Genomic DNA, 110857 nt, shown 5'->3' on the forward strand with positions numbered 1-110857 from the left:
ACGCCGCGGCCCGGACCCGATCTGCTGGCGCGGATCGAGGCCAGCGGCCATCCGGTCCGCCGGATCCAGCCGCATGAGCGCGATCTGCTCGAGCAGGCGGGCTGGAGCGAGACGCTCGAAGAGGCGCTGGATGGCGAAATCCCGTTTCCGGGCGGTGCGTTGCGCCTGTCGGTGACCCCCGCCATGACGGTGTTCGATGTGGATGGCAGCCTGCCGCTGGAGCCCCTCGCGGTCAACGCCGCGACCGCCGTGGGCGCGGCAATCCATCGCCTCGGCATCGCCGGCTCGATCGGCGTGGATTTTCCCACGCTCGCCGGCAAGGCGGCGCGCAAGGCGGTGGCGGATGCGCTCGACGCCGCATTGCCACAGCCGTTCGAGCGCACCGCGATGAACGGCTTCGGCTTCATGCAGATCATCCGCCGGCGCATCCGGCCCTCGCTGCCCGATATCCTTCTCCACGATCCCGCCGCCGCGCAGCTACGCGCGCACTTGCGCCGGATCGAACGCGATCCGCCGCCCCACGGGCAGCCGGTATTGCTCCGGCCCGCTGCACTTGCGCTGATTCGCGCCACGCCGCATTGGCAGGAAGAGATCAACCGCCGCACGGGCCGGACCATCCTGTTCGCGCGTCATGAAGCGGCGTCCCACCCACAGGAAGGCGATCATGGCCAGGAACGGTAAATGCCCCGTCTGCGGCAAGCCCGAAGCCCCGGATTTCAAACCCTTCTGCAGTCGCGGCTGCAAGGATCGCGATCTGCTGCAATGGCTGGGCGACGGCTATCGCATCCCCGGCCCGCCCGCGGACCCCGATCTGCTGCCCGAAGGCGGAAATGGGCTGGACAGCGATGCCTAGCCCCCTCTATAGGCGCTCATTCCCGCGGTAACGCTGGAATGCCTAGGTAGCTCAGTTGGTAGAGCATGCGACTGAAAATCGCAGTGTCGGCGGTTCGAATCCGTCCCTGGGCACCATCACCTCATCCACCAATGTCCAAAAAGCGCGATTTCTGGCGTTTTGAAGGTATCGGGTCAGATCGGGAGAGCGGAGAAGATCCCGTTATTCTCACAAATGCTGCAAGACCGCCGCTCAGACTCGATCCAAGCTGTGCCGCATTGGCGCGTCGAGCTATGGCTCAGCGTTTCTCTGCTCAAAGTAATGGTGCCGCTTAGGTGACTCGAACACCTGACCCCCGCATTACGAATGCGATGCTCTACCAACTGAGCTAAAGCGGCGCATGGCCGGGTTTCCGGCGCATGAGCGGTTCGCGCTTAACAGCGGTCGCGGGATTGCACAAGCGTCCTTCGCGCGTGCCGGGTTTGATGGCATGTTTAAGCGTTCGTCAACCATATGTGTGCACAGTTGCCCTGACAGGATGTGCCTGTGGGGGCTTTCGATGGATACGATGCGTGGTTTCGGGGATCAGGATGCAGGCGGGCTGGGTGACGCACCCGGGCAGGCCGATGGCGTCGAATCCCCCGTTTCCATCGGCACGGACGAGCGCCGTATGCACGTGCGCGCCTATAATCACTGGGCGTCCCTGCTGAACGGCGGCGCTTATCCCTCGATCGAGGATCTCGAACCCGAATCGCTCGATGATTTCGGGCCGCACAGCGTCCTGCTGGATTTCACCGGCGGGCAGGACAATCCGTCCATCGCCTGGCTTGGCGCGGATCTGCGCGCGGAATGCGGGCTCGAAGCCGGCATCGAGGCCATTTCACAAGTGCCCAGCCGTTCTCTTCTGTCGCGGCTGACCGATCATTATCTGCAGATCATCGCCAATCGCGCACCGATCGGATTCGAGGCCGAATTCGTCAGCCAGCGCGGGCTCAACACGCTGTATCGCGGCATATTGATGCCCTTCTCGTCGGACGGGGACACCATCGATTTCATCTATGGCGTGATCAACTGGAAAGAGCTTGCCGATGTGGATCTGGCGGCCGAACTGATCCTGGAAATCGATCAGGCGATCCGCGATGCCCCTGAAAAGGCGCTCACCACCCCGATCTGGGCGGATGGCCCGAATGGTGCCCTCATCGCGGCGCGGCCTGTCGTCGCCGAAGCGCCGGCGGAGGCACCGATGCCGGGTTTCAGTCTGATCGACGACGATGACTATGAGGATGATGGCGAGGCGCTGGTCGATGCGTCAGCGCTGCCCGATGCGCCCGAACTGGGCGACTGGCTCCATGCCGCGCGGCAGGGGGCCGAAATCGTCAAATCCGCCGATGGCCGCACGCGCGTGGCGCTCTATCGCGCGCTCGGCCTGGCCTATGGCTTCTCCCGCGTGGCCGAGATCCGGCCAGCGGAATATGCCGAGTTGCTGGAGGATTCGGGGATCAGGGCGCAGGACCGCGCACCGATGACCGCTATCGTGAAACTGGTATTCGGCACGGATTATGAAAAGGCTCGGCTGACCGAATTCGCCGCGGCACTTAGCCATGGCGCGCGGCTGGGGCTGGGCGCGACCGAGCTTGAGAATTTTCTCGTCGCTTATCCCGGCGGACTGAAGGGCGTGGTGAAGGCCGAACGCGGCGAGCGCGCCCCCGCGCCGCGCTCCAATCTGACCGACGCCGCGATGGCGAAATTGCGTCGGATGCAGCCGCAGGCGATCATCGAAATGCCATCGGGCGAAGACGAGTTCGTGCTGCTCGTGGCGCGTCGGGTGAGCACCAATGGGCTGGCAGTGCTGACACCGGTGACAGACCGTGGGCTGATCGAACGGGCGCTGCGTCAGGCCGCAAAGGCTGCACCCACCGGCTAAGAATTTGCCGTTCACGCCTTGAGATCGTCACGCCACGGGCGCATAGCGTTCAGCAATAATATTACGCGGACCGAACAAGGCCCGCGGTGACATGCAGGCGGAGATATATGGCGGCAGCGACCGACACGCGATCGGATGAGCGCGCAAAACCTTTCCAGGCGACCGTAGCGGTGGCGCTGGTCCAGGGTGCGCTTCCGGGAGAAATCCAGAATTTCGACAAGAAGGCGTGCGAGGACGCGGCGGCCTTCGTCACGCGCACCGCGCTGGCGCGGCGGCCCGAAGTGCCCGCGATCAGCCTTGAATCGATCGGGGCGGAAGAAGAAGGCGGTCTGCGCCGGATGCGGCTGGCTGTGATCAACCGCGACAAGCCGTTTCTGGTCGATTCCATCGCGGGCACCATCGCATCCTATGGGCTGGCGATCGGCCGGCTGCTGCATCCGGTGATCCCCGTCTTGCGGGACAAGGATGGCGTGATCACCGCGATCGGCAAGAAGGCGGGGGCGGACGCCGTTGCGGAATCGATGATCTATGTCGAGATCGAACGGGCCGACGCCAAAGACCGCCGTGCGCTGGTGTCCGATCTGCGCGGAACGCTCGCCGATGTGCGGGTTGCGGTGCGCGATTGGCCCAAGATGCAGGCAGCGCTGCGCGCGGACGCCGATGCGTTGGGCGATACCGAGGGTGCCACGCTGTTGCGCTGGTTTCTCGATCGCAATTTCACGCAGCTTGGCCATGAAATCCGCGGGCGAGATGGCGCGCTCGAATCCGGGCTTGGAATCTCGTCCATCGAAGGACCGCCACTGCTGGGCGATACCTCGCGCGTCTGGGCGTTCGAATGGTTTGATGCCAAGGGCAATGAAGCGCCGCTGGTGCTGAAATCCAATCGCATCGCGAGCGTCCATCGCCGCGTGCCGCTGGATCTGCTGGTGACGCCCGTGCTGCGGAACGGCAAGGTCGCTGCGCTCTCCATTCATAGCGGCCTCTGGACCAGCGCCGCGCTGGCGGCAGCGCCGGGCAAGGTGCCCGTATTGCGCGCGGGCCTGGCGCATGTGCAGGAGAAATACGGCTTTGCGCCCGGCGGCCATGCCGGCAAGGCGCTGGCGCACGCGCTGTCCGAATTGCCGCACGATCTGTTGATCGGGCTGACGGCGCAGCAGCTTGAAGAGACCGCGCTGACCGCCATGTCTCTGGCGGACCGGCCGCGCCCCGCGCTGCTGTTGCACGAAAGCCCGCTGGGGCGGCATTTGTTCGCCTTCGTCTGGTTGCCACGCGATGATGTGTCGACGGGCAGCCGCAGCGCGATCGGCGCGATGCTGGAACAGGCGTCGGACGCGACCATCCTCAATTGGTCGCTTGAGATGGAAGATGGCGCGGTGGCCTTGCTGCGCTTCACGCTGGATTTGCGCGAACGATCCCGTATGCCCGATGTGGCCGCGCTCAATCGCCAGTTCGTCCGCATGGTGCGGGGCTGGACGCCGGCCGTTGAAACGGCCTTGAGCGAAATGGGGGAAGGCCAGCGCGCCGCGCGCCTCGCCATTCGCTATGCCAACGGATTTCCGCAGGACTATCGCACCGCCCATGGCCCGGAAGAGGCTGCGCGCGATATTGTGAGGCTGCGCGATCTGGCGGGCGAAAGCGCCCGTGGCACGCGCCTGTTCGTGCGCGAATCCGATGGCCCAGGCCGTCTGCGCCTGAAAATCTATCATAGCGGCGGATCGATCCCGCTGTCCGATGCGGTGCCCGCACTGGAGCATTTCGGCTTCCGTGTGATGGAGGAATTGCCGATCCCGCTCGACAAGGGCGCGCTGGGCCATATCCATGATTTTCTGCTCGAATGTTCCGAAGGCGTATCGCCCGATGCGATCATCGCGCGCGCGTCCACGATCGAGGGGGCCATTGGCGCGGTGCTCGAAAGCCGGGCGGAAAATGATGCGTTCAATCAGTTGATCGTGGCGGCGGGGCTGGAGCCGTCGTCCGTGGTCCTTCTTCGAGCCTGGTTCCGCTATCTGCGTCAGACGGGCCTGTCTTACGGTCTGGATACGGTGGCGGCGGCGCTGCGCAAGGCACCCGTGGTGGCGCAGAAGATCATCGACCTGTTTCGCGCGCGGCATCATCCGTCGGAAGCGAGCGACAAGGCATCCGATGCGGCCGATGCCGCGATCGATGCCGCGCTCGCCAAGGTGGCGGCGATCGATGATGACCGCATTTTGCGCCGCATCCGCGCCGTGGTGCAGGCCACGCTGCGCACCAATGCGTTCGCGCCCGCGGGGCAGGAGGCGCTGGCGTTCAAGCTGGAAAGCAAGCTGGTCCCCGGTTTACCGCTGCCGCTGCCGTGGCGCGAAATCTGGGTCTATAGTCCCCGCGTGGAGGGCATCCATCTGCGCGGTGGGCCGATCGCCCGCGGCGGTCTGCGTTGGTCCGATCGGCGCGATGATTTCCGCACCGAAATTCTCGGGTTGATGAAGGCGCAGGTGGTGAAGAACGCCGTGATCGTGCCAACCGGCGCCAAGGGCGGTTTCTATCCCAAGCAGCTTCCCTCGGCCGCGGTCAATCGCGATGCCTGGTTGGCGGAGGGCACTGAAAGCTATCGCATCTTCATCCGCAGCCTATTGTCCGTCACGGACAATATCATCGAGGATAAGGTGGTCCATCCGCAGGGTGTGGCCATCCGCGACGGGGATGATCCCTATTTCGTGGTCGCCGCGGACAAGGGCACGGCGACCTTTTCCGATGTGGCCAATGCGATCGCGCTGGAGCGCAATTTCTGGCTGGGCGATGCCTTCGCCTCGGGCGGATCGGTCGGCTATGATCACAAGGCGATGGGCATTACGGCGAAGGGTGCCTGGGTCTCGGTCCAGCGGCATTTCCGCGAGCTTGGCGTCGATGTGCAAAAGGATGTGATCCGCGTCGCGGGTTGCGGCGACATGTCGGGCGATGTGTTCGGCAATGGCATGTTGCTGTCGAAGACATTGAAGCTCGTCGCCGCCTTCGATCACCGGCATATCTTCTTCGATCCCGATCCCGATCCGGCGAAAAGCTGGAAGGAACGCGCGCGCATGTTCAAACTGCCGCGATCCTCCTGGGCGGATTATGACGAGAAGCTGATATCCAAGGGCGGCGGCGTTTTCCCGCGCAGCCTGAAGGAAATTTCGCTGTCGAAGGAAGTGCAGACGATCCTGGGCGTGAGCGCGAAGAAGCTCGACCCTTCCGCGATCATCGCCGCCATCCTGACCGCGCAGGTCGATCTGATGTGGTTCGGCGGCATCGGCACTTATATCAAGGGCGCTGAGGAGAATAATGCCGAAGTGGGCGATCCCGCCAATGATGCGCACCGCGTGAATGGCGAAGACGTGCGCGCGCGCGCCATCGGCGAGGGGGCCAATCTGGGCGTTACCCAGGCGGGCCGCATCGCCTTTGCCGAACGCGGCGGACGGATCAATACCGACTTCATCGACAATTCGGCGGGCGTCGATTGTTCGGACAATGAAGTGAACATCAAGATTCCGCTCAACCGCGAAATGCGGGAGGGGCGTCTGAAGTTTGAGGGTCGCAATGCCTTCCTCGCCAGCATGACCGATGATGTCGCCGCGCTCGTGCTGGAGGATAACCGCTTCCAGACGTTGGCGCTGTCGCTCGCCGAACGCGGCGGCGCGGGCGCGTTGCCGGCGCAGGTGCGGGTAATCGAAATCCTCGAAGCCACCGGGCGGATCGATCGCACGGTGGAAGGCCTGGAAAGTTCGGATGATCTGTTGCGCCGCGCGCAGGATGATCGCGGGCTGACCCGGCCGGAGCTGGCCGGCATTCTCTCCCATGGCAAGCTGGCGCTGCAGGAGGCGATCGAGGGCACCGATCTCGCCGCTGACCCGGCACTCGCCCCGCTGCTGCGGCATTCTTTTCCCCAGGCGATGCAGAAGCGCTTTGGGGCAGCGATCGACGCGCATCGTCTGCGCCCGCAGATCATTGCGACGCGCATGGCCAACCGGGTGGTGAACCGCATGGGCGTGGTGGCACCGTTCGAGCTGGCGGAGGAGGAAGGCGCATCGATCGCCCAGGTCGCCGCCGCCTATTTCGCGGCCGACGCCATCTTCGATCTGGAGGATATGTGGGATCGCATCGAAGCGCAGACCGTGAGCGAGGATGCGCGGCTGGCGCTGTTCGATCTCGGCGCGGCGACGGCGCGGCTCCATCTGGCCGATCTGTTGCGCGCGATGCGCGCGGATGAAAAGCCGGGCGAGGCCGCGGCGCGGCTGAAGCCGGGTGTCACGCGGCTCGAAAAGGCGGCGAAGAAGCTGTTGCGCGAAGAGGCCCGCAGCCAGGCGGTCCGCTTGCGCGCTCATCTGGAGACTCTGGGAGCCGATACCGCGCTGGCGGACCGGATCGTGCGGCTGGACGAGATGGATGGCGCGATCGGCATTGCGGATCTGAGCAAGGCGCACGGGCTGGACGAGATCGACGCGACCGCGGCCTATGTCAGGCTGGGCGAAGTGCTCGGGCTGGATTGGGCCAAGGCGGCTGCGCTGCGCTGCACGGCCGCGGACCAGTGGGAACGGCTGCTGATTGCCGGGCTCAGTCGCGATTTCGAGCAGCTCCGCATGGATTTCCTCGGTCGTCTCGATGGGGAGAAGCCCGATGCTGCGGTGGAACAATGGCTGGAGGCGCAGCGACCACGGGTCACGCAATTCCGTGCCATGATCGATCGCGCACGGACTGCGCCACTGCCTACGGCGGCGATGCTGGCGCAGCTTTCAAGCCAGGCGCGGGTGCTGCTGGTGCGTTGATACATTTTGCGACGATTCATTTGTTGTAATTGCGAATCGTTCGCGTTATTGGCGGCGCTTAACGTGATCTCGAAGGATTCTGCGCGCCCGTGCCCAGTTCGACACCCCCACTGGGCCGGCGCAAGTCTGGCAAGAAAGCCTTTTGGCTAAAGCAATTCCACACCTGGCATTGGGTGAGTTCGGCGATCAGCCTGATCGGGATGGTGTTGTTCACCGTCACCGGGATCACGCTCAATCATGCCGCCGAAATCGAAGGCGCGCCGGTGATTGCCGAGCGCAGCGCCGCTTTGCCCGCCAATCTGCGCGCGCAGGTCGCGCCGGATGATAAGCCTGATGCCAAAAAGCCGCTGCCGCCCGCGATTGCTCAATGGGCGGAGGAAACGCTGGCGCTCAAGGCCGGCGGTGATGCGGATTGGTCCGCCGATGAGGTGTATCTCGCATTGCCGCGTCCCGGCGGCGATGGCTGGATGGCGATCGACCGCATCTCGGGGGCCGTGACGACGGAATCCACCGATCGCGGCTGGATCTCCTATCTCAATGATCTCCACAAGGGGCGCAATGCCGGCACGGCGTGGAAATGGTTCATCGATATCTTCGCCGTCGCCTGCCTCATCTTCGCGCTGACCGGCCTGCTGCTGCTGCAGCTTCATTCCAAGAAGCGGCCCAGCACCTGGCCGATCGTGGGCTTCGGCCTCGTCATTCCGGCGGCCATCGCCATTTTCTTCATTCATTAAGGGGGTCCATATTCAATGCAGCTTTCCCATCGCATGATCCTGACCGGCGCTCCCGCCGTGGCGCTGGCGGCGGGCCTGGCCGGCCCGGCCGCCGCGCAGACCATGGACGTCACGGTTGAAATCCCGCGTCTCGGCGTGGCCGAATATCATCGCCCCTATGTAGCGATCTGGCTTGAAAAGCCGGGCACGCCTGCGGTGCGCAGCCTCTCCGTCTGGTATGATTTCGACAAGAAGAACAATGAAGGCACAAAATGGCTGCGCGATGTGCGTCAATGGTGGCGTGTGTCGGGGCGCACCCTGCAATTCCCGGTGGACGGGGTGACCGGTGCCACCCGCGCGCCTGGTGCCAATAAGGTGAGTTACACCGCCGGCAAGGGCGTGCTCGGTAATCTTTCGGGCGGCGATTACGTGCTCGTGGTTGAAGCCGCGCGCGAAGTGGGTGGCCGCGAACTGGTCCGCCTGCCGTTCTCATGGCCGCCGAAACCGGGCCAGATCGTCCGCGCGGCGGGCAAATCCGAGCTTGGTGCGATCAGCATCGCCTTCCGGAAATAAACCTTAGAAACATGAAGAGGGAGCCTATCACCATGAAGACCCGCATTCTCCGCACCGCCGCCGGCATTGCGCTGGCGGCGGTGCTCGCGCTGCCCGCCGGCGTCCAGGCGCATCGCCAATGGATGTTGCCGTCGGCCACTGTCCTGTCCGGCAATGACGTCTGGGTGTCGGTCGATGCCGCCGTTTCGAACGATCTCTTCTATTTCGAGCACACCGCAGCCAATGTCGATAACGTCAAGGCATGGGCGCCCGATGGCACCGAAGTGAAGATCGAAAATGCATTCAAGTCGCGCTATCGCTCCACTTTCGACGTGCATCTGACGCAAAAGGGCACCTACAGGATCGCCAATGTTTCGGATGGCGTATCGGGCAGCTACACGCTGAACGGCAAGGAAGAGCGGCTGCCGCGCGGCACGACGCCTGAAAATCTCGCCAGCAAGATCCCGGCCGGTGCCACGGATATCCAGACCGCCGAATCCAACAACCGCAACGAGATCTTCGTGACGTCGGGCGAGCCGACGACGACGATCTTCAAGCCGACGGGCAAGGGCATCGAATTGGTGCCGGTCAGCCACCCGAACGATCTGGTATCCGGTGAGGCGGCGACCTTCCAGTTTCTGCTGGATGGCAAGCCCGCCGCCAATCTGGGTGTCACGATCATCCCCGGCGGCATCCGCTATCGCGATCAGCTCAACCAGATCGATGCGAAGACCGATAAGGACGGCAAGATCACCGTCACCTGGCCCGAGCCCGGCATGTATTGGCTGAACGCCTCGATCGGCGGCGGCCGTGAAGGTGGCGGCGCGGGTGGTCCTGGTGGACCCGGCGGACCCGGTGGTGCAGCCGCTGGCACGCCGGGCGCGCCGCCCGCAGCAGCGCCGCGTCCGGCCGGTCCGCCGCAGCGTCGCGCGAGCTACATCACCACGCTCGAGGTTCTCGCTCTCTGAGCGAAGACCTTCGCATCCTGATCCCGCCCGCGCTCTCGTCCGTCGCCTTCGCGCGGCGGGAGGCGGGGGGGCAGGTGTTCGCTTATCATGGCGAAACCATGGGAACGACCTGGTCGGTGCGGATCGCCGCGCCGTCCGGTGGCATTTCGCAGCCCATCGGTGCCGGAATCCAGTCAGCGCTCGATCGCGTCGTCACGCAGATGAGCCACTGGGATCAGGCCTCCGATCTCTGCCGCTTCAATCGGGTGCGCTCGGACGCGTGGCAGTCCTTGCCGATCGAATTTTTCACCGTGCTCGAAGCGGCGCTGGCCGTGGCGCACGAAAGCGAAGGCGCGTTCGATCCGGCGCTTGGTGCTCTGGTCGATCTCTGGGGGTTCGGGCCAGCAGGCACCCGCGCCGCGCCGCCGGCGCCCGATGCGATCGCCCAGGCGCGCGATGGCCTTGGCTGGCGGGCGATCGCGATCGACAGGCGCGGCTTGCGTGCCCGGCATGATGGCAGCGCGACCCTCGATTTTTCCGGTATCGCCAAGGGGTTCGGCGTCGATCAGGTCGCGGATTATCTGATCGGGCAGGGCATTCTCCATTTTCTCGTGGAAGTGGGCGGGGAGTTGCGCGGCTGCGGCTTGAAGCCCGATGGCCAGCCCTGGTGGGTCGATCTGGAAGCGCCGCCGGGCATCACTCTCCCGGTGAACCGCGTGGCCTTGCACCAGCTTTCGGTCGCGACGTCGGGGGATTACCGCCGCCATTTCGAGCATGAAGGCGCGCGTTATGCCCATAGCATTGATCCGCGCACCGGATGGCCGGTGAATGCAGGCATGGCCTCGGTCACCGTGCTGCATCCGTCGTGCATGATGGCCGATGCCTACGCCACGGCGCTCACCGTGCTGGGTCTCGATCAGGGATGCGCCTTGGCGGAGCGGCTGGATATCGCGGCGATCCTGGTGGCACGGGGGGACAAGGGCGCGCGCGAATGGCTATCCCCGGCCGCTATGAGGATGCTGGATTAGCTTTCAAAAGCCGTTTGTCCCGAGCGAAGTCGAGGGACGTTGGCACCTGAGCCCGCGTCCCTCGACTTCGCTCGGGACAAACGGTCATTTCAAAAACGCCTAAACGATCAGGCATCCGCCCAGCGGCGCAGCAGATTGTGATAGACGCCCGTAAGCTGGATGATCGAAGGATCGCCCTGGCCGCGATCCTGCGCGATCGTCTGGATCGCGGTATCCAGTTCGAACAGGCTGCGCCGGGCTTCGCCATCGCGCACCATGGATTGCATCCAGAAAAAACTGGCCACGCGCCGCCCGCGCGTCACCGGGGCCACCCGGTGCAGGCTGGTGGCGGGATAGAGCAGCAGATGGCCAGCAGGCAGCTTCACCGCCTGTGCGCCATATTGATCCTCCACGATCAATTCGCCACCGTCATAATCTTCAGGTTCCTCCAGGAAGAGCGTGGCGGAAAGATCGCTGCGGATACGGAAATCGCTGCCGGGCTGGAGCCGGATCGCATTATCGACATGGACGCCGAAATTCTGCCCACCGGCATAGCTGTTGAACAGTGGCGGATAGACTTTGAGCGGCAATGCGGCGGCGACGAACAGCGGCGTGCGGCCCAGCGCGTCCAGAATGATGCTGCCCGCCTGCTTGGCGGCCTGGCTGCTTTCGGGGAGCTGCAGATTCTGCTTGGCGAGCGCGGATTGATAGCCCGAGGTGACATTGCCATCCACCCATTCAGCCGCATCGATCAGAGACCGCACACGCGCGACGGCGTCCTTGTCCAGCACTTCGGGAATGGCGATCATCATGGCTGAATCGTTCAGCCTTCCAGCACGAAGGGGATTTCCACGACGCCGCGGACCATCACCGCGCTTCCGTTGCGGATGATGGGGGACCAGCGCCAGCGCCTGACCGCGGAAAGCGCTGCCTGATCCAGCCGTTCGAAACCGCTGCTCCGCTGCAGCGCAATCTCGGCCACTTTGCCCTCGGTATCGAGCAGCAATTTCATCACCACGGTGCCCTGTTCCCGCTTACGACGGGATTCGACCGGATAGCGCGGCGGCGTGGCGGCGATCATTTTCGAAGATAGATTGCCGATGCTGACCGGGCCGGACGGCGCAGGCGGCGTTTCGGCGCGCGTCGCCACGGGCGGCTGCGGCGGCGGCGGCGTCTCGGTAACGGCGATGTTCTGGGGAACGGGCGGAGGTGTCACGAGCGGCCTTGGGGCCACGATCATCGGCGTCACCAGTTTGACCGGTGTCGGCTTTTGCTTGGGCGGCGGGGGCGGCGGGGTATCGGGCTGCAGCGCGATATCGAACACGGCCAGCGATTGCGGCGCTTTTTGGGGCAAAACGAAACGGTGCATGATCACCGCGCCCAATAAGATCGCATGAACCGCAAGAATGCCGATCAAAACGGGCCAGTTCGCCCCCGATCGCGCCGCATAACGGCTCGTCGCCCATGAAGCGGACGGATGTGCGGACGGCGGCGAATGCACAACGTCATCCCCCATATCCAGCACCTGGCTATCCTGTTCCAAGAACATCGCTAGCGTTTCCCCGGACCGCGAAGGCGTGGCAGGATTTGCCCCGCTGCGAATCTCTTTGCCTCGCTACATAAATTATTATTGCGAATCAATTGCAGAGATGGGTTGCTGGAATATTTCTGGGTCTGCCCTTTTGCAGATCTTGCGCCGGGTTAAGCCGCCAAATGCGAGATTCAAGGCACAAAGGCATTCATCGGGAACTGCCGATCGCCCTGTCGATATCGCGCTTTGCCAAGACGTAGCGCTATTGAGACACATTCCTACCTGGGCAGGTGAGACGCTTTATTCCAGCGTTTCGGCCATCTCCGCCAGCATCAGCCAGCGCTCCTCCGCGGCATCGCGGTCCGCGCGCGCCTTCTCCACCGCCTTGACGAGCGCGGCGAAGCGCTCCGGACGTTTGGCGTAGAGCGCCGGATCCGCCATTTCGGCTTCATCCCGCGCGATCATCGCCTCTATTTCCTCGATCCGCTGGGGGAGCACTTCCAGATCGCGTTGATCCTTATAGGTCAGCTTATTGCGCTGCTTGGGTGGTGGAGGGGGAGCTGCGGGCGCGGTCTTTGAGGCCGTTCGCAGAGCGGCGAGGCGTTCCTTGCGCTGCCGCTCCCAATCCTCATAGCCGCCCGCGACCACATCGACATGGCCCGAACCGTCCAGCCCCAGTGTCACGGTCACGGTGCGATCGAGAAAATCGCGGTCATGGCTTACGATCAGCACGGTGCCTTCGTAATCGGCAATCACCTCCTGCAGCAGATCGAGCGTCTCCAGATCGAGATCGTTGGTGGGTTCGTCCAGCACCAGCAGGTTCGATCGCCGCGCGAACTCCCGCGCCAGCAGCAGGCGCGATCGTTCACCGCCCGAAAGCGTGCCCACGCGCGCATCCACCAGGCCGGGTTCGAACAGGAATTCCTTCAGATATCCCTGGATATGCTTGCGCACGCCCAGCACATCGATCCAGTCCCCGCCGTCCGCCAGCACGTCGCGCACGCGCTTGTCGGGAGACATCAGGCTGCGCTGCTGATCGATGATCACCCCGTCCAGCGTCTTGGCCAGCTTGATCGTGCCTTCATCGGGCTGCAATTCGCCGGTCAGCAGCTTGAGCAAGGTCGTCTTGCCGGCGCCATTGCTGCCCACCAGACCGATGCGGTCGCCGCGCTGGATGCGGAAGGTGAAATCCTTGATGATCGTGCGCTCGCCGAAGCGCTTGGTCACGTCCACCGCGTCGATCACGGTCTTGGTGCGCACGTCGTCGGTGCCGATGGACAGCGCGGCTGTGCCGGCCGGCCCCATCATCGCGGCGCGCGTGGCCCGCATTTCATAGAGTTTGCTCAGGCGCCCCTGGTTGCGCTTGCGCCGTCCGGTCACGCCGCGCTCCAGCCAATGCTCCTCCAGCTTCAGCTTCGCGTCGAGCCGCTGGGCATTGCGCGCCTCATCCTCATAGACTTTCTCGGTCCAGGCTTCGAACCCGCCAAAGCCGATTTCGGCGCGGCGGATCGATCCGCGGTCCAGCCACAGGGTCTGCTTGGTCAGTCGCGTGAGGAAAGTGCGGTCATGCGAGATCGCGATGAATGCGCCGCGAAAGCGGCTGAGCCAATCCTCCAGCCAGTCGATCGCTGCAATATCGAGATGGTTGGTCGGCTCGTCGAGCAGCAGCACGTCCGGGTCCATCGCCAGTGCGCGCGCAATCGCCGCCCGCCGCCGCTCGCCGCCCGAAGCGGTTTCCGCGGGCCGCTCCATATCGATGCCAAGCTGATCCGCGATCGCCGCCACCTGATACATTTCGGGCGCGCCCTCGCCCGACAGCGCGAAATCCATCAGCGTGGCGTGGCCCGTCATCGCGGGTTCCTGCTCCAAGATCACCACCTTGGTGCCGGGCACGATGGTGCGCCGTCCCTCGTCGCAATCGATCGTGCCGGCAATCAGCTTGAGCAGCGTCGTCTTGCCCGCGCCATTGCGGCCGATCAGCGCCAGCCGGTCGCGCTCCCCCACATAGATGTCCAGCCCGCGAAAGAGCCAGCCGCTCCCCTGGACGAGACCGAGATTTTCATAGGCAAGGACAGGCGCTGACATGGGGACTTTCGGAGATGCAAGTTGACGCGCGCATGAAGCGGCTATTCATGGCCTATTCAACGCTTTCACCCTATGCCACAAGCCCATGCACGCAATGACTCGCATTCTGGCCCCCCTGGCCCTCGGCCTGACGTTTGCCGCCACGCCCGGAACGGCCGACGCCGGGGTGCGCAAAGGCGATCAGGATCGTGCCTATGAGGCCCGGCAGAAAAGCAACCTCATGGCGCTTCACCAGATCGAATCGATGGTGGTGCCGCGGCTGAGGGAAGAAGGGGCAACCTATCTGCGCGGCAGCGCGATGCTCGAGCCTGATCGTCCGGTATATCGGATGCGTTTCCAGCAGCAGACCAAGGTGTTCGTGATCGAGATCGATGCGCGTAATGGTCGGGAAATCGGTCGAACGGGCCGTTGACCGGATAAAGACAATATTTAAGGGGATTTCATGCGCGTTTTGATCGTTGAAGATGAGCCAAGCCTGGGCCAGCAGCTTCGCGCCACGCTGGAGGGTGCCGGCTATGCGGTCGATCTGGCCACCGATGGCGAGGATGGCCATTTCCTGGGTTCGACCGAGAATTACGATGCCGTGATCCTTGATCTGGGCCTGCCCGAAATCGACGGCCTCACCGTGCTCGATCGCTGGCGCAAGGATGACAAGGTGATGCCCGTATTGGTGCTCACCGCGCGCGATAGCTGGTCCGACAAGGTGGCCGGGCTGGATGCGGGTGCCGATGATTATCTCGCCAAGCCGTTTCAGGCGGAAGAACTCATCGCCCGCCTCCGCGCCTTGATCCGCCGCGCTTCGGGCAATGCCTCTTCGGAGCTGACCGCCGGCGACGTCCGGCTGGACACGCGCTCGGGCAAGGTCACGCTCGCGGGCAATCCGGTGAAGCTTACCGCGCAGGAATATAAATTGCTGAGCTATCTGCTCCATCACAAGGGCAAGGTCGTCAGCCGCACCGAATTGATCGAGCATATTTACGATCAGGATTTCGATCGCGATTCCAACACGATCGAGGTGTTCGTCACGCGCATCCGCAAGAAGCTTGGCCCCGATGTGATCACCACGATCCGCGGGCTTGGCTACAGCCTTGAAGATCCGGACGCCTGAGCGCGGCGGGCATGGCCGAGGCTGACGCCACAGCGGAAAAGTCGCTGAAAATCAGGAATACGGGGTCGCTCAGTCGCCGCATGATCGGCGTGGCGGCGCTGTGGATCCTCGTTCTGCTGTTTGGCGGCGGCATGGCGCTGGATCGCGTCCTTTCCGATGCGATCACCCGCAATTTCGATGGCGGGATCGAATATGTCTTGAATTCCATGGTCGCGGCCGGCGAAATCGGGCCGGAGGGCGAGGTGCGCTTCAGCCGCGCTCTGGCGGACCAGCGTTTCCTAGAGCCCAATTCCGGGCTCTATTGGCAGGTGTCGGGCAAGGGGTTCGATGCCTTCCCCTCGCGCTCGCTCTGGGATCGCCGGCTCAAGGTCGCGCCGCATCAGGATGGTGACATCCATGTCTATGACAGCCGCGAATTTCCCGACCAGAAATTGCGCGTGATGGAGCGCGATGTGCAATTGCCCGATTCGCCGGTGATGTGGCGTTTCCAGGTGGCGGCGGACCGCGCCGGGCTGGACGAACAGATTGCCACGCTGCGCCGGACCCTGGTGCGCAGCTTCGCCCTGCTTGGCCTCGGCCTGATCCTGATGGCCGCGCTGCAGACGCTCTATGGCCTCTGGCCGCTGCGGCGTCTGGGCGAGGCGATCGGCGAAATGCGCACGGGCAAGGCCAATCGCGTGGACGAGGCGATGCCCAATGAGGTGCAGCCGATGATCCAGGAATTGAACGCGCTGCTCGCGCACAATGAAAAGCAGGCGGAGGAGGCGCGCGAACATGCGGGCAATCTCGCCCACGCGCTGAAAACCCCGCTCACGGTCATCATGAACGCCGCCACCGCCAATGCCCCCGATCTGGGCGAGACCGTGGTGCGCGAGGCGGCAACGATGCGGCGTCAGGTGGATCATCATCTCGCCCGCGCGCGCGCCGTCGGCCGGCGTGGCACCGCGCACAGTCGCGCCGAAGTCTGGAAAAGCTTGGATTCGGTCGAGCGCGCGGTGGCGCGGCTCTATCCGCATGTCCGCTTCGATCTGGACGGGCCGAAGGATCTCAAGGTGCATGTGGAGCGTCAGGATCTGGACGAGATGCTGGGCAATCTGATCGAAAATGCCGCGAAATACGGCGGCGGCAGCGTGTTCGTCACGGTGCAGCAGGCCGGGCGCTTTGTGGAATTTCTCGTCGAGGATGACGGCATGGGCATTCCCGAGGAGGATCGCCAGCGCATCTTCGATCGCGGTGCGCGGCTGGATACGGGCAAGCCCGGCACCGGCCTCGGCCTCGCCATCGTGCGCGATGTCGCGGAGATTTACGATGGCGCGGTGGGGCTTGAAGAGAGCGAGGATCTGGGCGGACTGCTCGTGCGGCTCAGGCTCCCGCTGGCGGAATAGCCAAGAAGTCCGTTTGTCCCGAGCGCGGTCGAGGGACGTGGTGACAGCTCCAATGTCCCTCGACTTCGCTCGGGACAAACGGGCCTATTTGAATAAGCTTTGAAGCGGTCGCTTACCCCCCCTGCATCCCCTGATGATGGCGGATCACCTCGTCGATGATGAAGCGCAGGAATTTCTCGGTAAAATCCGGGTCCAGATTGGCATCCTGCGCCAGCGCGCGGAGCCGTGTGATCTGGCTTTCTTCCCGCCCTGGATCAGCGGGGGGCAGCCCGGTCGTGGCCTTGTACGCGCCCACCGCCTTGGTCACCTTGAAGCGCTCGGCCAGCATGAAAACCAGCGCGGCATCGATATTGTCGATGCTTTCGCGGTAGCGTTTCAGCGTGTCGTCACTCATGAGGATCTCCTTTGCGCGGCTTTTCGGTGCAGCCGGGCATGAAAGCAAGGCCATATCGCTTGCATAAAGCCGGTTCAGCCGCCAAATCGGCCGCGTCATGTCAGCGACCATCCACCGCATCATCCCCGCAGGCCGGGAACCCTCACTCGAACCGATGATGGCGCTCGTCGCGGGGGACATGAATCAGGTCAACAGCGTGATCCTCACGCGGATGCAGTCCGATATCCCGCTCATCCCCGAACTCGCCGGCCATCTGATCGCGGGCGGCGGGAAACGGATGCGCCCGATGCTCACGCTCGCCTGCGCCCGGCTGCTCGATTATTCGGGCGCGCGGCATCACAAGCTGGCCGCCTGCGTCGAATTCATCCACACCGCCACCTTGCTGCACGATGATGTGGTCGATGGCTCCGATCTGCGCCGCGGCCGCCGCACGGCGAACCTCATCTGGGGCAATCCCGCCAGCGTGCTCGTCGGCGATTTCCTGTTCAGCCGTTCGTTCGAGCTGATGGTGGAGGATGGCAGCCTGAAGGTCTTGAAGATCCTCTCCAATGCCTCCGCCGTGATCGCGGAGGGCGAGGTGAACCAGCTCACGGCGCAGCGTCAGGTGGAGACCAGCGAGGAGCGCTATCTCGATATCATCGGCGCGAAGACCGCCGCGCTGTTCGCCGCCGCCTGCCGCATTGCCGCCGTCGTGGCGGAGCGGCCCGAGCCGGAAGAACTAGCGCTCGATGCCTATGGCCGCAATCTGGGCATCGCCTTCCAATTGGTCGACGATGCGATCGATTATTCCTCGGACGAGGAGACGATGGGCAAGGGCGTGGGGGATGATTTCCGCGATGGCAAGGTCACGCTCCCCGTCATCCTCGCCCATGCGCGCGGCGATGCCGTGCAAAAGCAATTCTGGCGCGATGCGATGCACGGCCATCGGATCACCGACGAAGACCTCGCCCACGCCACGCGCCTGCTCGAGGATACCGGTGCAATCGCCGACACCCTCGCGCGCGCCCGCCACTATGGCCAGCGCGCGATCGATTCGCTGGGTGGCTTCGCCAGCGGCCAGGCGAAAACGGCGCTCACCGAAGCCGTCGAGTTTGCCATCGCACGGGCGTATTGACCGTCAATTCCTCCCCCACCGGGGCAGGGGGACCGCTCGCGGTGGAGGGGCAGTGGCAGGGCGCGGGATCGTCCGGCTAAAACTCCATCTCCCCCAATCCGTCATGCTGAACTTGTTTCAGCATTCAGGTATAAGAACGGCACATCTTCCTCACGGGCTGCCTCAAGCCACTTTCGACCGTGAATACCTTGACGTTCAATTTCCGAAATCGTCAGTCCATTAGACGCCAACGCCGTAACCCGCGCACGCTGATCCGTAAGAAGCTGTCGCAATTCTGTTTCATGGCGCTTGAACGCTTCAGCCCAAGACAAAGAACCTGCTTGCACCGCATCGCTTTCCATTCGCTTTAAAGCTGCGGTGCCAAGGCCGAAATGTCCTGCGAATTTGCTCATGGTTTCCGCTCCTGCAGACGCCACCTCTCTTGCGGCCAACGTCGCGCCGCTTGCCAATCGCGCCGATATTCGTGTGTCTGTAGCCAATGACAATGCTGAAAGCATGGGCTCAGCCACTATTGGGTCTACTTCCCCAGTATCTATAATCGCGATTATCCTGCGCTCGAAAACGGAGCTGAGGTTGTGCGCATCGCGTGCGACATCATTCCATTGGCGGGCTGGATCCGACAAAATCCATGCCTCGTTCATCTGTTCAACGACAGCTCGAAGCCGAGCAAAGTCGTCGACAATCCGATCTTGCTTTAACGCCTCAACGCTCGACAAAATCATATCCAAGGTGCCAGCGATCGATGAAACTTGCCTCTCCACCGCATCAATTTTACGCCAGAGGATCGCAGTGCTCGCGACCGAAACGCCTATGCCGACCGCGCCAAACGCGAGGTTGGTGAGTTGCAACTCCTGAATAGCAGCCACAGCTCGCTTAATCTGTTCATTTTGAATGACGGTAGCAGTTTGACTTGCAAGCCCTAGTCCTTGCAAGGGTAAGCTCATGCCGCCGCGCACAAGATCACCAATTTCGTGAAGTGCAGACGTCTGTTGCAGATGACCAGCAATTCTGCCGGTGGAAATAGATCGGATGATGGAACCGTAAACCTTCAATTCGCCTGTCTTTAGGGCAGCAATTAAATGTTCCGGCACCTTTCGCCAAAAGAAATTGCCAACGATCGTCATAACCGGTGGCGCCTTGCTTCGCGGGCAGTTTCCTGAAGTAACGTTATCACCTGCTGTAAAATAGCTTGCTGTTTGTCATCGCCTTTGATGAGGGTTGCGACAACGTGTTGGTGAACAGATTTGCGCAGACGTTCATGCGCTCGATCCTTCATACCTTTGCCGCGGTAGCTGCCGATCGCAAAAGCGACGGCTGCGAGAGTACTGCCGCCAATTACCACAGGCCAACTGATTGCGGTAACAGTGACAAGACCAAACCATGCCGCACTTGTTGTTACGGCCATTGCGGGCAGAGCTACCGCAGTTGCTGCTCCTGCTGCAAAAGGTGCTGCTGTCATGGCCACATCGCGCAGCCCGTCCACGCTTCCATCCGGCAGTTGAACCAGCAGCGGGCGCTCCTGCCAAACTGCATGGTGGTTTGCGATTTGACGAAGGGCGACGTTTGCTTCGTCCACTATCTTTTCAATCACGGGGATAGTCACCATGCGTAAGTGAGGTTCCACTTTCGTTACAATGAACCCGCGTTGGCGGACCAAAGCATCCGTAAAACCGGAGTTGGAAATATCACCGTCGAATTTCTCTTGAAGAGAAACTGCAAGATCGTTGATGACTAAAGCTGCCGCGCTCGACCAATGGTCTCGCCACTCGTCGATTTCGCTGCGCCCCAGTATATTTAGAAGATGAATCATTCGGCCCCCGAGCACGCATTATTGGGATGTCGGAAAATGGCAATAATTATCAGTGGCAACAGTGTTTGAATTTGGAGGAATCGATCCAACGCCCCTTTCCTACATCCCGCCATTCGTGCAACGACAGCCGCCTCATGCGCTGCCCACTCACCCCCATTTTCCCAAGGTTTTCCGTGCGCAATGCACGGTGTGAACTTCCAACAACATCGGGCGGCATTTCATGACCGCGCTCCCCATCCATGCGGTTCTTCCCGATCTGCTCGCCACCCTGCGCACCAGCCCTAACGCCGTGCTCGTCGCGCCGCCCGGCGCGGGCAAGACCACGGCGATCGCGCCCGCCCTGCTCGCCGAGCCCTGGTGCAATGGCCAGATTCTCCTCCTTTCCCCCCGCCGTCTTGCCGCGCGCGCGGCGGCGGAGCGGATGGCGCAGATGGCGGGGGAGGCGGTGGGCCAGACGATCGGCTATGCCACGCGGATGGACAGCAAACAGTCCGCGCAAACGCGCGTGCTGGTGCTGACCGAAGGGATTTTCGTCAACCGTATCCAGTCCGATCCCGAACTGGCGGGCGTCTCCGCCGTGCTGTTCGATGAAGTGCATGAGCGCAATCTGGATAGCGATTTCGGACTGGCGCTCGCGCTGGATACGCAAGGGGGGCTGCGCGACGATCTGCGGTTGCTCGCCATGTCGGCCACGCTGGATGGCGCGCGCTTCGCCGCCTTGATGGGCGGTTGCCCCGTGATCGAGAGTGAAGGCCGCAGCCATCCGCTCACGCATCTTTATCTCGGCCGCCGCAGCGAGGCGCGGATCGAGGATGAGATGGCCGCCGCGATCCGCCGCGCGCTGGCCGACGAGGCGGGCGGTCTGCTCGCCTTCCTGCCCGGCGTGGCGGAGATCGAGCGCACCGCGGAGCGACTGGTGAACTTGCCCCCCGATGTCGATCTCCACCGCCTGCACGGTACGCTCGAACCCGCCGAGCAGCGCGCCGCCATCGCCGCCGCGCCGCCGGGCCGCCGCAAATTGGTGCTGGCCACCAGCATCGCCGAGACCAGCCTGACGCTGGATGGCGTGCGCGTGGTGGTCGATAGCGGCCTTGCGCGCCGCCCGCGTTATGACCGAGCGGCAGGGATGACGCGGCTGGTGACCGAGCGTGCCAGTCAGGCGGCGGTCACCCAGCGTGCGGGCCGCGCCGCGCGCCAGTCGCCGGGCGTGGCGTATCGGCTGTGGGAGGAAGCCGCGACCGCTGGCCTGCCGCGCTTCGATCCGCCGGAGATTTTGGAGGCCGATCTGTCGCCCTTGTTGCTCAGTTGCGCGCTCTGGGGGCTGAACGATCCGCGTAGCCTGCAGTGGATCGACGCGCCGCCCGAGGCTGCGATTGTCGAGGCGCGGCGGCGGCTTGAAACTCTGGGCGCGCTGGACGGGGCAGGGCGGCCGACGCTGCATGGCGCTGCGATCGCCAAACTGCCGCTGCCGCCTCGCCTGGCGCATATGCTGGTGGAGGCGCAGGCGCGCGGCTGGGGCCGGCTGGCGGCGGATGCGGCGGTGCTGCTGTCCGAACGCGGTCTGGGCGGACAGGATGCCGATCTGGAAACGCGGTTGCGCCGCTGGAAGACCGAGCGCGGGAAGCGGGCGGAGGCCGGGCGGAAACTGGCGGAGCGGTGGTTTCATTTAACACCGCTTGTCCCGAGCGAAGTCGAGGGACCTGGGGGCGTGGAACCACGTCCCTCGACTTCGCTCGGGACAAACGGCGTTTTTAGGAACCCAATCAACACCGGAGATCTCGGCGCCTGCATCGCGCTGGCTTTCTCCGATCGCCTGTCCAAACGCCGGGGTCAGGACGGGGCCGACTGGATCTCGGTCGGCGGGCGCGGCTTCCGGCTCGATCCCACGTCATCGCTCGCCCGCGAGGACTGGCTGGCGGTTGCCGAAATTCAGGGGGCGGCGTCGGGCGCGCGCATCCTCTCCGCCGCGCCGGTCGATTTCGCCACGATCGAGGATCTGTTCGGAGACCGGATCGAATCCGGCACCCATGTCGCGTTCGATCCCGCCACCGGCGGCGTTCGCGCCATGCAGGGGCGGCGGCTGGGCGCGGTCCAGCTCAGCAAGGGGCAGGATGCCAAGGCCGATCCCGCCGCCATCGCCGCCGCGCTGGTGGAGGGCGTCCGAATCCATGGTCTTGCCCTCTTGCCGTGGAGCGAGGCGGCGCAGCATCTGCGCGAGCGCACCGCCTTCGCCCGCCGCTTCGAACCCGATCTGCCCGATCTGTCGGACGCGGCGTTGACCGCCACGCTGGAAGACTGGCTCCCCGCGATCGTGCCGGGCAAGCGGCGCCTGTCCGATCTCGATCCCTCCGCGCTGTCCGGCGTGCTCGATGCCCTGCTTGGCTGGGACGGTCGCAAGCGCGTGGATGCGCTGACGCCGGTCCAGTTCGTCAGCCCGGCGGGCAGTCATCATGCGATCGATTATACCGCCGAGGCCGGTCCCACCGTCACGATCCGGGTGCAGGCGCTGTTCGGGCTGGCGGCGCATCCCGCAATCGCAGGAGGCCGCGTGCCGCTCGTGCTCAGCCTCACCTCGCCTGCGGGTCGCCCGATCCAGACGACGAAGGACTTACCCGGTTTCTGGTCGGGAAGCTGGATCGCGGTCGCCAAGGAGATGCGTGGCCGCTATCCCAAACATCCCTGGCCGGACGATCCCGCCGCTGCCAGCGCCACTTTGCGCACCAAGAAGGCGGATGCGCGCTCTTGACGACTCATCGGGCCTTGCTGCACTGCAAGGCCAAGCAATCACAGGAATGATGCCATGGCCGCGCGGATCTATCAGACGCCCAAGAATGCGATGCAATCAGGCAAGGCGCTCACCCATCGTTGGGTGCTGGAATATGAGCCCACTGAAGCCAAAAAGGCCGATCCGCTGATGGGCTGGGCCGGATCGGGCGATACGCAGCAGCAATTGCGGCTCGTATTCCCCAGCGCCGAAGCTGCGCAGGCCTATGCCGATCGCCAGGGGATCGCTTATCATGTGGCCGCCGCACCAGAGCGGAAACTCAAGCTGCAGACCTATGCGGATAACTTCCGGTAAGCGTCGGACGTTCTAAAAACCGTTTGTCCCGAGCGAAGTCGAGGGACGTGGTGAGAGTTCCGACGTCCCTCGACTTCGCTCGGGACAAACGGTGATCGGGATCAGTTCTGGATTAGTTGCGCGCCCAGCAAGGTCAGCAATTTGACATCCATCAAAACACCGGCCTTGCGCTTGTCCGCCATGAGATCCGCCACCTGATCCAGCCGCACCCGGTGCACGGTGATATTCTCGCCCTCCACCCCGCCGCCGTCACCGACCTTCACCAGATCATGCGCTCGCACCAGCGTGAAGGTCTCGGAGACCATGCCGGGGGATGAGGCGAAGCGCCCCACCGTCTCCAGCCGCCCGGCGCGGTAGCCGGTTTCCTCTTCAAGCTCGCGGCCTGCGGCCAGCTCGATCGCCTCTCCTGCGGTCTCGTCACCAACCAGTCCAGCCGGCAGCTCCAGGCAATCCGCGCCCAGCGGCACGCGATATTGCTCCACCAGCAGCACATGGCCGTCATCCACCGCCAGGATCACCGCTGCTTCGATATTGCGGGCGCGGGAGACATATTCCCATTGGCCCTGTCGCTTGGTGGTGATGAATTTGCCTTGCCAGACGGTCTCGATTTCCTCGGTCATAATTCGATCAGGCGGTCCGGCAGTTCATTGGGATCAGTCTCGTCCTTGGGGAAATGTTCGGCCAGGATCACGCCCACCGCCTTCACCGCCGCGGCCATGCCCGCACCCGGGCGACCCTCGCGCACCTCATCGACCAGCGCCGCCATCGCCGCGCCCCAGGCTTCGGGGGCGACTGCGTGGTGCACGGCTTCGTCCGCCACGATCTCCGCCATATGCTCGCCCATGGAGAGATAGATCAGCACGCCGGTTTTCTTGAGTGTCCGGCTTTCGGCACCCACCTTGAAATATTGGATCGCGCGGCGGCGGACGCGGCGATGCTTGGTCCTTTTCGGAGTCAGCGCCAGCCGCAACGGCATGATCGCAAGGATGTAGCGCACCGCCAGAAACTTGATGACCAGCAGGATGAAGATCACGGGCAGCACTTCGCCCAGTGTATATTCATGCTCCCAGCCATTGGCGAACCAGGTCAGCAGCGCGATGATCTTTTGAGGAAACATCGCGAACAGCGCGAGCGCGAGAAACATCACGCCAATCGCCCAATGCAGCCCGGCATCGTGATATTGATCGGAAAGGTCGGTGACGATCGTCACGATCTCTCCATCGGTGCCGCGTTCGGCCTCGGAGACCGCCGCGCTCACCAGCGCATGGTCGGCCGCGCTCAGCTTGTTCACTTTCGCCATCACCAATCCCCCGACGCGCCGCCGCCGCCGAACGATCCGCCGCCGCCCGAAAAGCCGCCGCCATCGCTCCCGCCCCAGGATGATCCGCCGCCGCCCCAGCCGCCACCGGACGATCCCCAATCGCTGCCACCGCCCCAGATGACCACCGGGGCGCTGCCGCCGCGATATTTGCGGTTGCCGCGGCGCGCGAAGAACATCTGTCCGGCGATGAAGAGGATCACGACCAGCCAGAAGATCAGGATCAGGGGCGATCCGCCGCTGCTCTTTTCCTTCTCGGCTGCCAGCAACTGCTGCTGGCGTTTGGCGGCTTCTTCGGGCGGCAGGCTGATCTGCTGCATCACCGCATCCGCCCCGGCATCGATCGCCCCCGCAATGTCGCCATCGCGCAGGCGCGGCATCATCTGGCGGCTGATGATGATCCGCGAAAGGGCGTCAGTCAGGATCGGCTCCAGACCATATCCCACTTCGATCCGCGGACCGCGCTGGCCCGGCGGATTATTGGGCGCCAGAAAGAGGATGACGCCATTCTTTTCCTCTTTCGAGCCGATGCCCCAGGCCCGGCCAAGCCGGTAGCCATAATCTTCGAGCGTCCGGCCTTCCATGTCCGCGATCGTCGCCACGACGAACTGGCGCCCGGTCTGCTGCTCAAACGCCTGCAGCTTCGCCACCAGCGCCGCCTCCCGATCATCGGGAATCACATTCGCCTGATCCACGACCCGCCCGGTCAGCGCCGGAAACGTCTGGGCATGGGCCGGCCATGCCGCGATCAGCAGCAGAAAGACGGCGAGGAGCCGGTTCATGGGTTCAGCCGAACTTCACCGGAGGCGCCTTGTCCGAACCCGGTTGCGCCTGGAAGGGCACCATCGGCTGCGCGCCATGGATGATCTTGGCGCCGATCATGTCCGGGAAGGTGCGGATGCGGGTGTTATAGCTCTGCACCGCCTCGTTATAATCCTTGATAGAGACGTTGATCCGGTTTTCTGTGCCTTCGAGTTGCGATTGCAGCGCCAGGAAATTCTCGTTCGATTTCAGCTCGGGATAGGCTTCGGTGATGCTGCGGAAATTGACGAGCGCGGCCGATACCGCGCCCTGCGCATCCTGAAATGCCTTCACCTTGGCCGGATCGTTCAGATCGGCCGGATTGAGCGTGGTCTGCGTCGCCTTGGCGCGCGCCTCGGTCACTTGGACCAGCACATCGCTTTCCTGCTTGGCGAAGCCCTTCACGGTTTCGACGAGATTGGGGATCAGATCCGCGCGGCGCTGATAATCCGCCTGCACGTTCGCCCATTTCGCCTTGGCATTTTCCTCGGCGGTGGGAACGCTGTTGATCCCGCAGCCGGCCACGGACACGGCGATGGCCGGTGCAAGCAAGGCGAGGCGGAGGCGATTGTCGATCATGAATGTCCTTTCGGGGAACTGCTCTACGCGCACAATACAGCGCCGACTTGCGCTCCGCAATCAATCTTGCGTTGATCGCGATATCGGGCGAGATTGGCGCATAACAAGGGAGCGTTTCATGATTCAGGAATTCAAGGCCTTCATCTCGCGCGGCAACGTCCTCGATCTTGCCGTCGCGGTGATCATTGGTGCGGCCTTCGGGAAGATCGTCACCTCGCTGACGGAAGATCTGGTCATGCCATTGATCGGGGCGATCTTCGGCAATGTCGATTTCTCCTCGAAATTCGTGCTGCTGGGCGCGGTTCCCGCCAATTATGCCGGCTCGCTGAGCGATTACGCGGCGCTCAAGGCGGCGGGCGTGCCGCTGTTCGGCTATGGCGCGTTCCTCACCGCGATCATCAATTTCATGATTATCGCCTTTGCGATCTTCCTTGTGGTGAAGGCCGCCAACAAGGTTCAAAAGCCCGCCGAAACGTCCGCTGGGCCGACGGAAGTCGAATTGCTGACGGAGATCAGGGACGCGCTGAAGAAGTAAGGGCCGAAGCCCCCGGGGCTTTTGCGATCTTGAACAGGGCACCGCGATCGGTGTGCCACATCAACTCGTAATCGTCATTGTCCTTTGGCCAGGTGTTGCGCGGCACGTCCATCAGCCAGAGATAGTCAAAAGCCGCCTTCGGCACCTGCGCCAAGGCTTCGTTAAGTTGGCGCGGCGCGTCATTGGCGCAAATGTCGCCATTTTGTGATACTTCGCGGTTGCCGGTCTCAAATGTGCCAGCCTGCGGGTAATGCACGTCCAGCAACTGGGCACCTTGACCATCGAACTGGTCGTTGATGAAGGCCTCCTTCCTCACGATGGCGATGCCGGTCAGGTGGGAGAGGCGCGTTCTGTTCCAATTGTCCGGATCGTTTTCGCAATGTCTTCCGACGAAGGAAATGATCGCACGCCCTTGTTCGACATGATCGAGCGCGGCGAGATGATCTTCATATTGCACATTGCTCAGAGCCAGGCTCCAGGTCGTGGCCGTGAGCCGCATCGCGAAAAAAGCCAGACCGATTGCCGCAAGCGCCGATTGGCGATTCGGTGCCAGTTTTGCACTGGGGCTGATCGATAAAATCATCAGCGCTACGGCGTAAGGCGCAAATCTCACGCAGGCGAAATAGCAGCCGAAGATCGCAATCGGCAGGATCAAATGGGCCGCGATGAGCGCCAGCGCCGGGGCTGCGAGCGTCATCTCGATCTTCAGGAATCGACGGATAAGAGTCAGCAGGAGCAAAACCGCGATGACAATAGACGACAAGATATCCAAAGTGATCCAACGATCGCGAAACAGCATCGCAAACCATTTCATCTTCTCTTTCCAGTCCAGCCATCCGAAGAGAGCGGTTTCTCCGCTGGCCTGCCAAAAAAGAAGAACGAGCGGCAGGGCCAGTGGCAGGCATGAGACAATGGTGCTTCTGGCGGCCGCAAACACAGTGCGGCCTTCTTTGAGGTTTTTGGCCAATTCATAGGACAGGATCATCAGGCCGAGCGCCGCCCATCCGATGAAATGGCTGATCCAGATGGCGAATGAAAAAACGATGGCTGTGATGGCGCGGAGCTTGATTCGGTTCGCCAGCTTTATCCAAAGCCATAACGCCACCAGCGCCAGCGCCATGGCCATGCTGTAGTTCACGAAACCCATCATGAACGGAAAATTATAGGCCAGAGGAAGCGCAAAAAATGCGGTAGGCGGAAGGCGGCCGTGAACCTCCCGTGCGATCATCAGCATCGCCATCGCGGTCATGGTGGGGATCACGATCACCACGGCCTTCGTCGCCAATTCCACACCCAGGAGCGGCGTCATGGCGAAAACGAGGAGATCAACGCCCAGATTGGCTGTGAGCGCCCAATTAAAATCGTAATAATGCTTCAAAAATGGCGAATGCCCGATTTCGGACTGGATATAATATCGGCCCATATGCGCGGGTAGATCGACCAACGGCGGAATGGCGGGCCACAGCAGAGGAACGGCACTGCAAAAAACGAGAATCCACAGCAGAGCGCTATTGTGCCACCACGCCTTTTGAGCCGCCATCTGATCCATTTTTTCCCCGCTTGCCGCGTCAAGATAGCACAGATTATCAGCAGTTTGGCAAGATACCGCGATGCAGCATCCGTAATCGTGTTGCTGTGGCACAGAAAATAACTTGAGCGTCTGCGGCCCGCCACGTCTTCCCATCCGCCGGCATCATGCCTATATCGCAATTGTCGGATTCGTCCGGCTATGGCGATAAATGATGCCGTGTAATAGATGCAGCGGACCCGGGGGCAGTACCCGGCGGCTCCACCACAAACCCCGGTAACGGGGCTTCTGACGGGGCCGAACCAGGATCGACGTGTATTCAAAGACGGTGTTTTTGCCCGGCCTGAATGAGCCGTTAAACCGTTCAAAACCACAAGTGCAAACGATAACGAAGCACTCGCTCTCGCAGCGTAATTGAGGGGGCTTCACCGCCCCTGACATTATCCTAAAAGAACGCGGTTCGGGCCGAACCGGGCAACAGAATCGGATTCCAGCGGCCTCGGGGGGGCCGGGCAACAGAACCCCCCGACCATCCATAATTAATAGGAAGGCCGGCCGCGCAAAATGCCGCGGGTCATTCAACTCGTCGCAAATTTCGGAACTCTTTGTGCGCCCGGCGCTTCTTCCGGTTCCGCCGCGATCATCGCGGCCCTTAATGCAGGGGTAGGACATGAAGACAGTTTTCAAGTCGATGGCAATCGCCAGTCTGGTCGCGCTCGCCGCTTGCGGCGGCAAGGGCGATGATGCTCTGGCCGACAATGTAGAGGAAGCCGCGGATAACGCAGCCGATAATCTGGACGCGATGGCGGACAATACGACGAATGAAGCGGCCGCCGATTCGCTGGAGCGCCAGGCCGATACCACGCGCGAAGTGGGCGAAGCCAAGGCCGACGCCATTGACGATGCCGATGTGAACGCAGCAGCGCTGCCTAGCAACGCGATGTAATCAAGCTATCGACGCGATGTCATCAAACATCGCCATTTCCCGACTCTCGGCCGGTGCAGCATCCCCCCGCTGCACCGGCCTGTTTTTTATGCGGGCAGCATCAATCGCGCCGTTGTTCTGTCTTCCTGGACGAGCATGAATTCTCCGCCCAATTGGCGAGACAGGGTCTGCGCGATCCGCAGGCCCAGGCTCTGGCTCTTCTCCAGTGAAAATCCCTGTGGCAGCCCGCGTCCGTTATCCCGGATCTCTAGCATCACCTTGCCCCGCGTGGAGCGGCCATAGCTGATATCGATCTCGCCGCCCCTGTCGGAGGTAAAGCCATGTTCAAGGGCATTGGCGATCGATTCTGCGATGATCAGGGCTATCGGAATGGCGGAATCGGGCGCGAGGATCATATCGTCGGCGACGTCGCAACGGCATGTGATATCCGTGCGCCCGCTGGCCTCCAGCAGATCGCCGCAGAGCGATTCCAGAAACGGCTTCACGCCCAATTGCGTGCCGTTGGGATCGTGCAACTGCCGTCCGATCTTGCCGATCAGCGCCAGCCGGTTGGCCGCTTCGTCAAGCGCAGCGCGCGCCCTTTCGTCCGTCACATCGCGTTTTTGCAGGCTGAGCAGCGCGGCGACCACCTGGAGATTGTTGGACACGCGGTGCTGAAGTTCGCTGAACAGCAATTCGCGGTTCTCGGCGAGCTTCCGATTGGCTTCGCGTTCGCGTGCGGCGGATGCCACGAAGCGTTGCAGCCAGTGGATCAGCACGATCTGGGTCGCCACCACGAAAATGAAGAAAGTCAGCGCCATCGCCACGCCGGGATCGAACGCGAGGCTGTTCAGCGGGATGATGAAGAAATACCACGCCAGCAAGCCGCACAGGACCGCGCAGAGACTGCCCTGCTTCCAGCCCAGCAGCAGCGTGACGATCACGATGACGGGAAAGAAGGTGAGGAAAGGATAGCCCGGCGGCATCCAGGGTGCTGCCAGCAAGCGCACGCCAAGACCAATGCCCGCGGCCGCGATGGCCGTCATGGCTCCCAGAAAGGGGTTGCCGGTCATTAGCGGCAGGCGTTCGACAAATCTCTGTATCTTGCCCGGCATATTCGGTCCCACTCTAAGTGGGATGTAACACTTATCGTCGATGGAGCCAGCGCAATCGGCGTAAGCCTTTGTAAAAAAAGAAAAGGGGCCAGAAGGCCCCTTTTCCCTAACCAAAGATCCGAACGATCAATCGTCGTCACGCTTCAGGAAAGCGGGCGCGAATTCAGGCGCGGGGCCGTCATCATTGCCACCTTCGCGGCGAGGCGCACGATCGCCGCCGTCACGACGCGGGCCACGACCGGCACCGCCATCACGACGCGGACCACGATCACCGCGGTCGCCACCGTCACGGCGCGGGCCGCGATCCGGGCGATCGCCGCGCGGACGCTCTTCGCGGGCCGAGCGGGTATCTTCCAGCTCTTCACCGGTTTCCTGATCGACGACGCGCATCGACAGGCGAACCTTGCCGCGCGGATCGATTTCGAGAACCTTGACCTTTACTTCCTGGCCTTCGGACAGGACGTCGGAGACCTTCTCGGTGCGCTCGTTGCGGATTTCCGAAACGTGCACCAGGCCGTCCTTGCCGCCCATGAAGTTCACGAAAGCACCGAAATCGACGAGATTGACGACCTTGCCGTTATAGACCTTGCCCACTTCGGCTTCCTCGACGATGCCGAGAATCCACTTACGCGCGGCTTCGATCTGGTTGATGTCGGACGAGCTGATCTTGATCAGGCCTTCATCGTCGATATCCACCTTGGCGCCGGTTTCGGCGACGATTTCGCGGATCACCTTGCCGCCCGTGCCGATGACTTCACGGATCTTCGACTTGTCGATCTGCAAAGTTTCGATGCGCGGTGCGTGGGCCGAAAGCTCGGTGCGCGTGCTGTCGAGCGCCTTGGCCATTTCGACCAGGATATGCGCGCGACCTTCGGCAGCCTGCTTCAGAGCCTGCTTCATGATCTCTTCGGTGATGCCGGAGATCTTGATGTCCATCTGCATCGTGGTGATGCCTTCGGACGTGCCTGCCACCTTGAAATCCATGTCGCCCAGATGATCTTCGTCACCCAGGATGTCGCTGATCACGGCGAAATCCTTGCCTTCCAGGATCAGGCCCATGGCGATGCCCGAAACCGGACGCTTGAGCGGAACGCCGGCATCCATCATCGAGAGCGAACCGCCGCAGACGGTGGCCATCGAAGACGAGCCGTTGGACTCGGTGATGTCGCTCAGAACGCGGATCGTGTAGGGGAATTCGTCCTTGCTCGGCAGCACGGGGTGCAGCGCACGCCATGCCAATTTGCCATGACCCACTTCACGACGGCCCGGCGCGCCGAAGCGGCCGACTTCACCCACCGAATAAGGGGGGAAGTTATAGTGAAGCATGAAGTTCGAATAGCTCAGACCATTCAGGCCATCGACCATCTGCTCGGCATCCTTGGTGCCCAGCGTGGTGGTGCAGATGGACTGGGTTTCGCCGCGCGTGAACAGCGCCGAACCATGCGTGCGGGGCAGGAAGCCCACGATCGCTTCGATCGGACGGATCTGCGTGGTGGTGCGGCCATCGATGCGCTGGCCATCCTTGAGGATGGCGGTGCGGACGATTTCGGCTTCCAGCTTCTTGACCAGCTTCTGCGCGGCCATCTGATCCTGCGGCGCGGCATCGGCAAACGCTGCCTTCGCCTTGGCGCGGGCTTCGTTCAGCGCGTTCGAACGGGCGGACTTGTCGGTCAGCTTGTAGGCCGCCGTGATATCCTTGCCGATCAGCTTCTTGAGCTTGTCCTTGGCAGCCGAAAGATCGGCCTGCGCCGCCATCGGCCAGGGATCCTTGGCAGCCTGTTCGGCCAGATCGATGATCGCCTTGATCACGGTCTGGATGCCGCGGTGCGCGAACATCACCGCGCCCAGCATCACCTCTTCCGAAAGCTCCTTGGCTTCGGATTCGACCATCATCACGGCGTCATGCGTACCGGCCACGACGAGATCGAGATCGCCGGCGGCAACCTGTTCGTCGGTCGGGTTCAGAATGTATTCGCCTTCGACATAGCCGACGCGTGCCGATGCGATCGGACCCATGAAGGGTACGCCAGAAAGCGTCAGGGCTGCAGACGCCGCAACCATCGCCAAAACGTCGGGCTCATTCTCGCCATCATAGCTCAGAACCTGGCAGATGACGTTGATTTCGTTGTAGAAACCTTCGGGGAAAAGCGGACGGATCGGACGATCGATCAGGCGGGAAACCAGCGTTTCCTTTTCCGTGGCGCCGCGCTCGCGCTTGAAGAAGCCGCCGGGGATGCGGCCGGCAGCCGAATATTTTTCCTGATAGTGAACGGTGAGCGGGAAGAAATCCTGCCCTTCCTTCACCGACTTCGCAGCCGTGACGGCGCAAAGGACGACGGTTTCGCCGAGGGTCGCCATCACGGCGCCATCAGCCTGGCGGGCAACGCGGCCCGTTTCGAGTTTGAGGGTTTGTCCGCCCCACTCGATTTCTACTGTCTTCATGTTGAACATTTGATTTCCTTACGTCCGGCCGCCAGATGCGTGCCGGTGCCTTTTGCGCAGGCCGGTATGGCCCGCTTGTATGACGGAACTGTGATTGTCCGCCGTCTCCGCCAAATGCCGAATTGCATCTGGCCGGAATATGCGAACGGCCCCGCGAGGGGGCCGCTCAGGTTACTTGCGAAGACCCAGCTTCGCGATGAGATCGGTGTAGCGCTTCGTGTCTTTCTTTTTCAGATAGTCCAGAAGGCTGCGACGGTTGTTGACCATCATGAGCAGGCCGCGGCGGGAATGGTTATCCTTGTGGTGGCCTTTGAAATGCTCGGTCAGGTTCACGATGCGCTCGGTGAGGATGGCGACCTGAACTTCGGGGCTGCCGGTATCGCCTTCGGCGCGGCCATGTTCCTTGATCAGTGCGTCTTTGCGCTCAGCGGTAATCGTCATAAATCTGTTTCCCTCGACATCCGTTACAGGTTGAAACCACGCACCACCCGAACCTCCGGTCCGGAAACCTCCACAAGCGCAACCGGCGTTTCCGCTTCGGTGGCGAGGTGAAGGCCTTGGTGAGCAGTGATCCCGATCAAGATCTGCCCCTGGCGGAGCAGCCTTGCCTGATCGGGGGAGACGGGTAGGGCCGGGATGTCGTCCAGTCCTGCCGTCAGAGGCAAATGAATGTCCTCAAGCGTGCGGGCCATAGCGTGCTCGCCCAGTTTGTCCAGCGAAATCGCGTGATCCAGCGTGAACGGACCGGCCTTGATACGGCGGAGCATCGTCACATGACCCACCGTGCCCAGCGCCAAAGCGATATCGCGCGCGAGGCTCCGGATATAGGTGCCCTTGGAGACATGGGCAGTGAGGGTGATGCTGTCCAAGGGTAGGGAAGGGGCTTCGACAGCCTCAGCCCGAACGGGCGAGGAGGATACAGACGTTTCCAAATCCGCTCGGGCTGAGCCTGTCGAAGCCTCTTGCTTTATTGCTAGCTGGTGGATGAGCACATCGCGCGTCTTCAGTACCACCTCTTCTCCGGCGCGCGCCAGATCATAGGCCCGTTTCCCATCCACCTTGAGCGCGGAATAGGCCGGCGGCATCTGCACGATCGGCCCGGTGAAGCGGGGCAATATCGCCAGCACATCGGCCAGCATCGGCCGCGCATCGCTTGCCGCGATTGCCTTGCCCTCCAGGTCCAGCGTGTCGGTCTGCACGCCAAAGCCAATCGTAAAATCATAGATCTTGTCGCTGTCCAGCATCCGCCCGGCGAGCTTGGTCGCCTCGCCCAAAGCGATCGGCAGCACCCCCGTTGCCAGCGGATCGAGCGTGCCGCCATGGCCCACCTTCACCTTGGGATAGCCGCCGTCGCGCAGCGCGCGCTTCACTGCGGAGACGCCCTGGGTCGAACCAAGGCCAAGGGGTTTGTCGATGATGATCCAGCCGTGCATCCGCAGCCTCTAGCCGCAGCCAGCGTCAAAGTCAGCCGCGCGATTTCGCCTTCCGGGGCGGCGGGGCCGAGCGGACCAGGCTGGCCAGCGGACAGCGCCAGCCCTGCGCCCGCAGCGCGCCGAATTTATCGAGCTGGTCCGCAGCCGATGTCTCAAAGCCGATCACGTCGGCGCTATTGAGCCGGGGGCAATTGCCGAGCGTTCTGGCATAATACCAGTTGCCATTGATCCCGCGGATATAAAGCCCGCGGTCGCCATCCGCCTTATAGTCCTGAATGCCGTCACGGCTGGCGAAGGGGATCGAAGTTTCGGCGATCGGCAGCGCGCCGGCTTTGCTGGCCCGCGCCGATTCGATCGACGCGCCGATCACGCCGGATGCCAGCGCTGCGAAACCGATAAACCCGGCGATAAGATGCTTTCTGGACATGACGCCAACCTAAGCAATCCAGCCTTAACCGGCGCTGACCGTTGCCCCGTCATCAGCCAGAATCGCATAGAGGGCGGTATCGCGTACATGGCCGTTCCAGGTGATCCGTTCCTGTCGCAACACACCCTCCTTCACGCCGCCGATCTTCTCGACCGCCGCGATTGAACGACCGTTGCGCACATCGATGCGGAATTCGATCCGGCGGAAACCGGCGGTGAAGGCGCGGGCAATCAGCAGTTGCTTGATGCGGCGGTTCAGTCCCGTGCCGCGCTGATCGGGCTGCATATAGGTGCCGCCGATCTCAAGTGTCTGGCGGTCCAGAGCGATATTGAGATAGCCGGACATGCCGATGACCCGTCCGTCCAGAATCAATGCGAACGGGCAGCGCGCCGGATTGGCGAGGATCGCATCGAAAGCGGGATCGAAATCGTCTCCGATCAGCCTGGAAGGATAAATGTCCCAGATTTCGCGATCGGCGGCGCACGCCGCGCGCAACCCTTCGCGATGCGCCTCGGCAAGCTGTTCGAGCCGCAAATTCCCATCGTCGATCGGCGCCAGCAGCGGCTCAAGCCCGGCCATCGACACGCTCCATATAATGTTTGCGGCACAACGCCATATAGCGGTCATTCCCGCCGATCTCGGTCTGATCGCCCTCGCGGATCGCCCGGCCATTGCCGTCCACACGCAGGTTCATCGTCGCCTTGCGCCCGCATTCGCAGATCGCCTTCAATTCAACGAGCGTATCCGCCAGCCCGAGCAATGCGGCGCTGCCCTCAAACAGCACCGCCTGAAAATCCGTGCGCAGACCATAAGCCAGCACCGGAATGTTCATCTGATCGCAAATGCCAGCAAGCTGGAACACCTGCGCGCGCGTCAGGAATTGCGCCTCATCCACCAGGATGCAGTTCAGCGGCCGCGTGGCATGTTCGGCCTCGACGCAGGCGCGCAGGTCCGTCTCCGCGTCGAAACACGTCGCGTCGGCCTCAAGTCCGATCCGTGAAGTGATCTTCCCCGCCCGATAGCGATCATCGATCGCCGCGGTGAAGAGCATGGTCTCCATCCCGCGCTCCTGATAATTGAAGCTGGACTGGAGCAGCGTGGTCGATTTGCCTGCGTTCATCGAGGCGTAATAGAAATAGAGCTTGGCCATGGATCAGGCTTCCGGATCGAGATCCTGCGCGACCTTCGGCTGCTTGAGCAGCGTATCGATATGGCTGCCCTCGTCGAAGCTGTCGTCCGCCAGGAATTTGAGCTTGGCGGCGTATTTTGTGTTCACGCGCTGCGCGACTTCGCTCTGCAGATAGGCGGTGTTGGTGCGCAGCGCCTTCAGCACGGCGGCTTCGTCCCTGCCCAGCAACGGCTTCATGAACACGGTCGCATGGCGCAGATCGGAAGACATGCGTACTTCGGTGATCGAAACGACATGCTTGGCCAGCGTCTCGTCATGCACGTCGCCGCGCGCGAGGATATCGGACAGCGCATGACGCACCTGTTCGCCCACGCGGAGCAGGCGAACGGTTCTTTTTTCGGCGGTCTCGTTCTGGCGCATTTCTTCTCCCTCTCCCCTTCAGGGGAGAGGGCCGGGGAGAGGGGGAATCGCCCTCATCCGCCGGCCATAGTCATTTGGGGGCAAAGAGTGCCCCTCTCCCAACCCTCTCCCCTGCAGAGAGAGCCATGTTCAAAGCGTGCGATCCCGCAGTTCGACTTCGAAGGTTTCCAGGAAGTCGCCCGGCTTGATGTCGGTATGGCTGATGAAGGTCACACCGCATTCGAGACCGGCGCGGACTTCGGCCACATCGTCCTTGAAGCGCCGCAGCGACGAGATTTCGCCATTGTAGATGATGACGTCTTCGCGCGTGATGCGGGCCTTCAAAGCCTTGCGGATGAAGCCTTCGGTGACGAGCAGACCCGCCGCCTTGCCATGCTTGCCTGCGGAGAAGACATCGCGGATTTCCGCACGGCCGACCACGGTTTCGATCGCTTCCGGGCCGAGTTCACCGGCCATGCCGGCGCGGATCTCGTCGGTCAAATGATAGATCACGTCATAATATTTGAGCGCAACCCGGTCCCGCGTGGCGATTTCGCGTGCCTTGGCGTTCGCACGGACGTTGAAGCCGATGATCGGCGCACGGCTGGCCGAGGCCAGTTGCACATCCGATTCGGTGATCCCGCCCACGCCGGCATGAAGCACGCGCGCCCGGATGTCGGCGGTCGAGATCTTGTTGATCGCGCCCACAATGGCTTCCACCGAACCTTGCGTGTCGGCCTTCACCACCAATGGATATTCGATCGCCTGCTTTTCCTTGAGCGCGGAGAACATGCTTTCCAGATTGGCCGGTGCATGAGTGGTGCGCTTGTCGGTGGCAAGCTGCTGGCGATAGGCCGCCACTTCGCGCGCCCGCGCCTCATTCTCGACGACCGAGAGCGGATCGCCCGCACCCGGCGTGCCGGACAGGCCGAGCACTTCGACCGGAAGCGAGGGACCGGCTTCCTTGATCTGCTGACCCTTGTCGTTGACCATCGCGCGGACCTTGCCGCTTTCGCCGCCGACCACGAAGATGTCGCCCACGCGCAGCGTGCCGCGACGCACCAGCACGGTGGCCACGGGACCACGGCCCTTGTCGAGCTTCGCCTCGATCACGGTGCCTTCGGCGTCGCGATCGGGATTGGCCTTCAGCTCGAGCAATTCAGCCTGGAGCAGGATCTTTTCGACCAGTTCGTCGAGACCGGTCTTCTTGAGCGCGGAGACTTCCACATCCTGCACATCGCCTGACATGGCTTCCACCTGCACATTATGCTGCAGCAGTTCCTCGCGGACTTTCTGCGCATTCGCGCCGGACTTGTCGATCTTGTTGATCGCCACGATCATCGGCACGCCAGCGGCGCGCGTATGGTTGATCGCTTCGATCGTCTGGGGCTTCAGGCCGTCATCGGCCGCTACCACCAGGATCACGATATCCGTCACGTTCGCGCCGCGCTGGCGCATTTCGGTGAAGGCCTCATGGCCCGGCGTATCGAGGAAAGTGATCTTCTCGCCCGATTTCACGGTCACCTGATAGGCGCCGATATGCTGGGTGATGCCACCGGCTTCGCCCGCCACCACATCGGTGCCGCGCAGCGCATCGAGCAGGCTGGTCTTGCCGTGATCGACATGGCCCATGATCGTCACCACCGGGGGACGCGGCAGAAGCGTCTCCGATGCGTCCACATCCGCCGCGGTGTCGATTTCGACGTCCGAATCCGAAACGCGCGTGATGTTGTGGCCGAATTCCTCGACCAGCAGTTCGGCAGTATCCTGATCGATCGACTGGTTGATCGTGACGGGCATTCCCATCTTGAACAGCGATTTGACGAGATCGGCGCCACGCTCGGCCATGCGGTTGGCGAGTTCCTGCACCGTGATCGTGTCTGGCACCACCACGTCGCGGACCTGCTTCACCTGCGGCTGGCTGCTGCCGCCATGGGAGCGGCGTTCCTTTTCGCGGGCGCGCTTCAGGGCTGCCAGCGAACGGGCGCGTGCGCCTTCGTCGCCTTCGTTCAGCGCCTTGCTGACCGTGAGCTTGCCCGATTGACGACGATCATCGCCCACGCGCGGACGCGTGGCGGGACGTGCCGGCGGCTCGGGCCGCTTGGGCGCGGCAACGGGGGTAAATTTGCGTGGCGCGGGGCGACCATCGCCTTCAACGGCGGCGGCGGGCGCATCCGTGGCGGTTTCGGCTGCCACTGGCGCGGCCGTGGTCGACGACGCTGTCGCTGCAGGGGGAGCCGCTTCGGCGGCTGGCTGGGGCGCTGGTGCCGCAGCAGGCGCGGCTTCGCCGGCCGCTTCGGCCTTGGCTTTTTCCTCGGCCCGGCGACGTTCTTCGTCGATCGCGTCGAGTCGCGCCTGATCCTCGCGGCGGCGGGCTTCTTCCAGCGCAGACATGCGCGATTCTTCGGCCTCGCGCAGCAGCTTGGTCTGAAGCTCCTGACGGCTCAGCAGGCTATCGCCATGATTCTGGCGCGGCGGGGGCGGGGGGGCCGGACGTGGCGCAGGCGCAGGGGCCACCGGGGCGGGCGCTGCCGCCTGGACGGGCGCGGCAACCGGCGCTTCCTCGACGGGCGCGGCCTCGGCTTCACCGGGCTTGCCCAGGATGCGGCGGCGCTTCACTTCCACCACCACGGTGTTGGAGCGGCCATGGCTGAAGCTCTGCTTCACCTTGCCGGTTTCCACAGTGCGCTTCAGGCCGAGCGGTGCGCGCATACCCAGTTTCGGCTTATCGTTGTCAGTATCGCTCATCGACTGCTCTCAAACCCTTCGTCTTCAATATTCAGGCTGTGCGCTTGATGCGCCGATGAACCCTGAGCGCCATTTGCGCAAGGTTCGGCGTCTGCCACACTGCCCATAAAATCCTGCCACCGGGCGATCGCAAGCGACACCCGATCGGCTGCACCGCGATCGATGATCGCTATGTGTACCACATTTTCCCGGCCAAGGGCCAAAGACAATATAGTGCGCCCCACGGGCAAAACCATGCCCTGTGCGCCGCTGCCTTCGGAATCCCGGCCCACCCGCCATGCCTGATCGAGCTTGCGATTGCCATCTATGCCTGCATCGTTCGCGTGCATCAGCATCTTCACTTCGCCCTTGCGCGCGGCGGCGTCGATTTTTTCCGAACCCGTGAGCAAAGTGCCCGAACGCGATTCAAGCCCCAGCCGGTTCAACGCATCCTGGCGGAGCGCATCGCCGATTCGCGTTGAGAGATCGGCGGGCGCGGTCACGTCCCCGGTCTTGAACGCCCGCGCCAGCGCGCCTTTCAATTTGCCCTTGGCGATCGCCTCATCCAGCGTCGGCTTGTCCACGCCGATCCATGCGCCGCGACCCGGTGCACGCGCACGCACATCGGGCGCGACCACGCCATCGGGGCCGACGGCGAGCCTGATCAGGCCCGCGCGCACGTCCTTCTCACCGCTCAATATACAGCGGCGGGTGTTTTCAGATGATTCCTTGCCCGCTTGCGCGAGCGTGGACGGCTGATCCTTCAGGGTCTCATTGGGAGGGTTCCGCAACAGCGTCCTCCCCATTGTCTTCATCTTCGAACCAGTGCGCACGCGCGGCCATGATGATCTCGTTGCCCTGCTCTTCGGACAGGCTGTATTCGGCGAGCACGCCGCCCTTGTCCTCGGCGCGCGTGCTGTCGGCGCGGCGACGCTGCTCCTGGCGCTTCTTCTGCACCAGTTCGTCGGTCGCCAGATCGGCCAGATCGTCGAGCGTCTTGATGCCCGCCTTGCCCAGCGTGACCAGCATCGCTTCGGTCAGATAGGGCATGGTCGCCAGATCGTCTTCCACGCCAAGCGCGCGGCGTTCCTCGCGATTCTTTTCCTCGCGGCGCTCCAGAGCTTCCTGCGCGCGGCTTTGCAGCTCGGCACCCAGTTCTTCGTCAAAGCCTTCGATCACGGCGATTTCGGCCGGATCGACATAGGCCACCTCTTCCAGCGCACCAAAGCCCTCGGCCACCAGAAGCTGCGCCAGCGTCTCGTCCACATCCAGTTCGTTCTGGAACATTTCGGAACGCTCGACGAATTCCTTCTGGCGCTTCTCGCTGGCGTCGGCCTCGGTCATGATATCGATTGCGGAGCCGGTGAGCTGGCTTGCCAGGCGCACATTCTGGCCGCGACGGCCGATGGCGAGTGACAATTGATCATCGGGCACGACGACTTCGATGCGGCTTTCCTCCTCATCGATCACCACGCGGCTGACGGTGGCGGGCTGGAGCGCGTTGACCACGAAGGTCGCGGTGTCTTCGGACCAGGGGATGATGTCGATCTTCTCGCCCTGCATTTCCTGCACGACGGCCTGAACGCGGCTGCCCTTCATACCGACGCACGCGCCGACCGGATCGATCGACGAATCATGGCTGATCACACCGATCTTGGCGCGCGAACCGGGATCGCGCGCGGCGGCCTTGATCTCGATGATGCCGTCATAGATTTCGGGCACTTCCTGCGCGAACAGCTTCTTCATGAAATCGGGATGCGCGCGGGAAAGGAAGATCTGCGGCCCGCGATTCTCGCGCACCACCTTCAGGATCAGCGAACGGACGCGATCGCCGACGCGAACCACTTCGCGCGGGATCTGCGCATCGCGGCGGATGACGCCCTCGGCGCGGCCCAGATCGACCACGACATGGCCGAATTCCACGCGCTTTACTACGCCGGTGATGATCTCGTTCGCGCGGTCCTTGAATTCCTCATACTGGCGCTCGCGCTCGGCATCGCGCACCTTCTGGAAGATCACCTGCTTGGCGGCCTGCGCCGCGATGCGGCCGAATTCGATCGGGGGCAGCGGATCCACGATGAAATCGCCGACCACGGCATCCTTCTGAAGCTTCTGCGCTTCCTTCAGATTCACCTGCTTGAAATAATCGTCAACGGCCTCGACCACTTCGACCACGCGCCACAGGCGCAGATCGCCGGTATTGGGGTCCAGCTTGGCGCGAATATCGTTTTCGGCACCATAGCGCGAACGCGCGGCGCGCTGGATCGCGTCTTCCATCGCTTCGATCACGATGGCCTTGTCGATCATCTTCTCGCTGGCCACGGCGTTGGCGATGGCGATCAGTTCGGCCCTGTTGGCGGTGACGGCGGTTGCCATGATCTCAGTCCTGTCCTTCTACTTGAATGCTGTCCACGCCATCCGAAGATAGCGGCGCGGTCGCGGCGATCAGCCGGTCTGTGATGACCAGCTTGGCGCTCGCTATGTTTGAAAAGGCGGCGCGCATCTCGCCCGCCTTGTTTACATCGATAATCACGGTCTCGCCATCGATTCCCGCGATATTGCCGTTGAGCTGCTTGCGCTTGTCCTGCGCCTCCACCAGCGTCACGCGCGCTTCATGCCCGGCCCAGTCGGCGAAATCCCGCAGCCGGGTCAGCGGACGGTCGATGCCGGGCGAGCTGACTTCCAGCCGGTAAGGCTCCTCGATCGGATCCACCTCGTCGAATTTCTCGGAGATGCGCCGCGAAAGCGCCGCGCAATCCTCGATCCGAAGCTGCCGCGTGGCGGGATCTTCGGCCATGATCTGCAGCGTGCGATCACCCTCGCCACCGAAGAATTTGACGCGCACGAGATCAAAGCCCAGCGCCTGCGCCTCGGGCTCGATCAATGCGGTCAATGCGGCGACGTCCGCCATTCAGGCTCCTGGATAAAACATGTCTCTGTGCCGCCGGGAGCTGGTGGGCTCCGGCCTCGTCATTGTTACCGATGTCGAGAAAGCTCGTGCGATATAGGCCGGAAGGCGGCGGAGGGCAAGCGGGAAGAAGGCGCGGGGCGGCACGATCTTTCCAAGTCATTCCCGCGCACGGGAGATTGACAATAATGGATCGTCAAAAACATAGTCTCTGATTTTATATCAGTTAGGTTGTCCGATGGCTTGTAAAGTTTGTGGCGATAAAAACACCGTAAGAAGCCATATTATTCCAAAGGCATTCGCCCATGAAGTGCGTAACGGCGCAACCCATGCGGTCACTGCATCAAGGCATTTTAAAGGCACTAAACCGAGCCAGGGGGGTGCCTTCAGCGATAATTTGCTTTGCTTAAAACATGAGCGTTCGACGTCGGCGACTGACAAGTATGCCATCGAGTTTGTGCGTCGTGTTATAGAGGCATGGGGGGATAGAAAGGACCAAACGACCTTGGTTGTGGACAATGCCCAACCTCATGTGATGCGCTCTTTCGCATTGCTCACAATTTGGCGCGAAATTCACTCTCAACATGACACGGCCTTATCACTTGGCCCTTACGAAGATAGTGTGCGCCATCATCTGTTTGAGGGTGATGTTGCACCAAATTGGGCAATCGTTGCCCAAAGAACTAATTTTCATCTTCCCGGCCGCGGAGCTGTCGATTTTAATTTACATCCTTATCGCGTTCGTTTTGCGGATCGGGCGGGATGGATGTTGACGTTGGCGGGGGTGGCCCCTTTTCGTCGTCTGTGACCAGCGCGGGCTTCCCTCTACATTCTCTGATTGGCGGGTTGATTATCATGATCCGGCTCAAGTGATAGTATCAGAGCCACTTCCGTTCACTGACGTCGGGGCACTCAAAGCTATCCTCGCGGGCATGGCCTCAAAAGCGGTCGGTAAACCGATGTAACATACCCCGTTCAAAATGACTGGCGCATCATCAAATGTTGCAGGTCATTCCGGTTATTTATTCTTTCTTCCTCCCCCAAAGAAAACCCCGCCCGGATCGCTCCAGGCGGGGCAGGTTCACCGTTGCGTTCGATCACATGCCGGCGTGGGCCAAGGCTGCCAGAAGGAGAAGGGCAACGATGTTTGTGATCTTGATCATCGGGTTCACGGCCGGGCCGGCGGTGTCCTTATAAGGATCGCCCACCGTGTCGCCCGTCACCGCGGCCTTGTGGGCGTCGCTGCCCTTGCCGCCGTGATGGCCGTCCTCGATATATTTCTTCGCATTGTCCCATGCGCCGCCGCCCGATGTCATCGAGAGCGCGACGAACAGGCCGGAGACGATCACGCCTAGGAGCAGCGCGCCCAATGCGGCAAAGCCCTCCGCCGGACCCGCAACCGCGCGGATCACGAAGAACACCACGATCGGCGCGAGCACCGGCAGCAGTGAGGGGACGATCATTTCCTTGATCGCCGCCTTGGTGACCAGATCGACCGTGCGGGCATAATCCGGGCGGCTGGTGCCATCCATGATGCCCTTGTTGCTGGCGAACTGTTCGCGCACGTCCTTTACGACATCGCCCGCCGCGCGGCCGACCGCGGTCATCCCCATCGCGCCGAAGAGATAGGGCAGCAGCGCGCCGAGCAGCAGGCCGACGATGACATAGGGGTTGGAGAGCGAGAAATTCACGCCTTCGGCCGGCAGGTTGAGCCGGTCGGCATAGAATTTCAGATCCTCCGTATAGGTGCCGAACAGCACGAGCGCCGCCAGGCCCGCCGAACCGATGGCATAGCCCTTGGTGACCGCCTTGGTGGTGTTGCCCACGGCGTCCAGCGCGTCGGTGCGGGTACGGACGTCTTCTTCCATCCCCGCCATTTCCGCGATGCCGCCCGCATTGTCGGTCACCGGGCCATAAGCATCCAGCGCCACGACCATGCCCGCCAGCGCCAGCATCGCGGTGGCGGCAAAGGCGATGCCCATCAGGCCCGCAAGCTGATGCGTCACCACGATCCCCGCCACGATGACGAGCGTCGGCAGCGCGGTGGATTCAAGGCTGATCGCCAGACCCTGGATCACATTGGTGCCATGGCCCGTCTCCGATGCCTTGGCGATGCTGCGCACCGGGCGATAGTTGGTGCCGGTATAATATTCGGTGATCCACACGATCAGGCCGGTGACGGCGAGACCCACCATCATCGACCAGAACAGGTCCATGCCGGTGAACGCGCCCTCGCCGGTCAATCCGCCGCCGATCGGCGCGTCGAGATCGCCGAGCGACTGTTTGGTGACATAATAGATCGCTGGAATGGAGAGGATCGCGGTGACAAGGAAGCCCTTGTAGAGCGCCCCCATGATCGAGTTGCTCTTGCCCAGCCGCACGAAATAGGTGCCGATGATCGAGGTGAGGATGCAGATCCCGCCCACAGCCAGCGGCAGGCTCATCAGATTGAGCAACGTGGCGTCGCTCACGCCCGTGACGAGCAGCGCGGTCAGCACCATGGTCGCGCCCACGGTGACGACATAGGTTTCGAACAGATCGGCCGCCATGCCCGCGCAATCGCCGACATTGTCGCCCACATTGTCCGCGATCACCGCGGGGTTGCGGGGGTCGTCCTCGGGGATTCCGGCTTCGACCTTGCCCACAAGATCGGCACCCACGTCAGCCGCCTTGGTGAAGATGCCGCCGCCCAGGCGCGCGAAGATGGAGATGAGCGATGCGCCGAAGGCCAGGGCGACCAGCGCGTCGATCACTTCGCGATCCTGCGGCAGATGCCCGGCGGGACCGGTGAGATACCAGAAGAAGGTGGCGATCGCGAGCAGCGCGAGGCCCGCCACCAGCATCCCGGTGATCGCGCCCGCGCGGAACGCGACCGTGAGACCGCTCTGGAGCGAGGTGCGCGCGGCTTCCGCGGTGCGGACATTGGCGCGCACCGAAATGTTCATCCCGATAAAGCCGGTGACCCCCGAAAGCACCGCGCCGATCAGGAAACCGATGGCAGAGGTCAGCCCAAGGAAATAGGCGACGAGGGCGGCGACCACGACGCCGACCACGGCGATGGCGCGATATTGCCGCGCGAGATAGGCTTGGGCACCTTCTTGAATCGCGCCCGCAATTTCCTGCATTTTGGCGTTGCCCGCAGAATAACTCAGCACCTGCCGGCTCGTAATAAAGCCATACAGCACGGCCACCAGGCCGCACAGCATGGAGATGGTGACGATCGTCATTGGCTATCCTTCCCCCTTTTCGGGATATTCTTGAACACGCAAGAACAGGCCCCGCTCTTATGATTATTCGGGGCGTGCCAAAGGTATAGGGGGCGATTCCAGGCTTTTGCAAGCCGATCCTCACCGATCAGGCGTGGAGATATCCCAGCCGCTCCGGCAGTGGCGCCGGGCCATCCGCATCGAACAACGAAATTCCGCTTCCCGCCGCGAATCGGCCGATCGGGGTTGCAAGTGCAGGGAGGGGGGCATCGGGCGCGGCAGCGAAGAGAAGCTGGTAATCATCGCCGGCGGTCGCCGCCTTGATCTGGTCCGCCCGGCTTTCCCCCTTCGCCTGCCTGAATGCAGGGGACAGCGGCACGGCATCGAGATCGATAGAAACCGCAAGCCCGCTCGCCTCCGCCATGCGGGAGGCATCGAGCAGCAAGCCGTCGGACACGTCCATCATTGCATGAACCTGCCCCGCCAGCGCCTGTCCCTCTACCAGCCGCGGCACGGGTCTGCGATAGGCGGCGAGCAAGGATGCGTCGCCATCCAGCGTGCCTTGCGCCATGGCCAGGCCCAGCCCGGCATCGCCGATCGTCCCGGTCACGAACAGGGCATCGCCCGCTTGCGCGCCCGATCGCGAAGGTGCGCCGGATGCGGGCGCGCGGCCGATGGCCGTCAGCCCGAACACGCGCGGTGCGCCGGCGGGCAGGGACACCGTATCCCCGCCCAGCAGCGGCACGTCGAATTGCTTCAGCACCGCTTCAAGCCCCGCGACAAAGCCCGCATCCCACGCCCTGTCGCCGGTCAGCGCATAGCCCATCAGCACCCCCAGCGGCGTCGCGCCCTTGGCCGCCAGATCGGAGAGGTTCACCGCGACCAGTTTCCACGCGACATCTTCGGGCGGATCGTTGGTGAGGAAATGCACCCCTTCCGCAATCATGTCATGCGTCAAGACGAGATCGCCGAGCACCGCCGCATCGTCCGTCAATCCGCGCGCGGCGGGATGAGTCGCCAGCGTGCGCAGCGACCGGATAAAATCGGTTTCGCCCGCGCTCAGCGCCGCACGTCCTTTGCGATCGCGTCGAGCAGGCCATTGACGAAATTGGTCTCGCGCTTGTCGTAAAAGGCGTGGGCGACATCTAGATATTCGCTGATCACGGTGCCGGTGGGCACATCGGCGCGCGCCAGAAGCTCATAGGCACCCGCGCGAAGCAATTGGCGCATCGGCTTGTCCAGCCGTTCGAGCGACCAGCCCTTGGCCAATTTGCCCGCAATCAGCGTATCGATCTCGCCGCGCCGCGCATCGACGCCGGCCACCACATCATCGAAGAAATCGATCTCGGCATCGGCATATTCCACGTCCTCGATCGTCGCGCCGAGGCGGTGATTGTGGAATTCATGGAGCAGCACGCGCAGCGGCGTATTCTCCATCTCCATCTGATAGAGCGCCTGCACCGCGGCGAGGCGTGCGGTGGAGCGGGATTGGGCGCGGTTTGTAATATTGGTCATGGCGTGTCTCGAAATCCGTTTGGGCTGAGCCTGTCGAAGCCCTGTTCTGGCTCTTAGCAGAAGGAAGAGAAGGCTTCGACAGGCTCAGCCCGAACGGTTGTGGTTATCAGTGATCCAGCCTTATCGCGACAGACAAGGCATGGGCGGGAAGCCCCTCGGCACCCGCCAGCGCAACCGCGGCGGGGCCGATCTGGCGAAGGGCGGCTGGCGTGCACTGGAGAAAGCTGGTGCGCTTCATGAAATCCAGCACGGAAAGCCCGGACGAAAAACGTGCCCGCCGCCCGGTGGGCAGCACATGGTTCGGCCCGGCGACATAATCGCCCACGGCCTCGGGCGTATAGCGGCCGAGGAAGATCGATCCGGCGTGACGCACCTTGGCGAAAAAGGGTTCCGGATCGGCGACGGCGAGTTCCAGATGCTCGGGCGCGAGCCGGTCGACCAGCGGCAGCGCGTCCATCAGATCGGCCACCAGGATGATCGCGCCATTGTCCGCCCAACTTGTGCCCGCCGTCTCGCCCGTGGCCAGGACGTTGATCTGCCGGAGCACCGCATCGGCCACCTTGTCGGCAAAGGCCGTATCGTCGGTGAAGAGGATCGACTGGCTGGTGGGATCATGCTCAGCCTGGCTCAACAGGTCTGCCGCGATCCATTCGGGATCATTGTCGGCGTCTGCCACCACCACGATTTCGGACGGCCCGGCCACCATATCGATGCCGACCACGCCGTAAAGCTGTCGCTTGGCCTCCGCCACCCAGGCGTTGCCGGGGCCGGTGACGACATCCACCGGCTTGATGCGATCGGTGCCATAGGCCAGCGCGGCGATCGCCTGCGCTCCGCCGACGCGCCATACTTCATCAACGCCCGCAATCTCGGCAGCGGCCAGCACCAGCGGATTGGTCTCCCCGCGCGGCGTGGGCGTGACCATCACCAGCCGTTCGACCCCCGCCACCTTGGCCGGGATCGCGTTCATCAGCACGGATGAGGGGTAGGCCGCGCGCCCGCCGGGTACATAGACGCCCGCCGCATCCACCGCGCTCCAGCGCGAGCCGAGTCGCACGCCCGCATCATCGGTCGAATCGCTGTCCACCGGCTTCTGCTTGAGGTGGAAAGTGCGGATGCGCGTCGCTGCGAGCTCGATCGCGCTGCGCAATTCGGGCGAAAGCCCCTCCAGCGCCGCCTGGCATTCTTCGCGCGGCACTCGCCATCCGGTGGTGTCCAGATCATGCTTGTCGAAATCGAGCGTCAGCGCCGCCAGCGCCGCGTCGCCCTCGGCACGCACACGCTTCAGGATCGCGGTCACATCGCGCGATACATCGTCATCGGACTCGCGCCGTGCCTCGACCAAGGTGGTGAAGGCATCCGCAAATCGCGGATCGGAAGCGTCCAGCCTAAGTGGCCCGCTCATACTCTCAACCCCTCACCGTTTGTGCCGAGCGCAGTCGAGGGACGCGGGTCGTTGGCACCACGTCCCTCGACTGCGCTCGGCACAAACGGGTTGAGGAGGGACGATTCAGGCAGCATCGCGCCCGCCTGCGATTTCGCGGAATTTGTCCACCAAAGGCACCACTTCGGCGGCGCGCGTCTTGAAGGCGGCGCGATTGACGATCAGCCGCGCGGACACCTGCGTGATCACCTCCACCTCGACCAGCCCGTTCTCCTTGAGCGTCTTGCCCGAGGAGACCAGATCGACGATCCGGCTGGAGAGGCCCAGCATGGGGGCCAATTCCATCGCGCCGTTCAGCTTCACGCATTCGGCCTGTACGCCGCGCGCCTCGAAATGCCGCCGCGTGAGATTGGGATATTTGGTGGCGACGCGGACATGGCTCCAGCTTCGCGGATCGTCCGTTTCGGCCAGCGCTTTCGGTTCGGCGACCGAGAGGCGGCAATGGCCGATGCCCAGATCGACCGGCGCATAAAGTTCAGAATAATCGAATTCCAGCAGCACATCCGATCCGACGATGCCAAGCTGCGCCGCGCCATGCGCCACGAAGGTCGCCACGTCGAACGCACGCACCCGGATCAGAGAGATGCCCGGATTGTTGGTCGAAAAGCTGAGCGCGCGGCTGCTGTCGTCCGAAAACGCCGCTTCGGGCGCGATTCCGGCGCGCGCCAGCAGGGGCAGCGCTTCTTCGAGGATGCGCCCCTTGGGGACGGCGATGATGATCGGATCGGCCATGATGCGCGGGGCTTTACGTGTGTGTTACTTCCCATGCAACGGTCGCGCGCGGATTACTGGGCCGGGGGTGGGCGTTCTATAAAAACCCATCCATCGCCGCATTCACCGCATCCGGCGCTTCCCACGGCACGAAATGCCCGCAATCCGGCACCTTCACGATGCGGAGATCGCTCACCATTTCCGCCATCCCGTCCAGATTGCACAGCGGCAAAGCCTTGTCGTCGGTTGCCCAGATCACGAGCGTGGGGATGGTGATTGTCGGAAACACGCTATCGAGCATCGCCGGGCGTTCCGCCTGTTCGCCGATCGCGGGCACCTGGATGGTGGAGGCGCGATACCAGTTGAGCATCCCGAAAGCCGCGCCCGGCTCCTGCCAGTCGCGCAGCAGGATCGCGCTGTCTTCGGCGGTCATGGCGCTGCTGCGATCCCATTTGATCGCCTTCATCAGCAACGCCGCGAGGCCGTGGTCGCGGATCAGCGCATCATTGGCAGGATCGCGAAAGGCGCGCATATATTGGCTGGCCGCGCGCTGCTCGTCATTCTCGATCAGCAGCCGCTGGAAGAGATAGGGATGCGGCGCATTGGCGATGATCGCGCGTTCCACCCGGCCATTGGCTTGGCCCATCAGCGCCACGATCCAGGCGATCGCGCCGCCCCAGTCATGCCCCACCACCGTGAAGCGCTCCACGCCTAGCGCATCGGCCAGCGCGAAAATGTCTGCGGCCAATTTATCCGGAGAATAGTCCGATACGGGTTCGGGTTTGGAGGATTTGCAATAGCCCCGCTGATCGGGCGCGATGCAGCGGAAGCGATCGGAGAAATGGCGGATCTGGTGACGCCAGGTGCGATGCGATTCGGGAAAGCCATGCAGGAAGATCAGCACCGGCGCATCGCGCGGCCCTTCCTCGGCGACGTCGAGTTCCACGCCCGTGGACAGGGCTACGCGCTTCAAGGCGAATTCGGTCATCCTCTTCTCCCGGCTTTCTTTTGTCATCCTCGCGCACGCGGGGATCCCGCTTCTTTCACGCCTCTGCGTCTCCGCGTGAAATTATTGAGGTTCACGCGGAGACGCAGAGAATAAGCTGGATCCCGCGTTCGCGAGGGGCACGGATCATGGATAGCTCACGGTCTTCGGAATCTCAGGGATCGGGATGAATTCCGTGTCGTCACCCGGCACCTTGGGGAATTTCTGTTCCTTCCAGTCATGCTTGGCCTGGTTGATCCGCTCGCGATCGGACGATACGAAATTCCACCACACATGGCGCTCGGTTGGAAAATCTTCGCCGCCGCACAGCATCACGCGTGCACCGGTTTCGGAACGCAGCGTCATGTCCACGCCGGGCTTGAGCACGTAAAGCACCATCGGCTCCAGCGTCATGCCATCCAGCGTGGCCTGGCCCAGGGCGACATAGATCGCGCGCTCGTCGGCTTCGGCGTCGATCGGAATGCTGCCGCCGGGTTCGATCCCGATATCGGCATAGATGGTCTCGGCATAACATGTGGTGGGCGCGGTCGCGCCCCACAGGCTTCCCATTATGATGCGCGCGATCGCCTTGTCACCCTGGATCAGTGGCAGCCTGTTCTTGGCGACATGTTCGAACGCCGGATCGATCTCCTCCTGCCCGTCGGGCAAAGCAAGCCAGGTCTGGATGCCCGAAAGCTCCGGCCCCGCGTCGCGCTCCGATTGCGGTGACCGCTCCGAATGGACGATGCCGCGGCCTGCGGTCATCAGATTGACCGCACCCGGCTCGATCGTGGCAAAAGTGCCGAGCGAATCGCGGTGGTCGATTGCGCCTGAAAACAGATAGGTGACCGTGGAGAGGTTGATATGCGGATGCGGCCGCACGTCGATCCCGGTCCCCTTGTCGAGGATCGCCGGCCCCATCTGATCGAAGAAGATGAAGGGGCCGACCATCGTGCGCGGCTTGGCGGGCAGCGTGCGGTGCACCTTGAACCCGCCCAGATCGTGCGTGACGGGGGGGATGCTCATCGTAACCAGATCGTCGTTCATTCGCCGGGTGCCCTTGCCTTGATCGCCATCGCATGAACCGTGTCACGCATCATGTCGCCCAGCGCCTGATTGACCATGCGCTGGCGTTGCACCCGGTTTTGCCCGGCAAAGGCGGCACTTTCGATCTCCACGGTGAAATGCGATTCGCCCGATCCGTCGTCGCCCGTGTGGCCGCGGTGCTTGGCGCTGTCGTTGATAACGGCGAGCCGTGCGGGGGAAAGGGCGGCGGTCAGCCGCGCTTCGATTTCTGTGGCGACTGGGCCTTTTGTCTCGCTGTGCATCGCGCCTATATAGGCGGTTTATTTTAGGAGCGGGAGCCACTTTGGCCGACGAAGAACCGGAACAGCCCAAACGGCATACGCGCTTCCATGGCCGCATGGAGGCGAAGGGGCGCGTGTGCACGCAGGCAGGGTGTAACGAGCCGGGCGAATTCCGGGCGCCGGGCGAACGGCGGCCGGGTTTCGATGGTCCGGGCGACTGGCGCTGGCTCTGCCTCGATCATGTGCGCGCGTTCAACCAGCGCTATAATTTCTTCAACGGGATGAGCCCCGACGAGATCGAACAGGAGCAGCGCCCGTTCGCCGGATGGGACCGCGAGACGCGAGCCTTTACTGCCAATGGCGCGGACCGCCCGCCGCCCTGGGCCGATTTCCATGATCCGCTCGATGCGATCGGCGCGCGCTTCAGGCGCAAGGCGGAAGAAATGCGCCAGCGCGACGATGGCAAGCCGCTCTCGGGCGAAAACCGGCGCGACCTGAAGACCATGGGGCTGGGGCCGGACGCCAACCGCCGCGATCTGCGCCAGCGCTATGCCGATCTCGTCCGCAAATACCATCCCGATCGCAACGGCGGAGACCGCACCCACGAGCGCGCACTGCAGGAGGTAATCGCGGCTTATACGCGGTTGAAGGGCGCGGCGGCGTTTGCTTGATCAAAGCCAGTCGTCACCCCGAACTCACCCCAATCCGTTTGTCTCGAGCGCAGTCGAGGCACGTGGTGCCAAGGACCAACGTCCCTCGACTTCGCTCGGGACAAACGGTTTAATTTGAAGAACGAGAGATCACCCCTCCATCCTCATCCGTTCCTGCCGTGCGGTCTCCGCTTCGCTCGGTTCCGCCAGCGCAAAGCTCCCGGTCGGTACTGCGCCTGCCGGTTCATAGGTCGTGACGATCACGCCCTTGTTCGAGACCTTCGAATCCACCAGCGTCATCGCGGTCGATGCCGTGCCTTTGCCGAACAGCCTCTTGCCGCCGCCCAATATGACCGGGAAGGTCATCAGGAAGAGCCGGTCGATCAGGCCGTGGCTGAGCAGCAGGGGATAAAGTGTCGAGCTGCCCTGAATGAGCAGGTCCGGCCCATCGGTCGCCTTCAGGGAAGCGATCTGCGTCGCCACGTCACTCCCGATGGCGTGGCTGTTGTGCCAGTCCAGCGGTGCGGTGGAAGAGGTGACGACATATTTGGCGATGCTGTTGAACTGGTCGGCGATCGGCTGATCGTCGCCCCCGGTGACATAGGGCCAGTGCGCGGCGAAAATTTCATAGGTCTTGCGCCCCAGCAGCAGATCGTAAGGCGCGGCGAACAGTCCGCCCATCGCTTCCTCCAGGGTCTCATCCCAGAAACTCGTCGTCCAGCCGCCGAGCGTGAATCCGCCCGTGGGATCCTAGGTCGGGCCACCCGGCCCTTGCATCACGCCATCGAGCGACAGGAAGACGCCGCCGATGATCTTACGCATCACCCGTGTCTTTCAGCCGTTTCGCCACCTCTTCGAGCTGATCGGCGCAGACGCCCCAGCCTTCTTCGAACCCCATTTCGGCATGACGCTTCGTTTCGGCGTCGCTCCAATGCCGCGCGCTGGCGCGATAATGGGTCCGGCCGTTTCCGGCGTCGCTGAACGTGAAGGTGCCAACGATGCCCAGCGGTTGCGGATTTTGCGGCGACCAGTCCTTGCCGAGCATATTGGTGAAGACGATCCGTTCTTTCGGCAAGACCTCGAGCAGCATCCCGTCGCCGGCATGTTTCTCGCCGTCCGGCCCGTGCATGGTGATCGCGAAGCGGCCGCCGGATTTCCACTCGAGCGCCTCGATCTCGCTCCTCCACGGGCGCGGGCACCACCATTCCGTCAGATGTTCGGTCACCGCGCGCCAGACCGTATCGAGCGGGGCATCCATCATCCGCTTGATCGCGAGTTTTTTCCCCGCGGCGCTCATGCGGGCACCGCCTCGCCGCGCAACGCCGCCTCGATGGTGGCGATGTCGATCTTCTTCATATGATACATGGCCTCGGTGGCGCGCTTGGCAGCGGCGCGGTCCGGCACCCCGCTCATCGCATCCATGAGCACGCGGGGGGATATCTGCCAGGAATAGCCCCATTTGTCCTTGCACCAGCCGCACTGGCTTTCCACACCGCCATTGCCGACGATCGCGTTCCAATAGCGGTCCGTCTCCTCCTGATCTTCGGTGATGACCTGAAAGCTGACGGACTCATTGGGCTTGAAAGTCGGGCCGCCGTTGAGCCCGATAAAAGGTCGGCCGAGGACGGTGAATTCAACCACCAACTCGTTGCCCGGCGCGCCGCCCGGATAATCGGCGACCGCATCGTGGCCGTGGCCGACATGGCTGTCCGGAAAGGTCGCCGCATAGAATTCAGCGGCCTTGCGCGCTTCCTGATGGTCGAACCACAGGCAGGTCATGAATTTGCTCCAACTCACCGTCTCTCTCCTTATCTTGCAGGCGCGACCAGTCCGAAGGTTGCGCCATGGGGATCGATCGCATTCACCACCCATTCGCCGCCGGGCACTTCCATCGGCCCCTGGACCACAGTCCCGCCGGCGCTTTCGATCCGCGCTTTGGCGGCATCGATCGCGGGAACACGGAAGTAAAAGCCCCAGCCGGGGCGGACGCCCGGCGGTGTCCGCATCACCGCACCGATCGCCTCCCCGCCTTCGGCATTGGCGATAAAGCTGTAATCGCCCATCGCGCCCATCGGCATTCCGCCGACTTTCTTGATGCCGAAATGCGTGTCGTAGAAAGCCAGCGCCGCTGCATCGTCGGCGGTCAGCAATTCGTTCCAGCTCACATGCCCGATGCCGGTTCGTTGATAGGCCGTGCTGGTTTCATCGCTTGCCCCGCGCATGACGTAAAAGACAACATTCTGTGGATCGCTGAGCATGGCCAAGCGCCCGACGCCCGGTATATCCATGGCCGGCAGATGGACCTTCCCGCCAGCCATGCTCACCGCCGCGACCGTGGCATCGACGTCATCGACCCCCAAATAGCCCATCCAACGCGCGGTGGCACCGCTCGCGATCATCTCCGCGCTCAGGCCCGCCACGCCGCCGGCAAAGCCATCGGGTGCACCGATCATGCGATAGTCCATATCGCCCGGCGGCCTGTCGCCGATCGTCCAGCCCACCACCACGTCGTAAAACGCTTTTGACGCATCGGCATCGGGTGACAACAGTTCGTACCAGATGAATTCGCCATGCTTGTTCATCGTCCGTCTCCTCGCTGATGGTTCAGGCGTCCACGATCGGGCTGAACCCGCCATAGATCATCCGCTGGCCGTCGAAGGGCATGTCGGCCGGCGGGGTCTTCATCCGCGCGTCTTCCATCACCTTCTTCCAGCCATCGTCGCGCGCTTGCTTGGACGGCCATTCCACCCAGGAAAATACGGTGTTCTCGTCATCCTTGGCCTGCACGGCCATCTTATAGTCGGTCACCTTGCCATCGGGCAGATCATGGCCCCAGGCTTCGACCACGCGGGTGGCGCCATGATCCTTGAACACCTCGGCCGCCTTCTCCGCGATCACGCGATAGGCCTCGCGGTTGCCGTGGGGCACGGGGACAAGATAGCCGTCGGCATAGCCCATCGCGCCGCCCAGATCCTGATCAACGATCGGCTCGAACCCGCCATAAATCATGCGCTTGCCATCGAAGGGCATGGAGGCGCCCATGGCGGCCATGCGCGGATCGCTCATCATCTTTTCGCCCGCAGCGTCTCGCGTGGCCTTGTCCGGATATTCCATCCAGGAAAAGACGACCACCTCGCCCTCTTCCGCCTTCACCGATCCCTTGAAATCGGTCACCTTGCCATCTGGCACATCATCGCCCCAGCATTCCACCATCCGGGTCGCGCCAAATTCCTTGAACAGCGGCAATGCGTCCGCCGCGTGCTTGCGATAGGCCTCCTTATTCGCAGCCGGAACCGCGCAGACGAAGCCGTCAACATAGGTCATTTGCTCTCTCCTTCGCTATACCAGGCGGGGGGCTTCACGCCCTCGAACACCGCCATGTGATCGGCCAATGCCTTTTGAAATGCAGGCCGGGATTCGCCGCGCGCGAGATAGGCGGCCAGATTGTCATGTTCGGCCACGAGATCGGTATGACGCAATCCGCGCAATACTGAGACCATGATCAGGTCGCCCGCTGTGAACACATCGCCATCCAGCCAGCGCTTGTCGCCCAGCGCGTTTGACAGGTCCGCCAGCCGCGCGCGCAGCCGCTCAATGGCTTTGGGCCGAAACAGCGGGGCATAAGCCTCATCCTTGTCGAAAAGATCGGCCAGCACCAGATCGAAGATCATAGGCTCCACGGAATTGAGCGCCGAGATCAGCCAGGCCGTGGCGCGTGCATCACCGGCGGGGTCGCCTGGTAGCAGACCGGGCTTCAGTCCGGCGATGTGCAGCACGATCGCACCCGATTCGAAGATTTCGGTATCGCCATGCGCATAGGTCGGGATCTGGCCGAAGGGCTGAAGCGCGCGATGCGCAGCGCTTTTATGCTCGCCCAGATCGAGCAGGCGGACGTCATAATCCAGCCCCACCTCTTCGAAAGCCCAGCGTGCCCGCGTATCCCGCACCAGCCCTTGGGCGAAGGGCGGCACCCATGTGAACGCAGTGATTTCGGGCGCGCCGGCCATAGCCTCATCCTTTCTATGGTGTCCGCTCAGGCGGCGGAGACTGCCATCGTCGCCGCATCACCGGCTGTCGCCGCCGGATCCATCCAGAACACTTCCCAGATATGCCCATTGGGATCTGCAAAACTGCGGCTGAACATGAAGCCGTGATCCTGCACCGGTGTGGCATCGGCCGTGCCGCCCGCCCTGGCTACCTTTTCGATCGTCGCATCCACATCGTCGCGGCTATCGACCGAGAGAGCGAAGAGCGCCCCTACCGCGGTTTTCGCATCGGCGATCGTCCGCCCGGGAATGAAGCTGGCAAATTTTTCATGGCTGAGCAGCATCGCGTAGATCGTGTCGGACAACACCATGCACGAGGCGGTCTCGTCGCTGAACATCGGATTCTGTTCGGCACCGATCGCGGTGTAGAAGGCGGTGGATGCCGCGACATCGGCCACGGGCAAATTCACGAAAATCATCTTGGTCATGGTCGCCTCATTTCGAATCGCTGTTTGACGATGATGATCCGGCCAGTTATTAAAAACAACTATGGAGTTAGAAAAAATAACTGAACCGGTCAAAGCGCGCGATAAACGGTGGTATGATGATGCGTGCGGCACGGCGTTGGGCATGGAATTGGTGGGGGAACGGTGGTCGCTGCTGATCGTGCGGGAGCTTTTGCTCGGCCCGCGGCGGTTCGGCGAATTGCGCGATGGCCTGCCCGGAATTAGCGCGAACGTGCTCACCCAGCGGCTCGAAAGTCTGGCCGCGGCAGGGATTGTCACGCGTCACAAACTGCCAGCCCCCGCCAGTGCTCAGGTTTATGCGCTCACGCCCTGGGGGCGCGAATGCGAACCGATCGTGCTGGGGATCGGCCGTTGGGCCTTGCGCTCACCCACGCACGATCCGACGCTCAATTTCTCGCCGGTCTCGCTCATGCTGTCGCTCAAGATGCTGTTCGTCGCCAGCCGGGCGGGTGATTTTAGCGCGGTCGTCGGCTTTGTCTTCGATGCGGAAAGCTACGTCGCGAAGGTCTCGGGGGGCGTCATCACAGTGGCGCGTGGCGATGTCGCGGGCAGCGCCGCCATCTTCACAAGCGCGCCCGGCGCATTGCTGCCGCTGTTCTACGGGGGAATGCCTCTGAGCCAAGCCGAGGCTTCGGGCGGAATCTTGGTGTCAGGCGATCGGGCGGCGGCGGCGCGCTTCGCTGGGCTGTTTGCCCTTCCTGCAAAAATCGCAAACGGCGAATAGGAACTTTACCCTTCTGCCGCAAAGAGGCATTGAGCGGATGACATGCGTGTCGCGGGACCAGCGCCCGGATGCGTTCTCCTGACGACTCAGCCGCCCTTCTTTCAGACCGGCGGGATTTGGAACATAGCTGAAGCCATGACGAATATTCCCAACACCCAGCCCGACAGCCGCGAAGCCACCGTGATGGACGCGCCGGACAAGATGGTGAGCGCGCGCGAACTGTTCGGCATCGACATCGATATGATGGTGCCCGCCTTTTCGGAGGCCGATGAGCGTGTCCCCGATTTCGATCCGGCCTATGTTTTCGATGCGGATACCACGCTCGCGATCCTCGCGGGTTTTGCGCATAACCGCCGCGTGATGGTCCAGGGCTATCACGGTACAGGCAAGTCTACGCATATCGAGCAGGTGGCGGCGCGTCTCAACTGGCCCTGTATCCGCATCAATCTGGACGCGCATATCAGTCGCATCGATCTGATCGGCCGCGATGCGATCGTGCTGAAGGATGGCCAGCAGATCACCGAATTCAAGGAAGGCCTGCTACCCTGGGCGCTGCAGACTCCTACGGCCTTGGTGTTCGACGAATATGATGCCGGTCGTCCCGACGTCATGTTCGTGATCCAGCGTGTGCTGGAGACGGAGGGCAAGTTGACCCTGCTCGATCAGAATCGCGTGATCCGCCCCAATCCCTATTTCCGGCTGTTCGCCACCGCGAACACGGTCGGCCTGGGCGATACGAGCGGCCTCTATCATGGCACGCAGCAGATCAATCAGGGCCAGATGGACCGCTGGAACATCGTCGTCACGCTCAACTATCTTCCCGCCAATGTAGAGGCGCAGATCGTGCTCGCCAAATCGGGTGAGTATGATCATGCGGGCGGCAAGAAAGAGGTGGAGAATATGGTGAAGGTGGCGGAATTGACGCGCCAGGGCTTCATCAACGGCGATATCTCCACCGTCATGTCTCCGCGCACCGTGATCACCTGGGCGCAAAATGCGCTGATCTTCAAGGACGTCGGCTTCGCCTTCCGCCTTTCCTTCCTCAACAAATGCGACGAAGCCGAACGCGCGCTGGTGGCCGAATATTATCAGCGCGTCTTCGGCCGTGATCTGCCCGAAAGCGTGGTGGGGAAAGCTGGCTGAATGGCGCCCGACTTGCTCTGAAAGTCAAAATGGACTAACTGGACTAATCAGGAGTCTGCCATGTCCGCTTCGGTCAATGTCCATGATGCCAAGACGAATTTCTCCAAGCTGCTTGAGCGCGCTCATGCGGGCGAGGAGATCATTCTCGCCAAGGCTGGCAAGCCCTATGCCAAGCTGGTGCCGATCGAGCCGAAAGAACCGAAGCCTCGCCGCACACCCGGGGGGTGGCCCGAACTTCGCAATATTCCCGCGTCCGTGTGGTTCGATCCGTTGCCGGATGATGAGCTGGATGCCTGGGAAGGCAAATATTCGAATATTCTCTAGATGATGGCGATCGGCGCCTGCCTTTTGGATACTCATGCAGCGCTCTGGTGGTGGTGCGATTCGCCTATGCTCGGGCCGCAGGCGCGGGAGGTTATCGCCGCTACCGAAATCCCGATGATGGTGAGCGTTACATCCGCATTGGAAATCTCCATCAAATATCGTCTCGGCAAGTTACCGGATATTGGCGATCCCAGAGAAAGTTATGGCAAGCTGATGGCCAGAAATGGCTTCAAAAGTCTCGAAATTACTGAAGGGCACGCGATGAAAGCTGGCCTGCTGCCCGGCGATCATCGCGATCCCTTCGATCGCCTCATTGCCGCGCAGGCATTGATCGAGGGATTGACCGTCGTCACTCGCGATCCGGCGTTTGCGGCTTTCGGCTGCGACGTGATCTGGTAAGGCGCTTTCATGGCTGAACAAACCCCCCTCGATCAGTTCAAGGCCGTGCTGTCCGGCGCGGCGCGGGCGATTGCGCATGAGCCGGAGATCGAACTGGCGTTTACCGCCGACGCGCCGGTGCAGGCGGGCAAGCATATCAAGGTGCCGATGCCCGGTCGCAATCTGCCGCCCGAGCAGGTGGCCGAGGCGCGCGGGTTTGCGGACAGCTTCGCGCTGAAGCTGCGGCATCACAATGCAGTGCTCCATGCCAAGGGCGCGCCCGCCGACGCCCTGGCGCGCGCCGTGTTCGATTCTGTGGAACAGGCGCGGATCGAGGCGCTGGGCGCTAAATCGATGGAGGGCGTGAAAGCCAATCTGGCTGAGGCGCTCGCCATGCGGATGCGTTCCGATCCGATCGCGCGCGCGCGTAACCGGGAGGAAGTGCCGCTCTCCACCGCGGTGGCGCTGATGGTCCGCGAAAAACTGACGGGCGAATTGCCCCCGGCCAATGTCGAGCCCGGCCTGGCGTTGGTGCGTGACTGGATTGAGGCGAAGGCGGGTGCTGATATCGAAGCGCTGAGCCTGCTCACCGATGATCAGGGCGCGTTTCAGAAGCTCACCACGCAATTGCTCGAGGATCTCGAACTCATCGATGGCGAGGTGATTCCCGACAGTGCCGACGATGGCGGCGAGGATGAAGAAGGCGAGAGCGAAGAAGAGGCCGAGAGCGACGAGGGCGAGGATGAATCCGCCGGTGCGGATGGTGAGATGGAAGCCCGTGGCGAACCCGAGGAAAGCGAGGGTGAAGAGGGCGAGGGCGGTGAGATGGACGAGGATGACCTCTCCGACACCGACGCCGATCTGGGCGATGAGGGGCAGGAGGGGATGCTTCCCGTGCGCCCCAATCGTCCGCTCTCCGACATGTCGCCCCAATTCGATTACAAAGCCTGGACGACCAATCATGACGAGGTGATCGAGGCTACCGAGCTGTGCGACGAAGACGAATTGATCCGTCTGCGCGCCTATCTCGATCAGCAATTGACCCATTTGCAGGGCGCGGTGACCAAGCTCGCGAACCGGCTGCAGCGCCGTCTGATGGCGCAGCAGAACCGGAGCTGGGATTTCGATCAGGAGGAGGGCCTGCTCGATGCCGCGCGGCTCGCGCGCGTCGTGATCAATCCGATGCAGTCGCTGAGCTACAAGGCCGAACGCGAGACCGATTTCCGCGATACCGTGGTCACGCTGCTGATCGACAATTCAGGCTCGATGCGCGGGCGGCCGATCTCGATCGCGGCGATCAGCGCGGATATCATGGCGCGCACGCTGGAGCGCTGCGGCGTGAAGACCGAGATTCTGGGCTTCACCACCCGCGCGTGGAAGGGCGGGCAGGCGCGCGAAAGCTGGCTTGCCGCAGGCCGGCCGCCGATGCCGGGGCGGCTCAACGATCTGCGCCACATCATCTATAAAAAGGCCGACGAACCCTGGCGCCGCGCGCGCAAGAATCTGGGCCTGATGATGCGCGAGGGGCTGCTCAAGGAGAATATCGACGGCGAAGCCCTGCTCTGGGCGCATAACCGCATTGTCCATCGTTCGGAAGATCGCCGCATCCTGATGGTTATTTCCGATGGCGCGCCGGTCGATGATTCCACGCTGTCGGTGAATTCCGGCAGCTATCTGGAACGGCATCTGCGTCAGGTGATCAACTGGATCGAGACGCGCTCCCCCGTGGAACTGGTCGCGATCGGGATCGGCCATGATGTGACGCGCTATTATCAGAAGGCGGTGACGATCATGGATGCGGAGCAATTGGGTGGCACCATGGTGGAGCAACTCGCCAGCCTGTTCGATACCGACTGAACGGACGAAGGCCGGAAACCTCGCGGTTCCCGGCCCTCTGCCCTCGCTACGCTACTCGAGGGTTAAGTAATCTGGTGTCAGCAGCGGCTGCCGTTCTTGTCGATCGCCCGGCCGGCCAGTGCGCCGGCACCACCGCCGATGATCAGGCCCGCGGTGCGATCACCCCGACGGCCGACGACTTCGCGGCCCAGCAGGCCACCAGCGATGGCACCGATGATCGTGCCCGTGGTGCCGCTGTTATTGCAGCGATAGTTGTTACGATAATCGTTGCGATAGCCGCGGTTGTTGTAACGGTCTCCGCGATAGCCGCGACGGTCATTGCGATAGCCGCGGTCGCCGCGATAGTCGCGGGCATTGTCATAGCCGCCACGGTAATGATCGCGCGCCATGGCGGGCGCAGCGGGCACCAGGGTCGCAGCGCCCATGGCGAGCGTTGCGGTGATGAGGCTCAGTTTCTTGAACATCGAAAATCTCCTTCGTCTTAAAAAGCATCTCTTCGTCGGCGTGGCCGGTCCGGTATTGGTCCGGCCCAACGTCTGCTTCCCGTCGACTGATGCCCTTATGGCGTGATTCGTTTGAGGCGGGCCTGAACGCGGACGTTATCTCAGGTTCATGCGGGGGTTGTCCGGGTTCATGTTCGAAGCCTCTGCGCCCTGCCTGGAAGATTTGGTGGGGAGTGTCATTCTGCAACGGCCTCTCTAGAAGGGACGGACATGCGCCTGCTGATCCCGATCCTGTTGCCGTTCATCCTCGTGCTTGGCGGCGATGCAGGCGGTGGATCGCGTCGGGTGTTGATTGGCAATGACACCCGGATCGTGGCAACGCCCGTGCCGCTCGATCCCGATCATCCCAAGCGCGGTCGCGCGGGCGGCCTGATCTATCTCGGCGGCTGGGTGCTGCAGGGCAAGGCACCGGGCTTTGGAGGCATTTCCGGCATGGCGATGGATCGCGATGCGTTGATGCTCATCAGCGATGCAGGCGGCTTCATGCGGCTGACGGTGGATAGCCAGGGCGCGATCCGCGGCGCGCGCTTCGGCGATTTCCGCGGTGGTCCGGGCACGGGCGCACGGCGGCGCGACCGGGATAGTGAATCGATCGCGATCGACTCCGCCAGCGGCCGGATCTGGGTCGGGTTTGAGCGGTTTAACGCCATTGCGCGCTATGCCCCCGGCTTTGCCGCGATGGAGGCACTGGCGTTTCCCGCCGCGATGAAGGCATGGCCCGGCAACGGCGGACCGGAGGCCATGGTGCGACTCTCCGATGGCCGTTTTTTAGTGTTTTCCGAAGCGGCGGGGCAGCGCGGCCAGAATGATGCGCTGCTGTTCGATCGCGATCCCACCGATCCTGCTGCGAAATCGGTGGTATTCCGCTATCGCCCGCCCGCGGGTTACCGGATCACCGAAGCCAAATCATTGCCCGACGGGCGCCTGATCCTCCTCCACCGCCGCCTGTCATTCCCCGAATATTTCTCGGCGAAGGTCGCGATCCTTGATCCTGCGGAGATAAAAGAAGGCGCGATCGCTCAGGGGAAAGAGATCGCCAGCCTCGTCCGGCCGATGGCCGTGGACAATATGGAGGCCATGGCCGTGACACAGGAAAATCGCCGCACGATCATCTGGATCGGCAGCGATGATAATTTCGGGGGCACGTTTCAGCGCACCCTGCTGATGAAGTTCGCGTTGAGTCCTGGGTTTTAACGCCCAGCGGTGTCTAGAGCCGGATCAGATCCGGCTCCCGATCAATCATGCCGCTGCTGCGGAAACCTTCTTGGCGACATCGCGCTTCAGGCGCTTGGCCTTCAGGCTCAATTTGTCTTCCGAGGTCTTCAGCAGCCAATTGTCCAGCCCGCCATTGTGCTCGACAGAACGCAGGCCATGGGTGGAGACGCGCAGCTTGACGCTGGTGCCCAGCGCTTCAGACATCAGCGTGACATTCTGCAGATTCGGCAGAAAGGTGCGCTTGGTCTTGTTATTGGCGTGGGATACATTGTTTCCCACCAGGCGACCCTTGCCGGTCAGCTCGCAAATGCGCGACATCGTTCAAATTCCTGTGTTCTAACTTACCCGGAAAGAGCGGGCGGATAGCGGCTGAGGCGATTCGCGTCAACCTTGTAGAGTCCGGCTCATAGAGTCGGGCCAGCAGAGTCGGATGAAACCGGTTCGCTGTTGGTTCGTTCCGTTAGCATGAACATCCCCGCCCTCATAGCCGCCATCGTGTTGCCGCCGCTCGGCGCCTTCCTGATCAGGGGGATGGGGCGCGATTTCTTCATCGCCATCGGGCTGACCATGCTGTTCTTCCTGCCGGGTATGCTCTTTTCGCTGTTCATCGTCTGCGGCGGCTCCACCGATCGCCCGGCCGCTGCGATTGCCCGCCGCTGGCGCGCGATCAGGCCGGTGCGCGCCTAAAGCCTTTCCACAAGCGAGCGCGGCGCGATAAAGGCCGGATATGGCCTTTCCCCTCCCCGACCCCATGAGATTGGCGCTCACGCTGGCGCGCGACGCGGCGGTGGCGGGCGAAGTGCCCGTGGGTGCGGTGATCACGCTGGAGGGCCGGGTGATCGCCACCGCCTCCAATCTCACCCGCACCGGCAACGATCCCACAGCCCATGCCGAAATCGTCGCGATTCGCGCGGCCGCCGAATCATTGGGGCAGGAACGACTTGAGGGCTGCGATCTCTGGGTGACGCTGGAGCCTTGCGCCATGTGTGCGGGGGCGATCGCCAATGCCCGCATCGCACGGCTTTATTATGCCGCCCCCGATCCCAAGGGCGGCGGCACCGAGCACGGCGCGCGCGTGTTCGATCACTCGACCTGTCATCACCGGCCGGAGGTCTATGCCGGGCTGGGAGAAGCCGAGGCAGCGGGGCTTCTGAGGGATTTTTTCCGGGAGCGACGGACCTAACCCTTAAACCCGTTTGTCCCGAGCGCAGTCGAGGGACGTTGGAACTGTCACCACGTCCCTCGACTGCGCTCGGGACAAACGGTGGAGTGGGCGCAAACCCGCTACCTCCAATCCCCGGCCGCCGCCATCCACAAAGAAATCGCCGCCGCCGCCGCCGTCTCCGCCCGCAATATCCGCGGCCCGAGCGAAAGTCCCACCGCCTGCGGCACCGCGCGGATCACATCGCGCTCCTGCGGATCGAAGCCGCCCTCCGGTCCGATCAATATCGCCGCGGGGCCGGGCCGCGCGCGCATCGCCTCGAATGCGGGCAGGCCGCCATTCTCGTCAGCAAAGAACATGGTCCGCTCCGCCGGCCAATTCTTCATCAGCGAGAGCAGTTTCACCGGCTCGGCCATCTCCGGCAGTGCGCTGCGCCCGCATTGCTCCGCCGCCTCGATCATATGCGCGCGCAGCCGTTCGGTATTCACCCGGTCGATCACGGTGCGGCGCGTGAGGACGGGCACCAGCCGCGCCACCCCCAATTCGCACGCTTTCTCCGCCACCCAGTCGACCCGCCCCTTTTTGATCGGCGCGGCGCACAGCCACAGATCGGGCACCGGCTCACGCTCGGCGAGCTTGCCCGTGATCCGCAGGATCACATCGCGCTTGCCCACCACTTCGGCCTCGGCCAGCCATTCCCCGCTGATATCGTCGAACAGCCGCACCGGATCGCCCACCTTCATCCGCATCACGGCGGAGAGATAATGCGCCTGTCCGCCCTCGATACGCACGGAATGGCCGTCGGCGAGTGGGGTGTCCACGAAGAGGCGCGGTGTGCTGTCAGGCGGCCAGGCGGGGGTTGCGGGCATGGAATATCCTCTATCGATGTTATTCCGAATATCCGTTCGGACTGAATCTGTCGAAGATTGTTCTCCTGATCGGTTGGCAATGGTCCATGGCTGCGGACAATAGTAATCGTCCGATCCCGGGGGGGTGGGTTAAAGCCCGTTTATGACACGCCTTGATCTGAAAGCCCGCGCGCTTGCCATTTGCCTGTCCGCTTTGGCCGGTTTCGTTGACGCCATCGGATTTCTGGGGACGGGCGGCTTCTTCGTGTCCTTCATGAGCGGAAACTCTACCCGGCTCGGTGTGGGGTTTGTCGATGGTGCCGGTGCGGCCGTCATGGCGGCCGGGCTCGTTGGCAGCTTTGTTGGCGGTGTGATGATCGCATCGCTGCTGAAGCGGAAGGTGCGATCCGGGAAGCGGTCCTTCATGTTGCTGCTTGTGAGTCTTCTTCTGTCTGCAGGTGCTATCTGCGCGGGGCTTGGACTGCCAACTGCCGCCTTCGCGCTCGCTGCCGCGGCGATGGGCGCGGAAAATATGGTGTTTGAAGACGGTGGTGAGGTGCAGATCGGCTTGACCTATATGACGGGAGCGCTCGTCAAGATCGGTCAGCGGCTTGCGCTCGCCTTGTCGGGGGGAAGCCCATGGAGCTGGCTTCCATTCCTGCTGCTGTGGATCGGCTTGATTACGGGCGGCGCGATGGGGGCATTGTGCTTCTTCCGCTGGGGTATGTCGGCACTCTGGATTGCGGCGGGTTTGGCCGGATTGCTGGCCATCGTCGTTGGTCCCGATGCGAATGTCTCGAAGGCACGCGGCTGAAGGTTCAGGAAACCCCTTCGACAGCCCGCGACCATTCGGCTTATGGCAATCTCATGAGCGCCCCGAGTCCCGAACCCGATATCGTCCCCGACACCCAATATCGCGGCCTGATGCGTTTGCTCCCCGAAAAGCTCCGCGCCTTTGCACTGCTCGCGCGCTTCGATCGTCCGATCGGCTGGTGGCTGCTCTTCTGGCCCGGTGCTTGGGCGATCGCATTATCCGGGGGGCTGGGCGATCAATGGATGCTGATTTTCTGGTTTCTGCTGGGCAGCGTCGCGATGCGCGGGGCGGGGTGCGTCTATAACGATATCGTCGATCGCGATCTGGATGCCCAGGTGGCGCGGACGCGCAGCCGTCCGCTGGCGAGCGGCGCTGTCTCGCTCAAGGCGGCATGGGCATGGCTCTTCTGCCTCTGTCTGATCGGGCTCATTGTCTTGCTGCGATTGAACCTGCTCGCCCAGATCATCGCGCTTGCCAGCCTCGCGCTGGTCGCGGCCTATCCCTTCATGAAGCGGATCACCTGGTGGCCGCAGGCTTGGCTGGGGCTGGTCTTTTCCTGGGCGGCTTTGGTCGGCTGGGCGGCGGTGCGGGGTGCGATCGAACTTCCCATGCTGCTGCTCTATGCCGGATCGATCTGCTGGGTGATCGGCTATGACACCATCTATGCGCTGCAGGATCGCGAGGATGATGCGCTGATCGGCGTGCGCTCTTCCGCGCGGCGGATGGGCCGGCATGTGTTGCCGGGCGTCGGCGCTTTCTATGGCGCGGCGCTCCTGCTCTGGGGTGGCGCGATCTGGACGGCGCGGCCGGACTGGCTGGCGCTGGTTGCCCTCGTGCCGGTCGCGGCGCATCTCGCCTGGCAGGTGCTGACGCTCAAGCCCGATGACGGCCTGGACGGGCTAAACAAATTCCGGTCCAATCGCTTCGCCGGCTTTCTGATGTTTCTTGCCTGCGCCGCCGTCGCCACCTAAGCGCAATCGAATGCTCAGCGTTTCACAATCCCAGGAACAAGTCGCCGAACTCGTCGCGCGCGCGGCGAAAGCCGGGGCGGATGCCGCGGACGCCCTCTATAGCGGCGGCTCCGCCACCCAGGTCGAAGTCCGGCTCGGCGCGCTTGAAAATGTCGAGCGGTCCGAAGGCGAGGAGATCGGCCTGCGCGTCTTTATCGGCCAGCGCTCAGCCACCGCTTCCACATCCGATTTCACACCCGCGTCCTATGACGCACTGGTGGAGCGCGTCGTCGCCATGGCGCGCGAAGCGCCCGAAGATCCCTATGCGGGCATGGCGCCCGAGGATCGCCTGATGCGCGGCCCCAGTCCCGATCTGGATCTGGAGGATGCGCAGGAGATCAGCCCGGCCGAAATGAAGGAACGGGCGATGGCCGCCGAAGATGCCGCCCGCGCGGTGAAAGGCGTCACCAACAGCGAAGGCGGTGGCAGCAGCGCCAGCCGGAGCGTGATCGCGCTCGCAACCAGCACCGGTTTCGTGCGCGGCTATGCCGGCACGGCACATAGCCTGTCCGCCAGCGTGCTCGCGGGCGAGGGCAGCGGGATGCAGCGCGATTATGCCTATAGCAGCGTGCGCCATCTCTCGGAGATGGAGGATGCCGAAGCGGTCGGCCGTCTGGCGGGTGAGCGCGCGGTGGCGCGGCTGGATCCCGTGCGCCTGCCCAGCGGCGCATTGCCGGTGGTGTTCGATCCGCGCGTGTCCGGCGGGCTGCTCGGCCATCTGATCGGCGCGATCACGGGTGCGGCGATTGCGCGCAAGACCAGCTTCCTGCTCGATGCTTTGGGCACCGAGATATTCGGCCCTGGCATCACGATCATCGATGATCCGCTTCGTCCGCGCGGCCTGCGCTCCAAACCCTTCGATGGCGAGGGGCTGGAAACGCACCAGACCGTCATCATCGACAAGGGCGTGCTGACCGGCTGGCTGATGACCGTCGCCGCGGCCCGGCAGCTCGGCCTCCAGCCCACCGGTCACGCCGCGCGCGGCACCGGCGGCGCACCGGGCGCAGGCAGCAGCAATCTGCATATGGCACCGGGTGCACTCAGCCCCAAAGAACTGATCGCGGATATCGAGCGCGGCTTCTATGTCACCGAACTCATCGGCATGGGTGTGAACGGCCTCACCGGGGATTACAGCCGCGGCGCTGCTGGCTTCCTGATCGAGAAAGGCGAGATCACGAAGCCGGTTGCCGAAGTGACCGTGGCGGGTAATCTGAAGCACATGTTCCGCACGCTTGTTCCCGCCAATGATCTCACTTTCAAACACGCGACCAACGCGCCCACCATCCGCCTCGAAGGGATGACCGTCGCTGGTGATTGATGCGCTCGCCGATGAGATTGCGGCGGTTGCTGCAGAGGCCGGGGCGCTGGCGATGGGGCGCTGGCGCGGCGAACTGAAGACCTGGGAAAAAGTGCCTGGCCATCCGGTCTGCGATGTGGACCTGGAGGTGAACCAGCTTATCCGTGAACGTCTGCGCGCGATCGATCCCGAGGCGGGCTGGCTTTCGGAAGAGACGGTGGACGATGCAGAACGCCTGCTCGTCCCGCGCGTCTGGGTGGTCGATCCGATCGATGGCACGCGCGATTTCATCCGGGGTCGCCCCGGCTGGTCGGTCAGCATCGCTCTGTGCGAAGGCGGCGATCCGTTAGTGGGGGTTTTGGAGGCACCGGCCCGCGGCGAAACCTGGCGCGCCGTGGCGGGCAAGGGGACGTTCCGCAATGGCCAGCGACTGGTGGCCAGCAGCAGGACCGAATTTCCCGGATCGCGCGTTCCGACCGACGCATTGCCGCACGTGGACCGTGATCTGAGCATCGTCGATCGCCCCAATTCGATCGCCTTGCGCATCGCGATGGTGGCGGCGGACGAAGCCGATCTGGTCGCCACGATCCGCTGGGGTCATGAATGGGATATCGCCGCGGCCGTGCTCATCGCCCGCGAGGCCGGCGCACACGTCACCGATGCGTTCGGCGGTGTGCTGCGCTTCAACAGCACCAAGGGCGAGGCCTTTGGCGTCGTCGCATCATCCCATGGCATCCATGCCGCGGCGATCGAACGGCTACGCGAACGCGCGGACAAGGGCATCATCCGCTAAATAAAGCCAATCACTCCATTTTGGATATTATTTCGGAATCGTCATTAAGTATTACACAATGTTTGAAACGAATAATCCTTTTGGGAGAATTCGATGTCGATCATTCAAAAATTACGTTCGAATACTAAGGGGGCAACCGCGATCGAATACGGGCTGATCGTGGCGCTGGTTTCGCTGGCGTGCACGATCGCCTTCATCAATCTCGGTCTTTCGCTCACCAATATCTTCGAGACGCTGACCAATGCGATGAAATGATCAGGCGACAACCGCCAGCCCCAGCCGCGGTATCTCGATGGCCGGGCAGCGGTTCATCACCACTTTCAGTCCGGCGGCCTCCGCGCGGGCCGCGGCGTCCTCGTTGATCACGCCGAGCTGCATCCATATGGCCTTGGCACCCGCGGCGATCGCCTGATCCACCGCATCACCGGCGGCTTCGGAACGGCGAAAGATATCCACCAGGTCGATCGGCTCGCCGATCTGGTCTAGGTCGCGCCAGATATATTCGCCATGCACATGCTCGCCCGTGATCTGTGGATTGACCGGGATGACGCGATAGCCGTGACCCTGCAGGAATTTCATCACGCCATAGCTGGGCCGGTCGGGCCGGTCCGAAGCACCGATCAGCGCGATCGTGCGGGTTTCGCTGAGCAGGGCGGCAATGTCGGCGTCACTGGTAAGGGGCATCGTTATTCTCCCAAATCCGTTGGATCTCTCAATCCGTTCGGGCTGAGCCTGTCAAAGCCCTTCTTTTCCAGACAGGCGCGGCAGAAGAAGCAGGAGCCTTTGACGGGCTCAGGCCAAACGGTGCCTGATGGATAACATCGTTTGCGGCCGTTGGTTCATTGCGCCAGCCAGTCCTTGATCTTCGCGGCGATGGCATGAAATGGCGTGGCGGCTGGACCATCCTCTGCCGCCGGCGGCTGACCGGCGTCGGAGGCCGTGCGGATTTCCAGCGTCAGCGGAATGCGGCCGAGGAAATCATGGCCCATCACATTGGCCGCGGCCTGCACCCCGCCGCTGCCGAACGGATCGGAGATTTCGCCGCAATGCGGGCAGGCATAGCCCGCCATATTCTCGATCAGCCCGATGATCGGCACGCCGGATTGATTGAACAGGTCGATCGCGCGCGTCGCATCGATCAGCGAGAGATCCTGCGGCGTGGAGACGATTACCGCGCCCGCCGGCTTCTGCTTGGAGATCATCGAAAGCTGCACATCGCCGGTGCCGGGTGGCAGATCGGCGATGATCAGTTCCACATCGCCCCAATCCGCGTCGATCAACTGGCCCAGCGCATTGCCCGCCATCGGCCCGCGCCATGCGATCGCCTGGCCGGGCTTCACCAGATGCCCCATGGAGAGCATCGGAATGCCATAAGGGCTCATGATCGGGATCATTTTCTGATCCTGCGCTTCGGGGCGCTGCCCTTCGGTAGACATCAGCCGCGGTTGCGAAGGGCCATAAATATCGGCATCGATCAGACCCACCTTGAAGCCCAGCCGCTTGAGCGCGATCGCCAGATTGGCGGACACCGTGGATTTGCCCACGCCGCCCTTGCCACTGCCCACCGCGATCAGGCGGCGGCCGCGTTTTTCGCTGGTCATCGCGATGCGGACCTCGCTCACGCCGTCTTCCGCCATCAGCGCAGCCTTGATCGCGGCCTCCATCTTGGATCGTTCGTCGCCCGAAAGCCCGGTCACGTCGAGGATCAGGCTGGCGCGTCCGTCGCTCAGGCGGACGGCGGCGGCGCGGGTTCCGGCAATGGAGGAAATGGCGGCGAGAAGCGTGTTTGGATCACTCATATGGCGCAGATAGGAGGAGTTTGCGGCAATGCCACTGTTTTTCCCCACCGGCATACCTATAATGGCAGGCATGACGATAAAGATGGGGTGGATCGCGGCCAAACGCGCGATGCTGATGGAAGGTGGCCCCTGGGGCGGCGGAAAAGGATCCGGCGGCTCGGGTGGCGGTGGTGATTCGGGCGGAGGCGGCGGCGATGGACGCCCGCCCAGCCCCTGGAATCAGCCTACAGGCGGCGGCGGTCGCAAGCCCCGGCGCGACCCCCAAGGCCCGGCCGCGATGGATCAGCTCTTCGAACGCCTGCGCGGCTCTTTCGGCGGCGGTGGTTCCGGCGGCGGCGGATTCGGCGGTGCCAGCGCGCGCATGATCTGGCCCTATGTGGTGCTGGCATTCGCCGTGATCTGGATCCTGTTCACCAGCGTGCATCGCATCGGCCCGCAGGAGCAGGGCGTGGTTACCGTGTTCGGGCGCTATTGGTCCACCATGGGTCCGGGCGTGAACTTCACCTTCCCGGCACCGATCAGCCGCGTGCAGAAGCTGGATGTCCAGGCGATCCGCACTTTGCCGATCGGGCAGGGCGGTAATGACAATAATCTGGTGCTCACCGGGGATCAGAATATCGTCGATCTCGCTTATTCGGTGCGTTGGAAGATCAAGCCCGGCGCTGCCGAGCAATTCCTGTTCCAGATTGCCGAGCCGGAAAAGACGATTTCGGAAGTCGCGGAAAGCGCGATGCGCGCCGTGCTGGCCAGCTTCACGCTGATCCAGGCGATCGGTCCGGGGCGCACCGATATCGAACAGCGCGTGGCCGAGCTCATGCAAGCCATTCTCGACGATTATAAGGCTGGCGTGGAAATTCAGGGTATCGCAATCAGCCAGGCCGATCCGCCAGCGGCTGTGAACGACGCCTTCAAGGAAGTGACGGCATCGCAGCAGGAGGTGGAATCCAACCTCAATGATGCCCGCACCTATGCGCAGCAGGTCACAGCCAAGGCGCAGGGCGACGCGGCATCGTTCGACAAGGTTTACGAGCAATATTCGCTCGCGCCCGAAGTGACGCGGCGGCGCATGTATTATGATACGATGGAACGGGTGCTTTCGAAGGTGGACAAGACGATTATCGAAGCGCCGGGCGTGACGCCGTATCTGGCCCTGCCCGAGGTGCGCAAACGCGCTGCCCCGGCAGCAGAGGGAGCCGCACAGCCATGATCGAGCGTATCGCCCGTTATCCCGTGGCCTTCGCAATCGGCGCGATCGCGCTGATCGTGTTGCTGGGCAGCACCTTTGCCGTGGCATCCGAAACCAAGCAGGGTGTCGTGCTCCGCTTTGGCCAGCCGGTGCGGATCATCAACAAATATGATGCCAAGCTGCCCTTTGGCGGCGACGGCGCAGGCCTGATCGCCCGCATCCCGTTTGTGGAAAACATCACCTGGATCGACAAACGCATCCTCTCTGTCGAAATGGAGCAGCAGCAGGTGCTCTCCACCGATCAGCTCCGGCTTCAGGTGGATGCGTTTGCGCGCTTCCGCATCGTCGATCCCTTGCGCATGGTGATCACCGCGCGCGAAGTGGATAATGTGGCGGCGCAGTTGAAGCCCATCCTCGGCTCGGCCTTGCGCAACGAACTGGGCAAGCGGCCGTTTGCGGCCTTGCTCAGCCCGGAGCGTGGCCAGGTGATGGATAATATCCAAAAGGGCCTGAATCGCGTGGCCGCGCAATATGGCGCTGAAATCGTCGACGTGCGGATCAAGCGCGCCGATCTGCCCGAAGGCACGCCGCTGGAAAGCGCACTCGCCCGGATGCGCACCGCGCGTAACCAGGAGGCCCGCACTATCCAGGCGCAAGGCCTCAAACAGGCGCAGATCATCCGCGCGCAGGCCGATGCCGATGCCGCGAAAATCTATGCCGCGGCTTTTGGCAAGGATCCGGCCTTCTATGATTTCTATCGCGCGATGCAGTCTTATGAACAGACTTTCGTCAACGATAGCGGTGGTGCCAAGGGCGCGACTTCGATCATCCTGTCACCGGATAATTCCTATCTGCGGGAATTCCAGGGTCGGGGGCGTTGAGAGCGGACGGCGATTTGAACTTTGGTCATTCAATCTGCGTTAAGCCGCCGTGCGTCAGCTTTCCGGCAAACCGCTGTGATTGTGAATCGGGGATTACATAAAATTCTTGGGTTTGCCCGCGTCGCGGGCAGTGACAGATATTTGGAAGGATTATGACCGTGCGCTACGCTTATGCCATCACGACCGCCCTGCTCATCGGTGGTGCGGCAGTCACCATCGGCACCAACGCCCCGCTTGGTGCGCAGACCGCGCAGAATGCGCCGCAATTCCTGGCCGCCCCACCGCAGCCCGGCGCGCCCGTCAGCTTTCGTGATCTCGCGGCGCGGCTCCAGCCCGCCGTCGTCAACATCTCCACCAAGCAGACGGTGAAGGTCGCCAATCAGGCGCAGGGCTTCCCGTTCGAATTGTTCGGAATGCAGGCACCGCAAGGTAGCGATACGCCGCAGACGCGCGAGGCGCAGTCGCTGGGTTCGGGCTTCATCATCTCGGCCGATGGCTATATCGTCACCAACAATCATGTGATTTCCGCTGGCCAGCGCAACGCAGCGGTGGAATCGATCACCGTGACCCTGCCCGACAAGCGCGAATTTCCCGCCACGCTGATCGGTCGTGATCCCACGTCGGATCTGGCGCTGCTCAAGATCCAGTCCACAAATCTGCCCTTCGTGCAATTCGGCGATTCCACCAAGGCGCAGGTCGGCGATTGGGTGATGGCGATCGGCAATCCCTTCGGGCTGGGTGGCACGGTCACCGCGGGCATCGTTTCCGCGCTGCATCGTTCGGGCAACGGCCAGTTCGATCGCCTGATCCAGACGGATGCGTCGATCAATTTCGGTAATTCCGGCGGGCCGATGTTCGATCTGAACGGCAATGTGATCGGCATCAACTCGCAAATCCTGTCGCCCTCGGGCGGCAATGTCGGCATTGGCTTCGCCATCCCTTCGGAACAGGCCAAGCCGATCATCGAGACGCTGAAGGCGGGCAATCGCGTGCAGCGCGGCTATCTCGGCGTGCGGCTCCAGCCGATCGACGAAGGCCTGGCAGCAGCACTCGGCCTGCCCAAGAATAGCGGCGAACTGATCGCCTCGGTCGAGCCGGGCGATGCGGCGGACAAGGCCGGGATCAAGGAAGGCGATGTCGTCACCAAGGTGAATGGCGTCAGCATCAATCCCGATGATACGCTCTCGCTCACGGTCGCCAATCTCGCACCGGGCACGCGCACGCCGATCGAGATCCTGCGCAACGGCCAGCGCATGACGCTGAATGCCGTGATCGGCAAGCGTCCCCCCGAGGAGCAGCTTGCCGCGTTCAGCGCAGAGAATGAAGATGAAGGCTTTGACGCACAAAAGCCCGGCAATGGGGCAGACGATAGCGCGAACACCGCGTCCATCGGTCTCGCCGTGCAGGCGCTGACCCCCAATATCGCGCGTTCGCTGGGCGTGCCCGCCACGGTGAAGGGTGTCGTGGTCGGGCGGTCCGATCCCGCCAGCGATGCGTTTCAGCAGGGCATCCGCCGTGGTGACATCATCAGCGCGGCCAATGGCCGGCCGGTTCTGACGCCCGAGGATCTGAGCGCTGCGGTCCGCGCTGCCAAGGCCGAAAAGAAGTCCAACGTGGCGGTCCGCGTCCAGAAGGGCAACGGCCCCGCCGTCTTCCTGGGCGTCAAGATCCGCTAAGCCTCCCGCTTGTCCTCCCCGGTCGCGAACCGTAAGACGGTGAACGATTTGGGAGGACCAGCATGGCGGACGAAAACGGCTTATTCATCGGGACCGGCGGCGGCGAACGCCAGATCCTGAATTTCAAGCGCGCCAACCGCCATGGCCTGATCGCGGGGGCCACCGGCACGGGCAAGACCGTGACGCTCCAGGGCATTGCCGAGGGCTTTTCCCGCGCCGGCGTCCCCACCTTTCTCGCCGATGTGAAGGGTGATCTCTCCGGCGTCGGCATGGCCGGATCGCCCACCGCCAAGGTGCATGACAGCTTTGCCGCGCGCGCCGCCGAAATCGGCGATACCGAATGGGCCTATAAGGACAATCCCGTCCAATTCTGGGATCTGTTCGGCACGCAGGGCCATCCGATCCGCACCACCATTTCCGAAATGGGGCCGCTCCTCCTCGCGCGCCTGCTCGATCTGAACGAGGTGCAGGAAGGCGTGCTGACCATCGCCTTTCATGTGGCGGACAAGGACGGGCTGCTGCTGCTCGATCTGGACGATCTCCAGTCGATGCTGGTCCATTGCGCCGAGCGCGCGGACGAACTGACCACCACTTATGGCAATGTCTCCAAGGCGACCGTGGGCACGATCCAGCGCTCATTGCTCCAACTCCGCAGCCAGGGCGGCGAGCATTTCTTCGGCGAGCCCGCGCTCGATATCGAGGATTTCTTCAAGGTCGACGAGAGCGGCCGCGGCGTCATGAACGTCCTCGCGGCGGACAAGCTCATGGCCAGCCCCAAGCTCTATTCCACCTTCCTGCTCTGGCTGCTGTCCGAATTGTTCGAAACGCTGCCCGAGGTGGGCGATCCGGATAAGCCCAAGCTCGTCTTCTTCTTCGATGAAGCGCATCTGCTGTTCGATTCCGCGCCCAAGGCGTTGCTCGAAAAGGTGGAGCAGGTCGTCCGTCTGATCCGCTCCAAGGGCGTGGGCGTCTATTTCATCACGCAAAATCCGATCGACATTCCCGATACCGTGGCGGGGCAACTCGGCAATCGCGTGCAACATGCGCTGCGTGCCTTCACGCCCAAGGATGAAAAGGCGATCAAGTCCGCCGCCGAAACCTTCCGCGCCAATCCCGGCGTCGATGTGGTCACCGCGATCACCGAACTGAAAGTGGGCGAGGCTTTGGTGTCGCTGCTGCAGGCCGATGGATCGCCCTCGCCGGTGCAGCGCACGCTGATCAAGCCGGTCTGCTCGCGCGTCGGTCCCGTCACCGCGATCGAGCGTGGGGTTTTGATCCAGACCGATGCGGTGGGCGCGAAATATGATGTGCTGATCGATCGGGAATCTGCCGAGGAAATGCTCGCGGCGAAGGCGGGTGAGGCCCAGGCAGCCGCTGCCGAGGTCAAGGCCGCGGCCGAACAGGCCAAGCTCGATGCCGCGCAGGCCAAGGAAGATGAAAAGGCGAAAGTGGTCGCCGATCGCGAGGCTGCCCGCCTGGCGAAGGAACAGGAGCGCGCGCGTATCGCCGCGGAGCGCGTCGCCGCAGCCGATGCAGCCCGTCAGGCGCGCGAAGACGCCAAGCCGACCTTCGCCGAAAAAATGGTGCAATCCGCCGCCCGCTCCGCGGCCACCTCGATCGGGCGCAAGGTGGCGGGGAATCTGGGCAGCCAGTTGCTGCGCGGTCTGCTCGGCGGTCTGTTCAAGGGGCGGTGAGGCACTTCTGATCTACCATTTTCTGTCATTCCCGCGAAAGCGGGAATCCCGCTTCTTCTTTTTTGGATGGCTCATGCCAAAGCTGGATTCCCGCTTTCGCGAGCATGACACTGAGGGAAATCTGCCCACCTTGCCCCTCAACACCGTCCCTGCTCTAACCGCATCTCCCTTTTGAGGACCGCCCGATGAGCACCCGCCCCGCCGAGCTTCCCGAACTCACCATCCGCGCGATCCTGCTGGGTGGGCTGATCACCCTGCTGTTCACCGCCGCGAACGTCTATCTCGGGCTGAAAGTGGGGCTCACCTTCGCCACCTCGATCCCCGCAGCGGTGATCTCCATGGCGGTGCTGCGCTATTTCAGCACGTCCAACATCCTGGAAAACAACATCGTGCAGACGGTCGCTTCGGCGGCGGGCACGCTGGCGGCGATCATCTTCGTTTTGCCCGGTCTGGTGATGATCGGCTGGTGGCAGGGTTTCCCCTTCTGGACGACCGCCGCGGTCTGCGCGCTGGGCGGCATATTGGGTGTCATGTTCTCCGTGCCGCTGCGTCGCGCGCTCGTGAGCGGATCGCCGCTGCCCTATCCCGAAGGCGTGGCGGCGGCCGAAGTGCTCAAGATCGGCGCTGAATCGCGCGCGGGCGCTGCCGAAGCGGGCAAGGGACTGCGCGTGATCGTGGTCAATGCGCTGGCCGCCGCGGGCTTTGCGGTGCTGGCGGCGATGCGGCTGGTCACGGGGGAGGCGGCCGCCTTCTTCCGCATCGGATCCTCGGCCACGGGCATTTCCGGCGGGCTCTCTTTCGCGCTCGTGGGCGCGGGGCATCTGGTCGGGCTATCGGTCGGCTTCGCGATGTTCGTCGGGTTGGCGCTCGGCTGGTGGGTCGCGCTGCCGATCCTCACCGCGGCCGTGCCCTTCACCGGAACCACCGAAGAGTTCGCGCTTTCCGTCTTCCGCGGCCAAGTGCGCTTTCTGGGGGCTGGCGTCATCGGCGTCGCCGCGATCTGGACGCTGCTCAAGATCATCGGCCCGATCATCGGCGGCGTCCGCTCCGCGCTGGCCGCCTCACGCGCGCGCAACAGCAGTGCCGAGGCGCTGCCGCTCACCGAACGGGATATCCCGATCGGCATGGTCGGCGGGATCATCCTTGCCACCCTGCTGCCGATCGCATGGCTGCTGTGGACCTTCATCGCCGGCGGCGTTCTGGAATCTCATGCCGTGCCGCTGATCCTCGGCACCTTGGTCTATGTGCTGATCGCTGGCGTCGTGATCGCATCGGTCTGCGGTTATATGGCCGGGCTGATCGGCGCGTCCAACAGCCCGATCTCTGGCATCGGCATCCTCGCAATCCTGGCCGCGGCGCTTTTGCTGGTCGCCGGCTTCGGCCGTGGCGGGGATTCGGGTGAGACGCAGGCGCTGATCGCCTATGCGCTGTTCGCTACCGCGATCGTGTTCGGCATCGCCACCATCTCCAACGACAATCTTCAGGATCTCAAGACCGGTCAGCTCGTGGGCGCGACGCCATGGCGTCAGCAGGTCGCGCTGGTGTTCGGCGTCATCTTCGGGTCGCTGGTGATCCCGCCCGTGCTCGGACTGCTTTACACCGCCTTCGGATTCGCCGGGATGCCCGGCGCGGGGCCACAGGCGCTCGCGGCGCCCCAGGCGGCGCTGATCTCCGCATTGGCCAATGGCGTGCTGGGCGGCGATCTGGATTGGCAAATGATTGGCATCGGCGCGGCTGTCGGGGTGGTCGTGGTGGCGATCGATGAAGCGCTGGGCCGTGCGGGTAAATTGCGGATGCCGCCGCTGGGCGTTGGCATCGGCATCTATCTCCCGATGGCGGTCACGCTGCCCGTGGTGATCGGGGCGGTGCTGGGCTGGTTCTATGACAAGCGCGCGGACCGTATGGCCGATCCGGAAACGGCCAAGCGCATGGGGGTGCTGATGGCGACCGGATTGATCGTGGGCGAAAGCCTGTTCGGCGTGGCCTTTGCCGGGATTGTTGCAGGATCGGGCAGCGATTCGCCACTGGCCGTGGTCGGCCCCGGCTTCGCGCCGGTCGCTCTGATCGGCGGCACGCTGTTCTTCATCGCGCTCACGGCCTGGCTCTATCGGACGACGGCCAAGGCTGCATCCTGAACGGAGCGTAGCGCGCCATCATATCGAGCGTCAGGTTATAAAAAATATCGGTCGGAATCCTCGGGCGCGAGGCGCTATCCCTCCTTGTCCGCCTTCTCCCGATCCTGCTTATCGGCAGCATCAGCCGCCTCCGACAGGCTCAGTCCGGTCTTGCGCGCGGCGTCAGCGGTCATGGATACTGCCACCCCGTCGGGGCCATCGAGCATCACCTCGCCCTGTTCGGCATTGGCCGTTCCGGCCTTGGTATGAATGCTGGAACCCATTGTAAATTCCTCTCTTTTCCTTCCAACCCGTGGCCATCCAGTCAGTTCCGGTCGGGGTCGTTTTCGTCGAGATAGAGATAGTGCGGATCGAATTCGGCGATGCGCTCCAGGCGCTTACGATCCAGGATAGCCACCTCGCCGCCGCGAAAGGTCATCACGCCTTCCTCGCGCAACTGGCGCAGAATGCGGTTCACATGCACCCCCGTCATCCCGCAGGCCTCGCCCAGATCATTCTGGTTGATCGGCAGCGGGAAATGATGGCCGTCGCTGCGGTTCACCGCCTGGAGTTTCGCATCGATCTCGCAGAAGAAATGCGCGATCCGGCCATAAGCGTTGAGGCGGCCCAGGCGGAAAATCCACTCGCGGTGCATGGCGGCGTCAATCAGCGTGCTGAACCATAATATGCGCGTCAGATTGGGGCGCTCGGCCACGATCTCCAGCAATTTGCCGTGCGGCACGAAAGCCAGGCGCACCTCCGTGAGCGTCGCCACATCATGATCCAGCCGGCGCAGCGGAAAGCCATGAAGATCGACGAAATCGCCCGCGACATGCACCGCCACCAATTGGCGTTCCCCCTGGCGATCGTCCATATAGCGGCACATCAGGCCTTCGAGCAGCAAGGTGCTCTGGCGCACGCGCTCCCCGGCGCGGATCAAAGTTTCGCGCGCGCCATAGTCTTTCACCTCGGAAATGGAAGATTCCAGCGCGGCGATGTCGTCCTTGGTCAGTTCGCTCCGATGACGATCACGCAGGAAGTCCTTGGTCAGCACTGATAATCTCCCCGTTCCAGACAGGGTTTTATACCTGATCCGACAAGTAACACCATGATGTGTAAGGCCTTTGAACCGGTTTCCATCCGGCGCTCAAATGAATCGCCTTAACGCGGATCAATTCCGCTTCCGAAACGGCAACCAATTGCAGTTTTCGTGGTTATCCTGCCATGCGAAACACATCAGAAACTATCCAGAGTGAGCTTCCCGATCGCTTTCGGGACTTTGTGCGGAGCGCTGATTTCCCATGCGTCGGTGCTAAATCGGCCTTGGCGCGAGATCAGATGACGATCCTGGAGGCGCGCGACATCACGTCGGCCTGGGATGATATGCGGCTGTGGCCCGCGCTCTATGAGTTGGCGCAAGGCTATCGGAAAGAACCCAAATTGTTCCAGACGCTGGTGGTGATTTTCGAAGGGCCGACCGATTTGTCCGAGCAGGCATTCGAGCAGGCATTATGGAATCGGGTCCAGTCGCTCAGCGACAAGGATGTGTGGCTTGGGCAGGAGCCTGATCCGCGCGTGAGCAGTGATCCCGATGATCCCCATTTTTCCCTGAGTTTCGGGGGCGAGGCCTTTTTCGTTGTGGGCCTCCATCCCCAGGCAAGCCGCCCCGCCCGGCGATTCGAGCACCCCGCATTGGTGTTCAATCTGCACGATCAGTTCGAGCAATTGCGTGAGGCCGGGCGTTACGAAAAGCTGCGCGAAAGCATCATTGCGCGCGATGTGGATCTGGCGGGGTCGATCAATCCGATGCTCGCCCGGCACGGCGATCTGTCCGAAGCGCGCCAATATAGCGGGCGTGCTGTCGAGCAGGGATGGCAATGCCCCTTCTCGGGTCGCGGAAAGGCTGAACATGGTCTTTGAAATCACGCCGCGGTCCGGCACCGCCTTTCTGCTGAACAAGGGGCAGAAACTCACCGTGATCGATCCGCGCGGCGAGCAGGTCGCCGATCTGCTGGCCTTCAGCCGCGCCGATCCGCGGGAGGTGATCTCTTCCGGGCGGTCTCTGGATTATGCCTCGAAGCTCTTCCTCAGCACCGGCGATCCGCTTTATTCGAACCGGTCCAAGGTGATGTTGCGGATCATCGCGGATGATGTGGGGCGGCATGATTTCCTGCTGACACCCTGTTCGGAAGATACGTTCCGCATCATCTATGGCGATGAACATCCGCATCGGGGCTGTTTCGGCAATCTGGCGGAGGCGCTTGCGCCCTACGATATCGCGCCTGATCAGATACCCTGTGCGTTCAACGTCTTCATGAATGTCCAGGTGGATGGCGGCACGGGCGCGCTCACGGTGGAACCGCCGCTGAGCAAGGCGGGGGACTCGATCGTGCTGGAGGCGGAAATGGATCTGATCATCGGGCTCACCGCCTGTTCGGCGCTGCAATCCAACAATCATGCGTTCAAGCCGATCCACTATCGGATCGACGATCCGGTGGCATGATGAACGGCGGGCGGCGTGACTATTGGCTTGAGCGCGCGCGTCAATGCCGCGCCTATGCCAGCACGCAAGATACCGAGCTGGCCAATCGGTTGCTCGAAATCGCCCGGCGTTATGAGCGCCTGGCCGAGCCCGCGCCGCTAAAGATCCAGGATGTGCATCAGCATCGGTGATCCGGTCAGGCTGGATGATCCCTGCATCCGCTTGAGCGCATCGGTCACGCAGCGTTCCGGGCACGCATGAGTGACCAGCACGATCAGCGCGCCGCCATCTTCCTTTACGCCACGCTGGATGAAGCTTTCGATCGAGACGCCCGCATCGCGCATGGCGGTGGCGATTTCGGCGAGCACGCCGGCGCGGTCTTCCACCGTCAGCCGCAGGAAATAGCGGCCGGTGCGCTCGCCCGAATCCGCACGCTCGGGGTGTGCCAGCGATTCCACGGGCATGGCGAAGGCGGGGCCATATTCGTTGCGCGCCACGTCGATCAGATCGGCGACCACGGCCGAAGCGGTGGGGCCATCGCCCGCGCCCGCGCCCTGGAAGAACAGGCGCCCCACGAAATTGCCTTCCGCCACCACGGCGTTGAGCGATCCGGTCACATGCGCCAGCGGATGGCTCATCGGCACCAGGCAGGGATGCACGCGCTGGAACAGCCCGGCCTCGCCTTCCTCTGCCAGCCCGACGAGGCGGACGCGAAAGCCCAGCGCCTGCGCTTCGGAAATGTCGGCGGCGATCACATTGCGGATACCCGTCGTCGCCACGCCATCGAAGGTGAGCGCGCTGCCGAAGGACAGGCTGGCGAGGATGGAGAGCTTGTGCGCCGCGTCCACGCCGTCGATATCGAAACTGGGATCGGATTCGGCATAGCCCAGCGCCTGCGCCTCACCCAGCACCTCGGTGAAATCGCGGCCGTCCTTCTCCATAGTGGTCAGGATATAATTGCAGGTGCCGTTCAGGATGCCGTAGACGCGCGTGATCTCGTTCGCCGCGGCACCCTCGCGAATGCCCTTGATCACCGGGATGCCCCCGGCCACCGCGGCTTCGAACTTCAGCGGAATATCCTGCGCATCGGCCACTTGGGCCAGGCTGAGGCCATGATGCGCGATCATCGCCTTGTTCGCGGTGATGAAAGCCTTGCCCGCGCCCAGAGTCTTGCGGGCGAGTGTGAGTGCGGGGCCGTCCGATCCGCCGATCAGCTCGACCACGGCGTCCACGCCTTCGATCTCCGCCAGCGCGGTCATGTCGTCCACCCATTGGAAGCGCGTGATATCCACCCCGCGATCCTTGTTGCGGTCCCGCGCGGAGACGGCGACGATCTCGATCGGCCGGCCGGCGCGGCGCTCGATCAGCGCGCGATTGGCGTCCAGCAGACGGATCACGCCGCCGCCTACCGTGCCCAGTCCTGCGAGCGCGACCTTGAGCGGCTCAGCCATCTTCATTCCCCGGATAGTAACAAGGCCCGTCTCCTAGTCACAGGAGGCGGGCCTTGCCAAGGGCGGAAGCGGATATTTCCGCTCCCGAGGGGGCTCTCAATCTTTCAGGTCGGCCGGAACCACGCCGCCATTGTGCGCGAGTTCGCTCATCACCTGCTTGTGCAGCCAGATGTTCATCGTCGCGCTGTCATTCTTGTCGCCGGTATAGCCAAGCTCGGTGGCCAGTTCCTTGCGGTTTTCCAGGCTGGAATCGAGATCGAGCAGCTTCATCAGATCCACGATCGAGGTGCGCCAGTTCAGATCCTTGCCCGCCGCCTTTTCGCTCAGCACGGCTTCCACGTCCACCGGCGGCAGATCGACCGGGGCCGATGGCGCGGGCGTGGCGATCTGGGGGATCGCCGCCGGCGCGGCGGTCTGCGTCACGGGTTCGGGCTTCTTGCCGAAAATCGCGTCCTTGATCTTGCCGAAAATGCTCATCCGCCGTCTCCTGTGCTATACATGCAGCCAAACTATCAGGCCTGTCATCTCAAACCCATTGACCCGGCCAAGGTTTCACCCTTGTTTACATTGTGACGCGGCAAAGGCCGGCGCGAACCTGGAGAGAGAGGATAGCCGATCATGGCATGGGACGATGACGACCCCGCGACTCGCAGTCGCCCGAAGGAAGAGATTCTGATCGGGCTGGATATCGACGCAGACGATGCCGATGATGGTCTGGAAGGCTATGATCCCAGCCAGCGCGCGGAAATCCTGGAGGCCACCGCCAAAGGGCCGGTCCGCGGCGATGTGCAGATCGGGCTCGTGCCGGACCGGATGAACTGGGACTGATCCGGACAATCCATTCTTGGGGCTTTGAGAGCAAGCGCCGGGTCGATTCCGGCCGCAATGCCGTCTAGGGCCGCGGCATGAACACCAACATCGCGCCCGCCCGCGCCGGGCTTATCTACGGTCTGGGCGCTTATCTCATTTGGGGATTGCTGCCGGCATTCTTCAAGCTGCTCCATGCGGTCAGCCCCGGCGAGATCGTGGGCCAGCGCGTGCTGTGGTCATTGCTGTTCATCGCAGGACTGGTCGCGCTGCGCCGGAGCCTGCCCGCGCTGCGCCGCGCGCTGGCGAACCCGCGCGTCATCGGCTTCCTGGCGATCAGCGCGATGCTGATCGGGGTCAATTGGCTCATCTATGTCTGGGCGGTGATCAATGGGCATGTGCTGGCGGCGAGCCTCGGCTATTTCCTCAATCCGCTGATCAATGTCGCCTTGGGCATGATCTTCCTGAAGGAACGGCTCGGCCGGGTCCAGATGGCCTCGGTGGTGCTCGCCGCGATTGGCGTGGCCATCCTCGCATTGGGCGCGTCGGAGGGGTTGTGGATCAGCCTGGGCCTGGCCTTCACCTTCGGATTCTACGGGCTGGTGCGCAAGATCGCCCCGGTCGAGGCGCTGGAGGGCTTGGCGATCGAGACCTTGATCCTGGCGCCCTTCGCGCTCGGCTGGCTGCTCTGGCTGGGGCAGGGCGATGGGCTGGTCTTCGGGGAGACCACCAGTCTCAGCCTGCTGCTCGCTTTTGGCGGCGTGCTCACCGCGGTCCCGCTGCTGCTCTTTGCCGCAGCCGCGCGCCGGATGCCCTATGCCGAGCTTGGCCTGCTCCAATATGTCGCGCCCACGCTGCAATTCCTGCTGGCGGTGATCGCTTATGGCGAACCCATGACCCAGGCGCACGTGATCTGTTTTGCCTTCATCTGGACGGGGCTGGCGATCTATGCGGCGGGCAATGTCGCCGAATTGCGCCGGGGGCGGCGGGCGGCGGCGGTTTAGCCCGCCGCAAACCCGTCAGTCGCGCGGATCAGCCGGTCGAGGATTCCCGGCTCGTTAAAGGCATGGCCCGCGCCTTCGACCAGGTGAAATTCCGCTTCCGGCCAGGCCCGATGCAGCGCCCAGGCGGTGTCCGCCGGGCAGGCCATGTCATAGCGGCCATGCACGATCACGCCGGGAATGCCCTTCAATTTGCCCGCATCGCGCAGCAATTGGCCCTCGTCCAGCCAGCCCTTGTGGACGAAATAATGATTTTCGATCCGCGCAAAGGCCAGAGCGAAATCATCGTCCCCATGCTGGTTCGAAAAATCGGGGTTGGGGAGCAGGCTGATCGTCTCGCCCTCCCACAGGCTCCAGGCCTTGGCCGCCTCGATCTGCGCCGCGCGATCGGTCCCCGTCAGCCGCTTGAGATAGGCCTGCACCACATCGCCGCGCTCGGCCGCGGGAATGGGTGCCAGAAACCGTTCCCATTTATCCGGAAAGATCAGCGACGCGCCGTGCTGATAATACCAGTCGATCTCGCACTGGCGGATCGTGAAGATCCCGCGCAGCACCAGTTCGGACACGCGCTCGGGATGGGTCTGCGCATAGGCCAGGGCCAGCGTCGATCCCCATGAACCGCCAAACACCAGCCATTGGTCAACGCCCGCCATCGCGCGCAGCCGCTCGATATCGGCCACCAGATGCCAGGTGGTGTTCGCGTCCAGATTGGCATGGGGCGTGGATCGTCCGCAGCCGCGCTGGTCGAACAGCAATATGTCATAGCGCGCGGGATCGAAAAGCTGCCGGTGCGACGGCGCGATCCCGCCGCCCGGCCCGCCATGCAGGAACACCGCGGGCTTCGCGCCGGGCATGCCGCAACGCTCCCAGTAAAGGCTGTGCCCGTCGCCCACGTCGAGCAGGCCGGAGGCATAGGGGGCGATCGGCGGATAGAGCGTGCGAAGGTCGGTCATGGCAGTGGTTTTGCAGCACCCCGGATTTCAGCGCAAGCCGCGGGCTGGCGCGCGCCGGTTTACCCTTCACCGGTCATTCTCGCGAAAGCGGGGCTTCAGCGTCTTCTTCAGTGACCGGGTAAACGCACGATGCGTTGGACACTCATGGCGCAACGAGATCGGCGACGGCCGCCGCTGCGAGCAGATAGGCACCGGTGGCATAGATCTGCGCGCTCTCCGCGCTGGCCTTGCCGGGGCGGTCACCAGCGGGTTGAACCCAGCCAAGCCCGCCATCCGGCTGAATTGCCCTTGAGAGCGCGGACCAGCCCCGCATCACGATGGGCGCATATTCGGATTGCGGCAATGCGCCCTGTCGGATGCCCTCGGCAAGCGCGTAAGTGATCAAAGCCGTCCCGCTGCTTTCCGGCTGCATGGCGTCGGTATCGATCAGCGATGAAGACCAATAGCCATCCGGGCGCTGGAGTTCTGCCAGCCGACCGGCGAGTTCGCGAAGATGCGCTATGAGCGGACCGCGTTCGCGATCGTCCTTTGGCAAGGCATTGAGCATCCGCACGATTCCCGCGATCGCCCAGCCGTTTCCGCGGCTCCAGAAAATCTTCCGATCGCGTTCGTCGCGTTCGGTGAAAAATCGACTATCCCGGAAATACAGGCGATCGGCTGGATCATAGAGAAACCCGGACGTGGCATGGAATTCCGCCAGGGCATAGTCGCGGTAGCGCGGATCCCCCGTCGCGCGCGCCAGTTCCAGCCATGTCGCGGGTGCCATGAACAGGGCATCCGCCCAGCACCAGCGCTTCAGGCATTCCGCCCGTGGCGTGTTGCGCTGTCCTTCGGGGCCAAGGACCAGCGACAGGTGAACCCGCGGCGGCGCGGCCAATATCTGGTCGAAGCGCGCTTGCAGCGGCGCGCGCGCCTTATCGCCGCTGCCATGCGCCGCGGCCCACAGCCAAGTCGAACCGATCAGATGATCGTCGGCATTGTAGGGGCGATCCCCCAGTTTCCATTTCAGTGTGCGGCCTTGGGCCAGAACGGCCTCCCGCGCCCATGGATCGCCGCTGCGGTCTGCCAGCGCCGTCATGCCAAGCCAGAAGGTGGCTTGATGCCATGAAGTCGGGTTCTCGGCGCGTTCGGCATTGAAGAACGCCAATGCTATTGTGTCGGCTTCGGCCGACGTTGGCACCATGGGTTGAAATTTGAGCTTCGTCAGTTGATCGAGTTGCCGATGCGCCAGCTTGCGGGCGGCGTTCAGCACCGCCGCTCGATCGGGCGTCATTGACTGGGCTTCGCCAGGGGGCTGTGTTGCCTGTCCAAAGGCGACCGTGGTTGCCATGGCCCCAACGCTGGCAGCGATGGCCATCGCAATCCTGATCCACGCCATCTTCAATTATTCGTTTCCTCAAGCCGATCTGGCGGGCATTGCTGGGATTCAATAAACCCAATCGATCAGTTGGCTATAGCTGAAACTGCTGCATCGGTATCGGAGATACGGAAGATGATGAACTGTAATCGCGTGTTGGCAATTGCGCTTACCGGATTTTACATGCTGGCGGCATCCGAATTGGCCGCGCAAGAGCCAGCCGCCGCGCCGCCGCAGACATCTCAGGTCGCGCTGGATATGATGGGGACTGGCCTGCGGGTTGCCGATCTCACCCAATCCCTGCGGTTCTTTCGCGACGGCCTGGGTATGCGGGAGGTCACTCGCTTTTCGACCAAAGACTTCGACGAAGTGGTGCTGGGCTTTGGCGACGGTTCCAATGCGCCACCGATCTTTCTCCTCCAGTCTCGCGACAGCAAGGCCAAGGCGGTGCGCCGTCCGATCGTGAAAGGTGACAAGATCATTCTAGCCGTCGCCGATATTTCCCCAATGGCCGCCAGACTTGCAGCCATGGGCTATGCCCCGGAGCCGATTTCGCGTGACGCAAAAAGCGGCGTTCAGCAGATTTTCGTGGCAGACCCGGATGGCCATCGTTTCGAAATTGTCCAACGCGCGCCGATGCAGCGTTGATCTGGGCGGCTGATTCCCGGCTGTCCTACAGCGACATGATCGTGATACCCTTTCATCATGTCGTTTATTTCGATGGGTGTCGCGGGATGCACGCGGCGGGCTTTCAGCATTTCGATGGCCGTGCGCTGCGCTTCTTCCCCTCAACGACGATCGAACACGGTTCAACGCAAAATAGCGGTGCCAGGACGGTGTGAACCTGGTCCACCCGCAGTGGACATCCTTGCCCTAATCTTCGGCGATCAAACTTGTTTTCTTCGTATCTGGCAGCATCAAAATCCCCACCGTCGCCACCGCCAGAATCCCGGTGACATACCAGTAGAATACGCTCTCCATGCCCGCATTCTTGAACCACAGGGCGACATATTCCGCGCTCCCGCCAAACAGCGCATTGCCCACGGCATAGGGCAGCGCCACGCCCAGCGTGCGGATATGCACGGGAAACAGCTCGGCTTTCACCAGACCGCTGATCGATGTGTAGGCCGAAAGGATCATCAACAGCCCGATGATCAGCGCAAAGGCGGCGAGCGGCGTCGCCGCGCCCGCAATCAGTGTATAGCCCGGCACGGTGGTGATCATCGCGCCCAGGCCGAAGGCGATCAGCATCGGCTTGCGCCCGAACCGGTCGGAGAGATAGCCGAACAGCGGCTGCGCCAGCATGTAGACGAACAGCGCGGCGGTCATCACCTGCGTCGCCACCTGCCGGTCGAAGCCGGTGGTGTTGACCAGGAATTTCTGCATGTAGGTGGTATAGGCGTAGAAGGCGAGGCTGCCGCCTGCGGTGATGGCCGCCACGATCGCGAACTCGCGCGGATGCTCCTTCAGAAGCCGGAGCGCGCCCGATCGGTTGCGCTGTTCCGCGCTCATCGCCTCGAACGAGGCCGTCTCCGCCAGCTTGCGGCGCAGCACATAGACCAGCAGCGCAAGCACTGCGCCCAGCGCGAAGGGGATGCGCCAGCCCCAGGCTTCCAGTTCGGCCTCGTCGAGAAACATCTGGAGCACCAGCACCACGCCGAGCGCGCACAATTGCCCCCCGACCAGAGTGACATATTGAAAGCTCGCCCAGAAGCCGCGCCGCTCGCGCGTCGCCATTTCGGAGAGATAGGTGGCGCTCGCGCCATATTCCCCGCCCACGCTCAAGCCTTGCAGCAGCCGCGCGATCACCAGGATTGCGGGGGCGAGCGCGCCCGCCTGCGCATGAGTGGGGGCGGCCGCGATCATCAGCGATCCAGCGAACATCAGGCCCACGGAGAGAGCGAGGCCCGCCTTGCGCCCATGCCGATCCCCATAGATGCCCATGATCCAAGCGCCGATCGGCCGCATCAGAAAGCCGACGGCGAAGATCGCCGCCGTGCTCAAAAGCTGTGCGGTGGGGTCATCCTTGGGGAAGAAAACGGGCGCGAAATAGATGGAAAGCGCGGCATAGGCATAGAAATCATACCATTCGACGAGATTGCCGGCGGAGCCGCCGATGATCGATTTCAGGCGCTTCGCATTCAATGGCATCTTCATTCCCGTTCGTTTCGCGATCTTATGGGGGAGCCTAGGGAAACGGGCAAGCGCGTGGGCCGGCGGGGGTGGCGCCTCCGCCGTGATTGCGGCATCAAGGCACCCCCGATGCGTAGCGTGGAAGTTGGATGATGAAGAAAATTGCCGGTCTGCTCCTGTTGACGCTGATCGCCGCTTGCGCGCCCTTGCCTCAGGCCGCGCCCGAGCCGGCCGCTCCTCCGCCTGCAGCACCTCCGCCCGCGCCGCGGCCGGCCCCTGCGCTGACGGGGGACTGGACCGATTGGCCCGCAGCGCCCGGGGACTGGACCTATCGCGGCGAACCCGCCGGCAGCGTCGCCTCGTTCGGCGCGCCGGGTGCTGCGCCACGGTTCTCGCTGCGATGCGACAAGGGCCGCATCCTCCTGCTTCATCCCGGCGTGCTGCCAGCGGGCAAGGCGGCGATGATGACGGTCACGGCGACCGCGGGTGGCGCGGCCTATCCGGTGCAGAATGTGGCGGGCGGGCTGCCCTATGTCGTCGCCACGCTCACGCCGCGCGACGCCATGCTGGACAAGGTGATTTTCAGCCGCGGCCGCTTCCTCGTGCAGGTGGAAGGCGCGCCTGGCCTGGTGCTGCCGTCATGGCCGGAAATCGCGCGGGTGGTGGAAGATTGCCGAGGCTGACCCTGGGGCGGCGCGGAGCCAGAGATTCTGGGCCAGAAAAAAATTTAATACAAGTCTTGCGCGAAGACTCGCGATGATTCACACATACACTTGTGCAAAGCAGCACACGCAATTTCAACATAGCGAAAGGAGGTGATCCGATGTCTCATGGTTCAGCAATGGGGTCGGTTCAGTTCGTTCGGGGGACGCGCCGCTAAAAGCGCGACTTGGTCTCCCGGGCTGGAACATCCGGCCGCTGACCATGTTAGGGGGTTGCCGGGCCATTTGGTCCGGCAGCCTCTTTTCATGTTGCGGTCATCTTTGCGAAAGCAGGGAGTTCGAGTCTTTTATCGCTGTCCTACACGGCGTTGATCTGCTTGATGGCAAGCGGCGCCTTGAAATGACGGACGTTCAGCCCGCCGCGGCATAGCGCCGCGCAAATCGGGCCTGCCACAGCATCAGCAAGGGCACCACGCCCAGTTCCATGCACAGCCCCAGCAGGTGACCGCGTGACGGTGCGCCGACCTCGACCAGAGACCAGGCGCGCGCCAGCCCGCCGGTCATCACCATGAAGCTCAGTAGCCGGAACCGCGGCCCGCTGATTTCGATCCGCGGCACGCAACTCGCAAAGGCCAGGCCCAGCGCCAGGAAGATGCCCGAAACATAGCGGAAATGGCTGTCCAGATCGGTGGGCGGATGCGGACCGACGCCATGCAGCCAGCCAGGCCCTTCGATCACGCTCATCCCGCCCGTCATCAGCGGCACGATGCAGGCGAGTGCCACGATCAATTGCAGCAGGCGGCGTTCGGCCGCGAGCCCGGTCATTTGCGCTTGCCGAGCAGATCCCGGCTGGTCCGGATGGCGTGCAGCCCCAGCCGGATCTCGATGAGAAACAGGAACAGCGCCATCACGAGCAGGCCCATCGCGATGATGAACACGATGGCCACGGCATTGCCGATATGGAAATGTCCCAGCTCGGCGACGAACAGCAGTCCGACGACCGAGCAGACTGCCACCGCGCTGGCCACGATCATGAAGATGGAGGCGTTCACGATCGTCATCCGCCGGTTGAGCAGGCGCAATTCCCATTCATAGCGCTCCCGCGCCGAATCCGTGCTTTCGGGATGAAGCAATTCCAGCGTGCGGGCGCGGTCTACGACACGGGCGAGGCGGCTTGCCATCACGTTGAGCAGCGCCCCGATCCCGGTCAGCAGGAAGACGGGTGCGACCGCGAACTGGATCGTCTGGGCGATGGTCGTAACGGCGGCGGCCTCGGTCATCTCCCTTGATTGGAGAATGCCGGGATGGCGGTCAAGCGCCCTTAGCGCGGGGCGGGCAGCCAGCCCAGATCCAACTCGGCATAGCGGTTCACATAATTGGCGATCCGCGCCAGGCCCTGCTCGTCCCGGATGACGAGATTGCCGTTGTTGCGCATCACCAGCCCGTCTTCGGCCAGCGCGCGCATCATGCGGTTCACATGCACCGCGGTCAGCCCGGTGGCGTCGCCAATTTCTTCCTGCGTCAGCTTCAGCGGGATTGTGTCGCTAATATCCTTGTTCAGGAAGCGCAGGCGCACCAGCATGTCGGTCAGCAGGGCGGCTACGCGCGCCTTGGCCGATGTGCGGCCCAGCGAGGCGAGCCGGTCGGTCAGCGAAACGCGTTCGGCCTGCGCGATGATGAAGAACAATGCGGCCAGGCGGGGGTGTTCGTCGAACACCACGCGCAACGCCTGCTTGTCGAACGGGCAGAGCGTGGCGTGGCTCATCGTCACCAGCGATTCCGTTGCCTCGCCAAAGGCTGCGCTCGATGTGCCGAACATGTCGCCGGGGAAATGGAGGCGCAGGATCTGGCGGCTGCCATCATCCAGAATGAGATAGCTCATCGCCCAGCCATGGCGCAGCACATACATTTCGTCGCAATTGTCATTTTCGCGGGTGATGGTGGCACCGCGCGGCAGATCCCGCGGGTTATTCTCCAGCCGCTCCAGCGCACGTTTTTCGCTATCCGTCAGCGGCACATACCGCGCCAGACGCTCTGCAAAGCAGCTCCCGGTCATGTCATTCCGCTTCGTTAATCAGTTACACTGGAAAACGCCTTGCCCAAGGATTCGGCTCCATGCTTTAACAAAAATCAATTGCTCACCGAAATTATCGGCCTCTCGCAAGGGTTTGCCAGAGTCTTGCGCGGCGCGCTCGAGCGAGTAGAAGCCGGTAATGGACAGTATCATCATCAAGGGCGGCAAGCGCCTTTCCGGCAAACTCCCCATCTCCGGCGCGAAGAATGCGGCGCTGACATTATTGCCCTGCGCATTGCTCACGGATGAGCCGCTGACGCTGCGCAATCTGCCCCGCCTGGCGGACGTGGACAGCTTCGGCCATCTGCTCAACCAGCTCGGCGTATCAACCATGATCGAAGGCGCGCGACCCGAGGATTTCGGCCGGGTGATGACGATGCGCGCGGGCACGCTGACCTCTACCGAAGCGCCTTATGACATCGTGCGCAAGATGCGCGCCTCTATCCTCGTGCTCGGCCCGCTGCTGGCGCGCTCCGGCGAGGCGACCGTGTCATTGCCCGGCGGCTGCGCCATCGGCAATCGTCCGATCGATCTTCACCTTAAGGCGCTGGAAGCCATGGGTGCCGATATCGAGCTGGCCGCAGGCTATGTGAAGGCCACCGCGCCCGGCGGACGCCTTCCCGGCGGCGATTTCGTATTTCCGATCGTGTCGGTCGGCGCGACGGAAAATGCGGTGATGGCCGCGGTGCTGGCCAAGGGTGTCAGCCGCCTCGCCAATGTGGCGCGCGAGCCGGAGATCGTGGATCTGTGCAATTGCCTGGTGGCGATGGGCGCGCGGATCGAAGGGATCGGCAGCGAGACCTTGACCATCGAAGGCGTGGAACGGCTGCACGGCGCGACATATCGCGTGATGCCGGATCGGATCGAGGCGGGCAGCTATGCGTGCGCTGCAGGGATCACGGGCAGCACGATCGAACTGACCGGCGCAAAGGCCAGCGATATGGGCGCGATCATCGCGGCGCTGCGCAGCGCGGGCATCACGGTCGAGGAATCGCGTGATTCCCTGCACATCGCCGCGCCTGAAAAGCTGAATGCGCTGTCCATCTCCACCGCCCCCTATCCGGCCTTCCCCACGGATATGCAGGCGCAATTCATGGCGATGCTGGCGATGGCCAATGGCGCAAGCGTGCTGACCGAGACGATCTTCGAGAATCGCTACATGCACGTTCCCGAACTGGCGCGCATGGGTGCGGATATCGAGGTCACGGGCCGCTCGGCGGTGGTGCGCGGTGTCGACAAATTGAACGGCGCGCCCGTGATGGCCACGGATCTGCGCGCCTCGATGAGTCTGATCATTGCGGGGCTTGCGGCGGAAGGCGAAACGCAGGTCAGCCGCATCTATCATCTGGATCGCGGTTATGAGCGGCTTGAAGAAAAGCTTCAGGCCGTCGGCGCTGATATCGAGCGGGTGAGCCGGGATTGACGGCGGCTTTGGCCGGTCCTTCAGGCAATGCGGACAAGATAGGCGCGCATCATGCGTCTGCGAGCATGTTGGCGACCTCTTCCAGATTGCCCTTCACGACGATATAATTGCCTTTTTCGAAGTTCACGGCGCTGGCCAGGTTCCCGCCCCTGAAACGTCGAATGAAATTGACGCGATCGGCGTTTACGAAAACGGGTTCGCCATCGGGCGTCTCCAACTGCACATAGCCGTTCATAAATATCCTTGTCCGCCAAGGTTGTCCTGATAGCCCAAGGCGGCGCTTTGCCAAGACGTTTGATTAAAGCCTGATGTCACTGGGGCATTGTCCCCATCAAAGCCATATATCCACGCCGTGCAGTGTCAGCCCGACGAGTCCGCCGACCAGCGTACCGTTGACCCGGATATATTGCAGATCGCGCCCCACGGCGTTTTCCAGACGACCGGTGATCGTGCCGGCATCCCAGCCGCGCACCGTTTCTGAAACCAGCTTCACGATATTGTCGCCATAGCTCGCGGTCGCGCCAACCACGGCGCGGCGCGTGAAGCGGTTGATCGTCAGGCGCAATTTGTCATCATGCTGGAGCGTGCCGCCAAGCTGCTTCAGCGCCTCTCCGAATTTGCCGGCGATGGCGGCGTCAGGATCGCGCACCGCCTTGAGCATTCCAGTGCGCGCTTGTTCCCACAGGCCATTGATCCAGCTCTGCATGGCCGGATTATCGATGATCTGGTTCTTCCAGTCGGTCACCTTGGCCTTCATCTTCTTGTCATGCTGCATATCGAAGGCGAGGTTGGCGAGTGCCTCCTGCGCCTTCGTGCGCAGCGGATGGCCGGGATCGTCGGCCATCTCGAACACCATCTTGTGCAGGCCGTTGATGATCGCGGTTGCCAGATTCTCGTCCAATCCGGTCCAGCGCAGCACACCGCCGGCGCGTTCATGCACCATTTCGCGGATCAGATGTTCATTGGCGGCCAGCGTTTCCGCCCCCCAATTGATCACGCTATCCAGCAAAGGCACATGGCGGCCCTCGGTCATCGCGGCATCGAGTGCCTGGCCGAGCAGCGGCGCGATATCCAGTCCGCGGAGCCGCTGAACCATCGCGGCGCGCACCATGCCGCCCAGTCTTTCCTGATCAAGCGATTCCAGCACATCGGCCACAAGGCGGGATGCCCCCTGGCGAATACGGCCTTCGCCGCCGGTGTCGGGATTTTCAAGAAAGCGGCCCATCACCGCGGCGACGTCCACCTTGCGCATCCGCCGCGCGACCACGCTGGGGGTGAGAAAATTATCCTTCAGGAACAGGGCGAGCGTATCGCCGATCCGATCCTTGTTACGCGGGATGATCGCGGTGTGCGGAATGGGAATGCCGAGCGGATGGCGAAAGAGCGCGGTGACGGCAAACCAGTCCGCCAGACCGCCCACCATGGCCGCTTCGGCAAAGGCCCGAACGAAGCCGATTGCCGGATGCACATCCTGAAATGATCGCGCCGCAAGATAGACCATCGCCATCAGCACGAGCAGCCCGGTGGCAACCGCACGCATCCGCGCCGCACCACCGCCCTGGACCGGATTCAATCTGGCAATGTTCGTCCGCGCGAAAACACCCATGGGGCTAGAATGATCCGGACGCGAAATGGTTCACTCCGCCGGATGGGGGTCGGCATGAGCCGGACCTTCGTCGCCCGGCTTGTAGGTCAGCAACCGCTTGCGCAGATGCGGACCGATCCAGCGTTCGAAGCCGATCGCCAGGCTGAAAGTGGCGGGCACGATCAGCAGCGTGAGCAGGGTGGATACGATCAGGCCGCCGATCACGGTGATGCCCATCGGCTGACGCCATGCGCCATCGCCCGAAAGCGCGAGCGCGGTGGGCACCATGCCCGCGATCATGGCGACTGTGGTCATCACGATCGGCTGGGCGCGCTTATGGCCGGCGTCGATGATCGCTTCGGTCTTGCTGACACCCTTCGATATTTCCTCCAGCGCGAAATCGACCAGCAGGATCGAATTCTTGCCAACGATGCCAAGCAGCATCAGAACGCCGATCAGCACAGCGAGAGAGATTGCATGACCCGTCAGCAGCAACGCCAGGCCGCCGCCCAGTGGCGCGAGCAGCAGCGATCCCATGTTCACGAACGGCGGCATGACCGAGCGATAGAGCAACACGAGCACGGCAAAGACCAGAAGAATACCGGAAACCACGGCAATGGTGAAATCCTGGATCAGTTCCGCCTGCCATTTCGCCTCACCCAACACCAGGCGGGTGACGCCCATCGGCAAGCTTTTCAACGCGGGCAGGACATTGATCTTCTCCATCGCCTGACCGGATACGAGACCCGGGGCAAGATCCGCACCGATGGTGAGGCGACGGACCTGGTTATTGCGATCGATCTGCGTCGGCCCCGCGCCAAAGCCGATTTCCGAGACGACGCTCAGGGGGACGGACCCGCCCGTTATGGTCTGCACGGGCAAATTCTCGATCGTCGCGAGTTTCTGGCGGGCATCTTCGTTCAGCGCCACGCGGATCGGAATCTGCCGATCGGAAAGCGAGAATTTCGCGCTATTCTGATCGATTTCGCCAAGCGTGGCGATGCGGATAGCGTTGCTGAGCGCTGACGTGGTCACGCCAAGGTTGGCCGCCAGATCGAGGCGCGGTTTCAGCGTGATTTCAGGGCGCTGCAGATTGCCCTCGATGCGGGGCGCGACAATCTCCTTCAGGGTGGACATCTCCGCCAGCACGCGCGATGCGACTGCCGCCAGCGCGACGGGATCATCACTGCCCAGGGTGATCGAGATATCCCGGCTGCTGCCGCCGCCGCCGCCGCCCGTCTGAGATTGGAAATTGACGCGCGCGTCAGCGATCCTCGTCAGTTCAGGCGCGGTGTCGCGCTCGAACTCGATGCTGGTGACCTTCCGGTCCTTTTTCAGGCGCAGATAGACCGTGGCCGTGCCGACATCGATCCGGCCAAAGGCGCGCTCCACGATGGGTTTCTTTTCCATCATCGTGATCACCTTGTCCGCCACGGCCTCGGTCTGCTTGAGCGTGGTGCCCGGAACCATCTGGATCGCGATCCGGCTGGTATCGGTATTGATCGACGGCTGGAAGGTGAAGGGAAGCTGCATGAACGACAGGATCGTGGCAGCGAAGGCGATGGCACCGATGCCCATCACCCAGAAGCGATGATCCGCGAGCGGCGCGAGCCAGCGCTTCCGGTCTTTCCTGGCGCGGATCTGCTTGGCCCACCGGGTATCGAGCGTCCATCGCAGCGTATCCATATAGCGATCCATCAGCCAGCCTTCGCCATGCGTGGCCTCGCCATGCGCCTTCAGGAAATAGGCTGCCAGCATCGGCGTGATGAGGCGCGCCACGGCAAGGCTCATCAGCACGGCGGCGACCACGGTCAGTCCGAAATTCTTGAAGAACTGGCCCGGGATGCCGGGCATGAGGCCGACAGGCAGGAACACCGCGACGATCGTCATCGTGGTGGCCAGCACGGCCAGGCCGATCTCGTCCGCGGCGTCGATCGAGGCCTGATAGGCGGTCTTGCCCATGCGCATATGGCGCACGATATTCTCGATCTCCACGATCGCATCGTCGACCAGAACGCCCGCCACCAGGCTCAGCCCCAGCAGCGTCATGGAATTCAGCGTGAACCCCATCATGTCCATGAACCAGAAAGTGGGGATGGCGGACAGCGGGATGGCGAGCGCCGAGATCACCGTGGCGCGCCAATCGCGCAGGAACAGGAAGACGACGAACACGGCCAGTACGGCGCCCTCGACCATCGCCCACATCGCCGAGCTATATTGATCCTTGGTATAATCCACATTGGTGAAAAGCTCGCGGAACGTCACCTTGGGATTCTGCTTCTGAAGCTTGTTCATCACCACCATGGCGTCGTCGAACACGGTGACGTCGGACTGGCCCTTGGCGCGCTCGAAGCCGAAGCTGAGCACCTGCTTGCCATCGGATTTCGAGATCGAGCGCTGTTCTGCATAAAGATCGCGGACATCCGCGATGTCGGCGAGTTTCACCGTGCGGCCGCCGCCCGACGAAATCTGGGTCTGGCCAAGCTGGAATGCGTTTTTGGCATTGCCGAGCACACGCACCGACTGTTCGGAGCCAGCGATTTCCGCGCGTCCGCCGGCGGCGTTCAGATTGACCTGACGAAGCTGGGCGTTGACCTCGGTCGCCGTCAATCCATAGGATTGCATCCGCACCGGATCGAGGATGATCCGGATCTCCCGGCTGACCCCGCCACGACGATAGACATCGCCCATGCCGGATACGGACAGGAGCTGCTTGGCCACCGTATTGTCCACATACCAGCTCAATTCTTCGAGCGTCATGTCCGTGGTTTCGGCGGAATAATAAGCCAGCGTGTTGCCGGATGTGGAAAGCCGGATGACCTGCGGCTCCAATATGCCGTCAGGCAGGTTCGAACGAATCTGCGAAACGGCATCGCGCACATCGGTCACGGCGCGATCGATCGGCGTACCGATATCGAATTGCACGAATGTCTGCGAAGTGCCTTCGGTCACCGTAGAGGTGATCTCGTCAATCCCCTCGATGCTGCGGACCGCCGCCTCCACGCGCTGCGTGACCTGGGTTTCAAGCTCGGTCGGCGCGGCACCGGGCTGCGTGATGACAACCATCGCGCCCGGAAAATCGATATCCGGATCGTTCTGGACATCCATCCGCATGAAGCTGACCCAGCCCGCCAGGCTCAGCGCGATGAAGATCACCAGCGGCGGAATGGGGTTGCGGATCGACCAGGCGGAGATGTTGCGAAAGTTCATGATCGAGCCCTTTAGCGCGCGGACTTCTGCAGCACTGGATTCACGGTTTCACCGGCGTTGAGGAAGCCGCCGGCGGACAGCACCACCCGCTCCGTGCCATTCAGCCCCGCGTTGATCGCCACGCCATTTTCGGCAACCTCGCCCACGGTGACGCCGCGGCGCTCGATCTTATTGTCCTTGCCGACCACATAGACGAAATTGCCTTTTTCATCGCTCTGCACCGCCGATTCCGGCAGCAACGGCGCATTTTGCGAGCCGCTGATGATTTTCGCCGCCGCAAAGCCGCCGGGGCGCAGCGCCACATCATAGGAAAGCGCGATGCGCGCCGTGCCCTGACGGGTTTGCGGATCGATGATCGGGGACACTTGCCAGACTTGGCCCTTGAAGGCCTGCGCGGTGCCGACGGGCGTAACCGTGGCGTTCACGCCAACGGTCGTCGCCGCGAGATCGCCTTCGCTGAGCTGGGCGAGCAATTCCATCTCTCCGCCCTTGGCCAGACGAAAGAGAATTCCGCTGGCCGAACTGACCACCTGGCCAGGTTCGATGGCGCGCGTGAGGACGAGACCGGCGGCGGGCGCGCGGATATCCAGACGACCCGTGCGCGCCTGCGCCTCGTTCAATTGCGCCTGGGCGACGCGGACGCGCGCATTGGCGGAGTCGCGCGTGGCGGTCTTGCGGTCGATATCGGCCTTTGAAATGAAGCCGCGGGAGAGCAGCGCCTGCGAACGATCCAGCTCGGATTGCGCAATGCGGGCATCGGCGCGCGCGACATTGATCTGTGCCGCCAGCGAATTGGCCTGTTCCACCTGCACATCGCGGTCGATCGTGGCCAGCACCTGCCCGGCGCTCACCCATTGGCCGGGTTCGACCAGAACGCGCGTGACCATGCCACCTTCGCCGGCCACGCCGACAGGCATTTCCCGGCGTGCAGCCAGCGATCCCGTTGCGGCGATCGTGCGTTCCACGGTTTGACGGCCGGGAATGAAGACGGTGACCGTGGGCACGGATTTCGCGGCCGCACCCTCGGCAAGGGCGGCGTCATCCTGGCCGCGCATGAAGAACCAGATGCCGGCGAGCAGCACGACGAGAAGCACGGCGACGCTGATGAACATCCGGCGGCGACGACGCGCACGCACGTCATCGTCTTCCAGGATGTCCGCAGCACCGCCCGCCTCGGTGAATCGCGTTTCGTAATTCATCATCGCCCGCCTTCAGCTCTCAAGCCCGTTATCTGCCGAGTGTATTACATCAATAAGTCACTCGCCTCAAGCGGGACTTTCTCTCCGGCGTGGCTGATGCGCCCGGACGGCGTCGAAATCAAGCCGGACGCCCGGAATCCATAGGGTTTGAAGAGTTTTATTCGCCGCCCCTTGCCAAAGAAAAAGTTAGGCGTGATGCTGCTCCCGGTTTCGAATTTGCGGGAGGCTTGGGGCATGGACGGCGTTTTCTGGTGGATCATCATAGGTCTTGTCGCGGGGTCGCTCGGCAAGCTCATCATGCCCGGCAAAGATCCCGGCGGATGCCTGATCACGGTGCTGATCGGGATCGCGGGGGCGCTGCTCGCCGGCTATATCGGACAGATCATCGGCTATTACGAGCCGCAGGAACGCGCCGGCTGGATTGCGGCCACTCTGGGCGCCGTCGCGTTGCTCGTCATCTACCGCATCATCCTCAAGGTGAACGGCAAAGGCTGATCGGCGTCTGAATTGTCCGTTCACGCCCGGTGCAGCGCCGGGCTGCATTAAGGCGTGCTACGCCGCTGTTGCAGCGGGCGAATTAAGGAGCCCTATCGTATGACCAAATCTCTTGCCCCGATCGCGCTGGCAGCGATGGCCATGGTGCCCACGGCGCTCTCTGCGCAAGCGGTGCCGCCGCAGCCGATTCAGGGAACGCGGCTTGATATCGTCGCTACCGGCGAAACCAAGCGCGTGCCGGATGTCGCCGTGATCAGCGCCGGCGTCGTGACGCAGGCCGCCGACGCCGCAGGCGCGATGCGCGACAATGCGGACCGGATGGCGAAGGTGATTGCGGCGCTGAAAAAAGCGGGCGTGGCGGAGCGCGACATCGCGACCAGCACCATCGGGCTCAACCCGCAATATCGCTATGGTGAGAATGTGCCACCCGTGATCACCGGCTATCAGGCGAATAACACGCTCACGGTGCGTTTTCGCGACGTCGCCAGGAGCGGCGCGATCCTCGATGCGCTGGTAGCCGCGGGCGTCAACCAGATCAGCGGCCCCACGCTGCAGATCGACAAGCCCGAAGCGGCGGAGGATGAGGCGCGAGTCGCCGCGGTGAAGCAGGCTCAGGCGCGTGCTCAGCTTTATGCCGGTGCGGCTGGGCTGAAAGTGAAACGGATCCTGTCTATCAGTGAATCGGGCGGATATAATCCGCAACCGCCGGTGATGTATGCGATGAAAGCCCGCTCCGAAGCCGCCGATACGGTGATCAATCCCGGCGAGCAATCGGTCGGCGTCACAGTGAATGTGAGCTTCGAACTGGAATAGAATACAGAAAGGCCGCGCGGATCGCTCCGCGCGGCCTTTCATTTTACGCGACTGACTGGTTTATCGCACGCTGCCGCGGCGGACCAGATTGATGATCCCGAGCAGCACCACGGCACCGATGAACGATGCGATCAACGAACGGGCATCAAGACCGGCATTGTTGATAGAGCCGCCGCTGATGAACAGCCCGGCCAGAAAAGCGCCGACGATGCCGACGATGATGTTCAGGAAAATGCCCTGCTGCGCGTCGGTGCGCATGACGATGCTGGCAAGCCAGCCGATGACGCCGCCAACGATGATCCAGATAATGAAACCCATGGTATTCCTCCTGCTGCGCGACTTTGTCCGGGGTCGCTTGCTGAAGGTTTATACGGTCATCGCGGTTCTTTGTTCCACAGCCGGAATTGTTAAAATGCTTGGGGCGGAGCGATTTTTCCTCGCTCCGCCGGAATCTCAGTATTTCTGCTGGCGCTCATAAAGCGATTTATAATGCTGGATGCGCGTGACGCGCAGCCCCGGCATACCCGATCGATCGACCGCGCGCTGCCATCCGGCGAATTCTTCCAGCGTGAGGCTGTAACGCTCGCAGACTTCGTCCACGCTGAGCAATCCGCCGTTCACCGCTGCTACAACTTCCGCCTTGCGACGCACTACCCAGCGTGTCGTGCTGGGCGGCGGCAAGGAGTCTATCGTCAGGGGTTCGCCGAGCGGACCGATCACCTGTGCTGGGCGAATTTTCTGATTTTCGATCATTCCTACCTCAAAACATGGGCTTACGCGGATACCAACGCATCCAGTGACTCCACTTAAACCAAGAGCGTTGAAATAAGACTAAAGGCCCAAGGTAAACATTCTGGTCATCTTCACTCATCGCCTGCGAGCAGCCCCGCGGCGGCGGCACTGAAACTCCCCGGCACCGGAAAAGCCGCCCCATCGGCTCCATCCGCGAACAATCTCACCATGTGATTTTCGCCCATGTGGCTGTCGGCAAGCCGCACGATCGCCGTCTGCATCCGCGCGGTTTCGCTTGTTTCCTGCTGCGCCGAAAGCGCCGCGATGAGCACCTGAAAATCGGGTGCGAAAGCCTCTGGCTGCGCCAGCAGACGTTCGAATCGCGAAAGGCCGATCTTGCTCATCCGTCTGGATTAGGGACGAAGATTGAATCGACCGTAAACTTTGGCGAATTTTGCGTCCGGCCCCGGAAATGGCTATGGGCCGGTGATCATGTCTCCCGAATTCCAGCTCGAAGGGCCGCTTTCAGCCCGCCGCATCGTCGTCGCCATGTCCGGCGGGGTCGATTCCTCGGTGGTGGCCGCGCTCGCGGCGCGCACGGGCGCTGAAACGATCGGGATCACGCTTCAGCTTTATGATCATGGCGAAGCCGTGGGCCGCACCGGGAGCTGCTGCGCGGGTCAGGATATCCGCGATGCGCGCGCGGTCGCCGAAAAGCTCGGCATCGCGCATTATGTGTTCGATCATGAAAGCGCGTTTCGGACCTCGGTGATCGAGGACTTTGCTGACGAATATATGGCCGGACGCACGCCCATCCCCTGCGTTAAATGCAATATGGGCGTGAAGTTCACCGATCTTTTCCGGCTGGCGAAGGATCTGGGCGCTGACTGCCTGGCCACGGGACATTATGTCCGCCGCGTGATGGGGGTTGAAGGCGCAGAGCTTCACCGCGCAGCCGATCCGGCGCGGGACCAGAGCTATTTCCTGTTCGCCACGACGCAGGATCAGCTCGATTATCTGCGTTTTCCGCTGGGCGCTATGCCCAAACCCGCAGTGCGCGAGATCGCCAGGGAATTGGGGCTGGGCGTCGCGCTAAAGCCTGATAGCCAGGATATCTGCTTCGTGCCTGACGGCGATTATGCCAAGATCGTGAAGAAGGTGCGGCCCGACGCAGACACGGCAGGCGAGATCGTCGATCTCGGCGGGCATGTGCTGGGTCAACACAGGGGCTTCATCCATTTCACCGTGGGCCAGCGCAAGGGGCTGGAGATCGGCGGACAGCCTGAGCCGCTCTATGTGATCCGGCTTGAACCCGAAACCCGACGCGTGGTGGTCGGGCCGCGGCGCGCTTTGGCGGTGTCGGGTGCGCGGATTGCGGACATCAACTGGATCGGCGGGGATCACCGCGGTCCGCTTGCCGCCAAGGTGCGCTCCATGGCGAAACCTGTAGGCGCACGACTGGATGGCGGGCGGCTGGCGTTCGACGACCCCGAATATGGCGTGTCGCCGGGGCAGGCCGCAGTGTTCTACGATGGCGAACGCGTGCTGGGCGGCGGCTGGATCGAAGAGACCGAAAGCGCGCTGGTGGCGGAAGTGGTCTGATCAACGCCGCCGCTACCATGGCAAACTTTTTTGGGGCCGATCCATTGGCACACATGCAACCGTCATGCTGAGCTTGTTTCGGCATCCATTGCTCCGCCCGACCAATGATCGTGGCTTCGAAATGGACCCTGAAACGAGTTCGGGGTGAGGATGGTTTTGCAGAGATCTGCCTAGAAACTAAACACGCCCTCGATTACCGTCACGCATTGCCCCGTCAGGATTACCCGTTCCCCGGCCACGCGGCAGTGCATATGCCCGCCGCGCGCAGATGCCTGAAACGCGCTGAAGCTGTCCCGCCCCAGTTTGTCCGCCCAGAAGGGCGCCAGCGCGGCATGGGCCGAACCCGTCACCGGATCCTCATCTATGCCCCAAGCGGGTACGAACACGCGGCTGGCGATGTCGGCGCTGCTGCCCGGCGCGGTGACGATCGCCATGGTTTCGATCCCGGCCAACGCCTTGAAATCGGGCGTACAGGCCAGCACGGCGGCTTCGTTTTCCAGCAGAATGATGTCGGTCTCTTCCGCGCCGGACACGGACGTGAACACTGCGCCGCCTGGTGTGCCGAGCGACGCCAGCAGCGCATCGTTGCGGCCCGGTGCCATAAGCGTGGCCGGCAGATCGAGCGCATAGCCCTCGCCATCACGCGATACGGTGAGGATACCCGCCTTGCGCGTGCGGAAACGGACCCTGTCTCGGCCGGGATCGGCGGACAATATCGCATGGCCGGAAGCGAGCGTGGCATGGCCGCACATCGCGACCTCCACCGTGGGCGTCCACCAGCGCAATTCGTAATCCGCATCGCCGGTCGCGGGGATCAGGAAGGCGGTTTCCGAAAGATTGTTCTCCATCGCGATCGCCTGATGCACCTCTTCCGGCAGCCACGCGTCGAGCGGGAACACGGCGGCGGAATTTCCGGTAAAGGGTTTGCTCGCAAAGGCGTCGATCTGGGTGAAGGGCAATCTCATTCGGGCGTCTCCCGCAAGGCTTCATCCTCCTCGCCCAGCCGATCATTATGGCCTTCTGGATCGGGATGGATGATGATTTCGGTATCCGGAAATTCAGCCATCAGCGTGGCCTCCATCGCATCCATGGCCCTGTGTGCCTCTGCGATGGTCATATCGGGCGATACCCACACATGGAATTGCACGAAATCGCGCGAACCACTGGTGCGTGTGCGCAGATCGTGGATGCCAATGAACTCCGGATGGCGGGCCGCGATGTCGAGGAATCGCTGCCGCTTTTCGGCGGGCCATTCCTTGTCCATCAATTGATCGATCGCCTGGGTGGAGGCGCGCCATGCACCATAAAGCAGCCACAGCGCGATCAGCACGCCGAACACCGGATCGATCCAGCCCAGGCCGAGATATTGATCCAGCACGAGCGCAGCGATCACCGCGCCATTCAGCAGCAGATCGCTCTGATAATGCACATTGTCCGCGCGGATGGCGATCGAGCGGGTCCGCGCGATCACATGGCGCTGATAGGCGAGCAGCGCGAATGTCACGAGCAAGGCGATTATGGACACCCCGATGCCATATTCGGCATTGGCGGTAACCTCGCCTGCGATCAGCCGCGAGATCGCGCGCGCGCCGATCGCCAGTGCAGACATGGAGATCACGATCACCTGGAACAATGCGGCGATCGCCTCCGCCTTGCCATGGCCGAACCGGTGCTTGTCGTCCGCCGGTTGTGCCGCCACGCGAACACCCAGCAGGGTGACCAGCGACGCGATCAGATCGAGCGCCGTATCCGCCAGCGATCCCAGCATCGCGACCGAACCTGTGACCGCTGCGGCATAGAGCTTCAGCGCCAGCAGAACGAGCGCGGTCGCCACGCTGGCGAGCGCGGCATTGCGGGTCAGCCGGCCATGATCATGCGCGGTGCTCACGGATAGAGCAGCCCTTCGTCCCAATCATCGCCGGTGCGGGTAAACAGGCGGCGCTCGTGCAGGCGATATTCCCGGTCCTGCCAGAATTCGATTCGCTGCGGCGTCACGAGATAACCCGACCAATGCGGCGGGCGCGGCACGTCACCGCCATCGAAGCGGGCCTGCATCGCGTTGAAGCGCGCCTCGAATGTCTCGCGCCGATCGAGCGGACGCGATTGTTCGGAGGCCCAGGCACCCAATTGCGAATCGCGGCTGCGCGTGGCGAAATAGGCGTCGGCGATCAGATCGCTCACGGGGGAGACCGGACCCTCGATGCGGATCTGGCGGCGGAGCGATTTCCAGTGAAACAGCAAGGCCGCCTTGGGCTGCGCGGAGAGATCGTCCGCCTTGCGGCTCTGCTGGTTGGTATAGAAGACGAAGCCTTCGGGGCCATGGCCTTTCAGCAGCACCATGCGCACGGCGGGCTGCCATTCGGCATTCACCGTGGCCAGGGCCATCGCGTTGGAATCATTGATCTCGCTCGCGCGGGCTTCGGCGAACCAGAGATCGAACAGGGCAAAAGGGGAGTCGGTCATGATGGGGGCAATAGCGTATCGGGTGCGCGCGGGGAATGCGCTTGTCCCGACTTGAAACCGCGCCATTAGCGCCGATCTGTTGCGTCGAAGCAATACACCGGCCTAAAGGGCGCATATGGCAGATCCTTATACCACATTGGGCGTCCAGCGCGGCGCGAGCGAAGCGGACATCAAGAAAGCCTATCGCACGCTTGCGAAAGAGCTTCATCCCGATCGCAACAAGGATAACCCCAAGGCCGCTGAGCGCTTCGGGCAAGTTACCTCGGCTTACGATCTTCTGAGCGACAAGGATAAGCGCGCGCGCTTCGATCGCGGCGAGATCGATGCGGATGGCAATCCCGCATCGCCCTTCGGTTTTGGCGGCGGCGGTCCGCGGCCGGGGCAAGGCGGCGGGCAGCCCTTTGGCGATGATGGCATGGATCTGGGCGATATTTTCGACGGCCTGTTTGGCGGCGGACGCGGGCGCGGCGGCGGCGGCTTCGGACGCGGCGCGCGACAGGCGCCGCCGCAGCGGGGCGGCAACGTGAGTTACAAGCTGGCCGTCACGTTCGAAGATGCCGCCGCGCTCAAGCCGCAGCGGATCACGCTGCAGGATGGCAAGACGATCGATCTGAAGCTCTCCGTCGGCGTGGAGACGGGCACGCAGATGAAGCTCGGCGGCAAGGGGCAGCCGGGGCCGGGCGGTGCTGGCGATGCGATCGTCACGATCGAAGTGCGCCCGCATCGCTTCTTCGAGCGCGACGGCGACAATGTCCGCCTCAATCTGCCCGTGACGCTGAAAGAGGCTGTGCTGGGCGGCAAGGTGAAGGTGCCCACGGTGGATGGCGCAGTGATGCTGGGCATTCCGGCGGGCGCGACATCGGGCAAGGTTCTGCGGCTGAAGGGCAAGGGCTTTCATGCCAAGGCCGGCGCGCGGGGCGATCAACTCGTCACGCTGATGATTGATCTGCCCAGCGAGGACGAGGCGCTCAAAACCTTTGTCGAAGGCTGGTCGGGCGACGACGGGCGCAACCCGAGGGCAGGGCTGGGCGTATAGCCTCAAGCATGGCCGGCATTTCCCCCCAATCCCCCGAGGCGCGGCGCAAGCGGCTGGATCAGGCGCGCGATGCGCTGGGGGATAGCTGGGACAGGATCAGGCCCGGCACTTATCCCTTCACCGTGGCCAAGCGCGTGCTGGTAGGCGTCTATAGCGATGGCTTCATCCATGCGGGCAATCTGGCCTATCTCGCACTCGTCACGCTCTTTCCCTTCTTCATCGTGGCCGCCGCCGCCGCGCGGCTGGTGGGCCGCACGCAGGATGGCATCCATGCGGTGAACGCCTTCCTGCGCACTGTTCCGCCCGGCGTGGCTGAGGTGCTGGCAAAGCCGATCAACGATGTGCTGATGTCCCGGTCCGGATCATTGCTCTGGTTCGGCGCGCTGATCGGCCTTTGGACCACGGGCAGTTTCATCGAGACCATCCGCGATATCCTGCGCCGTGCTTATGGCGTCAGCTATTCGCGGCCCTTTTGGGAATATCGATTGGGGTCGATCGGGATCATCATCGGATCGGTGTTGCTCGTGATGATCGCGTTCAGTTTTCAGGTCGTGTTGCTCGGCGTGGAGCAATTCATCGTGCGCGTGCTGCCCTTCGCGACGGATACGGCCGCCTGGGTGTCCGCCTCGCGCGCGGCACCTGCGTTCGCGCTATTTGCGGCGTTTTACATGATTTTCTATACGCTTACGCCCTCGGCTTATCGCACGCGACGCTATCCCAAATGGCCCGGCGCGGCGGCCGTCACGCTGTGGTGGCTGGGTGTCTCCACGCTGCTGCCCAAGGCGCTGGAAAGCGCGGTCAGCTACGATCTCACATATGGCAGTCTCGCCGGTGTGATGATCGCGCTCATTTTCTTCTACCTTGTTGGCTTTGGCGTGGTAATCGGGGCCGAATTGAACGCCGCGCTGGCTGAAAGCCCTGATCACAGGGCAAAGTCCGCAGCGGCAGGGACTGAAAAGACGGAGGCATTGTGAGCGGTTTAATGACCGGAAAACGCGGGCTGATCATGGGACTTGCCAATGATCGCTCGCTCGCCTGGGGCATCGCCCAGCAACTGGCCGCGCAGGGCGCGGAACTGGCGTTCAGCTATCAGGGCGAGGCGCTGGAAAAGCGCGTGCGCCCGCTGGCGGAGCAATTGGGATCGGATTTCCTTCTCGATTGCGACGTTTCGGACATGGCGGAACTGGATAAGTCGTTCGAAACGCTGGCCGCGCGCTGGCCGACGATCGATTTCGTCGTCCACGCCATCGGCTTTTCGGACAAGAATGAATTGCGCGGCGGTTATATCGACACCAGCCTCGAAAACTTCCTGATGACGATGAATATCTCCGCCTACAGCTTCGTCGCGGTGGCCCGGCGCGCGCGGGCCATGATGCCGAACGGCGGCAGCCTCGTGACGCTGAGCTATTACGGCGCGGAAAAGGTGATCCCGCATTATAACGTGATGGGCGTGGCCAAGGCGGCGCTGGAAGCCAGCGTCAAATATCTGGCGATGGATCTGGGGCCGGAAAACATTCGCGTGAATGCGATTTCGGCCGGCCCGATCAAGACGCTCGCGGCCTCGGGCATCGGCGATTTCCGCTATATCCTGAAATGGAACGAGCTGAATTCACCGCTCCGCCGCAATGTCACGATCGACGATGTGGGCGGTGCAGGCCTCTATCTCTGCAGCGATCTCGCCTCGGGCGTGACGGGCGAGATTCACCATGTGGATGCCGGCTATAATGTGATCGGCATGAAAGCCGAAGACGCACCGGATATTGCTTTGCAGTGACATTGGAGCGCAGCGAACCCATCGGCTTCTACAATTTTGGTGTAGCTTATCTCGACACGGCTCGATTGGCCTCACTCCATCCGACCAAACCGAGCTTTTCTGATCCGATGGAATTTTTGATATCGCATGGCCTGGAATTGATTTTCAAAGCCGACCTGCGTCGTAAACTCAGCTTAGAGAAAGTCCGAAATAAATTCGGACACAATTTGTTGAAGATGTCCAAAAATCTGAGCGAGCCATTTTTACAACATTTTGAAGTTGACGACATGTTTAGAGCGCTCGTAACTTATCTGTCTGAGGGACATTCTGGACCAAATTGGCGAAATCGCTATTTGGAGACCGGATTCCGCGCGGTTCAAGTTTCGACCGAAGATATGTTACAGCTCGTCCATAGATTTAACATTGATGATCGACGCTGGCTGCTTGGTCATTTTGCAAGGCACTCAGAATGAGCTTCAACACCTTCGGCCGCGTTTTCCGGTTTACCACTTGGGGTGAATCCCATGGGCCTGCCTTGGGCGCGGTGGTGGATGGCTGTCCGCCGGGGCTGGCGCTCTCCGAAACCGATCTCCAGCCCTTTCTCGACAAGCGCCGTCCCGGCACGTCGCGCTTCACGACGCAGCGGCAGGAGCCTGATCAGGTGCGCATCCTTTCTGGCGTGTTCGGAGGCCGCACGACGGGCACCCCGATCAGCCTGATGATCGAGAATGTGGACCAGCGTTCGAAGGATTATTCGGAGGTCGCTTTGGCCTATCGCCCCGGCCATGCCGATTATGCCTATGACGCGAAATACGGTTTCCGCGATTATCGCGGCGGTGGGCGCAGTTCGGCGCGGGAGACCGCGGCGCGCGTGGCGGCGGGCGGCGTGGCGCGCGCGGTGATCCACGAAGTCAGCATTCTCGCCTGGGTTTCCGAAATCGGCGGCGATGCGATCGATCCGGCGCGGTTCGATGCTGCGGAGATCGCGCGCAATCCTTTCTTCTGCCCCGATCCCGAGGCCGCTAAGCGCTGGGAGAAAATGGTCGATGAAGCGCGCAAGGCGGGATCGTCGCTGGGTGCTGTGATCGAATGCGAAGCCACCGGCGTTCCTGCAGGCTGGGGCGCGCCGCTTTATGCCAAATTGGATAGCGAATTGGCGGCTGCGCTGATGAGCATCAACGCCGTAAAGGGCGTGGAGATTGGCGATGGCTTTGCCGCGGCCAAATTGCGTGGCGAGGATAATGCCGATCCGATGCGGCCGGGCATGGATGGCCCGGAATTCCTGGCCAATCATGCGGGCGGCATTGCGGGCGGCATTTCCACCGGACAGCCGGTGCGCGTGCGCGTGGCGTTCAAACCGACCAGCTCGATCCTGACTCCGGTGGAAACGATCACCCGCGAAGGCACGGCGAGCGAGATCATGACCAAGGGGCGTCATGATCCGTGCGTCGGCATTCGCGGTGCACCCGTGGTGGAGGCGATGATGGCGCTGGTGCTGGCGGATCAGAAGCTGCTCCACCGCGCCCAATGCGGATAATGAAGCGGGGCGGGTGAGTTAGACGGGCGGCGTCTGCGCGGCCCTCTGAGCCTTGGCGGCCTCTGCCCACCAACGCAGTTCGCCGGCGAATTTGGGAAAGTTCTTTTCCAGCCGTGCGCCACCATCGCCGGTGGGTTCGCCCCGTTCGTCAAGCGCATGGCCGATCTGGCCCAGCGGCAGGATTTCGCCGATCGTGGGCATCCCCAGCGCCGCCAAAGTCACGCGCCAGCTCGCCATGGATCGCACGCCCGCGAAGACGCCCGCGGAATAACAGGCGATCGCTGCAGGACGGTATGCGAATTCCTGGAGATAATGATCGACCAGATTCTTCAGGCCGGGCTGCACACCCTGATTATATTCACCCGCCACGAAGACGAACGCATCGGCGTTGCGCAGCGTTTCCGCCAGTCGCTCCATCGCCTCGGGCGCTTCCCCCGCAGGGTGATCCGCATAGCGCTTGTCCAGCATCGGCAGGCCGATCGCCCTGGCGTCGATCAGTTCGGCTTTCTCTCCGCGCGTATTCAGGCGAGACACGATGAAATCGGCGAGGCGTATCCCCATCCGGCCGGTGCGGTAGGAACCGTAGATCACCGGAATATTGAGCGCCATGTCTCAGCCCCTTCGGATGCCGATCACGGTGCCCTTGGTGCCGCCGTGCCGCAGATGAAAATCGAAATCGGGCCAGTTCTTGCGCCAGCGCCGCATCACGATACGCTCGCCCGGCCGCGCGCCATCGTCAAGCAGGATCATGCCGCCGGGCACGATCCTGTCGAACAGGCATTCGGCCGCGCCGCGCACATAGGGATGGATCGCCCAGGGTGGGCCATCGATGATCAGCATGTCGATCGCATCGGGCAGGGCACCGATATCATACCAATAGCCCGGCCACCCGCCGGGCGCGGGAACGAGCGCTGCGGCGCGCATATCCGCCTCCAGGCCATAATCACCCAGCCAGCCGCGGGTGGAATCGACGAAATCGCGATGCTGATCGAAGCTGATCAGCCGCCCGCCGCCGTTCAATTGCAACGCGCGCGCCGTCACCAGCGTCGAAGCGCCTGCACCCAGTTCGATCACCACGCGCGGCTGCAGGCGCTCCACGCTGTCCACGATCAGCCCGAGCAGCGCGGTGTCGGCTTTCCAGCTTCCCAGATTGGGCAAAGCATCATGCGGCAGGCCGAGACGATCGAGCAGCGCACGCTTGTCCCGCTTTCTGCCCCCCGAAAGGCTGCGCAGCAGCCAGGGCCAGCCGATCGCCCCGAAAGCGATGATATGCGCCCAATCGGAGAGCGATGTTGCGATTTCGCCGCCCTGCTCGCCATGCGAGCGGGGGAGCAGACCAGTGGCTTCGCGTGATGTCATCAAAGCGCACTGGGCTGCTTCCGTTACCGGAAAAAGTCAGCGAGACGACAAAAGCGACTCAGTCCAGAAATGGATCACGCACGAGGATCGTATCTTCGCGCTCGGGCGAGGTGGAGACCAGCGCGACCGGGCATTGGATCAATTCCTCGATGCGGCGGATATATTTGATCGCCTGTGCCGGAAGCTGCGCCCAGCTCCGCGCCCCTGCAGTCGATTGCGACCAGCCTTCGATTTCCTCATATACGGGCTGAACGGCGGCCTGATCGGCGGCATTGGACGGAAAATGATCCAGCGTCTGGCCATGTAGCAGATAGCCCGTGCAGATGCTGATCGTCTCGAACCCGTCCAGCACATCCAGCTTGGTCAGTGCAATTCCGGTGACGCCCGAGACGGCCGCGGCCTGACGCACCAGCACGGCATCGAACCAGCCGCAGCGGCGCTTGCGCCCCGTGACGGTGCCGAATTCATGCCCGCGCACGCCGAGACGCTCGCCAACATCATTTTCAAGCTCGGTGGGAAAGGGTCCGGAGCCGACGCGCGTTGTATAAGCCTTGGCGATGCCGAGGACGAAGCCGACGGCGCTGGGGCCAAGCCCGGAACCGCCGGCCGCTGTGCCCGCGATCGTGTTGGACGAGGTGACGAAGGGATAGGTGCCATGATCGACATCGAGCAGCACGCCCTGCGCGCCTTCGAACAGGATGCGATCGCCGCGCTTGCGGGCTTCGTTCAGCATCAGCCAGACCGGCTTGGCGAAAGACAGCACGAAATCCGCGATCTCGCGCAATTCGGCCACAAGCGCGTCGCGGTCCACGGGCGGCTCGCCGAAACCGGCGCGGAGCGCATCGTGATGCGCGCAGAGGCGATCGAGTTGCGGGCCGAGATCATCCAGATGCGCCAGATCGCACACGCGGATCGCGCGACGGCCCACCTTGTCTTCATAGGCCGGGCCGATGCCGCGCCGCGTGGTGCCGATCTTGCCTGCGCCGGACGCATCCTCGCGCAGCGCGTCGAGATCACGGTGGAAGGGCAGGATCAACGCGCAATTATCCGCAATGTGCAGCACATCGGGCGTGATCGTCACGCCTTGGGCGGTCAGCTTCTCGACTTCGGCCTTCAGCGCCCAGGGATCGAGCACGACGCCATTGCCGATCACGCTGGGCGTGCCACGGACGATACCCGAAGGGAGCAGCGAGAGCTTGTAGACGTTTTCGCCGATGACGAGCGTATGGCCGGCGTTATGGCCGCCCTGGAAGCGGACGACGACGTCTGCCCGTTCGGCAAGCCAGTCGACGATCTTGCCCTTGCCCTCATCGCCCCATTGGGCACCAATTACAGCTACGTTCGCCAAAGTCCGGACCTTCCCCGTTGTTGCGCGCCGTCCCTAGAAGCAAACGCTCGCCGCGTCCATCGCGCGAAGGCATCGGCGCGTGATTCCCATGATTTTTGACCCAGGAGA

118 protein-coding genes, 2 tRNA genes, 1 other RNA gene and 1 pseudogene (1 of these 122 running past the window's edge) are annotated in these 110857 nt (G+C 62.9%); 55 read left to right on the forward strand and 67 right to left on the reverse strand.

The window, feature by feature from the left end; genetic code table 11:
- From FHS49_RS02140 to FHS49_RS02150, 3 genes are all read left to right on the forward strand, one after another.
- Positions 1-681 carry the 3' portion of a ribonuclease gene (locus FHS49_RS02140; RefSeq protein ID WP_184014733.1) on the forward strand. Its footprint begins 321 nt before the window's first position, so 681 of the gene's 1002 nt are visible here — the last part of the coding sequence; its start codon lies beyond the left edge, outside the window; it ends in the stop codon at positions 679-681.
- Positions 665-853, forward strand: a complete 189-nt coding sequence (locus FHS49_RS02145; RefSeq protein WP_184014735.1) for a DNA gyrase inhibitor YacG — start codon at positions 665-667, stop codon at positions 851-853. Before FHS49_RS02140 ends, FHS49_RS02145 begins: the two co-directional genes overlap by 17 nt.
- Before the next feature lie 40 nt (positions 854-893).
- Positions 894-969 (forward strand) — tRNA-Phe (locus FHS49_RS02150).
- A 185-nt stretch (positions 970-1154) separates the two neighbouring features.
- Here the strand turns inward: FHS49_RS02150 and FHS49_RS02155 are convergent.
- Positions 1155-1230 (reverse strand) — tRNA-Thr (locus FHS49_RS02155).
- A gap of 161 nt (positions 1231-1391) precedes the next feature.
- On the opposite strand from FHS49_RS02155, the gene FHS49_RS02160 reads away from it, so the two are divergent.
- From FHS49_RS02160 to FHS49_RS02185, 6 genes are all read left to right on the forward strand, one after another.
- Positions 1392-2756, forward strand: coding sequence for a PAS domain-containing protein (locus FHS49_RS02160; RefSeq protein ID WP_184014737.1), 1365 nt, complete (start codon positions 1392-1394; stop codon positions 2754-2756).
- 107 nt (positions 2757-2863) lie between these two features.
- The gene (locus FHS49_RS02165) at positions 2864-7534 is read left to right on the forward strand and encodes an NAD-glutamate dehydrogenase domain-containing protein (protein WP_184014739.1); all 4671 of its coding nucleotides are present in this window, start codon (positions 2864-2866) and stop codon (positions 7532-7534) included.
- A gap of 89 nt (positions 7535-7623) precedes the next feature.
- Positions 7624-8268, forward strand: coding sequence for a PepSY-associated TM helix domain-containing protein (locus FHS49_RS02170; protein WP_184014741.1), 645 nt, complete (start codon positions 7624-7626; stop codon positions 8266-8268).
- Between the two features lie 15 nt (positions 8269-8283).
- The gene (locus FHS49_RS02175; RefSeq protein ID WP_184014743.1) at positions 8284-8820 is read left to right on the forward strand and encodes a DUF2271 domain-containing protein; all 537 of its coding nucleotides are present in this window, start codon (positions 8284-8286) and stop codon (positions 8818-8820) included.
- A 32-nt stretch (positions 8821-8852) separates the two neighbouring features.
- Positions 8853-9767, forward strand: coding sequence for a DUF4198 domain-containing protein (locus FHS49_RS02180; RefSeq protein ID WP_184014745.1), 915 nt, complete (start codon positions 8853-8855; stop codon positions 9765-9767).
- Positions 9768-9841: 74 nt separating this feature from the next.
- The gene (locus FHS49_RS02185) at positions 9842-10774 is read left to right on the forward strand and encodes an FAD:protein FMN transferase (protein WP_343052878.1); all 933 of its coding nucleotides are present in this window, start codon (positions 9842-9844) and stop codon (positions 10772-10774) included.
- A gap of 107 nt (positions 10775-10881) precedes the next feature.
- Here FHS49_RS02185 and FHS49_RS02190 read toward each other — a convergent pair whose 3' ends face one another.
- The 3 genes from FHS49_RS02190 to FHS49_RS02200 form a co-directional block, all read right to left on the reverse strand.
- Complete coding sequence (locus tag FHS49_RS02190) at positions 10882-11565, reverse strand: Fe2+-dependent dioxygenase (RefSeq protein ID WP_184014747.1); 684 nt, start codon at positions 11563-11565, stop codon at positions 10882-10884.
- An 11-nt stretch (positions 11566-11576) separates the two neighbouring features.
- On the reverse strand, positions 11577-12302 hold the full coding sequence (locus tag FHS49_RS02195; protein WP_246350204.1) for an energy transducer TonB: 726 nt from the start codon (positions 12300-12302) through the stop codon (positions 11577-11579).
- 282 nt (positions 12303-12584) lie between these two features.
- Positions 12585-14369 (reverse strand): ABC-F family ATP-binding cassette domain-containing protein, encoded by a 1785-nt coding sequence (locus FHS49_RS02200; protein WP_184014756.1) that lies wholly within the window; start codon positions 14367-14369, stop codon positions 12585-12587.
- Positions 14370-14463: 94 nt separating this feature from the next.
- Here FHS49_RS02200 and FHS49_RS02205 point away from each other — a divergent pair, with 94 nt between their 5' ends.
- The 3 genes from FHS49_RS02205 to FHS49_RS02215 are packed head-to-tail and all read left to right on the forward strand — an operon-like array spanning position 14464 to position 16862.
- On the forward strand, positions 14464-14781 hold the full coding sequence (locus tag FHS49_RS02205) for a hypothetical protein (RefSeq protein ID WP_184014758.1): 318 nt from the start codon (positions 14464-14466) through the stop codon (positions 14779-14781).
- Between the two features lie 30 nt (positions 14782-14811).
- On the forward strand, positions 14812-15477 hold the full coding sequence (locus tag FHS49_RS02210; RefSeq protein WP_184014760.1) for a response regulator transcription factor: 666 nt from the start codon (positions 14812-14814) through the stop codon (positions 15475-15477).
- Positions 15478-15488: 11 nt separating this feature from the next.
- Entirely contained in the window at positions 15489-16862 is a 1374-nt protein-coding gene (locus FHS49_RS02215; RefSeq protein WP_184014762.1) for a sensor histidine kinase, read from the forward strand.
- A gap of 112 nt (positions 16863-16974) precedes the next feature.
- On the opposite strand, the gene FHS49_RS02220 is transcribed toward FHS49_RS02215, so the two are convergent.
- Positions 16975-17256 (reverse strand): chorismate mutase, encoded by a 282-nt coding sequence (locus FHS49_RS02220; RefSeq protein WP_184014764.1) that lies wholly within the window; start codon positions 17254-17256, stop codon positions 16975-16977.
- 97 nt (positions 17257-17353) lie between these two features.
- Between FHS49_RS02220 and FHS49_RS02225 the strand changes: the two genes are divergently transcribed.
- Positions 17354-18370, forward strand: coding sequence for a polyprenyl synthetase family protein (locus FHS49_RS02225; RefSeq protein ID WP_184014766.1), 1017 nt, complete (start codon positions 17354-17356; stop codon positions 18368-18370).
- Between the two features lie 101 nt (positions 18371-18471).
- Here FHS49_RS02225 and FHS49_RS02230 read toward each other — a convergent pair whose 3' ends face one another.
- Positions 18472-19494 (reverse strand): hypothetical protein, encoded by a 1023-nt coding sequence (locus FHS49_RS02230; protein WP_184014768.1) that lies wholly within the window; start codon positions 19492-19494, stop codon positions 18472-18474.
- The gene (locus FHS49_RS02235; protein ID WP_184014769.1) at positions 19491-20180 is read right to left on the reverse strand and encodes a hypothetical protein; all 690 of its coding nucleotides are present in this window, start codon (positions 20178-20180) and stop codon (positions 19491-19493) included. The genes FHS49_RS02230 and FHS49_RS02235 overlap by 4 nt, the downstream gene beginning before the upstream one ends.
- A gap of 220 nt (positions 20181-20400) precedes the next feature.
- On the opposite strand from FHS49_RS02235, the gene hrpB reads away from it, so the two are divergent.
- A complete protein-coding gene (gene hrpB / locus FHS49_RS02240; protein ID WP_184014771.1) occupies positions 20401-22926 on the forward strand; it encodes an ATP-dependent helicase HrpB in 2526 nt (841 codons plus the stop codon).
- A gap of 54 nt (positions 22927-22980) precedes the next feature.
- On the forward strand, positions 22981-23259 hold the full coding sequence (locus FHS49_RS02245; RefSeq protein ID WP_184014773.1) for an ETC complex I subunit: 279 nt from the start codon (positions 22981-22983) through the stop codon (positions 23257-23259).
- Between the two features lie 101 nt (positions 23260-23360).
- On the opposite strand, the gene FHS49_RS02250 is transcribed toward FHS49_RS02245, so the two are convergent.
- Genes FHS49_RS02250 through FHS49_RS02265 form a run of 4 tightly spaced genes read right to left on the reverse strand, consistent with a single transcriptional unit; the run spans position 23361 to position 25957 of the window.
- Entirely contained in the window at positions 23361-23879 is a 519-nt protein-coding gene (locus FHS49_RS02250; protein WP_184014775.1) for an NUDIX hydrolase, read from the reverse strand.
- Complete coding sequence (locus FHS49_RS02255) at positions 23876-24559, reverse strand: TPM domain-containing protein (RefSeq protein WP_184014777.1); 684 nt, start codon at positions 24557-24559, stop codon at positions 23876-23878. The genes FHS49_RS02250 and FHS49_RS02255 overlap by 4 nt, the downstream gene beginning before the upstream one ends.
- Positions 24559-25359, reverse strand: a complete 801-nt coding sequence (locus FHS49_RS02260) for a TPM domain-containing protein (RefSeq protein WP_184014779.1) — start codon at positions 25357-25359, stop codon at positions 24559-24561. Before FHS49_RS02260 ends, FHS49_RS02255 begins: the two co-directional genes overlap by 1 nt.
- 4 nt (positions 25360-25363) lie before the next feature.
- Complete coding sequence (locus FHS49_RS02265) at positions 25364-25957, reverse strand: LemA family protein (RefSeq protein ID WP_184014781.1); 594 nt, start codon at positions 25955-25957, stop codon at positions 25364-25366.
- Between the two features lie 118 nt (positions 25958-26075).
- Here FHS49_RS02265 and mscL point away from each other — a divergent pair, with 118 nt between their 5' ends.
- The gene (mscL, locus tag FHS49_RS02270; RefSeq protein ID WP_184014783.1) at positions 26076-26492 is read left to right on the forward strand and encodes a large conductance mechanosensitive channel protein MscL; all 417 of its coding nucleotides are present in this window, start codon (positions 26076-26078) and stop codon (positions 26490-26492) included.
- Here the strand turns inward: mscL and FHS49_RS02275 are convergent.
- Positions 26470-28041, reverse strand: a complete 1572-nt coding sequence (locus tag FHS49_RS02275) for a hypothetical protein (RefSeq protein ID WP_184014785.1) — start codon at positions 28039-28041, stop codon at positions 26470-26472. The two genes, mscL and FHS49_RS02275, sit on opposite strands and share 23 nt — an antisense overlap.
- A 124-nt stretch (positions 28042-28165) precedes the next feature.
- Between FHS49_RS02275 and ssrA the strand changes: the two genes are divergently transcribed.
- Together ssrA and FHS49_RS02285 are read left to right on the forward strand one after the other, a co-directional pair.
- Positions 28166-28512, forward strand: a transfer-messenger RNA (tmRNA) gene (gene ssrA, locus FHS49_RS02280).
- Positions 28513-28690: 178 nt separating this feature from the next.
- Complete coding sequence (locus FHS49_RS02285) at positions 28691-28966, forward strand: hypothetical protein (RefSeq protein WP_184014788.1); 276 nt, start codon at positions 28691-28693, stop codon at positions 28964-28966.
- Positions 28967-29052: 86 nt separating this feature from the next.
- Here FHS49_RS02285 and FHS49_RS02290 read toward each other — a convergent pair whose 3' ends face one another.
- The 12 genes from FHS49_RS02290 to rimP all read right to left on the reverse strand — a co-directional run bounded on the left by FHS49_RS02290 (position 29053) and on the right by rimP (position 41528).
- Positions 29053-29991 (reverse strand): sensor histidine kinase, encoded by a 939-nt coding sequence (locus FHS49_RS02290; RefSeq protein ID WP_184014790.1) that lies wholly within the window; start codon positions 29989-29991, stop codon positions 29053-29055.
- Positions 29992-30186: 195 nt separating this feature from the next.
- A complete protein-coding gene (gene pnp, locus FHS49_RS02295; RefSeq protein ID WP_184014792.1) occupies positions 30187-32511 on the reverse strand; it encodes a polyribonucleotide nucleotidyltransferase in 2325 nt (774 codons plus the stop codon).
- Between the two features lie 162 nt (positions 32512-32673).
- Entirely contained in the window at positions 32674-32943 is a 270-nt protein-coding gene (gene rpsO / locus FHS49_RS02300; RefSeq protein ID WP_184014800.1) for a 30S ribosomal protein S15, read from the reverse strand.
- Between the two features lie 23 nt (positions 32944-32966).
- Complete coding sequence (gene truB / locus FHS49_RS02305; protein WP_184014802.1) at positions 32967-33935, reverse strand: tRNA pseudouridine(55) synthase TruB; 969 nt, start codon at positions 33933-33935, stop codon at positions 32967-32969.
- A gap of 31 nt (positions 33936-33966) precedes the next feature.
- Positions 33967-34362 carry a hypothetical protein gene (locus tag FHS49_RS02310; protein WP_184014804.1) on the reverse strand — a complete coding sequence of 132 codons (396 nt, stop codon included), beginning with the start codon at positions 34360-34362 and terminating at the stop codon, positions 33967-33969.
- Positions 34363-34386: 24 nt separating this feature from the next.
- Entirely contained in the window at positions 34387-34941 is a 555-nt protein-coding gene (locus tag FHS49_RS02315) for a GNAT family N-acetyltransferase (protein WP_184014806.1), read from the reverse strand.
- Positions 34928-35512: a thymidine kinase gene (locus FHS49_RS02320; protein WP_184014808.1), complete on the reverse strand. Its 585-nt coding sequence runs from the start codon at positions 35510-35512 to the stop codon at positions 34928-34930. Before FHS49_RS02320 ends, FHS49_RS02315 begins: the two co-directional genes overlap by 14 nt.
- Before the next feature lie 3 nt (positions 35513-35515).
- Complete coding sequence (gene rbfA, locus FHS49_RS02325; RefSeq protein ID WP_184014810.1) at positions 35516-35911, reverse strand: 30S ribosome-binding factor RbfA; 396 nt, start codon at positions 35909-35911, stop codon at positions 35516-35518.
- Positions 35912-36040: 129 nt separating this feature from the next.
- Complete coding sequence (infB, locus tag FHS49_RS02330) at positions 36041-38638, reverse strand: translation initiation factor IF-2 (protein WP_184014813.1); 2598 nt, start codon at positions 38636-38638, stop codon at positions 36041-36043.
- On the reverse strand, positions 38635-39408 hold the full coding sequence (locus FHS49_RS02335; protein WP_425502654.1) for a DUF448 domain-containing protein: 774 nt from the start codon (positions 39406-39408) through the stop codon (positions 38635-38637). Before FHS49_RS02335 ends, infB begins: the two co-directional genes overlap by 4 nt.
- Positions 39389-40993: a transcription termination factor NusA gene (gene nusA / locus FHS49_RS02340; protein WP_184014817.1), complete on the reverse strand. Its 1605-nt coding sequence runs from the start codon at positions 40991-40993 to the stop codon at positions 39389-39391. The genes FHS49_RS02335 and nusA overlap by 20 nt, the downstream gene beginning before the upstream one ends.
- A gap of 4 nt (positions 40994-40997) precedes the next feature.
- Positions 40998-41528: a ribosome maturation protein RimP gene (rimP, locus tag FHS49_RS02345; protein WP_184014819.1), complete on the reverse strand. Its 531-nt coding sequence runs from the start codon at positions 41526-41528 to the stop codon at positions 40998-41000.
- 235 nt (positions 41529-41763) lie between these two features.
- On the opposite strand from rimP, the gene FHS49_RS02350 reads away from it, so the two are divergent.
- Positions 41764-42333 (forward strand): hypothetical protein, encoded by a 570-nt coding sequence (locus FHS49_RS02350; RefSeq protein ID WP_184014821.1) that lies wholly within the window; start codon positions 41764-41766, stop codon positions 42331-42333.
- Positions 42334-42622: 289 nt separating this feature from the next.
- On the opposite strand, the gene FHS49_RS02355 is transcribed toward FHS49_RS02350, so the two are convergent.
- The 8 genes from FHS49_RS02355 to FHS49_RS02390 form a co-directional block, all read right to left on the reverse strand.
- Positions 42623-44752, reverse strand: coding sequence for a sodium-translocating pyrophosphatase (locus FHS49_RS02355; RefSeq protein WP_184014823.1), 2130 nt, complete (start codon positions 44750-44752; stop codon positions 42623-42625).
- Between the two features lie 127 nt (positions 44753-44879).
- Positions 44880-45794 carry a thiamine-phosphate kinase gene (gene thiL, locus FHS49_RS02360; protein WP_184015933.1) on the reverse strand — a complete coding sequence of 305 codons (915 nt, stop codon included), beginning with the start codon at positions 45792-45794 and terminating at the stop codon, positions 44880-44882.
- On the reverse strand, positions 45791-46246 hold the full coding sequence (gene nusB, locus FHS49_RS02365) for a transcription antitermination factor NusB (RefSeq protein WP_221240339.1): 456 nt from the start codon (positions 46244-46246) through the stop codon (positions 45791-45793). Before nusB ends, thiL begins: the two co-directional genes overlap by 4 nt.
- A 106-nt stretch (positions 46247-46352) precedes the next feature.
- The gene (gene hisD, locus FHS49_RS02370; protein ID WP_184014825.1) at positions 46353-47651 is read right to left on the reverse strand and encodes a histidinol dehydrogenase; all 1299 of its coding nucleotides are present in this window, start codon (positions 47649-47651) and stop codon (positions 46353-46355) included.
- Positions 47652-47756: 105 nt separating this feature from the next.
- Positions 47757-48422, reverse strand: a complete 666-nt coding sequence (gene hisG, locus FHS49_RS02375) for an ATP phosphoribosyltransferase (RefSeq protein ID WP_184014827.1) — start codon at positions 48420-48422, stop codon at positions 47757-47759.
- A gap of 76 nt (positions 48423-48498) precedes the next feature.
- Entirely contained in the window at positions 48499-49389 is an 891-nt protein-coding gene (locus FHS49_RS02380) for an alpha/beta fold hydrolase (protein ID WP_184014829.1), read from the reverse strand.
- 144 nt (positions 49390-49533) lie between these two features.
- Positions 49534-50433, reverse strand: a complete 900-nt coding sequence (locus FHS49_RS02385; RefSeq protein ID WP_184014831.1) for a pirin family protein — start codon at positions 50431-50433, stop codon at positions 49534-49536.
- Complete coding sequence (locus tag FHS49_RS02390; RefSeq protein ID WP_184014833.1) at positions 50430-50714, reverse strand: BolA family protein; 285 nt, start codon at positions 50712-50714, stop codon at positions 50430-50432. Before FHS49_RS02390 ends, FHS49_RS02385 begins: the two co-directional genes overlap by 4 nt.
- A 95-nt stretch (positions 50715-50809) precedes the next feature.
- Here FHS49_RS02390 and FHS49_RS02395 point away from each other — a divergent pair, with 95 nt between their 5' ends.
- Positions 50810-51364, forward strand: a complete 555-nt coding sequence (locus FHS49_RS02395) for a J domain-containing protein (protein ID WP_184015938.1) — start codon at positions 50810-50812, stop codon at positions 51362-51364.
- 129 nt (positions 51365-51493) lie between these two features.
- Here FHS49_RS02395 and FHS49_RS02400 read toward each other — a convergent pair.
- The 7 genes and pseudogenes from FHS49_RS02400 to FHS49_RS02430 all read right to left on the reverse strand — a co-directional run.
- A pseudogene (locus tag FHS49_RS02400) lies at positions 51494-52048 on the reverse strand (dihydrofolate reductase family protein); the annotation flags it as partial.
- A gap of 109 nt (positions 52049-52157) precedes the next feature.
- A complete protein-coding gene (locus FHS49_RS02405) occupies positions 52158-52640 on the reverse strand; it encodes an SRPBCC domain-containing protein (protein ID WP_184014842.1) in 483 nt (160 codons plus the stop codon).
- Positions 52637-53140, reverse strand: coding sequence for a VOC family protein (locus tag FHS49_RS02410; protein ID WP_425502656.1), 504 nt, complete (start codon positions 53138-53140; stop codon positions 52637-52639). Before FHS49_RS02410 ends, FHS49_RS02405 begins: the two co-directional genes overlap by 4 nt.
- Before the next feature lie 11 nt (positions 53141-53151).
- Positions 53152-53925: a VOC family protein gene (locus FHS49_RS02415; RefSeq protein WP_184014844.1), complete on the reverse strand. Its 774-nt coding sequence runs from the start codon at positions 53923-53925 to the stop codon at positions 53152-53154.
- Positions 53926-53947: 22 nt separating this feature from the next.
- Positions 53948-54667, reverse strand: a complete 720-nt coding sequence (locus tag FHS49_RS19950) for a DUF1428 domain-containing protein (RefSeq protein WP_184014846.1) — start codon at positions 54665-54667, stop codon at positions 53948-53950.
- Positions 54664-55350: a glutathione S-transferase family protein gene (locus FHS49_RS02425; RefSeq protein WP_184014848.1), complete on the reverse strand. Its 687-nt coding sequence runs from the start codon at positions 55348-55350 to the stop codon at positions 54664-54666. Before FHS49_RS02425 ends, FHS49_RS19950 begins: the two co-directional genes overlap by 4 nt.
- A 26-nt stretch (positions 55351-55376) precedes the next feature.
- Positions 55377-55817, reverse strand: a complete 441-nt coding sequence (locus tag FHS49_RS02430; protein WP_184014850.1) for a VOC family protein — start codon at positions 55815-55817, stop codon at positions 55377-55379.
- 142 nt (positions 55818-55959) lie between these two features.
- On the opposite strand from FHS49_RS02430, the gene FHS49_RS02435 reads away from it, so the two are divergent.
- The 5 genes from FHS49_RS02435 to cobT all read left to right on the forward strand — a co-directional run bounded on the left by FHS49_RS02435 (position 55960) and on the right by cobT (position 60282).
- Positions 55960-56580, forward strand: a complete 621-nt coding sequence (locus FHS49_RS02435) for a winged helix-turn-helix transcriptional regulator (protein WP_246350212.1) — start codon at positions 55960-55962, stop codon at positions 56578-56580.
- Between the two features lie 135 nt (positions 56581-56715).
- On the forward strand, positions 56716-57723 hold the full coding sequence (gene cobS, locus FHS49_RS02440) for a cobaltochelatase subunit CobS (RefSeq protein ID WP_184014854.1): 1008 nt from the start codon (positions 56716-56718) through the stop codon (positions 57721-57723).
- 60 nt (positions 57724-57783) lie between these two features.
- The gene (locus tag FHS49_RS02445) at positions 57784-58047 is read left to right on the forward strand and encodes a type II toxin-antitoxin system Phd/YefM family antitoxin (RefSeq protein ID WP_184014856.1); all 264 of its coding nucleotides are present in this window, start codon (positions 57784-57786) and stop codon (positions 58045-58047) included.
- Positions 58048-58446, forward strand: coding sequence for a type II toxin-antitoxin system VapC family toxin (locus FHS49_RS02450; protein WP_221240340.1), 399 nt, complete (start codon positions 58048-58050; stop codon positions 58444-58446).
- 9 nt (positions 58447-58455) lie between these two features.
- A complete protein-coding gene (gene cobT / locus FHS49_RS02455) occupies positions 58456-60282 on the forward strand; it encodes a cobaltochelatase subunit CobT (protein WP_184014864.1) in 1827 nt (608 codons plus the stop codon).
- Between the two features lie 77 nt (positions 60283-60359).
- Here cobT and FHS49_RS02460 read toward each other — a convergent pair whose 3' ends face one another.
- On the reverse strand, positions 60360-60746 hold the full coding sequence (locus tag FHS49_RS02460) for a glycine zipper 2TM domain-containing protein (RefSeq protein WP_184014866.1): 387 nt from the start codon (positions 60744-60746) through the stop codon (positions 60360-60362).
- A 249-nt stretch (positions 60747-60995) separates the two neighbouring features.
- On the opposite strand from FHS49_RS02460, the gene FHS49_RS02465 reads away from it, so the two are divergent.
- Positions 60996-61979, forward strand: a complete 984-nt coding sequence (locus FHS49_RS02465; RefSeq protein WP_184014868.1) for an esterase-like activity of phytase family protein — start codon at positions 60996-60998, stop codon at positions 61977-61979.
- Positions 61980-62024: 45 nt separating this feature from the next.
- On the opposite strand, the gene rpmB is transcribed toward FHS49_RS02465, so the two are convergent.
- Positions 62025-62318, reverse strand: a complete 294-nt coding sequence (rpmB, locus tag FHS49_RS02470) for a 50S ribosomal protein L28 (RefSeq protein ID WP_184014870.1) — start codon at positions 62316-62318, stop codon at positions 62025-62027.
- Between the two features lie 147 nt (positions 62319-62465).
- On the opposite strand from rpmB, the gene FHS49_RS02475 reads away from it, so the two are divergent.
- Together FHS49_RS02475 and FHS49_RS02480 are read left to right on the forward strand one after the other, a co-directional pair.
- A complete protein-coding gene (locus FHS49_RS02475) occupies positions 62466-62687 on the forward strand; it encodes a YqaE/Pmp3 family membrane protein (protein WP_184014872.1) in 222 nt (73 codons plus the stop codon).
- Positions 62688-62751: 64 nt separating this feature from the next.
- Entirely contained in the window at positions 62752-63183 is a 432-nt protein-coding gene (locus tag FHS49_RS02480; RefSeq protein ID WP_184014874.1) for a nucleoside deaminase, read from the forward strand.
- Positions 63184-63284: 101 nt separating this feature from the next.
- Here FHS49_RS02480 and FHS49_RS02485 read toward each other — a convergent pair whose 3' ends face one another.
- Positions 63285-64031 (reverse strand): 16S rRNA (uracil(1498)-N(3))-methyltransferase, encoded by a 747-nt coding sequence (locus tag FHS49_RS02485; protein ID WP_184014876.1) that lies wholly within the window; start codon positions 64029-64031, stop codon positions 63285-63287.
- 142 nt (positions 64032-64173) lie between these two features.
- Between FHS49_RS02485 and FHS49_RS02490 the strand changes: the two genes are divergently transcribed.
- From FHS49_RS02490 to FHS49_RS02510, 5 genes are all read left to right on the forward strand, one after another.
- Positions 64174-64824, forward strand: a complete 651-nt coding sequence (locus FHS49_RS02490; protein ID WP_184014878.1) for a YoaK family protein — start codon at positions 64174-64176, stop codon at positions 64822-64824.
- A 53-nt stretch (positions 64825-64877) separates the two neighbouring features.
- On the forward strand, positions 64878-65795 hold the full coding sequence (gene ubiA, locus FHS49_RS02495) for a 4-hydroxybenzoate octaprenyltransferase (RefSeq protein ID WP_184014880.1): 918 nt from the start codon (positions 64878-64880) through the stop codon (positions 65793-65795).
- Between the two features lie 10 nt (positions 65796-65805).
- Entirely contained in the window at positions 65806-67152 is a 1347-nt protein-coding gene (locus FHS49_RS02500; RefSeq protein ID WP_184014882.1) for a TldD/PmbA family protein, read from the forward strand.
- Positions 67142-67924 carry an inositol monophosphatase family protein gene (locus FHS49_RS02505; protein WP_221240387.1) on the forward strand — a complete coding sequence of 261 codons (783 nt, stop codon included), beginning with the start codon at positions 67142-67144 and terminating at the stop codon, positions 67922-67924. The genes FHS49_RS02500 and FHS49_RS02505 overlap by 11 nt, the downstream gene beginning before the upstream one ends.
- 93 nt (positions 67925-68017) lie before the next feature.
- Positions 68018-68179, forward strand: coding sequence for a Flp family type IVb pilin (locus FHS49_RS02510; protein WP_184014886.1), 162 nt, complete (start codon positions 68018-68020; stop codon positions 68177-68179).
- Here the strand turns inward: FHS49_RS02510 and FHS49_RS02515 are convergent, their stop codons facing one another.
- Both FHS49_RS02515 and FHS49_RS02520 read right to left on the reverse strand, forming a co-directional pair.
- Complete coding sequence (locus FHS49_RS02515; protein WP_184014888.1) at positions 68180-68608, reverse strand: CoA-binding protein; 429 nt, start codon at positions 68606-68608, stop codon at positions 68180-68182.
- A 155-nt stretch (positions 68609-68763) separates the two neighbouring features.
- The gene (locus FHS49_RS02520) at positions 68764-69525 is read right to left on the reverse strand and encodes an Mrp/NBP35 family ATP-binding protein (RefSeq protein ID WP_246350324.1); all 762 of its coding nucleotides are present in this window, start codon (positions 69523-69525) and stop codon (positions 68764-68766) included.
- Positions 69526-69793: 268 nt separating this feature from the next.
- Between FHS49_RS02520 and hflK the strand changes: the two genes are divergently transcribed.
- The 5 genes from hflK to FHS49_RS02545 all read left to right on the forward strand — a co-directional run bounded on the left by hflK (position 69794) and on the right by FHS49_RS02545 (position 77295).
- Positions 69794-70930: a protease modulator HflK gene (gene hflK / locus FHS49_RS02525; protein ID WP_246350217.1), complete on the forward strand. Its 1137-nt coding sequence runs from the start codon at positions 69794-69796 to the stop codon at positions 70928-70930.
- Positions 70927-71790: a protease modulator HflC gene (gene hflC, locus FHS49_RS02530; protein ID WP_184014892.1), complete on the forward strand. Its 864-nt coding sequence runs from the start codon at positions 70927-70929 to the stop codon at positions 71788-71790. The genes hflK and hflC overlap by 4 nt, the downstream gene beginning before the upstream one ends.
- Positions 71791-71948: 158 nt before the next feature.
- Entirely contained in the window at positions 71949-73466 is a 1518-nt protein-coding gene (locus tag FHS49_RS02535) for a Do family serine endopeptidase (protein ID WP_184015946.1), read from the forward strand.
- A gap of 62 nt (positions 73467-73528) precedes the next feature.
- Positions 73529-75160 carry a helicase HerA-like domain-containing protein gene (locus FHS49_RS02540; RefSeq protein ID WP_184014894.1) on the forward strand — a complete coding sequence of 544 codons (1632 nt, stop codon included), beginning with the start codon at positions 73529-73531 and terminating at the stop codon, positions 75158-75160.
- Positions 75161-75345: 185 nt separating this feature from the next.
- A complete protein-coding gene (locus tag FHS49_RS02545) occupies positions 75346-77295 on the forward strand; it encodes an OPT family oligopeptide transporter (protein WP_184014896.1) in 1950 nt (649 codons plus the stop codon).
- 74 nt (positions 77296-77369) lie between these two features.
- Here the strand turns inward: FHS49_RS02545 and FHS49_RS02550 are convergent, their stop codons facing one another.
- Positions 77370-77558 (reverse strand): hypothetical protein, encoded by a 189-nt coding sequence (locus FHS49_RS02550; protein WP_184014898.1) that lies wholly within the window; start codon positions 77556-77558, stop codon positions 77370-77372.
- 41 nt (positions 77559-77599) lie between these two features.
- On the reverse strand, positions 77600-78328 hold the full coding sequence (locus FHS49_RS02555) for a helix-turn-helix domain-containing protein (protein ID WP_184014900.1): 729 nt from the start codon (positions 78326-78328) through the stop codon (positions 77600-77602).
- 170 nt (positions 78329-78498) lie between these two features.
- Between FHS49_RS02555 and gntA the strand changes: the two genes are divergently transcribed.
- From gntA to FHS49_RS02570, 3 genes are read left to right on the forward strand one after another with little or no spacing between them, the layout of a single operon-like run.
- Positions 78499-79194 carry a guanitoxin biosynthesis heme-dependent pre-guanitoxin N-hydroxylase GntA gene (gntA, locus tag FHS49_RS02560; protein ID WP_184014902.1) on the forward strand — a complete coding sequence of 232 codons (696 nt, stop codon included), beginning with the start codon at positions 78499-78501 and terminating at the stop codon, positions 79192-79194.
- The gene (locus FHS49_RS02565; RefSeq protein WP_184014905.1) at positions 79184-79777 is read left to right on the forward strand and encodes a DUF1989 domain-containing protein; all 594 of its coding nucleotides are present in this window, start codon (positions 79184-79186) and stop codon (positions 79775-79777) included. The genes gntA and FHS49_RS02565 overlap by 11 nt, the downstream gene beginning before the upstream one ends.
- The gene (locus FHS49_RS02570) at positions 79774-79947 is read left to right on the forward strand and encodes a hypothetical protein (protein ID WP_184014907.1); all 174 of its coding nucleotides are present in this window, start codon (positions 79774-79776) and stop codon (positions 79945-79947) included. Before FHS49_RS02565 ends, FHS49_RS02570 begins: the two co-directional genes overlap by 4 nt.
- Here FHS49_RS02570 and FHS49_RS02575 read toward each other — a convergent pair.
- The gene (locus FHS49_RS02575; protein ID WP_184014909.1) at positions 79915-81207 is read right to left on the reverse strand and encodes a homoserine dehydrogenase; all 1293 of its coding nucleotides are present in this window, start codon (positions 81205-81207) and stop codon (positions 79915-79917) included. The genes FHS49_RS02570 and FHS49_RS02575 overlap by 33 nt on opposite strands.
- Positions 81208-81303: 96 nt before the next feature.
- Complete coding sequence (locus FHS49_RS02580) at positions 81304-81684, reverse strand: DUF3597 domain-containing protein (RefSeq protein ID WP_184014911.1); 381 nt, start codon at positions 81682-81684, stop codon at positions 81304-81306.
- Positions 81685-81825: 141 nt separating this feature from the next.
- On the opposite strand from FHS49_RS02580, the gene FHS49_RS02585 reads away from it, so the two are divergent.
- Both FHS49_RS02585 and rarD read left to right on the forward strand, forming a co-directional pair.
- Positions 81826-82035, forward strand: a complete 210-nt coding sequence (locus tag FHS49_RS02585) for a hypothetical protein (RefSeq protein WP_184014913.1) — start codon at positions 81826-81828, stop codon at positions 82033-82035.
- Positions 82036-82112: 77 nt separating this feature from the next.
- Complete coding sequence (gene rarD, locus FHS49_RS02590; RefSeq protein WP_184014915.1) at positions 82113-83018, forward strand: EamA family transporter RarD; 906 nt, start codon at positions 82113-82115, stop codon at positions 83016-83018.
- Here the strand turns inward: rarD and pip are convergent.
- The gene (pip, locus tag FHS49_RS02595; RefSeq protein WP_184014917.1) at positions 83015-83968 is read right to left on the reverse strand and encodes a prolyl aminopeptidase; all 954 of its coding nucleotides are present in this window, start codon (positions 83966-83968) and stop codon (positions 83015-83017) included. The genes rarD and pip overlap by 4 nt on opposite strands.
- Before the next feature lie 142 nt (positions 83969-84110).
- Positions 84111-85298 (reverse strand): glycoside hydrolase family 88/105 protein, encoded by a 1188-nt coding sequence (locus FHS49_RS02600; RefSeq protein ID WP_184014919.1) that lies wholly within the window; start codon positions 85296-85298, stop codon positions 84111-84113.
- Between the two features lie 162 nt (positions 85299-85460).
- On the opposite strand from FHS49_RS02600, the gene FHS49_RS02605 reads away from it, so the two are divergent.
- Positions 85461-85973, forward strand: coding sequence for a VOC family protein (locus tag FHS49_RS02605; protein WP_184014921.1), 513 nt, complete (start codon positions 85461-85463; stop codon positions 85971-85973).
- Positions 85974-86008: 35 nt separating this feature from the next.
- Entirely contained in the window at positions 86009-86167 is a 159-nt protein-coding gene (locus FHS49_RS02610; RefSeq protein WP_184014923.1) for a hypothetical protein, read from the forward strand.
- Between the two features lie 31 nt (positions 86168-86198).
- On the opposite strand, the gene FHS49_RS02615 is transcribed toward FHS49_RS02610, so the two are convergent.
- A complete protein-coding gene (locus FHS49_RS02615) occupies positions 86199-87476 on the reverse strand; it encodes an MFS transporter (RefSeq protein ID WP_184015948.1) in 1278 nt (425 codons plus the stop codon).
- A gap of 131 nt (positions 87477-87607) precedes the next feature.
- Between FHS49_RS02615 and FHS49_RS02620 the strand changes: the two genes are divergently transcribed.
- Positions 87608-88141, forward strand: a complete 534-nt coding sequence (locus tag FHS49_RS02620) for a hypothetical protein (RefSeq protein ID WP_184014925.1) — start codon at positions 87608-87610, stop codon at positions 88139-88141.
- Positions 88142-88531: 390 nt separating this feature from the next.
- On the opposite strand, the gene FHS49_RS02625 is transcribed toward FHS49_RS02620, so the two are convergent.
- The 3 genes from FHS49_RS02625 to FHS49_RS02635 are packed head-to-tail and all read right to left on the reverse strand — an operon-like array spanning position 88532 to position 90176.
- The gene (locus FHS49_RS02625; RefSeq protein WP_184014927.1) at positions 88532-88945 is read right to left on the reverse strand and encodes a DUF4345 domain-containing protein; all 414 of its coding nucleotides are present in this window, start codon (positions 88943-88945) and stop codon (positions 88532-88534) included.
- Complete coding sequence (locus tag FHS49_RS02630; protein ID WP_184014929.1) at positions 88942-89400, reverse strand: DUF2721 domain-containing protein; 459 nt, start codon at positions 89398-89400, stop codon at positions 88942-88944. The genes FHS49_RS02625 and FHS49_RS02630 overlap by 4 nt, the downstream gene beginning before the upstream one ends.
- A gap of 41 nt (positions 89401-89441) precedes the next feature.
- On the reverse strand, positions 89442-90176 hold the full coding sequence (locus tag FHS49_RS02635; RefSeq protein WP_184014931.1) for a Crp/Fnr family transcriptional regulator: 735 nt from the start codon (positions 90174-90176) through the stop codon (positions 89442-89444).
- A gap of 157 nt (positions 90177-90333) precedes the next feature.
- Between FHS49_RS02635 and murA the strand changes: the two genes are divergently transcribed.
- Positions 90334-91617, forward strand: coding sequence for a UDP-N-acetylglucosamine 1-carboxyvinyltransferase (gene murA, locus FHS49_RS02640; RefSeq protein ID WP_184014933.1), 1284 nt, complete (start codon positions 90334-90336; stop codon positions 91615-91617).
- 49 nt (positions 91618-91666) lie between these two features.
- Here murA and FHS49_RS02645 read toward each other — a convergent pair whose 3' ends face one another.
- From FHS49_RS02645 to FHS49_RS02660, 4 genes are all read right to left on the reverse strand, one after another.
- Positions 91667-91852, reverse strand: coding sequence for a hypothetical protein (locus FHS49_RS02645; RefSeq protein ID WP_184014935.1), 186 nt, complete (start codon positions 91850-91852; stop codon positions 91667-91669).
- Positions 91853-91948: 96 nt separating this feature from the next.
- On the reverse strand, positions 91949-93223 hold the full coding sequence (locus FHS49_RS02650; protein ID WP_246350220.1) for a DUF445 domain-containing protein: 1275 nt from the start codon (positions 93221-93223) through the stop codon (positions 91949-91951).
- 30 nt (positions 93224-93253) lie between these two features.
- Positions 93254-96412, reverse strand: a complete 3159-nt coding sequence (locus FHS49_RS02655; protein ID WP_184014937.1) for an efflux RND transporter permease subunit — start codon at positions 96410-96412, stop codon at positions 93254-93256.
- A gap of 11 nt (positions 96413-96423) precedes the next feature.
- Entirely contained in the window at positions 96424-97611 is a 1188-nt protein-coding gene (locus tag FHS49_RS02660) for an efflux RND transporter periplasmic adaptor subunit (RefSeq protein WP_184015952.1), read from the reverse strand.
- 195 nt (positions 97612-97806) lie between these two features.
- Between FHS49_RS02660 and FHS49_RS02665 the strand changes: the two genes are divergently transcribed.
- On the forward strand, positions 97807-98106 hold the full coding sequence (locus FHS49_RS02665) for a GlsB/YeaQ/YmgE family stress response membrane protein (RefSeq protein ID WP_425502668.1): 300 nt from the start codon (positions 97807-97809) through the stop codon (positions 98104-98106).
- Between the two features lie 99 nt (positions 98107-98205).
- A complete protein-coding gene (locus FHS49_RS02670; protein WP_184014939.1) occupies positions 98206-98919 on the forward strand; it encodes an SIMPL domain-containing protein in 714 nt (237 codons plus the stop codon).
- A gap of 60 nt (positions 98920-98979) precedes the next feature.
- On the opposite strand, the gene FHS49_RS02675 is transcribed toward FHS49_RS02670, so the two are convergent.
- From FHS49_RS02675 to FHS49_RS02685, 3 genes are all read right to left on the reverse strand, one after another.
- Positions 98980-99237, reverse strand: a complete 258-nt coding sequence (locus tag FHS49_RS02675) for a GlsB/YeaQ/YmgE family stress response membrane protein (RefSeq protein ID WP_184014941.1) — start codon at positions 99235-99237, stop codon at positions 98980-98982.
- Positions 99238-99372: 135 nt separating this feature from the next.
- Complete coding sequence (sciP, locus tag FHS49_RS02680) at positions 99373-99672, reverse strand: CtrA inhibitor SciP (RefSeq protein WP_184014943.1); 300 nt, start codon at positions 99670-99672, stop codon at positions 99373-99375.
- 110 nt (positions 99673-99782) lie between these two features.
- Positions 99783-100055, reverse strand: a complete 273-nt coding sequence (locus tag FHS49_RS02685) for a hypothetical protein (RefSeq protein WP_184014945.1) — start codon at positions 100053-100055, stop codon at positions 99783-99785.
- Between the two features lie 88 nt (positions 100056-100143).
- Here FHS49_RS02685 and mnmA point away from each other — a divergent pair, with 88 nt between their 5' ends.
- Positions 100144-101253, forward strand: coding sequence for a tRNA 2-thiouridine(34) synthase MnmA (gene mnmA / locus FHS49_RS02690; protein WP_184015956.1), 1110 nt, complete (start codon positions 100144-100146; stop codon positions 101251-101253).
- 170 nt (positions 101254-101423) lie between these two features.
- Here mnmA and FHS49_RS02695 read toward each other — a convergent pair whose 3' ends face one another.
- Genes FHS49_RS02695 through pdxH form a run of 3 tightly spaced genes read right to left on the reverse strand, consistent with a single transcriptional unit; the run spans position 101424 to position 103716 of the window.
- On the reverse strand, positions 101424-102218 hold the full coding sequence (locus FHS49_RS02695; protein ID WP_184014947.1) for a PhzF family phenazine biosynthesis protein: 795 nt from the start codon (positions 102216-102218) through the stop codon (positions 101424-101426).
- Positions 102215-103141: a cation diffusion facilitator family transporter gene (locus FHS49_RS02700; protein WP_184014949.1), complete on the reverse strand. Its 927-nt coding sequence runs from the start codon at positions 103139-103141 to the stop codon at positions 102215-102217. The genes FHS49_RS02695 and FHS49_RS02700 overlap by 4 nt, the downstream gene beginning before the upstream one ends.
- Positions 103138-103716: a pyridoxamine 5'-phosphate oxidase gene (gene pdxH / locus FHS49_RS02705; RefSeq protein WP_184014951.1), complete on the reverse strand. Its 579-nt coding sequence runs from the start codon at positions 103714-103716 to the stop codon at positions 103138-103140. The genes FHS49_RS02700 and pdxH overlap by 4 nt, the downstream gene beginning before the upstream one ends.
- Positions 103717-103831: 115 nt before the next feature.
- On the opposite strand from pdxH, the gene FHS49_RS02710 reads away from it, so the two are divergent.
- Genes FHS49_RS02710 through aroC form a run of 5 tightly spaced genes read left to right on the forward strand, consistent with a single transcriptional unit; the run spans position 103832 to position 108042 of the window.
- Complete coding sequence (locus FHS49_RS02710; protein WP_184014953.1) at positions 103832-104752, forward strand: DnaJ C-terminal domain-containing protein; 921 nt, start codon at positions 103832-103834, stop codon at positions 104750-104752.
- 8 nt (positions 104753-104760) lie between these two features.
- Positions 104761-105726: a YihY/virulence factor BrkB family protein gene (locus FHS49_RS02715; protein WP_184014955.1), complete on the forward strand. Its 966-nt coding sequence runs from the start codon at positions 104761-104763 to the stop codon at positions 105724-105726.
- Positions 105723-106526 carry an enoyl-ACP reductase FabI gene (gene fabI / locus FHS49_RS02720; RefSeq protein ID WP_343052880.1) on the forward strand — a complete coding sequence of 268 codons (804 nt, stop codon included), beginning with the start codon at positions 105723-105725 and terminating at the stop codon, positions 106524-106526. The genes FHS49_RS02715 and fabI overlap by 4 nt, the downstream gene beginning before the upstream one ends.
- A 2-nt stretch (positions 106527-106528) precedes the next feature.
- Entirely contained in the window at positions 106529-106978 is a 450-nt protein-coding gene (locus FHS49_RS02725) for a hypothetical protein (protein ID WP_184014959.1), read from the forward strand.
- Positions 106975-108042 carry a chorismate synthase gene (gene aroC / locus FHS49_RS02730; protein ID WP_184014967.1) on the forward strand — a complete coding sequence of 356 codons (1068 nt, stop codon included), beginning with the start codon at positions 106975-106977 and terminating at the stop codon, positions 108040-108042. The genes FHS49_RS02725 and aroC overlap by 4 nt, the downstream gene beginning before the upstream one ends.
- Before the next feature lie 18 nt (positions 108043-108060).
- Here the strand turns inward: aroC and FHS49_RS02735 are convergent, their stop codons facing one another.
- From FHS49_RS02735 to FHS49_RS02745, 3 genes are read right to left on the reverse strand one after another with little or no spacing between them, the layout of a single operon-like run.
- The gene (locus FHS49_RS02735) at positions 108061-108651 is read right to left on the reverse strand and encodes an NADPH-dependent FMN reductase (protein ID WP_184014969.1); all 591 of its coding nucleotides are present in this window, start codon (positions 108649-108651) and stop codon (positions 108061-108063) included.
- 3 nt (positions 108652-108654) lie between these two features.
- Positions 108655-109401, reverse strand: coding sequence for a class I SAM-dependent methyltransferase (locus FHS49_RS02740; protein ID WP_184014971.1), 747 nt, complete (start codon positions 109399-109401; stop codon positions 108655-108657).
- A gap of 58 nt (positions 109402-109459) precedes the next feature.
- On the reverse strand, positions 109460-110749 hold the full coding sequence (locus FHS49_RS02745) for an adenylosuccinate synthase (protein ID WP_184014973.1): 1290 nt from the start codon (positions 110747-110749) through the stop codon (positions 109460-109462).
- Positions 110750-110857: the final 108 nt, after the last annotated feature.

The sequence above is a fragment of the Sphingobium boeckii genome, assembly GCF_014199215.1.
In the GTDB taxonomy this organism is placed as follows: Bacteria; Pseudomonadota; Alphaproteobacteria; order Sphingomonadales; family Sphingomonadaceae; genus Sphingobium_A; species Sphingobium_A boeckii.

Coding starts and splice junctions, on each gene's coding strand:
- FHS49_RS02145 (WP_184014735.1), top strand. CDS start 665: ATGGCCAGGAACGGTAAATGCCCCGTCTGCGGCAAGCCCGAAGCCCCG.
- FHS49_RS02160 (WP_184014737.1), top strand. CDS start 1,392: ATGGATACGATGCGTGGTTTCGGGGATCAGGATGCAGGCGGGCTGGGT.
- FHS49_RS02165 (WP_184014739.1), top strand. CDS start 2,864: ATGGCGGCAGCGACCGACACGCGATCGGATGAGCGCGCAAAACCTTTC.
- FHS49_RS02175 (WP_184014743.1), top strand. CDS start 8,284: ATGCAGCTTTCCCATCGCATGATCCTGACCGGCGCTCCCGCCGTGGCG.
- FHS49_RS02180 (WP_184014745.1), top strand. CDS start 8,853: ATGAAGACCCGCATTCTCCGCACCGCCGCCGGCATTGCGCTGGCGGCG.
- FHS49_RS02190 (WP_184014747.1), bottom strand. CDS start 11,565: ATGATGATCGCCATTCCCGAAGTGCTGGACAAGGACGCCGTCGCGCGT.
- FHS49_RS02195 (WP_246350204.1), bottom strand. CDS start 12,302: ATGTTCTTGGAACAGGATAGCCAGGTGCTGGATATGGGGGATGACGTT.
- FHS49_RS02200 (WP_184014756.1), bottom strand. CDS start 14,369: ATGTCAGCGCCTGTCCTTGCCTATGAAAATCTCGGTCTCGTCCAGGGG.
- FHS49_RS02205 (WP_184014758.1), top strand. CDS start 14,464: ATGACTCGCATTCTGGCCCCCCTGGCCCTCGGCCTGACGTTTGCCGCC.
- FHS49_RS02210 (WP_184014760.1), top strand. CDS start 14,812: ATGCGCGTTTTGATCGTTGAAGATGAGCCAAGCCTGGGCCAGCAGCTT.
- FHS49_RS02215 (WP_184014762.1), top strand. CDS start 15,489: ATGGCCGAGGCTGACGCCACAGCGGAAAAGTCGCTGAAAATCAGGAAT.
- FHS49_RS02220 (WP_184014764.1), bottom strand. CDS start 17,256: ATGAGTGACGACACGCTGAAACGCTACCGCGAAAGCATCGACAATATC.
- FHS49_RS02225 (WP_184014766.1), top strand. CDS start 17,354: ATGTCAGCGACCATCCACCGCATCATCCCCGCAGGCCGGGAACCCTCA.
- FHS49_RS02230 (WP_184014768.1), bottom strand. CDS start 19,494: ATGACGATCGTTGGCAATTTCTTTTGGCGAAAGGTGCCGGAACATTTA.
- FHS49_RS02235 (WP_184014769.1), bottom strand. CDS start 20,180: ATGATTCATCTTCTAAATATACTGGGGCGCAGCGAAATCGACGAGTGG.
- hrpB (WP_184014771.1), top strand. CDS start 20,401: ATGACCGCGCTCCCCATCCATGCGGTTCTTCCCGATCTGCTCGCCACC.
- FHS49_RS02245 (WP_184014773.1), top strand. CDS start 22,981: ATGGCCGCGCGGATCTATCAGACGCCCAAGAATGCGATGCAATCAGGC.
- FHS49_RS02250 (WP_184014775.1), bottom strand. CDS start 23,879: ATGACCGAGGAAATCGAGACCGTCTGGCAAGGCAAATTCATCACCACC.
- FHS49_RS02255 (WP_184014777.1), bottom strand. CDS start 24,559: ATGGCGAAAGTGAACAAGCTGAGCGCGGCCGACCATGCGCTGGTGAGC.
- FHS49_RS02260 (WP_184014779.1), bottom strand. CDS start 25,359: ATGAACCGGCTCCTCGCCGTCTTTCTGCTGCTGATCGCGGCATGGCCG.
- FHS49_RS02265 (WP_184014781.1), bottom strand. CDS start 25,957: ATGATCGACAATCGCCTCCGCCTCGCCTTGCTTGCACCGGCCATCGCC.
- mscL (WP_184014783.1), top strand. CDS start 26,076: ATGATTCAGGAATTCAAGGCCTTCATCTCGCGCGGCAACGTCCTCGAT.
- FHS49_RS02275 (WP_184014785.1), bottom strand. CDS start 28,041: ATGGATCAGATGGCGGCTCAAAAGGCGTGGTGGCACAATAGCGCTCTG.
- FHS49_RS02285 (WP_184014788.1), top strand. CDS start 28,691: ATGAAGACAGTTTTCAAGTCGATGGCAATCGCCAGTCTGGTCGCGCTC.
- FHS49_RS02290 (WP_184014790.1), bottom strand. CDS start 29,991: ATGACGGCCATCGCGGCCGCGGGCATTGGTCTTGGCGTGCGCTTGCTG.
- pnp (WP_184014792.1), bottom strand. CDS start 32,511: ATGTTCAACATGAAGACAGTAGAAATCGAGTGGGGCGGACAAACCCTC.
- rpsO (WP_184014800.1), bottom strand. CDS start 32,943: ATGACGATTACCGCTGAGCGCAAAGACGCACTGATCAAGGAACATGGC.
- truB (WP_184014802.1), bottom strand. CDS start 33,935: ATGCACGGCTGGATCATCATCGACAAACCCCTTGGCCTTGGTTCGACC.
- FHS49_RS02310 (WP_184014804.1), bottom strand. CDS start 34,362: ATGTCCAGAAAGCATCTTATCGCCGGGTTTATCGGTTTCGCAGCGCTG.
- FHS49_RS02315 (WP_184014806.1), bottom strand. CDS start 34,941: ATGGCCGGGCTTGAGCCGCTGCTGGCGCCGATCGACGATGGGAATTTG.
- FHS49_RS02320 (WP_184014808.1), bottom strand. CDS start 35,512: ATGGCCAAGCTCTATTTCTATTACGCCTCGATGAACGCAGGCAAATCG.
- rbfA (WP_184014810.1), bottom strand. CDS start 35,911: ATGCGCCAGAACGAGACCGCCGAAAAAAGAACCGTTCGCCTGCTCCGC.
- infB (WP_184014813.1), bottom strand. CDS start 38,638: ATGAGCGATACTGACAACGATAAGCCGAAACTGGGTATGCGCGCACCG.
- nusA (WP_184014817.1), bottom strand. CDS start 40,993: ATGGCAACCGCCGTCACCGCCAACAGGGCCGAACTGATCGCCATCGCC.
- rimP (WP_184014819.1), bottom strand. CDS start 41,528: ATGGCGGACGTCGCCGCATTGACCGCATTGATCGAGCCCGAGGCGCAG.
- FHS49_RS02350 (WP_184014821.1), top strand. CDS start 41,764: ATGGCTTGTAAAGTTTGTGGCGATAAAAACACCGTAAGAAGCCATATT.
- FHS49_RS02355 (WP_184014823.1), bottom strand. CDS start 44,752: ATGACGATCGTCACCATCTCCATGCTGTGCGGCCTGGTGGCCGTGCTG.
- nusB (WP_221240339.1), bottom strand. CDS start 46,246: ATGACCAATATTACAAACCGCGCCCAATCCCGCTCCACCGCACGCCTC.
- hisD (WP_184014825.1), bottom strand. CDS start 47,651: ATGAGCGGGCCACTTAGGCTGGACGCTTCCGATCCGCGATTTGCGGAT.
- hisG (WP_184014827.1), bottom strand. CDS start 48,422: ATGGCCGATCCGATCATCATCGCCGTCCCCAAGGGGCGCATCCTCGAA.
- FHS49_RS02380 (WP_184014829.1), bottom strand. CDS start 49,389: ATGACCGAATTCGCCTTGAAGCGCGTAGCCCTGTCCACGGGCGTGGAA.
- FHS49_RS02385 (WP_184014831.1), bottom strand. CDS start 50,433: ATGAACGACGATCTGGTTACGATGAGCATCCCCCCCGTCACGCACGAT.
- FHS49_RS02390 (WP_184014833.1), bottom strand. CDS start 50,714: ATGCACAGCGAGACAAAAGGCCCAGTCGCCACAGAAATCGAAGCGCGG.
- FHS49_RS02395 (WP_184015938.1), top strand. CDS start 50,810: ATGGAGGCGAAGGGGCGCGTGTGCACGCAGGCAGGGTGTAACGAGCCG.
- FHS49_RS02405 (WP_184014842.1), bottom strand. CDS start 52,640: ATGAGCGCCGCGGGGAAAAAACTCGCGATCAAGCGGATGATGGATGCC.
- FHS49_RS02415 (WP_184014844.1), bottom strand. CDS start 53,925: ATGAACAAGCATGGCGAATTCATCTGGTACGAACTGTTGTCACCCGAT.
- FHS49_RS19950 (WP_184014846.1), bottom strand. CDS start 54,667: ATGACCTATGTTGACGGCTTCGTCTGCGCGGTTCCGGCTGCGAATAAG.
- FHS49_RS02425 (WP_184014848.1), bottom strand. CDS start 55,350: ATGGCCGGCGCGCCCGAAATCACTGCGTTCACATGGGTGCCGCCCTTC.
- FHS49_RS02430 (WP_184014850.1), bottom strand. CDS start 55,817: ATGACCAAGATGATTTTCGTGAATTTGCCCGTGGCCGATGTCGCGGCA.
- FHS49_RS02435 (WP_246350212.1), top strand. CDS start 55,960: ATGGAATTGGTGGGGGAACGGTGGTCGCTGCTGATCGTGCGGGAGCTT.
- cobS (WP_184014854.1), top strand. CDS start 56,716: ATGACGAATATTCCCAACACCCAGCCCGACAGCCGCGAAGCCACCGTG.
- FHS49_RS02445 (WP_184014856.1), top strand. CDS start 57,784: ATGTCCGCTTCGGTCAATGTCCATGATGCCAAGACGAATTTCTCCAAG.
- FHS49_RS02450 (WP_221240340.1), top strand. CDS start 58,048: ATGATGGCGATCGGCGCCTGCCTTTTGGATACTCATGCAGCGCTCTGG.
- cobT (WP_184014864.1), top strand. CDS start 58,456: ATGGCTGAACAAACCCCCCTCGATCAGTTCAAGGCCGTGCTGTCCGGC.
- FHS49_RS02460 (WP_184014866.1), bottom strand. CDS start 60,746: ATGTTCAAGAAACTGAGCCTCATCACCGCAACGCTCGCCATGGGCGCT.
- FHS49_RS02465 (WP_184014868.1), top strand. CDS start 60,996: ATGCGCCTGCTGATCCCGATCCTGTTGCCGTTCATCCTCGTGCTTGGC.
- rpmB (WP_184014870.1), bottom strand. CDS start 62,318: ATGTCGCGCATTTGCGAGCTGACCGGCAAGGGTCGCCTGGTGGGAAAC.
- FHS49_RS02475 (WP_184014872.1), top strand. CDS start 62,466: ATGAACATCCCCGCCCTCATAGCCGCCATCGTGTTGCCGCCGCTCGGC.
- FHS49_RS02480 (WP_184014874.1), top strand. CDS start 62,752: ATGAGATTGGCGCTCACGCTGGCGCGCGACGCGGCGGTGGCGGGCGAA.
- FHS49_RS02485 (WP_184014876.1), bottom strand. CDS start 64,031: ATGCCCGCAACCCCCGCCTGGCCGCCTGACAGCACACCGCGCCTCTTC.
- FHS49_RS02490 (WP_184014878.1), top strand. CDS start 64,174: ATGACACGCCTTGATCTGAAAGCCCGCGCGCTTGCCATTTGCCTGTCC.
- ubiA (WP_184014880.1), top strand. CDS start 64,878: ATGAGCGCCCCGAGTCCCGAACCCGATATCGTCCCCGACACCCAATAT.
- FHS49_RS02500 (WP_184014882.1), top strand. CDS start 65,806: ATGCTCAGCGTTTCACAATCCCAGGAACAAGTCGCCGAACTCGTCGCG.
- FHS49_RS02510 (WP_184014886.1), top strand. CDS start 68,018: ATGTCGATCATTCAAAAATTACGTTCGAATACTAAGGGGGCAACCGCG.
- FHS49_RS02515 (WP_184014888.1), bottom strand. CDS start 68,608: ATGCCCCTTACCAGTGACGCCGACATTGCCGCCCTGCTCAGCGAAACC.
- FHS49_RS02520 (WP_246350324.1), bottom strand. CDS start 69,525: ATGACCAGCGAAAAACGCGGCCGCCGCCTGATCGCGGTGGGCAGTGGC.
- hflK (WP_246350217.1), top strand. CDS start 69,794: ATGACGATAAAGATGGGGTGGATCGCGGCCAAACGCGCGATGCTGATG.
- hflC (WP_184014892.1), top strand. CDS start 70,927: ATGATCGAGCGTATCGCCCGTTATCCCGTGGCCTTCGCAATCGGCGCG.
- FHS49_RS02540 (WP_184014894.1), top strand. CDS start 73,529: ATGGCGGACGAAAACGGCTTATTCATCGGGACCGGCGGCGGCGAACGC.
- FHS49_RS02545 (WP_184014896.1), top strand. CDS start 75,346: ATGAGCACCCGCCCCGCCGAGCTTCCCGAACTCACCATCCGCGCGATC.
- FHS49_RS02550 (WP_184014898.1), bottom strand. CDS start 77,558: ATGGGTTCCAGCATTCATACCAAGGCCGGAACGGCCAATGCCGAACAG.
- gntA (WP_184014902.1), top strand. CDS start 78,499: ATGCGAAACACATCAGAAACTATCCAGAGTGAGCTTCCCGATCGCTTT.
- FHS49_RS02565 (WP_184014905.1), top strand. CDS start 79,184: ATGGTCTTTGAAATCACGCCGCGGTCCGGCACCGCCTTTCTGCTGAAC.
- FHS49_RS02570 (WP_184014907.1), top strand. CDS start 79,774: ATGATGAACGGCGGGCGGCGTGACTATTGGCTTGAGCGCGCGCGTCAA.
- FHS49_RS02575 (WP_184014909.1), bottom strand. CDS start 81,207: ATGGCTGAGCCGCTCAAGGTCGCGCTCGCAGGACTGGGCACGGTAGGC.
- FHS49_RS02580 (WP_184014911.1), bottom strand. CDS start 81,684: ATGAGCATTTTCGGCAAGATCAAGGACGCGATTTTCGGCAAGAAGCCC.
- FHS49_RS02585 (WP_184014913.1), top strand. CDS start 81,826: ATGGCATGGGACGATGACGACCCCGCGACTCGCAGTCGCCCGAAGGAA.
- rarD (WP_184014915.1), top strand. CDS start 82,113: ATGAACACCAACATCGCGCCCGCCCGCGCCGGGCTTATCTACGGTCTG.
- pip (WP_184014917.1), bottom strand. CDS start 83,968: ATGACCGACCTTCGCACGCTCTATCCGCCGATCGCCCCCTATGCCTCC.
- FHS49_RS02600 (WP_184014919.1), bottom strand. CDS start 85,298: ATGGCAACCACGGTCGCCTTTGGACAGGCAACACAGCCCCCTGGCGAA.
- FHS49_RS02605 (WP_184014921.1), top strand. CDS start 85,461: ATGATGAACTGTAATCGCGTGTTGGCAATTGCGCTTACCGGATTTTAC.
- FHS49_RS02610 (WP_184014923.1), top strand. CDS start 86,009: ATGATCGTGATACCCTTTCATCATGTCGTTTATTTCGATGGGTGTCGC.
- FHS49_RS02615 (WP_184015948.1), bottom strand. CDS start 87,476: ATGCCATTGAATGCGAAGCGCCTGAAATCGATCATCGGCGGCTCCGCC.
- FHS49_RS02620 (WP_184014925.1), top strand. CDS start 87,608: ATGATGAAGAAAATTGCCGGTCTGCTCCTGTTGACGCTGATCGCCGCT.
- FHS49_RS02625 (WP_184014927.1), bottom strand. CDS start 88,945: ATGACCGGGCTCGCGGCCGAACGCCGCCTGCTGCAATTGATCGTGGCA.
- FHS49_RS02630 (WP_184014929.1), bottom strand. CDS start 89,400: ATGACCGAGGCCGCCGCCGTTACGACCATCGCCCAGACGATCCAGTTC.
- FHS49_RS02635 (WP_184014931.1), bottom strand. CDS start 90,176: ATGACCGGGAGCTGCTTTGCAGAGCGTCTGGCGCGGTATGTGCCGCTG.
- murA (WP_184014933.1), top strand. CDS start 90,334: ATGGACAGTATCATCATCAAGGGCGGCAAGCGCCTTTCCGGCAAACTC.
- FHS49_RS02645 (WP_184014935.1), bottom strand. CDS start 91,852: ATGAACGGCTATGTGCAGTTGGAGACGCCCGATGGCGAACCCGTTTTC.
- FHS49_RS02650 (WP_246350220.1), bottom strand. CDS start 93,223: ATGGGTGTTTTCGCGCGGACGAACATTGCCAGATTGAATCCGGTCCAG.
- FHS49_RS02655 (WP_184014937.1), bottom strand. CDS start 96,412: ATGAACTTTCGCAACATCTCCGCCTGGTCGATCCGCAACCCCATTCCG.
- FHS49_RS02660 (WP_184015952.1), bottom strand. CDS start 97,611: ATGAATTACGAAACGCGATTCACCGAGGCGGGCGGTGCTGCGGACATC.
- FHS49_RS02665 (WP_425502668.1), top strand. CDS start 97,807: ATGCTGCTCCCGGTTTCGAATTTGCGGGAGGCTTGGGGCATGGACGGC.
- FHS49_RS02670 (WP_184014939.1), top strand. CDS start 98,206: ATGACCAAATCTCTTGCCCCGATCGCGCTGGCAGCGATGGCCATGGTG.
- FHS49_RS02675 (WP_184014941.1), bottom strand. CDS start 99,237: ATGGGTTTCATTATCTGGATCATCGTTGGCGGCGTCATCGGCTGGCTT.
- sciP (WP_184014943.1), bottom strand. CDS start 99,672: ATGATCGAAAATCAGAAAATTCGCCCAGCACAGGTGATCGGTCCGCTC.
- FHS49_RS02685 (WP_184014945.1), bottom strand. CDS start 100,055: ATGAGCAAGATCGGCCTTTCGCGATTCGAACGTCTGCTGGCGCAGCCA.
- mnmA (WP_184015956.1), top strand. CDS start 100,144: ATGTCTCCCGAATTCCAGCTCGAAGGGCCGCTTTCAGCCCGCCGCATC.
- FHS49_RS02695 (WP_184014947.1), bottom strand. CDS start 102,218: ATGAGATTGCCCTTCACCCAGATCGACGCCTTTGCGAGCAAACCCTTT.
- pdxH (WP_184014951.1), bottom strand. CDS start 103,716: ATGACCGACTCCCCTTTTGCCCTGTTCGATCTCTGGTTCGCCGAAGCC.
- FHS49_RS02710 (WP_184014953.1), top strand. CDS start 103,832: ATGGCAGATCCTTATACCACATTGGGCGTCCAGCGCGGCGCGAGCGAA.
- FHS49_RS02715 (WP_184014955.1), top strand. CDS start 104,761: ATGGCCGGCATTTCCCCCCAATCCCCCGAGGCGCGGCGCAAGCGGCTG.
- aroC (WP_184014967.1), top strand. CDS start 106,975: ATGAGCTTCAACACCTTCGGCCGCGTTTTCCGGTTTACCACTTGGGGT.
- FHS49_RS02735 (WP_184014969.1), bottom strand. CDS start 108,651: ATGGCGCTCAATATTCCGGTGATCTACGGTTCCTACCGCACCGGCCGG.
- FHS49_RS02740 (WP_184014971.1), bottom strand. CDS start 109,401: ATGACATCACGCGAAGCCACTGGTCTGCTCCCCCGCTCGCATGGCGAG.